General features: G+C 66.2%; 107 protein-coding genes, 3 tRNA genes, 3 rRNA genes and 1 riboswitch (1 of these 114 only partly in view). Of the genes, 53 read left to right on the top strand and 60 right to left on the bottom strand.

Going from position 1 to position 111,451, the window contains the following annotated elements; genetic code table 11:
• Positions 1–31: 31 nt before the first annotated feature.
• From HNO51_RS01575 to HNO51_RS01590, 4 genes are all read right to left on the bottom strand, one after another.
• Positions 32–931: a metal ABC transporter permease gene (locus HNO51_RS01575; RefSeq protein WP_209538311.1), complete on the bottom strand. Its 900-nt coding sequence runs from the start codon at positions 929–931 to the stop codon at positions 32–34.
• A 97-nt stretch (positions 932–1,028) separates the two neighbouring features.
• Entirely contained in the window at positions 1,029–1,652 is a 624-nt protein-coding gene (locus HNO51_RS01580; RefSeq protein WP_197450889.1) for a hypothetical protein, read from the bottom strand.
• Between the two features lie 148 nt (positions 1,653–1,800).
• Complete coding sequence (locus HNO51_RS01585) at positions 1,801–2,637, bottom strand: class I SAM-dependent methyltransferase (RefSeq protein ID WP_209538312.1); 837 nt, start codon at positions 2,635–2,637, stop codon at positions 1,801–1,803.
• A gap of 165 nt (positions 2,638–2,802) precedes the next feature.
• A complete protein-coding gene (locus HNO51_RS01590) occupies positions 2,803–4,335 on the bottom strand; it encodes a winged helix-turn-helix domain-containing protein (protein ID WP_197449316.1) in 1,533 nt (510 codons plus the stop codon).
• A 116-nt stretch (positions 4,336–4,451) separates the two neighbouring features.
• On the opposite strand from HNO51_RS01590, the gene HNO51_RS01595 reads away from it, so the two are divergent.
• Both HNO51_RS01595 and HNO51_RS01600 read left to right on the top strand, forming a co-directional pair.
• Positions 4,452–4,928 carry a TspO/MBR family protein gene (locus HNO51_RS01595; protein ID WP_197449317.1) on the top strand — a complete coding sequence of 159 codons (477 nt, stop codon included), beginning with the start codon at positions 4,452–4,454 and terminating at the stop codon, positions 4,926–4,928.
• 80 nt (positions 4,929–5,008) lie between these two features.
• Positions 5,009–5,605, top strand: coding sequence for a malonic semialdehyde reductase (locus tag HNO51_RS01600; RefSeq protein ID WP_209538313.1), 597 nt, complete (start codon positions 5,009–5,011; stop codon positions 5,603–5,605).
• A 27-nt stretch (positions 5,606–5,632) separates the two neighbouring features.
• On the opposite strand, the gene HNO51_RS01605 is transcribed toward HNO51_RS01600, so the two are convergent.
• Positions 5,633–6,637 (bottom strand): aldo/keto reductase, encoded by a 1,005-nt coding sequence (locus HNO51_RS01605; RefSeq protein WP_209538314.1) that lies wholly within the window; start codon positions 6,635–6,637, stop codon positions 5,633–5,635.
• A 33-nt stretch (positions 6,638–6,670) separates the two neighbouring features.
• Positions 6,671–7,093, bottom strand: a complete 423-nt coding sequence (locus tag HNO51_RS01610) for a DUF6746 family protein (protein WP_209538315.1) — start codon at positions 7,091–7,093, stop codon at positions 6,671–6,673.
• Between the two features lie 158 nt (positions 7,094–7,251).
• Here HNO51_RS01610 and HNO51_RS01615 point away from each other — a divergent pair, with 158 nt between their 5' ends.
• The gene (locus HNO51_RS01615) at positions 7,252–7,842 is read left to right on the top strand and encodes a DUF4202 domain-containing protein (RefSeq protein WP_209538316.1); all 591 of its coding nucleotides are present in this window, start codon (positions 7,252–7,254) and stop codon (positions 7,840–7,842) included.
• Between the two features lie 48 nt (positions 7,843–7,890).
• Here the strand turns inward: HNO51_RS01615 and HNO51_RS01620 are convergent, their stop codons facing one another.
• Positions 7,891–8,262, bottom strand: a complete 372-nt coding sequence (locus HNO51_RS01620) for a DUF6746 family protein (RefSeq protein ID WP_197449327.1) — start codon at positions 8,260–8,262, stop codon at positions 7,891–7,893.
• A 187-nt stretch (positions 8,263–8,449) separates the two neighbouring features.
• On the opposite strand from HNO51_RS01620, the gene HNO51_RS01625 reads away from it, so the two are divergent.
• The gene (locus tag HNO51_RS01625; RefSeq protein WP_209538317.1) at positions 8,450–8,698 is read left to right on the top strand and encodes a hypothetical protein; all 249 of its coding nucleotides are present in this window, start codon (positions 8,450–8,452) and stop codon (positions 8,696–8,698) included.
• Between the two features lie 14 nt (positions 8,699–8,712).
• On the opposite strand, the gene HNO51_RS01630 is transcribed toward HNO51_RS01625, so the two are convergent.
• Complete coding sequence (locus HNO51_RS01630) at positions 8,713–9,783, bottom strand: C45 family autoproteolytic acyltransferase/hydrolase (RefSeq protein WP_197449329.1); 1,071 nt, start codon at positions 9,781–9,783, stop codon at positions 8,713–8,715.
• A complete protein-coding gene (locus tag HNO51_RS01635; protein ID WP_209538318.1) occupies positions 9,780–10,538 on the bottom strand; it encodes a dienelactone hydrolase family protein in 759 nt (252 codons plus the stop codon). The genes HNO51_RS01630 and HNO51_RS01635 overlap by 4 nt, the downstream gene beginning before the upstream one ends.
• Positions 10,539–10,848: 310 nt before the next feature.
• Between HNO51_RS01635 and HNO51_RS01640 the strand changes: the two genes are divergently transcribed.
• Complete coding sequence (locus HNO51_RS01640; RefSeq protein WP_242597180.1) at positions 10,849–12,033, top strand: ABC transporter substrate-binding protein; 1,185 nt, start codon at positions 10,849–10,851, stop codon at positions 12,031–12,033.
• 118 nt (positions 12,034–12,151) lie between these two features.
• Here HNO51_RS01640 and HNO51_RS01645 read toward each other — a convergent pair whose 3' ends face one another.
• From HNO51_RS01645 to typA, 7 genes are all read right to left on the bottom strand, one after another.
• Positions 12,152–13,465, bottom strand: coding sequence for a branched-chain amino acid ABC transporter permease (locus tag HNO51_RS01645; RefSeq protein WP_209538320.1), 1,314 nt, complete (start codon positions 13,463–13,465; stop codon positions 12,152–12,154).
• A complete protein-coding gene (locus tag HNO51_RS01650; protein WP_209538321.1) occupies positions 13,465–14,472 on the bottom strand; it encodes a branched-chain amino acid ABC transporter permease in 1,008 nt (335 codons plus the stop codon). Before HNO51_RS01650 ends, HNO51_RS01645 begins: the two co-directional genes overlap by 1 nt.
• A 27-nt stretch (positions 14,473–14,499) precedes the next feature.
• Complete coding sequence (locus HNO51_RS01655; RefSeq protein WP_197449334.1) at positions 14,500–15,204, bottom strand: ABC transporter ATP-binding protein; 705 nt, start codon at positions 15,202–15,204, stop codon at positions 14,500–14,502.
• Positions 15,205–15,260: 56 nt separating this feature from the next.
• Positions 15,261–16,031, bottom strand: a complete 771-nt coding sequence (locus HNO51_RS01660; protein ID WP_197449335.1) for an ABC transporter ATP-binding protein — start codon at positions 16,029–16,031, stop codon at positions 15,261–15,263.
• A 108-nt stretch (positions 16,032–16,139) separates the two neighbouring features.
• Complete coding sequence (locus HNO51_RS01665) at positions 16,140–17,585, bottom strand: sodium-dependent transporter (RefSeq protein WP_209538322.1); 1,446 nt, start codon at positions 17,583–17,585, stop codon at positions 16,140–16,142.
• A gap of 180 nt (positions 17,586–17,765) precedes the next feature.
• Positions 17,766–18,092, bottom strand: a complete 327-nt coding sequence (locus tag HNO51_RS01670; RefSeq protein ID WP_197449337.1) for a hypothetical protein — start codon at positions 18,090–18,092, stop codon at positions 17,766–17,768.
• A 111-nt stretch (positions 18,093–18,203) separates the two neighbouring features.
• On the bottom strand, positions 18,204–20,051 hold the full coding sequence (typA, locus tag HNO51_RS01675) for a translational GTPase TypA (protein ID WP_197449338.1): 1,848 nt from the start codon (positions 20,049–20,051) through the stop codon (positions 18,204–18,206).
• A gap of 334 nt (positions 20,052–20,385) precedes the next feature.
• Here typA and HNO51_RS01680 point away from each other — a divergent pair, with 334 nt between their 5' ends.
• From HNO51_RS01680 to HNO51_RS01740, 13 genes are all read left to right on the top strand, one after another.
• The gene (locus HNO51_RS01680) at positions 20,386–20,931 is read left to right on the top strand and encodes a glycosyltransferase family protein (protein WP_197449339.1); all 546 of its coding nucleotides are present in this window, start codon (positions 20,386–20,388) and stop codon (positions 20,929–20,931) included.
• 349 nt (positions 20,932–21,280) lie between these two features.
• Positions 21,281–22,687, top strand: a complete 1,407-nt coding sequence (gene glnA, locus HNO51_RS01685; protein WP_197449340.1) for a glutamate--ammonia ligase — start codon at positions 21,281–21,283, stop codon at positions 22,685–22,687.
• A gap of 168 nt (positions 22,688–22,855) precedes the next feature.
• A complete protein-coding gene (locus HNO51_RS01690; RefSeq protein WP_209538323.1) occupies positions 22,856–23,398 on the top strand; it encodes a DUF4124 domain-containing protein in 543 nt (180 codons plus the stop codon).
• 299 nt (positions 23,399–23,697) lie between these two features.
• Positions 23,698–24,744 (top strand): nitrogen regulation protein NR(II), encoded by a 1,047-nt coding sequence (glnL, locus tag HNO51_RS01695; protein ID WP_197449342.1) that lies wholly within the window; start codon positions 23,698–23,700, stop codon positions 24,742–24,744.
• On the top strand, positions 24,737–26,149 hold the full coding sequence (gene ntrC / locus HNO51_RS01700; RefSeq protein ID WP_197449343.1) for a nitrogen regulation protein NR(I): 1,413 nt from the start codon (positions 24,737–24,739) through the stop codon (positions 26,147–26,149). The genes glnL and ntrC overlap by 8 nt, the downstream gene beginning before the upstream one ends.
• A 162-nt stretch (positions 26,150–26,311) precedes the next feature.
• Positions 26,312–27,262 carry a hydroxymethylglutaryl-CoA lyase gene (locus HNO51_RS01705; RefSeq protein ID WP_197449344.1) on the top strand — a complete coding sequence of 317 codons (951 nt, stop codon included), beginning with the start codon at positions 26,312–26,314 and terminating at the stop codon, positions 27,260–27,262.
• 2 nt (positions 27,263–27,264) lie between these two features.
• Positions 27,265–28,470, top strand: coding sequence for a CaiB/BaiF CoA transferase family protein (locus tag HNO51_RS01710; RefSeq protein ID WP_197449345.1), 1,206 nt, complete (start codon positions 27,265–27,267; stop codon positions 28,468–28,470).
• A gap of 85 nt (positions 28,471–28,555) precedes the next feature.
• Entirely contained in the window at positions 28,556–29,551 is a 996-nt protein-coding gene (locus HNO51_RS01715) for a Bug family tripartite tricarboxylate transporter substrate binding protein (RefSeq protein WP_197449346.1), read from the top strand.
• Positions 29,548–30,021: a tripartite tricarboxylate transporter TctB family protein gene (locus HNO51_RS01720; protein WP_209538324.1), complete on the top strand. Its 474-nt coding sequence runs from the start codon at positions 29,548–29,550 to the stop codon at positions 30,019–30,021. The genes HNO51_RS01715 and HNO51_RS01720 overlap by 4 nt, the downstream gene beginning before the upstream one ends.
• A 9-nt stretch (positions 30,022–30,030) precedes the next feature.
• Entirely contained in the window at positions 30,031–31,524 is a 1,494-nt protein-coding gene (locus HNO51_RS01725) for a tripartite tricarboxylate transporter permease (RefSeq protein ID WP_197449348.1), read from the top strand.
• 150 nt (positions 31,525–31,674) lie between these two features.
• Positions 31,675–33,078: a copper-containing nitrite reductase gene (gene nirK / locus HNO51_RS01730; protein WP_209538325.1), complete on the top strand. Its 1,404-nt coding sequence runs from the start codon at positions 31,675–31,677 to the stop codon at positions 33,076–33,078.
• Positions 33,079–33,387: 309 nt separating this feature from the next.
• Positions 33,388–34,557, top strand: a complete 1,170-nt coding sequence (locus tag HNO51_RS01735) for a zinc-dependent alcohol dehydrogenase (protein WP_209538326.1) — start codon at positions 33,388–33,390, stop codon at positions 34,555–34,557.
• A gap of 44 nt (positions 34,558–34,601) precedes the next feature.
• Positions 34,602–35,198 (top strand): hypothetical protein, encoded by a 597-nt coding sequence (locus HNO51_RS01740; RefSeq protein ID WP_197449351.1) that lies wholly within the window; start codon positions 34,602–34,604, stop codon positions 35,196–35,198.
• A gap of 80 nt (positions 35,199–35,278) precedes the next feature.
• Here HNO51_RS01740 and HNO51_RS01745 read toward each other — a convergent pair whose 3' ends face one another.
• Positions 35,279–35,458, bottom strand: a complete 180-nt coding sequence (locus tag HNO51_RS01745; protein WP_209538327.1) for a hypothetical protein — start codon at positions 35,456–35,458, stop codon at positions 35,279–35,281.
• 183 nt (positions 35,459–35,641) lie between these two features.
• Between HNO51_RS01745 and HNO51_RS01750 the strand changes: the two genes are divergently transcribed.
• Complete coding sequence (locus tag HNO51_RS01750; protein WP_197449353.1) at positions 35,642–36,979, top strand: deoxyguanosinetriphosphate triphosphohydrolase; 1,338 nt, start codon at positions 35,642–35,644, stop codon at positions 36,977–36,979.
• 123 nt (positions 36,980–37,102) lie between these two features.
• Here the strand turns inward: HNO51_RS01750 and HNO51_RS01755 are convergent, their stop codons facing one another.
• Entirely contained in the window at positions 37,103–38,017 is a 915-nt protein-coding gene (locus HNO51_RS01755) for a nuclease-related domain-containing protein (RefSeq protein WP_209538328.1), read from the bottom strand.
• Between the two features lie 149 nt (positions 38,018–38,166).
• Here HNO51_RS01755 and HNO51_RS01760 point away from each other — a divergent pair, with 149 nt between their 5' ends.
• Positions 38,167–39,036 carry an NAD-dependent protein deacetylase gene (locus HNO51_RS01760; RefSeq protein WP_209538329.1) on the top strand — a complete coding sequence of 290 codons (870 nt, stop codon included), beginning with the start codon at positions 38,167–38,169 and terminating at the stop codon, positions 39,034–39,036.
• On the opposite strand, the gene HNO51_RS01765 is transcribed toward HNO51_RS01760, so the two are convergent.
• The 3 genes from HNO51_RS01765 to HNO51_RS01775 form a co-directional block, all read right to left on the bottom strand.
• Positions 39,008–39,409, bottom strand: a complete 402-nt coding sequence (locus HNO51_RS01765) for a YbaY family lipoprotein (RefSeq protein WP_197449356.1) — start codon at positions 39,407–39,409, stop codon at positions 39,008–39,010. The genes HNO51_RS01760 and HNO51_RS01765 overlap by 29 nt on opposite strands.
• A 16-nt stretch (positions 39,410–39,425) precedes the next feature.
• Positions 39,426–39,800, bottom strand: coding sequence for a translation initiation factor Sui1 (locus tag HNO51_RS01770; RefSeq protein ID WP_209538330.1), 375 nt, complete (start codon positions 39,798–39,800; stop codon positions 39,426–39,428).
• A 146-nt stretch (positions 39,801–39,946) separates the two neighbouring features.
• Positions 39,947–40,645: an HAD family hydrolase gene (locus HNO51_RS01775; protein WP_197449358.1), complete on the bottom strand. Its 699-nt coding sequence runs from the start codon at positions 40,643–40,645 to the stop codon at positions 39,947–39,949.
• A gap of 353 nt (positions 40,646–40,998) precedes the next feature.
• Here HNO51_RS01775 and HNO51_RS01780 point away from each other — a divergent pair, with 353 nt between their 5' ends.
• Both HNO51_RS01780 and HNO51_RS01785 read left to right on the top strand, forming a co-directional pair.
• Entirely contained in the window at positions 40,999–41,613 is a 615-nt protein-coding gene (locus HNO51_RS01780; protein ID WP_209538331.1) for a hypothetical protein, read from the top strand.
• 382 nt (positions 41,614–41,995) lie between these two features.
• Positions 41,996–42,319 carry a hypothetical protein gene (locus HNO51_RS01785; RefSeq protein WP_197449360.1) on the top strand — a complete coding sequence of 108 codons (324 nt, stop codon included), beginning with the start codon at positions 41,996–41,998 and terminating at the stop codon, positions 42,317–42,319.
• Positions 42,320–42,387: 68 nt separating this feature from the next.
• Here HNO51_RS01785 and HNO51_RS01790 read toward each other — a convergent pair whose 3' ends face one another.
• From HNO51_RS01790 to HNO51_RS01850, 13 genes are all read right to left on the bottom strand, one after another.
• Complete coding sequence (locus HNO51_RS01790; RefSeq protein ID WP_209538332.1) at positions 42,388–42,972, bottom strand: COG4315 family predicted lipoprotein; 585 nt, start codon at positions 42,970–42,972, stop codon at positions 42,388–42,390.
• 63 nt (positions 42,973–43,035) lie between these two features.
• Positions 43,036–43,392, bottom strand: a complete 357-nt coding sequence (locus tag HNO51_RS01795; protein WP_197449362.1) for a hypothetical protein — start codon at positions 43,390–43,392, stop codon at positions 43,036–43,038.
• A gap of 55 nt (positions 43,393–43,447) precedes the next feature.
• Positions 43,448–44,146 (bottom strand): HAD-IA family hydrolase, encoded by a 699-nt coding sequence (locus tag HNO51_RS01800; RefSeq protein ID WP_209538333.1) that lies wholly within the window; start codon positions 44,144–44,146, stop codon positions 43,448–43,450.
• A gap of 54 nt (positions 44,147–44,200) precedes the next feature.
• The gene (locus HNO51_RS01805; RefSeq protein WP_209538334.1) at positions 44,201–45,508 is read right to left on the bottom strand and encodes a TRAP transporter large permease; all 1,308 of its coding nucleotides are present in this window, start codon (positions 45,506–45,508) and stop codon (positions 44,201–44,203) included.
• Positions 45,508–46,125, bottom strand: a complete 618-nt coding sequence (locus HNO51_RS01810) for a TRAP transporter small permease (RefSeq protein ID WP_197449365.1) — start codon at positions 46,123–46,125, stop codon at positions 45,508–45,510. Before HNO51_RS01810 ends, HNO51_RS01805 begins: the two co-directional genes overlap by 1 nt.
• 54 nt (positions 46,126–46,179) lie before the next feature.
• Entirely contained in the window at positions 46,180–47,193 is a 1,014-nt protein-coding gene (locus HNO51_RS01815) for a TRAP transporter substrate-binding protein (RefSeq protein WP_209538335.1), read from the bottom strand.
• A gap of 70 nt (positions 47,194–47,263) precedes the next feature.
• Positions 47,264–48,340 (bottom strand): LacI family DNA-binding transcriptional regulator, encoded by a 1,077-nt coding sequence (locus HNO51_RS01820; protein WP_209538336.1) that lies wholly within the window; start codon positions 48,338–48,340, stop codon positions 47,264–47,266.
• A gap of 130 nt (positions 48,341–48,470) precedes the next feature.
• Entirely contained in the window at positions 48,471–49,454 is a 984-nt protein-coding gene (locus tag HNO51_RS01825; RefSeq protein WP_209538337.1) for a 2-hydroxyacid dehydrogenase, read from the bottom strand.
• A gap of 28 nt (positions 49,455–49,482) precedes the next feature.
• A complete protein-coding gene (locus HNO51_RS01830) occupies positions 49,483–50,466 on the bottom strand; it encodes a sugar kinase (protein ID WP_209538338.1) in 984 nt (327 codons plus the stop codon).
• A complete protein-coding gene (locus HNO51_RS01835) occupies positions 50,463–51,512 on the bottom strand; it encodes a LacI family DNA-binding transcriptional regulator (RefSeq protein WP_209538339.1) in 1,050 nt (349 codons plus the stop codon). Before HNO51_RS01835 ends, HNO51_RS01830 begins: the two co-directional genes overlap by 4 nt.
• 196 nt (positions 51,513–51,708) lie before the next feature.
• A complete protein-coding gene (gene fba / locus HNO51_RS01840; RefSeq protein WP_197449371.1) occupies positions 51,709–52,773 on the bottom strand; it encodes a class II fructose-bisphosphate aldolase in 1,065 nt (354 codons plus the stop codon).
• 75 nt (positions 52,774–52,848) lie between these two features.
• On the bottom strand, positions 52,849–54,015 hold the full coding sequence (locus HNO51_RS01845) for a phosphoglycerate kinase (RefSeq protein WP_197449372.1): 1,167 nt from the start codon (positions 54,013–54,015) through the stop codon (positions 52,849–52,851).
• A 43-nt stretch (positions 54,016–54,058) separates the two neighbouring features.
• On the bottom strand, positions 54,059–55,111 hold the full coding sequence (locus HNO51_RS01850; protein WP_209538340.1) for a type I glyceraldehyde-3-phosphate dehydrogenase: 1,053 nt from the start codon (positions 55,109–55,111) through the stop codon (positions 54,059–54,061).
• A 213-nt stretch (positions 55,112–55,324) separates the two neighbouring features.
• Here HNO51_RS01850 and HNO51_RS01855 point away from each other — a divergent pair, with 213 nt between their 5' ends.
• The 3 genes from HNO51_RS01855 to HNO51_RS01865 all read left to right on the top strand — a co-directional run bounded on the left by HNO51_RS01855 (position 55,325) and on the right by HNO51_RS01865 (position 57,398).
• Positions 55,325–55,786, top strand: coding sequence for an Hsp20/alpha crystallin family protein (locus tag HNO51_RS01855; protein WP_197449374.1), 462 nt, complete (start codon positions 55,325–55,327; stop codon positions 55,784–55,786).
• A 28-nt stretch (positions 55,787–55,814) separates the two neighbouring features.
• A complete protein-coding gene (locus HNO51_RS01860) occupies positions 55,815–56,222 on the top strand; it encodes an Hsp20/alpha crystallin family protein (RefSeq protein ID WP_197449375.1) in 408 nt (135 codons plus the stop codon).
• 123 nt (positions 56,223–56,345) lie between these two features.
• Complete coding sequence (locus HNO51_RS01865) at positions 56,346–57,398, top strand: class I fructose-bisphosphate aldolase (protein ID WP_197449376.1); 1,053 nt, start codon at positions 56,346–56,348, stop codon at positions 57,396–57,398.
• Positions 57,399–57,482: 84 nt separating this feature from the next.
• Here HNO51_RS01865 and tkt read toward each other — a convergent pair whose 3' ends face one another.
• A complete protein-coding gene (gene tkt, locus HNO51_RS01870; protein ID WP_209538341.1) occupies positions 57,483–59,474 on the bottom strand; it encodes a transketolase in 1,992 nt (663 codons plus the stop codon).
• 305 nt (positions 59,475–59,779) lie between these two features.
• On the opposite strand from tkt, the gene metK reads away from it, so the two are divergent.
• The 4 genes from metK (at position 59,780) to HNO51_RS01890 (ending at position 63,775) form a co-directional block, all read left to right on the top strand.
• The gene (gene metK / locus HNO51_RS01875; protein ID WP_197449378.1) at positions 59,780–61,000 is read left to right on the top strand and encodes a methionine adenosyltransferase; all 1,221 of its coding nucleotides are present in this window, start codon (positions 59,780–59,782) and stop codon (positions 60,998–61,000) included.
• A gap of 150 nt (positions 61,001–61,150) precedes the next feature.
• Positions 61,151–61,594 (top strand): hypothetical protein, encoded by a 444-nt coding sequence (locus tag HNO51_RS01880; protein WP_209538342.1) that lies wholly within the window; start codon positions 61,151–61,153, stop codon positions 61,592–61,594.
• Between the two features lie 156 nt (positions 61,595–61,750).
• Positions 61,751–61,840, top strand: a riboswitch (S-adenosyl-L-homocysteine riboswitch).
• 16 nt (positions 61,841–61,856) lie between these two features.
• Complete coding sequence (ahcY, locus tag HNO51_RS01885) at positions 61,857–63,266, top strand: adenosylhomocysteinase (protein ID WP_209538343.1); 1,410 nt, start codon at positions 61,857–61,859, stop codon at positions 63,264–63,266.
• 176 nt (positions 63,267–63,442) lie between these two features.
• A complete protein-coding gene (locus HNO51_RS01890; RefSeq protein WP_197449381.1) occupies positions 63,443–63,775 on the top strand; it encodes a four-helix bundle copper-binding protein in 333 nt (110 codons plus the stop codon).
• Positions 63,776–63,791: 16 nt separating this feature from the next.
• On the opposite strand, the gene HNO51_RS01895 is transcribed toward HNO51_RS01890, so the two are convergent.
• The 5 genes from HNO51_RS01895 to HNO51_RS01915 all read right to left on the bottom strand — a co-directional run bounded on the left by HNO51_RS01895 (position 63,792) and on the right by HNO51_RS01915 (position 66,382).
• Entirely contained in the window at positions 63,792–64,256 is a 465-nt protein-coding gene (locus HNO51_RS01895; protein WP_197449382.1) for a hypothetical protein, read from the bottom strand.
• A gap of 9 nt (positions 64,257–64,265) precedes the next feature.
• The gene (locus HNO51_RS01900) at positions 64,266–64,616 is read right to left on the bottom strand and encodes a DUF6152 family protein (RefSeq protein ID WP_197449383.1); all 351 of its coding nucleotides are present in this window, start codon (positions 64,614–64,616) and stop codon (positions 64,266–64,268) included.
• 67 nt (positions 64,617–64,683) lie between these two features.
• Entirely contained in the window at positions 64,684–65,613 is a 930-nt protein-coding gene (locus tag HNO51_RS01905; protein WP_197449384.1) for an AEC family transporter, read from the bottom strand.
• An 89-nt stretch (positions 65,614–65,702) separates the two neighbouring features.
• Positions 65,703–66,044: a hypothetical protein gene (locus HNO51_RS01910; protein ID WP_209538344.1), complete on the bottom strand. Its 342-nt coding sequence runs from the start codon at positions 66,042–66,044 to the stop codon at positions 65,703–65,705.
• Positions 66,045–66,070: 26 nt separating this feature from the next.
• Positions 66,071–66,382, bottom strand: coding sequence for a hypothetical protein (locus HNO51_RS01915; RefSeq protein WP_197449385.1), 312 nt, complete (start codon positions 66,380–66,382; stop codon positions 66,071–66,073).
• Between the two features lie 353 nt (positions 66,383–66,735).
• Here HNO51_RS01915 and metF point away from each other — a divergent pair, with 353 nt between their 5' ends.
• The gene (metF, locus tag HNO51_RS01920; protein WP_197449386.1) at positions 66,736–67,590 is read left to right on the top strand and encodes a methylenetetrahydrofolate reductase [NAD(P)H]; all 855 of its coding nucleotides are present in this window, start codon (positions 66,736–66,738) and stop codon (positions 67,588–67,590) included.
• A gap of 55 nt (positions 67,591–67,645) precedes the next feature.
• Positions 67,646–68,182 (top strand): superoxide dismutase family protein, encoded by a 537-nt coding sequence (sodC, locus tag HNO51_RS01925; RefSeq protein WP_197449387.1) that lies wholly within the window; start codon positions 67,646–67,648, stop codon positions 68,180–68,182.
• A gap of 89 nt (positions 68,183–68,271) precedes the next feature.
• Here the strand turns inward: sodC and HNO51_RS01930 are convergent, their stop codons facing one another.
• The 5 genes from HNO51_RS01930 to prlC form a co-directional block, all read right to left on the bottom strand.
• Positions 68,272–70,467 carry a TRAP transporter permease gene (locus HNO51_RS01930; RefSeq protein ID WP_197449388.1) on the bottom strand — a complete coding sequence of 732 codons (2,196 nt, stop codon included), beginning with the start codon at positions 70,465–70,467 and terminating at the stop codon, positions 68,272–68,274.
• 88 nt (positions 70,468–70,555) lie between these two features.
• Entirely contained in the window at positions 70,556–71,542 is a 987-nt protein-coding gene (locus tag HNO51_RS01935) for a TAXI family TRAP transporter solute-binding subunit (protein WP_209538345.1), read from the bottom strand.
• Positions 71,543–71,827: 285 nt separating this feature from the next.
• Positions 71,828–73,549, bottom strand: coding sequence for a Na/Pi cotransporter family protein (locus HNO51_RS01940; RefSeq protein WP_209538346.1), 1,722 nt, complete (start codon positions 73,547–73,549; stop codon positions 71,828–71,830).
• A 2-nt stretch (positions 73,550–73,551) separates the two neighbouring features.
• Positions 73,552–73,797, bottom strand: coding sequence for a YheV family putative zinc ribbon protein (locus HNO51_RS01945; protein WP_197449391.1), 246 nt, complete (start codon positions 73,795–73,797; stop codon positions 73,552–73,554).
• Between the two features lie 69 nt (positions 73,798–73,866).
• Positions 73,867–75,918, bottom strand: a complete 2,052-nt coding sequence (gene prlC, locus HNO51_RS01950; RefSeq protein WP_197449392.1) for an oligopeptidase A — start codon at positions 75,916–75,918, stop codon at positions 73,867–73,869.
• Positions 75,919–76,060: 142 nt separating this feature from the next.
• Here prlC and HNO51_RS01955 point away from each other — a divergent pair, with 142 nt between their 5' ends.
• The 3 genes from HNO51_RS01955 (at position 76,061) to HNO51_RS01965 (ending at position 78,771) form a co-directional block, all read left to right on the top strand.
• Positions 76,061–77,401 carry a sodium-dependent transporter gene (locus HNO51_RS01955; protein WP_209538347.1) on the top strand — a complete coding sequence of 447 codons (1,341 nt, stop codon included), beginning with the start codon at positions 76,061–76,063 and terminating at the stop codon, positions 77,399–77,401.
• Positions 77,402–77,440: 39 nt separating this feature from the next.
• Positions 77,441–78,004, top strand: coding sequence for a gamma carbonic anhydrase family protein (locus HNO51_RS01960; RefSeq protein WP_209538348.1), 564 nt, complete (start codon positions 77,441–77,443; stop codon positions 78,002–78,004).
• Positions 78,005–78,099: 95 nt separating this feature from the next.
• Positions 78,100–78,771, top strand: a complete 672-nt coding sequence (locus HNO51_RS01965; protein WP_209538349.1) for a metal-dependent hydrolase — start codon at positions 78,100–78,102, stop codon at positions 78,769–78,771.
• Here HNO51_RS01965 and HNO51_RS01970 read toward each other — a convergent pair.
• Genes HNO51_RS01970 through HNO51_RS01980 form a run of 3 tightly spaced genes read right to left on the bottom strand, consistent with a single transcriptional unit; the run spans position 78,747 to position 82,823 of the window.
• Positions 78,747–80,129 carry a sigma-54-dependent transcriptional regulator gene (locus tag HNO51_RS01970; RefSeq protein ID WP_197449396.1) on the bottom strand — a complete coding sequence of 461 codons (1,383 nt, stop codon included), beginning with the start codon at positions 80,127–80,129 and terminating at the stop codon, positions 78,747–78,749. The genes HNO51_RS01965 and HNO51_RS01970 overlap by 25 nt on opposite strands.
• The gene (locus HNO51_RS01975) at positions 80,122–82,038 is read right to left on the bottom strand and encodes a sensor histidine kinase (protein WP_242597182.1); all 1,917 of its coding nucleotides are present in this window, start codon (positions 82,036–82,038) and stop codon (positions 80,122–80,124) included. The genes HNO51_RS01970 and HNO51_RS01975 overlap by 8 nt, the downstream gene beginning before the upstream one ends.
• A gap of 11 nt (positions 82,039–82,049) precedes the next feature.
• The gene (locus tag HNO51_RS01980) at positions 82,050–82,823 is read right to left on the bottom strand and encodes a GntR family transcriptional regulator (RefSeq protein ID WP_197449397.1); all 774 of its coding nucleotides are present in this window, start codon (positions 82,821–82,823) and stop codon (positions 82,050–82,052) included.
• Positions 82,824–83,138: 315 nt separating this feature from the next.
• On the opposite strand from HNO51_RS01980, the gene HNO51_RS01985 reads away from it, so the two are divergent.
• From HNO51_RS01985 to HNO51_RS20930, 12 genes are all read left to right on the top strand, one after another.
• Positions 83,139–83,894, top strand: a complete 756-nt coding sequence (locus tag HNO51_RS01985) for a (Fe-S)-binding protein (RefSeq protein WP_197449398.1) — start codon at positions 83,139–83,141, stop codon at positions 83,892–83,894.
• Positions 83,891–85,354, top strand: a complete 1,464-nt coding sequence (locus HNO51_RS01990; protein ID WP_209538350.1) for a LutB/LldF family L-lactate oxidation iron-sulfur protein — start codon at positions 83,891–83,893, stop codon at positions 85,352–85,354. Before HNO51_RS01985 ends, HNO51_RS01990 begins: the two co-directional genes overlap by 4 nt.
• Positions 85,351–86,019 carry a LutC/YkgG family protein gene (locus HNO51_RS01995; RefSeq protein ID WP_197449400.1) on the top strand — a complete coding sequence of 223 codons (669 nt, stop codon included), beginning with the start codon at positions 85,351–85,353 and terminating at the stop codon, positions 86,017–86,019. Before HNO51_RS01990 ends, HNO51_RS01995 begins: the two co-directional genes overlap by 4 nt.
• Positions 86,016–88,898: an FAD-binding and (Fe-S)-binding domain-containing protein gene (locus HNO51_RS02000; RefSeq protein WP_209538351.1), complete on the top strand. Its 2,883-nt coding sequence runs from the start codon at positions 86,016–86,018 to the stop codon at positions 88,896–88,898. Before HNO51_RS01995 ends, HNO51_RS02000 begins: the two co-directional genes overlap by 4 nt.
• 622 nt (positions 88,899–89,520) lie before the next feature.
• Positions 89,521–91,060, top strand: a 16S ribosomal RNA gene (locus HNO51_RS02005).
• Between the two features lie 93 nt (positions 91,061–91,153).
• A tRNA-Ile gene (locus HNO51_RS02010) sits at positions 91,154–91,230 on the top strand.
• Positions 91,231–91,246: 16 nt separating this feature from the next.
• Positions 91,247–91,343, top strand: a tRNA-OTHER gene (locus HNO51_RS02015).
• Positions 91,344–91,453: 110 nt separating this feature from the next.
• A tRNA-Ala gene (locus HNO51_RS02020) sits at positions 91,454–91,529 on the top strand.
• Positions 91,530–91,743: 214 nt separating this feature from the next.
• Positions 91,744–94,723 (top strand): 23S ribosomal RNA (locus HNO51_RS02025).
• A 101-nt stretch (positions 94,724–94,824) separates the two neighbouring features.
• A 5S ribosomal RNA gene (gene rrf / locus HNO51_RS02030) occupies positions 94,825–94,940 on the top strand.
• The 16S, 23S and 5S rRNA genes sit together here with 3 tRNA genes alongside, the layout of an rRNA operon.
• Before the next feature lie 278 nt (positions 94,941–95,218).
• Positions 95,219–95,419 carry a hypothetical protein gene (locus tag HNO51_RS02035; protein WP_197449402.1) on the top strand — a complete coding sequence of 67 codons (201 nt, stop codon included), beginning with the start codon at positions 95,219–95,221 and terminating at the stop codon, positions 95,417–95,419.
• A 118-nt stretch (positions 95,420–95,537) separates the two neighbouring features.
• Positions 95,538–97,421, top strand: a complete 1,884-nt coding sequence (locus HNO51_RS20930; protein WP_234283634.1) for a methyl-accepting chemotaxis protein — start codon at positions 95,538–95,540, stop codon at positions 97,419–97,421.
• 81 nt (positions 97,422–97,502) lie between these two features.
• On the opposite strand, the gene HNO51_RS02045 is transcribed toward HNO51_RS20930, so the two are convergent.
• On the bottom strand, positions 97,503–98,324 hold the full coding sequence (locus HNO51_RS02045) for a Tim44 domain-containing protein (RefSeq protein WP_209538352.1): 822 nt from the start codon (positions 98,322–98,324) through the stop codon (positions 97,503–97,505).
• A 98-nt stretch (positions 98,325–98,422) separates the two neighbouring features.
• On the opposite strand from HNO51_RS02045, the gene HNO51_RS02050 reads away from it, so the two are divergent.
• The gene (locus tag HNO51_RS02050; protein ID WP_209538353.1) at positions 98,423–98,998 is read left to right on the top strand and encodes an isochorismatase family protein; all 576 of its coding nucleotides are present in this window, start codon (positions 98,423–98,425) and stop codon (positions 98,996–98,998) included.
• Between the two features lie 5 nt (positions 98,999–99,003).
• On the opposite strand, the gene yaaA is transcribed toward HNO51_RS02050, so the two are convergent.
• Together yaaA and HNO51_RS02060 are read right to left on the bottom strand one after the other, a co-directional pair.
• Positions 99,004–99,783, bottom strand: coding sequence for a peroxide stress protein YaaA (yaaA, locus tag HNO51_RS02055; RefSeq protein WP_209538354.1), 780 nt, complete (start codon positions 99,781–99,783; stop codon positions 99,004–99,006).
• Positions 99,784–99,905: 122 nt separating this feature from the next.
• Positions 99,906–100,937, bottom strand: a complete 1,032-nt coding sequence (locus HNO51_RS02060; RefSeq protein ID WP_209538355.1) for an NADP(H)-dependent aldo-keto reductase — start codon at positions 100,935–100,937, stop codon at positions 99,906–99,908.
• A gap of 247 nt (positions 100,938–101,184) precedes the next feature.
• Here HNO51_RS02060 and HNO51_RS02065 point away from each other — a divergent pair, with 247 nt between their 5' ends.
• Complete coding sequence (locus HNO51_RS02065) at positions 101,185–101,703, top strand: tetratricopeptide repeat protein (RefSeq protein WP_197449407.1); 519 nt, start codon at positions 101,185–101,187, stop codon at positions 101,701–101,703.
• 55 nt (positions 101,704–101,758) lie between these two features.
• A complete protein-coding gene (locus HNO51_RS02070; protein WP_209538356.1) occupies positions 101,759–102,259 on the top strand; it encodes a 3'-5' exonuclease in 501 nt (166 codons plus the stop codon).
• A gap of 17 nt (positions 102,260–102,276) precedes the next feature.
• Here the strand turns inward: HNO51_RS02070 and HNO51_RS02075 are convergent, their stop codons facing one another.
• The 8 genes from HNO51_RS02075 to HNO51_RS02110 form a co-directional block, all read right to left on the bottom strand.
• On the bottom strand, positions 102,277–103,248 hold the full coding sequence (locus HNO51_RS02075; protein WP_209538357.1) for an NAD(P)H-quinone oxidoreductase: 972 nt from the start codon (positions 103,246–103,248) through the stop codon (positions 102,277–102,279).
• Positions 103,249–103,259: 11 nt separating this feature from the next.
• On the bottom strand, positions 103,260–103,817 hold the full coding sequence (locus tag HNO51_RS02080) for an LOG family protein (protein ID WP_209538358.1): 558 nt from the start codon (positions 103,815–103,817) through the stop codon (positions 103,260–103,262).
• Positions 103,818–103,883: 66 nt separating this feature from the next.
• Complete coding sequence (locus tag HNO51_RS02085; protein ID WP_209538359.1) at positions 103,884–104,405, bottom strand: DUF501 domain-containing protein; 522 nt, start codon at positions 104,403–104,405, stop codon at positions 103,884–103,886.
• Complete coding sequence (locus HNO51_RS02090; RefSeq protein ID WP_209539150.1) at positions 104,377–104,706, bottom strand: hypothetical protein; 330 nt, start codon at positions 104,704–104,706, stop codon at positions 104,377–104,379. Before HNO51_RS02090 ends, HNO51_RS02085 begins: the two co-directional genes overlap by 29 nt.
• Positions 104,707–104,792: 86 nt before the next feature.
• Positions 104,793–105,263: a Cys-tRNA(Pro) deacylase gene (gene ybaK, locus HNO51_RS02095; protein WP_209538360.1), complete on the bottom strand. Its 471-nt coding sequence runs from the start codon at positions 105,261–105,263 to the stop codon at positions 104,793–104,795.
• Complete coding sequence (locus HNO51_RS02100) at positions 105,260–105,673, bottom strand: acyl-CoA thioesterase (protein ID WP_197449414.1); 414 nt, start codon at positions 105,671–105,673, stop codon at positions 105,260–105,262. The genes ybaK and HNO51_RS02100 overlap by 4 nt, the downstream gene beginning before the upstream one ends.
• A gap of 87 nt (positions 105,674–105,760) precedes the next feature.
• Entirely contained in the window at positions 105,761–106,576 is an 816-nt protein-coding gene (locus HNO51_RS02105; protein ID WP_197449415.1) for a hypothetical protein, read from the bottom strand.
• Positions 106,577–106,612: 36 nt separating this feature from the next.
• Positions 106,613–107,047 carry a hypothetical protein gene (locus tag HNO51_RS02110; RefSeq protein WP_197450893.1) on the bottom strand — a complete coding sequence of 145 codons (435 nt, stop codon included), beginning with the start codon at positions 107,045–107,047 and terminating at the stop codon, positions 106,613–106,615.
• 35 nt (positions 107,048–107,082) lie between these two features.
• Here HNO51_RS02110 and HNO51_RS02115 point away from each other — a divergent pair, with 35 nt between their 5' ends.
• Positions 107,083–108,261, top strand: coding sequence for a MalY/PatB family protein (locus HNO51_RS02115; RefSeq protein WP_209538361.1), 1,179 nt, complete (start codon positions 107,083–107,085; stop codon positions 108,259–108,261).
• Between the two features lie 50 nt (positions 108,262–108,311).
• Here HNO51_RS02115 and HNO51_RS02120 read toward each other — a convergent pair whose 3' ends face one another.
• Positions 108,312–109,244 carry a tetratricopeptide repeat protein gene (locus tag HNO51_RS02120; RefSeq protein ID WP_197449417.1) on the bottom strand — a complete coding sequence of 311 codons (933 nt, stop codon included), beginning with the start codon at positions 109,242–109,244 and terminating at the stop codon, positions 108,312–108,314.
• A 199-nt stretch (positions 109,245–109,443) separates the two neighbouring features.
• Here HNO51_RS02120 and HNO51_RS02125 point away from each other — a divergent pair, with 199 nt between their 5' ends.
• The 3 genes in view from HNO51_RS02125 to HNO51_RS02135 are tightly spaced (at most 29 nt apart) and all read left to right on the top strand, a layout consistent with a single transcriptional unit that may run on beyond the window.
• Entirely contained in the window at positions 109,444–110,112 is a 669-nt protein-coding gene (locus HNO51_RS02125) for a vWA domain-containing protein (protein WP_197449418.1), read from the top strand.
• Positions 110,113–110,141: 29 nt separating this feature from the next.
• Positions 110,142–111,125 (top strand): kinase, encoded by a 984-nt coding sequence (locus tag HNO51_RS02130; protein WP_242597183.1) that lies wholly within the window; start codon positions 110,142–110,144, stop codon positions 111,123–111,125.
• Positions 111,115–111,451: the start of a protein phosphatase 2C domain-containing protein gene (locus tag HNO51_RS02135; RefSeq protein WP_209538363.1), read on the top strand. The gene runs 521 nt beyond the window's last position; 337 of the gene's 858 nt are visible here — the first part of the coding sequence; the start codon lies at positions 111,115–111,117; its stop codon lies off the right edge, out of view. The genes HNO51_RS02130 and HNO51_RS02135 overlap by 11 nt, the downstream gene beginning before the upstream one ends.

The following is a 111,451-nucleotide window of genomic DNA, read 5'->3' on the forward strand; positions in this document are numbered from 1 at the left end:
GTATCCAGAATTTGGCGCGGAAGGGAACCGCTCAGCGCAGCTGACCGGCATGCCGGGACCCTATGCCGCGCTTCGGTCTGCTGGCGTTCGCCCTCAGCCCCCGGTAGGGGCCCAGCACGAGCGACATGCCATACCCCAGCCCCGCCAACAGGATAATCGATGGGCCGGAAGGCAGGCCAGCGTGATAGGACACCAGCAGTCCCGCCATGCTGGAAGCCAGGGCGATGCCGATCGCGATGGCGATCATGCCCTCGAGGCGCTGGCTCCAGTAGCGTGCCGCCGCGGCAGGTAGCAGCATGAGCCCGGCTGCCATCAGGGTTCCCAGCGTCTGAAATCCCATTACCAGACCGATCACGACCAGCACCATGAACAGCGCGTGCGTCCAGCCGGCGTGGCGACCCTGAAGTGTCAGGAACAGCGGATCGAGGCACTCGACCACCAGCGCGCGAAAGGAGATGGCCAGGCCGACCAGGAGCGTGCTGCTGCCAAGCGCCACCAGCCCCAGCGTGCGGTCATCCACCGCCAATATGCTGCCGAACAGCACGTGGCCGAGATCCAGGGCGCTGCCCGAATGGCTGACGATGGTCACTCCGCCGGCCATGGCGATCAAGAACAGGCTGGCCATGGCGGCATCCTCCCTGAGGCCGCTGAACTGCGTTACGCCACCGGCAAGCGCCACGGTGACCAGGCCCGCCAGTACGCCGCCGAACATCATCAGTGGGAGGGAAAAGCCGGCCAGCATGAAGGCGATGGCCACGCCCGGCATGATGGCATGCGAGAGCGCCTCGCCCATCAGGCCCATGCCGCGCAGCGTCAGCAGCACGCCGAGAATCGGTGCCGTAAGGGAAAGCGCAAGGCAGGCCACCAGGGCGCGGCGCATGAAGACGTAGTCGAAAGGTGACGTGAGCCACCAGTGCAGAGTATCGAGCATGGGAAGCTTTGGGTCGATGTTTACTATGTTATATCATAACATTTAGGCGAGGCAAAATGACCACCCTGCGAGTGGCCAGAAGGGTTCTCCGCTCGTTTCAGTAGCGCAGCGCGACTCCCAGCTGATTGGGCGTCACCAGCAGCGCGTACTCGCCCTCCAGGTGCACGTCGCCCAGCGAGGCCCGAACCGGCTTGAAGCGATTGATGGCCACCGAGGCCTGACGTGGCTGGGTCTGCAGCTGCAGCTCGCTGACCAGCATGCCGGTGGCGAAGTTGATCGCCCCGTCGCGGCCGCGGCCGTCGCCCACGCCGATCAACAGCCCCGACGCGGCGTTTATCGCCAGCGACCCCAGCCGTGCCTCCAGGCTGCGGCGTTGGCGCTCCTCCTCGGCCACCGCCTGCAGCAGCCGGCGGGCGCTCTCGATGTCGCCGTCGCCCTCGCGCAGCTCGCGGTAGGCGGCCGGGTGCGGCTGGCGATCCATCAGCGTGCCGGCCAGCGCCAGGGCCGACTTCACCACGCCCACTCGCGCATCGTAGCGATCGTCGCGGTCGTCCGCCTCGCTGGCCTGGTAGCCGTTGAACGCCAGCGACGAGGCATAGACCCCGGCCCAGCCGTACTGCCATACGTTGGCCTGGCGTTCGCCGCGCGCCAGGGCGTCCTCGTAGGCCTGGTATTCGCGCTCGGCGGATTGCGCCAGGGTCAACGGCGAGACGAGGAGCATCAGGACAGCGCATGCGAACGGCAGGAGGGGAGGACGGGGCATAAGGGCGTTCCTTGTCGGGTCATGGGCGTGGTCGCTGTCATTACAGCACAAGACGAACGCCGGGAGCGCCAAAATGGCGCTCCCGGCAAGGGGGAGGTACGCCCGACTAGCGCGTGATGACGATCTCCAGGTACTCCGAGGGCACCACCATGGTGCCGTCGGTGGCGCGGTTGTGGGCTTCGATCAGCGTAAGGATCTCGCCCCGCAGCGCCTGGCCGGCCTCGTCATCCAGCGCTTCGAACGCCTTCAGCGTCGGCCCGTAGTAGGTGCTGAACACGTCCAGCCAGTGCTGGGGCGACTGGTAGCGGAAGGTGAAGTGCTGCGGCTGGGCCTCGATCGCCTGGACATGCGGACCGAAATGCGTGTCGAGGAATTCCCGCGTGCCCCACACCGCCGGAGAGCTGACGCCCGCGGGCGGCGCCACGTAGCGACCGACGGTCTTGAACAGCTGGCCGATGAAGCCCGCCGGGGTCCAGTTGGCCAGCCCGATCTTGCCGCCGGGCCGGCATACGCGGCACAGCTCGGCGGCGGCTTGGGCCTGGTTGGGCGTGAACATCACCCCGTAGGTGGAGATCACGTTGTCGAAGGTGGCGTCGCCGAACGGCAGGTTTTCGGCGTCCGCCGTCTGGTAGTCGATCGCCAGCCCCTCCGCTTCGGCACGCCTGGCGGACTTGGCCAGCAGCGCCTCGACGTAGTCGGTGGAGACGACCTTGCAGAATCGCCGGGCCGCGGCCAGCGAGGCGTTGCCGTTGCCGCCGGCCACATCGAGCACGGACTGGCCGGCATGCAGGTCCATGGCTTCGCAGAGCCGTTCGCCGACGATCTGCAGGGTGACGCCGATGCGGGCATAGTCACCGGCGCCCCAAACCGCTTGTTGCTTGGTCTTGATCGCCGCGTAGTCGGGGCCGGCCACTTGCGGCTCGAGCGAGGGAGAGAGTGTCATGGTTGAACTCCTTGGGTGGGTTGTGGTGGTTCTGCCGTCGATCGCTTCCTGAGGGCCACCAAACGGCAAGCTCAGCCTATGCGGTACCGCTTGGGCCGGCTTGCGGGCCGCATGGGGATTGGCGGGGGATTGCGTGATGAAACGGGGGGCAAGAGCGTGGCGGGGCTACAGTGCCAGCAAGCGCGTGCCATGTTTCTGCCCGACCAGGGCCGCCACCTGCTCGGCGGTCAGGTCGGGCTTGATGCGGTAGGCATCGTCCAGCGCCCGGCGCGCCAGGTCCTGCCGACCGTCGAGTCGGTGAATGGCGGCCAGCACGATGCGGGGCATGTAGCTGCGGTCGTCCCGTTGGCAGGCCAGTTCCGCCTGCTCGCGGGCAGCGCTGCGATCGCCAAGCAGCAGGTAGGCCAAGGCGAGGACCGCGCCCCAGATCGACAAGCGGCTGTCGAGCGGGCTGATGCGAATGCCATGGCGCAGGTGAACCACCGCGTCGTCCGGGCGATTGCCGGCCAGATACGCCGAGCCCAGCGCCGCCCACGCCTGGGCGTTGGCCGGGTTGAGCTCCAGCGCCTTGCGCAGGATCGGCACGCCGCGCTCGGGATAGCCGATATCGGCCAGCGCGCAGCCGGCATAACCGAGTACGGTCGAGTCCATGCTGTCGAGCTGCAGCGCGCACTCGGCGGCTTCGAGCGCTTCCGCCCAGGCCTGCTCGTGATCGCTCATCAGGTCGAAGCGATGCCCCAGGCCTCGTACCAGCGAGAGATGGGCCGCCGCCAGGGCGAACTCCGGTTCCAGCCGCCAGCTGCGCCGTAGCAGATCCGCCGCTGCCGCGAAGGACTCATGGTGCCAGCCCTGCAGCGCCAGGATGCCGCTGGCCTCGAGATAGAGCTGGCGGGCGCTGCGCTCGCCGTCGAGGCTGCGCACCGTGCGGTAGATGGCACGGTGCAGCTGCGGTTCCAGCTTGGCGATGATCCGGGGCACGCCGGCTTCGAGGGCCTCGCTCACCGGGCCGTCCAGCGTGAAGGTCTCGGCCCACAGCCGAAAGCCGGCCCGTGCATCGGCCAGGTGCACGGTGACGCGCAAGCGCGCCGCGCCCGCGTCGGGCCACGCCTGCACGCTGCCCTCCAGCACGTAATCGACTCCCAGCGCCTCGTGGATCTCGCGTGCCGCCGGCGTCAGCGTCCGCTCGCTATAGTGCCCGCCGCGGGCGCTCAGGCGCAGCAGCGGTATTCGCGTGAGAACGGAGCTCAGCTCGCCGGTCAGCGCCTCGGTGAAGCGCACAAGCTCCGGCGTATCCGTCAGCGCGCGCAGCGGCAGGATGAGCAGCGAGGGATCGTCGTCGCTGGGGGCCGGTGTCACCGCAGTCGCGAGTGGCTCCGGTGCGGCCGCGTCGGTTTCGGTGACCTTCGCGGTGAAGCGAAAACCGCGGCCGCGTACCGTCCGGATATAGGCCTGGGTATCCCCGCTATCGTCCAGGGCACGGCGCGCCTGCTTGATGCAGGAAGCGACCGTGGCATCCGAGACGATTCGCCCCGCCCAGACGGCCTCGATCAGCTCGTCGCGACTGAAGACCCGATCCGGATGGTGGGCGAAATGCACGAGCAGGTCGAACACCATCGGTTCCACGCGACGCAGCTCACCGTGTCGGCGCAGTTCGTAGTGCGCGGTATCGAGATCGAAATCGTCAAACCGGAGAGTCATGGCGTTACGCCGTCCCGAGCGTTCCCTGGGTATCGTTACTCTGGTTTAGAGTATGGTGCAGGGGGGGCGCAATCGCCTCGCTCCCGAGCGATACCCAGCCGCAAAGGAGACGCAACATGACCGTCGCTCCCCGTCGCTCGCTGGCGATCCTGTTCGGCTGGCTACTGCTGGTGGCCCTTGCCGCATCGACAGGTGTCTTGACGCCGCCCGGCGCCTGGTACGCCGAGCTACAAAAGCCCCCTCTCACGCCGCCCGACTGGCTGTTCCCGGTGGCCTGGACGGTGCTCTACCTGATGATGGCCGTGGCCGCCTGGCGGGTCACGCTGCGGGTGCCGGCCGGTGAGCGCCTTGCGGTACTGTGGCCGTTCGTCACCCAGCTCGCCGCCAACGGGCTCTGGTCAATCCTGTTCTTCGGCCTGCACTGGATCGTCGTCGCCCTGGCCGACCTGCTGTTGCTGTGGTGCCTCATCCTGCTCTCGATCATCCGCTTTGCCCGCGTTTCGCCACTCGCCGCCTGGCTGCTTACGCCCTACCTGGTCTGGGTAAGCTTTGCGGGTTACCTCAATGCGGGCATCGGTTGGCTGAACGGATAACGCGCGATAACAAGCCGGCAGTGACCGGCCGGTAACGAACGCGTAAAGTAAAATGAGCCTACCGCGATTTGGAGAGCTTCATGCCTCGTCAGCCGCTCGACGACACCGCACTCGACACCGTCTTCCGCGAAGCGCACACCCACTACGGCTTCAAGCCGGCGCCTATCGACGAGGCCACCCTGCGCGAACTCTACGACCTGCTCAAGTGGGGCCCCACCTCCATGAACTGCCAGCCGGCGCGCTATGTCTTCGTGATGAGCGAAGAGGGCAAGTCGCGCCTGCTGCCGGCGCTCTCCGAAGGCAACCGCGACAAGGCCCACGAAGCCCCGGCCACCGTGATCGTTGCCGTCGACACCCGCTTCTACGAATTCATGCCGCGCGTATTCCCCAGCTCACCCAACGCCCGCGAGCGCTTCGCCGAAAACCCCGACAAGGCCAGCGACACTGCCTGGCGCAACGGCACCCTGCAGGGCGCCTACCTTATCGTGGCCGCCCGCATGCTGGGGCTCGACGTCGGCCCCATGAGCGGCTTCGACAAAGCCATGGTCGACGAGGAGTTCTTCCCCGACGGCCGCTACAAGAGCAACTTTCTGGTCAACCTCGGCGTGGGCGACCCGGAAAGCCTGCGGCCGCGGGGGGAGAGGCTGGCGTTCGAGGAAGTCGCGGAGGTGGTTTGAGCTATGCCGTTTCTGGTCAGGCTCAATTCACTTTTGCCCAAACTCCTCCGTATCGATCTCTTTCTGCAGCGCTTCGCTGTAGCGGGCGCCGGCCACCTGGTCCGGTGTCAGCAGTGCGTTCAACCGCGCGATGGTGTCGGCATCCAGGCGCAGGTCTTCCGCGGCGAGGTTTTCGCGCATATGCGCGATGGAGCGGGTGCCGGGGATGGGGAGCACGTCGTTGCCCTGGGCCTTGAGCCAGGCGAGGGCGAGTTGGCCGGTGGCAACTCCCCGCTCGCGGGCGATGGCCTGGAGCTTTTCCAGCTGACGCAGGTTTTGCGGCAGGTTCTCGGCGCTGAAGCGCGGCATGCCGCGGCGCACGTCGTTCTCGGTGAGCTGGGTGGCGTCGGTCACGGCGCCGGCCAGGAAGCCGCGCCCCAGCGGGCTAAAGGCGACCAGCGCGGTGTCGGCTTCGCGGCAGGCGTCGAGCAGGGCGATCTCGGGGTTGCGGGTCCACAGCGAGTATTCGGACTGCACCGCGGCGATGGGGTGTTCGGTTCTGGCGCGGCGCAGGGTCGCGGCGGAGATCTCGGAGAGCCCGATGGCGCCTATCTTGCCTTCTTCCACCAGCCGCCCCAGGGCGCCGACGCTCTCCTCGATGGGTACGTTGCGGTCCAGGCGGTGCAGGTAGTAGAGGTCGAGGTGGTCGGTTTGCAGCCGTGTGAGGCTCGCCTCGCACTGGCGGCGGATCGTCTCGGGTCGCCCGTCGATGACCTTCCTGCCGAGTTCGGGGTCCATGGCCATGCCGCACTTGCTGGCCAGCAGGATCCGATCGCGCTTGCCGGCAAGCGCCTTGCCCACTACCCGCTCGTTGGCCGTGGCGCCGTAGAGGGTGGCGGTGTCGAAATGGCGGTAGCCCATCTCGAAGGCTTCCTCGAGGGCGCGCAGGGCTTCGGGCTCGGGCACTGGGTTGCCGTAGCCGTGTGAGAGGTTCATGCAGCCCAGGCCGATGGTGGGCGAGGCCACTTCCTTGAGGCGTGAGAAGAGGGACATGCAGGCTCCGCGTCAGGGGGTTGGGTGTTTATTTTACTGCATTAGCGTCCTGACCCGATCCAGGTACTCCCTGCCGCTTTCGCGGATGCCCTCCTGGCCCTGGCTGTCGGCGCTTGCGCGAACTTCCCGTACCCGCTCACGCATGGTGCCGACCTCTTCTTCGACCTTCGCCAGGGCGTTCTCGATGTCTTCGGTGAGCTGCTGGAGGATGGCGAGGTCGCCGTCGGTCAGCGTTTCCTTGGCCATCAGTACGTCGAGCAGGTCGTTGCGCAGCTCAAGGGCGTCCACGGCCTGCTTGAGGGTCTCGATGGGCTGGCCCTGGGTCTGTTCGAGCTCTTGCCGGAGTTCCGCTTCGACCCGATCGTCGGCGGGGTCGACGCCGGTGTCTTGCGCTCCGGCATGGGGAATGCCGAGCGTGAGCAGGGCGAAAACGGGCAGCAGAACGCTACGTGGCATGGCGACATCTCTCCGCGCGGTCGATAGGTGTTCTCTTAAGTTAGTTGGAATTCAGTTAGTTACAAGTTGTCTGCCTGGGCTTGGCAAAAGAGTTTAATTGTCGGCGCCATGCCCGGATGCGGTATGCTGTGGCGATAATGACTTGCACGGACTTTCCTATGCCAGATCAAACGCCGTTTCAGCGCGCCATCGCCGAACTCGATGCTCTGCATGCCGAAGACCCCCGTCGGGTGGAAGTCGAGGGCCAGTCCCTGCCCCTGGAGCTATGGCACGCGGGGCGAATGAGCGCCTGGCTGGCGCAGGTGGTGGAGGCCCCGAGCGAGCTGGTGCAGCTTGCGGTGCGCTCGCAGCATCTGCAGCGCTGGGAGGTGCCGCGCAGCGAATACCCGGAGGGGCGCGTGGGCTATCTCACCTGGCGCCGCGACCAGGGCAAGCGGGCCGGCGAGACCACGGCGCGGGTGATGGAGGCGGCCGGCTACTCGGCGCAGGACGCCGCCGAGGTCTCGCGCATGATTCGCAAGCAGGGCCTGGGCCGCGACCCGGGCACCCAGGCGGTAGAGGACTGTGCCTGCCTGGTGTTCCTCGAAAACTACTTCGCCGACTTCTCCAAGCAGGTGGAGCACGAGCACCTGGTGCGCATCGTGCAGATGACCTGGAAGAAGATGTCGCCGCGCGCCCGGGAACTGGCACTGGCCCTGCCGATGAGCGCCGAGGCGCGGGCCGTGGTGGAGGAGGCGCTGGCGGGCTAGGGAGTGCTCCGGCCGGCGCCTGCCCACCGGAGCCGATGAGGCGAAGGCTCAGGGCGCCAGCGTCTGCGCCGCTTCCAGGTAGTCCGCGCCGTGGCTCTGCACGCGCTCGAAGTCACCGGTCTCGGAGCCTTGGTGAACCTCCTCCAGGTTGACCGCCAGGGTCTCCACCTCCTCGTTGATCTTCTCCAGGGCATTCTCCAGGGTGTAGGTGAGCTGGTGGATGGTGCCGAGGTCCGCGAGGCTCGGCTCCTCCTGGGCGAGCAGTTCGGCCAATTGCTGATTGTACTCGGAGAAGTTCGCCATGGCCTGGCTCAGGGTGTCGGCCGGCTCACCCTTGAAGTGCTCGGTGGGTGAGCTGGCCTGGGCGGTGGCGGCAAGCATCAGGCCGGAAAGCAGGGCGGGCAGCATCAGTCGCTTCATGATTCGTCCCCTCTTCAAATGAGAATGGTATGCGTTAGCTTATGTACCACTCCCGTGCGGCCTCGGCAAGCGGGGAAGAGAACGAGAATGATTTTTCTTTGTGTCATTTGACAGAGGTCAGGCGGGCGGCTAGATTCTTCATGGTTAATGATAATTGTTATCATTAATAGCGCGAACGGAGGTCGCCATGTCGCATAGCGCCAATACCGCCATCCGCGGCGTCAAGCCCAGGTGGCAGATCCGCGATGCCACCCCGGGGTCGGTACGCCTGGCCCGAGAGTATCCGCGCCAGGACACCAGCCTCTCCGAAGAGGAGTGGGAGCTGCTTCAACTGTACCGGGAGGAGGCTCGGCACGAGCTGTTCCGGCGCTCGTTCCTGCTCATCTCCGAGCGCTATCTGAAAGGCGAACTGCCCGCGGCCGGCCCGCTTCCCTGAGCGGTCGGTACGCGTCAGCCCAGGGCGATGCTCAGGCTGTCGGCGCTCTCGCAGGGCTTGCCGTGACGCACGGTGAGGCGCCGCTCGCTCAGGTTCATCACCACCGAGAACAGGGTCTCCATGCGTTCCTCGGCGGGCTGGTCCGGGTTGAAGTGTCGGCAGATCGACAGCGGAGCGCCCTGATGATCGCTGAGGATGTCGAACAGACTGGCCTCGTCGAGGTCGGCATCCGCGGCCAGCTCATCGTGCAGCAGCGCGTCGAGGCGACACAGGCGCGGCCAGGAGTCGACGCGGGGGAAGTCCCGCACCGGGCAGGGGGTGTTGTCCGCATAGAGATGGTTGGTATGGGTGACGATGCCGCCGCGCGGCAGGATACGCCCCGGCTCGCCGGGTTGTACCTCGAGACCCACGGCCTGGCCGTCGCCGTCGGCGAGCAGGAAGTGAGCCGGTGAGCAGACTCGTTGGTGGGTGGCCACGGCGAGCGCGCTCGGCATGTCCTCGCTTTCGAGGATCTTGCGCAGGGCGATATGGATCGGCAGCCCGGCACCGCAGGTCTGCGAGCGAATGGCGTTGAGGCAGACACCGATGCCGCGAGCGTTCAGGCCGACCTTGCCGACCATGCCGGCCTCGCCGATGCTCACCAGCGCGGGGCGTCCGTCACCCTGGATGTGCAGGGCGACCACGTTGTCGAGCTGATCGTGGCGCCAGTCCCAGTTCTGCGCCAGCCACTGCTGCCCGTGTCGCAGAAGGGAAAAGGCCGAGCAGCCACCGTCGGCCTGGGTCAGGGCGATCTCGCTGCGACAGTTCAGCGTCAGGATGTCGATGAAGTCGACATCCGCGCCCCAGGCGATGCCGTTCATCTCCTCGAGTATCTCGGGAAAGCCCTGCGCGATCTGGGCCTCGAAGTGGCAGGCCCGGTCGCGGGCCTCTGCCCAGCGGAGGCCGACGAAGTCATGGAACAGCTGGGCGTAGACCTGAAGGCTGCGCTCGATCAGGTGCCGGTGGATGCGGCCGTGCTCCGCACCGATCTCATGGTGGCTTCCCGTCAGTTCGGTGATGGCCAGGGGGCGTGTCTGTCGGCTCATAGCACCTCCTCGAGAAAGGCCAGGAAGGCACTCCACGACGCCTGGTCGGCGCGCTCCTGGTAGCGCTCGCTGTCGAACTCCGTGAAGCCGTGCGGAGCACCGGAGTAGATCTCCATGGTGTAGGTCGCCTCGATGGCTTCGAGTTCTTCCACCAGGCCGCTGAGGTCCTCCATGGTCACGCTGGTGTCGGCACCGCCGTGGGCGATCAGCAGTGGCGGCACCGCCTCGGGCCACGTCTGGCCCTCCGGCGTGGCCAGGCCGCCGTGGAAGCTGGTGTAGCCCGCCACGTTGTCGGCTTCGCCGGAGCGGGCGAGCTCCAACGCCACGGCCCCGCCGAAGCAGTAGCCCATGATCACCACGCCCTCGGCGACCTCCTGCTCGTGGGCCTCGTCCAGGCCGGCCAGGGTCAGCTCGCGCATGCGCTCACGGTCGGAATAGAGCGCCCGGGTGGCTGCCTGGCGGGCCTCGGTGCTCTCGGGGCGGTTGCCCTGGCCGAACAGGTCGACGGCGAAGGCATCGAAGCCCTGCTCGGCCAGCATGTCGGCGCGCTGGCGCTCGTAGTCGCCCAGGCCGTCCCAGTCGTGCACGATCAGCACCGTGCCGCGGGCGTCGCCCTGGGCGGGGCTGTAGTAGCCTTCGAAGCTGTCGTCGCCGACCTCGTAGACGATGTCGCTGCCGGCGGGCGTGAAGCCGTGGGCGCCGGTGGCAAGGCCGAGCGATGCCAGCAACGCGAAGGAGAGGGATGCAGGGCGCATGGGAGGCTCCTGTTGTCGTAGGCGTGAGGTGGCGGACTGCGGACTTGAGTATAGGCGAAGGCCGGCGGGCCAGGGTCGCGAGCGTTGAACGCGCGCGGCAGTACCGTGTTGGGTTTTCCATCACTGATAAGGGCTTGGCGCTGTGCAGCAAGGCTCAAACGTTGGCATGGGGGGCTTGTGTTTTGCCTCGGGGCCTTCCAGATTAAGGGGGTGACGTTCATTCGTAACCAGACGTAAATCACCACACCTCAATCACCCCACACTTCAATCACCAGAGTGAGAAGAACAAATGAAGAAGAGCGTTTTGGCGATGGCAATCGCTGCCTCCAGCGTGGCATTCGCTGGCGCGGCGCAGGCGGAAGTGAAGATCGGTTTCATCGGCGGCTTCACCGGCCCGATCGAGAGCCTGACCCCGCCGATCTTCGACGGCGCGCGGCTGGCGGTGAAGCAGATCAACGAGCAGGGCGGCATCCTTGACGGGCAGGAGCTGGCCATGCCCAATGCCGATACCACCTGTAGCGATGCCTCGGCGGCATCCAACGCGGCGGACCGTATGGTCAACACCGAGAACGTCACGGCGATCGTCGGGGCGCTGTGTACCGGCGCGACCGTGGCGGCGGCCAACAGTGCGGCGATTCCCGGCGGCGTGGTGATGGTGTCGCCGGCCTCCACCGCGCCGGCGGTGACCGAGCTGGACGACAACGACCTGGTGTTCCGCACCGTGCCGTCTGACGCCTACCAGGGCGAGATCCTGGCCAAGCTGATGCTCGAGAAGGGCTTCGACGAGGTGGCGGTGACCTTCGTCAACAACGATTACGGCCAGGGCCTGGCCGATGCCTTTACCACGGCCTTCGAGGCCGGCGGCGGCACGGTGGCGGAGAACCTGGCGCATGAGGACGGCCGCGCCGATTACCGCTCCGAGCTGGGCTCGCTCTCTTCCAGCGGCGCCGAGACCCTGGTGGTGCTCGCCTATGCCGACGGCTCGGGCCAGACCATCCTGCGCCAGGCCTATGAGAGCGGTGCGTTCACCCAGTACGCCGGTGCCGACGGCATGGTCGGGGATTCGCTGGTCGGCGCGGTGGGCGCGGATGCCCTCGAGGGCATGATCGCGACCCGCCCGGGCAGCCCCGAACTGCCGGGCACCGAGATCTTCAACCAGGCGGCCCAGGAGGCCGGCTTCGACCCCAGCGCGGTGTTCGCCGCCCAGGCCTACGACGCCGCCTTCCTGCTGGCGCTGGCCATCGAGCAGAACGGCAGCGCCGAGCGCGAAGGCCTCTCCGAGGCGCTGCGTAGCGTCTCCTCCGCCCCCGGCGAAACGATCCTGCCCGGCGAGTGGGAGAAGGCCCTGGAGCTGATCGCCGCCGGCGAGGAGATCAACTACGAGGGCGCCTCCGGCAGGCACGAGTTCGACGACAACGGCGACGTGCCGGGCGTGGTGCTGGAAATGGCGGTGGAAGGCGGTGCCTTCGTCGGCAAGGGCCTGATCCAGGATTAATCCAGGCCTGAACTGAAGCAGCAAGTGCAATGGCCCCGGCGGGAATTCCCGCCGGGGCCTTTCTTATTGAATGTAGGTTTTAGAGAGGAGCGGATACATGTCGCATAAATCACCCTCTCTACCCGTGGTGTTTGACTTTTTCGGGCAGCAGTCCCTGCGGTGCGAAGCGCAGCACCAGGGTGATCAACAGGCCGATCACGAACACCCGGGCCTGCAGCGCGCGGCTGTCGAGGTTGCCCGGCGGCTCCCAGCCGAACCAGCCCTCGCCGATGGCCGCGGCCCCGTGCATCAGGAACAGCGCCAGCGGTTCGGACATCAGCCAGATGATGTAGACCGCCACGGCGCCGAAGATGGTGCCCAGGTTGTTGCCGGGCCCGCCGAGGATCACCATCACCAGCACCAGGAAGGTGTGGTTCAGCGGCAGGAAGCCGTTGGGATCGAAGATGCTGTTGAACGAGGCCAGCGCGCCGCCGCCGATGCCCATCAGGATACAGCCCAGCACGAAGATCTCCAGGCGGCGTCGGTTGATGTCCTTGCCCATCGCCGCGGCGGAGATCTCGTTGTCGCGAATGGCGCGGATCATGCGCCCCCAGGGCGCATGGTAGGCGCGGTGGAGCAGGAAGAAGATCACTGCGATCATCACTGCCGTGACCGACAGATAGAGTGCGCGGGCCAGGGTGAACCCCAGCGTGCTGGGACCCGGCGTGGGCCAGGGCAGGGGCGAGACGGTGGCGGTGCCGCGGGTCAGCCAGTCGGAGTTCTTGAGGAAGGCCTTGATGATCTCGGCGATGCCGAGGGTGGCGATGGCCAGGTAATCGCTGCGCAGCCCCAGGCAGATGTGGCCGATGAAGTAGCCGATGGCGCCCGCCAGCGCACCGCCGACGATCCAGCCGCTCCAGGCCGGCAGGCCCAGGCCGCCGATGAAGCCGGCGCGGGATTCGATCTCGCCGGTGACGCTGCGCAGCACGCTGATCACCACCAGGTAGAGCACTACGGCCAGCACGATGGCGATCAGGGTGCGCAGTTTCCTGGGCACGCCGAGGCGGTCGAGCTTGGTGGCGCCATACACGAGCAGGATCGAGGCGGCCACGTAGAGCAGCGCCCTGCCCAGTTCGCCGGGCAGCTCGGTGCCCCAGAAGGCCTCGTTGGCCGGCACGCTGAAGAACATGGTGGCGAAGGCACCCAGGGCGACGAAGCCCATCACCCCGGCATTGAACTGGCCGGCGTAGCCCCACTGGATGGTCAGCCCCAGGGCCAGGATGGCATAGCAGGCGGCCTCCACCAGCATGCGCGTGCTGTAGGCGCTGCCCATCACGGCGTAAACGCCGAGGATCACGACCAGCAGGGCGCCAAAAAGGATGACTTCGCGAAGCGGGAAGCGTGACGGCGCGGCGACGATGTCTTCGCGGCGTTCGGTCTGTTGCGTGCTCATCAGATCACCTTCCCCTTGAAGATGCCGGTGGGGCGCCATACCAGGATCGCCACCAGGATGAAGAAGGGCACCACGATCTTGTACTCGGTGCCGACGAAGGCGAGGTTGCCGGCCTGGGCCAGCCACTCGGGCAGGCTGTCGCGGAAGGGGCGCAGCAGAACCGCCCAGTTGAACACCGCCAGGGTTTCGGCGAAGCCCACCACGAAGCCGCCGGCGATGGCCCCGTAGGGATGGCCCACGCCGCCGACGATGGCCGCGGCGAAGATCGGCAGCAGCAGGAAGAAGCTCAGGTCGGGCTTGAAGGTGACGTCGAGCGCCAGCAGGGTGCCGGCGATGGCGGCGAGCCCGCCGGCGATCACCCAGGTCACCGCCACGATGTGGTTGGTGTTGATGCCCGAGGCCCGCGCCAGGTCGGGGTTGTCGGACATGGCGCGCATCGCCTTGCCCAGCCGCGTGCGGTTGAGGAACAGGTGCAGCCCCACCACGCAGACGATGGTCAGGAGGAACAGGATGATCTGCGGCTCGGTGACGATGATCGGCCGGCTCGCCAGCTCGAACGGCATCTCGAGGCGGTAGATCTCCTTGCGCTCACCGGCCAGGTACAGGTTCTGGGCACCGGTACCGGCGAACAGGCGAATCAGCCCCTGCAGCATCAGGGTCACGCCCAGCGAGGCGATCACCATGACGATGGGCTTGACGCCGTGGGCGCGCAGCGGCTTGTAGAAGGTCTTGTCGACGCCCACCGCGAGCAGGGCGGTGAGCACCATGGCCAGCGGCAGCATGACGATGGGGGTGGGCAGGCCCACCGCGCCGCCTACGCCGGGAAAGGCCAGCGTCAACAGCAGCACCATGAAGGTACCGAAGGTCATCATGTCGGCATGGGCGAAGTGGGCGAAGCGCATGATGCTGAAGATCAGCGTCACGCCGATGGCGCCGATGGCATAGATCGAGCCGGTCACGCTGCCGGCGACGATCACGTTGTTGATGAAGAAAACCAGTTCGTTCACGACTCACTCTCCAGTACGGCTCCGGGCTCAACCGCCCAGGAAGCTCTTGGCCACTTCCGGGTCGGCGAGCAGGGCGGCGCCGGTATCGGTGAAGCGGTTCTTGCCGGCAGCCAGCACGAAGCCCTTGTCGGCGATGGCGAGCGCCTGCTTGGCGTTCTGTTCGACCATCAGGATGCCCACGCCGGCGGCGTTGATCTCCTTCACCCGCTCGAAGATCTCATTCATGTAGAGCGGGGAGAGGCCGGCGGTCGGTTCGTCGAGCAGCAGCACCTCGGGTTCGGCCATCAGCGCGCGGCCCATGGCGACCATCTGCCGCTGGCCGCCGGAGAGCTCGCCGGCGGGCTGGTGGCGCTTGTCGTAGAGCGGCGGAAAGAAGTCGTAGACCTGCCTCAGCATGCGCTTGACGTTGCCCGGCTTGAGGAAGGCGCCCATCTCCAGGTTCTCTTTCACCGTGAGGCTGGGGAAGACGTTCTTCTCCTGGGGCACGAAGCCCATGCCCCTCTGCACCAGCTTGTTGGGCGGCAGGTTGTGGATCGGCTCGCCGCGCAGCAGGATCTCGCCCTGGCTGACGGTGAGCAGGCCGAAGATGGCCTTGAGCATGGTGGACTTGCCGGCGCCGTTGGGGCCGACGATCACACCGACCTCGTCGGCCTCGATCGACATGTTCACCCCGTTGAGGATGTTCATGCCGCCGTAGCCGCCGTGCACGTCGCGTGCTTCGAGTAATGGCATCGTGGATTCTCTGCGCTATCGTGGCTGTTCTTCTTGTCGGGTCTGTGCGCCTGGCTTCAGGCGGCGGTGGAACCAAAGTAGGCCTCGATCACCTGAGGATTGTTGCGGATCTCCTCGATGGTGCCTTCGACCATCACGCTGCCCTGGGCCAGCACGATCACCGGGTCGCACAGCCGCGCGATCATGTCCATGTCGTGCTCGATGACCAGGAAGGTGTAGCCCATCTCGCGGTTGAGCCGCTCGATGTTGCTCACCAGGTCGCCCAGCAGGGTGCGGTTGACCCCCGCGGCGATCTCGTCGAGCAGCACCACGCGGGCATCGGTCATCATCGTGCGGCCGAGTTCGAGCAGCTTCTTCTGCCCGCCGGAGAGGTTGCCGGCCAGCTCGTTGCGCACGTGGTGCAGACCGATGAAGTCGATCACCTCGAGCGCCTTCCGGCGCACCTCGCTCTCCTCGCGGCGCACCAGCCCCGGCTTGAGCCAGGCGTCGAACAGGCTCTCGCCGGCCTGGCGCGGCGGCACCATCATCAGGTTCTCCAGCGCCGTCATGTGGGAGAATTCATGGGCGATCTGGAAGGTGCGCAGCAGGCCCTTGTGGAACAGTTCGTTGGCGGGGCGGTTGGTGATGTCCTCGCCATCGAGCAGAACCTGGCCGCTGTCGAGCGGCAGCGCGCCGGCGATGATGTTGAACAGCGTCGACTTGCCGGCGCCGTTGGGGCCGATCAACCCGGTGATCGAGCCCTGCTCGACCTGGATCGAACAGTCGTTGATGACCTTCAGGCCACCGAAGGCCTTGTGGACGTGCCTGACGTCGATGATGGAAGGCATGTTGGTTCCTGCACGTTTATATCTTTGTTATGCACCCGGCCACTGTTTGGTGTGAGGTCGGGTGGCGTATATCGAGCCGCCGCCCGAAGGCGGCGGCAAGGTGTCGTACTACTGCGCCTGGCGCTTGCCGACCAGGAAGGTGCGCCCGGCGGCGAAGGCGCCGACGATGATCAGCGCACCGGCGGCCGGGATCAGGTAGCCCTCGACCTGCGGGATGGTGCGCAGGAATACGAAGGCCACCGCCGCCGGTGCGACGAAGCGTACCAGGAAGCGCCAGGACTGGAACCAGGCCTCGCTGGTGCGCATCTCCTTCATCACCTCGGAGTGGGTCAGCGCCCAGCCGGCGAACAGCGCGATGAGCAGGCCGCCCAGCGGCATGAAGATGTTGGTCAGAAGCTCGATGAAGTCGAAGGCGCTGCGGCCGAACAGGGTATGGAAGAGGCTGGCCTCGGCCCACAGGTTGAAGCTGACCACCGTGAGCAGGCCCAGCGCCCAGCTGGCCACCACCATGGCGAACACCGCCTGGGGGCGGGTGAGGTCGAAGCGTTCGACCAAGAAGGCGGCCACCGGCTCGATCAGCGAGATCGAGGAGCTGATCGCCGCGCCCAGCACGAGGATGAAGAATACCCCGCCGATCAGCCCGCCGAGAGGCATCTCGGCGAACGCCAGCGGCAGGGTGACGAACATCAGGCCAGGCCCGGCGCTGGCGTCCAGGCCGGCGCCGAACACCAGCGAGAAGATCGCCAGCCCCGCCACCATGGCCACGGCGGTGTCGACGAAGGCCACGGCAAAGGCGGTGCGGCTCAGCGAGGCGTCGCTGGCCATGTAGGCGCCGTAGGCCATGATCGCGCCCATGCCGAGGCTCAGGGTGAAGAACGATTGGCCCATCGCCTGCAACCAGCCTTCAAGGCTCAGGTCGGCCAGGTTGAAGGTGAACAGAAAGCTAGCCGCAGCGGCGAAATCGCCGTTGGTGATGCCGTAGGCGAGCACGACCAGCAGGATCACGAACAGCGCCGGCATCATGATGCGCAGCCCGCTCTCGATGCCCTTGTGGATGCCCATGCCCACGATCACCCCCGATGCGATGATGAACAGCGTGTGGTAGAGCGTGAGCAGGCCCGGCGAGGCCAGCAGCGCATCGAAGCCGGCGGCGATGGTCGCCGCATCGGCGCCGACCAGCGAGCCGGTCAGCATCAGCCAGGTGTAGTGGATCGCCCAGCCGGCGATCACCGAATAGAAGCTCAGGATCAGGAAGGCCGAAGCGCCCCCCAGCCAGCCGATCGATACCCAGCCGCGGGAGGTCTTGTGGGTGCGGGTCAGGAACTGCATGCCCATGATCGGACTGCGGCGGCTGGCGCGGCCGAGCATGGTCTCGGCGATCAGGATCGGGATGCCGACGGCGAAGATGGTCAGGGCGTAGATCAGGATGAAGGCCCCGCCGCCGTTCTCGCCGGTCAGGTACGGAAAGCGCCACAGGTTGCCGAGCCCCACCGCCGAGCCGACCGCGGCCAGCAGGAAGGTGCCCTTGTGTGTCCAGACGTTGTGCGTGCTCATGTGGTTTCCGAAGCGTCGTCCCGTGGCCTTGTGAGCCGAGTGTGGCGCCCACGAGCACCGGTCGGATAGGGGCGGTCGTTGGGCGCGTACACTGTGCGACACAACCCGCGTCATGGCCAGTAGACGATCGTTAAGGATACGTTGGGAACGACAGATGACCGGGGCACGGGTTCATGGAAGTCACTGCGGCTCTTCGTCCTGCGCGGCGTTGTCGCTCGGGCGCGGCTCGAAGGCGCGGTCGGCATCCGCCAGGCGCACCGTGTCGCCGACCACCAGCTTGCCGCGGGTCTGCAGGCGCTTGCCGCTGCGCGGCTCGATCAGCGCCACCACCTGGCCGATGCTGGTGCCGTCGACGTAGGCCTCGACCCGGATGCGCGCCACCAACCCCTGAAAGCGGGCCGAGAGGATGTCGCCGGGCCCCGGCTCCGAATAACCCTGGGGGCTGCGTTCGTAGTGGCGCATCACGCTGTCGGCGCCGGGGTCGTCCCATTCCACGTGCTTGTGCATGATGTCTCCTGGTCTTGTGGGGGTTGCCTACAGCGTAGCCGCTCGTTTCGAGATGGCGTGAAGCGAAGCGCCCGCCTCAAAGAGGCGGGCGCTATCGTCGGATGGCGAAAATTACTTCTTGTTGCGCTTGCGCTCATGCTCCTTGAGGAACTTCTTGCGCAGGCGGATGTGGTTGGGGGTGATCTCCACCAGCTCGTCGTCGTCGAGGAACTCGATGGCCTGCTCCAGCGAGAATTTCACCGGCGGGGTCAGCACGATGTTCTCGTCGTTGCCAGAGGCGCGCATGTTGTCGAGCTTCTTGCCCTTGGTGGGGTTGACCACCAGGTCGTTGGCGCGGTTGTGGATGCCCACCAGCATGCCTTCGTAGACCTCGGTGCCGTGGTCGATGATCAGCTTGCCGCGCTCCTGCAGCGCGTACAGCGCGTAGGCCAGCGCCTTGCCGTCGACCATGGAGACCAGCACGCCGTTACGGCGCTCGATGGCGGCGTCGGGCTTGAGCGGGCCATAGTGGTCGAAGCGGCTGGTGAGGATGCCGGTGCCCGAGGTCAGGGTCAGGAACTGGCCGCGGAAGCCGATCAGCCCACGCGCGGGGATGATGAAGTCCAGGCGCACGCGGCCCTTGCCGTCGGGGTTCATGTTGGTCAGCTCGCCCTTGCGGTAGCCGAGCTCCTCCATGATGGCGCCCTGGTGCTGCTCCTCGCAGTCGATGATCACCTCTTCGTACGGCTCCTGCCTGACGCCGTCGATCTCCTTGATGATCACCTCGGGGCGGCCCACCGCCAACTCGAAGCCTTCGCGGCGCATGGTCTCGATCAGCACCGAGAGGTGCAGCTCGCCGCGGCCGGAGACCTTGAACTTTTCCGGGCTCTCGCCCTGCTCGACACGCAGCGCCACGTTGTGGATCAGCTCCTGGTCGAGGCGATCCTTGATGTTGCGGCTGGTGACGTACTTGCCGTCGCGGCCGGCGAAGGGCGAGTCGTTGACCTGGAAGGTCATGGAGACGGTGGGCTCGTCCACCGACAGCGGCGGCAGTGCCTCGACGGCAGCCGGGTCGCACAGGGTGTCGGAGATCGACAGCTCGTCGATGCCGGTGATGCAGACGATGTCGCCGGCGGTGGCGAGTTCGGTCTGAACGCGCTCGAGGCCCATGTGGGTCATCACCTGGCCGACCTTGCCCTTGCGGGTCTTGCCGTCAGTGCCGATCACCACGATCTGCTGGTTGGGCTTGACCGAGCCGCGCTTGATGCGGCCCAGGCCGATGACGCCCACGTAGCTGGAGTAGTCCAGCGCCGAGATCTGCATCTGGAACGGGCCGTCGAGCTCCACCGCCGGCGGCTCGACGATGTCGACGATGGCCTGGAACATGGGCGACATGTCCTCGGCCAGCGCGTCCGGGTCCATGCCGGCGATGCCGTTGAGCGCCGAGCAGTAGACGATCGGGAAGTCGAGCTGCTCGTCGGTGGCGCCGAGGTTGTCGAACAGGTCGAAGATCTGGTCGATGACCCAGTCGGGACGCGCACCGGGGCGGTCGATCTTGTTGACCACCACGATCGGCTTGAGGCCTTGGGCGAAGGCCTTCTGGGTGACGAAGCGGGTCTGCGGCATGGGGCCGTCGACGGCGTCGACCAGCAGCAGTACCGAGTCGACCATCGACATCACGCGCTCCACCTCGCCGCCGAAGTCGGCGTGTCCGGGGGTGTCGACGATGTTGATGTGATAGTCGCGGCCGCTGCCGTCCTGCCAGCGGATCGCGGTGTTCTTGGCCAGGATGGTGATGCCGCGTTCCTTCTCCTGGTCGTTGGAGTCCATGATCCGCTCTTGCCCTTCGGCCTTGCGGTCGAGCGTGCCGGACTGGCTCAGGAGCTTGTCGACCAGCGTGGTCTTGCCGTGGTCGACGTGGGCAATGATGGCAATATTGCGCAAACTCTCGATGCGAGAGGGGGTTACAGCTGTGTTCATAAGGTGTGACTCATCAACAGGGGCGCACCTATGTACACATCGGAAGAACGTACCCTAGGCGCGGGGTAGGGAGTGGAGGCGCATTGTACAGGTAAGCGGGGAAAGGGAATAGCACAACCTCGTCATCATGGCTTTCTCAGCCCGAGGCGTGGCGGTTGCCATGCGCCTCGGGCTGCCCGGGCAATGCTCCCGTCACGGCATTGGGGGTCTGGAGGCGATGATCGAGTGGGACAAAATTCAGCAAGGGAACTTTATCGACATCTTTCTACACTTATCTACACAGAATGTAACGTAATTGTCGGTCGGCCCTTCCCGCTTCGGTGGAGCCTGAGACATGCCTCTTGCCAGTGTCATTTTCGATGCGCGTGCCGCGGGAGCGAAGCTGCCCCGCAGCATGGTCCTCTTCGAGCAGGCCGCCCGGCGCTGGCAGGGGGGGTACGAGCTGCTGCTGGTGGACGACACCGGCGATCGCCGGCTACCTGACCTGGCGCAGCGCTACCAGGTAATGCTGGTGTCGTGCAGTGCCGCCAACCTGGGCAGCCGATTCAACGCCGCGGTGCGGGTCAGCCGTGGTGACGTCCTGCTCTTTCCCGGATTGGGCGATCGGCGTGCCGTCGACTGGCTCAGCCTTCGGCTGATCGACCTCGATCTCGAACCCGAGAGCGGCTGGGACGCGGCCGTCCTGCCGGTGCGTCGCCACAGCTGGTTGCGCTGGTGGTGGTTGCTCCAGCGCCCCTCGCCGCTGGATACCTTCTGGGTGGCGCGTGACTGGTTCGAGCGCATCGGCGGCTTCGACCCGCAGCTGGGCAGCGATGCGCTGCCCGATCTGCTCGAGCGCCTGCGGGCCTGCCAGGCTCGCGTGTCGATCGAGACTGCGTAACCCCTCCTGCCTGATTTGCACTGATTTGGTGCGTCTGGCGTTATGCTGCACCACAATGGCGCCATTTTTAGGCGCTGAGGGGCCATGGCGAGACCGGTCGAGCCTGCTTGGTGCAGTCCGATACAGCGCGGTGCAAAATATTTCCCCTGGAAAACAGCGAATTATTATTTCGATGGGCTTGGTTGGTGCATGATTGGCACGCCTCCTGCATTTGTCGTGGCAGCTCGTCATGCTCGTGCATGGCGAACGTGGGCAGCCGGCCCACAGCGTGTTACAACAGGCGCTGCATGAACCAGCGCCAGTGGACTTCAGCCAAACGAATCGAGCCATCGCTCAACGGAGGACACAAATGTCAGCCAAGACTCTCGCCCTGATCGAAGAACATGACGTGAAGTGGGTCGACCTGCGCTTCACCGACACGCGGGGCAAGGAACAGCACGTCACCATTCCGGCCCGCGCAGTCGACGAGGAGTTCTTCGAGAACGGCCAGATGTTCGATGGTTCCTCCATCTCCGGCTGGAAGGGCATCAACGAATCCGACATGATCCTGCGTCCGGAAGACGGTACCGCCTTCCTCGACCCGTTCACCGAGGACGCCACCCTGGTGCTGCGCTGCGATATCATCGAGCCGGCCACCATGCAGGGCTACGAGCGCGATCCGCGTTCCATCGCCAAGCGCGCCGAGGCCTACCTGCAGTCCACCGGCCTGGGCGACACCGCCTTCTTCGGCCCCGAGCCCGAGTTCTTCATCTTCGATGAGGTGCACTGGAAGGCCGACATCGAAGGCGCCATGTACAAGATCACCTCCGAGGAGGGGGCCTGGGCCACCGACCGCCAGCTCGAGGGCGGCAACCTGGCGCACCGTCCGCGCGTCAAGGGCGGCTACTTCCCGGTGCCCCCGGTCGACAGCTTCCACGACATCCGCGGTGCCATGTGCAACACCCTGGAAGCCATCGGCCAGAGCGTCGAAGTGCACCACCACGAGGTCGCCAACGCCGGCCAGAACGAGATCGGCGTCAAGTTCAACACCCTGGTGAAGAAGGCCGACGAGGTCCAGGAACTGAAGTACGTGATCCACAACGTGGCCCACGCCTACGGCAAGACCGCCACCTTCATGCCCAAGCCGCTGGTCGGCGACAACGGCAGCGGCATGCACGTGCACCAGTCATTCTGGAAGGAAGGCCAGAACCAGTTCGCGGGTGACCAGTACGCCGGGCTGTCGGAAATGGCGCTGTACTACATCGGCGGCATCATCAAGCATGCGCGTGCCCTGAACGCCTTCGCCAACGCCTCGACCAACTCCTACAAGCGCCTGGTGCCGGGCTTCGAGGCGCCGGTCATGCTGGCCTACAGCGCCCGCAACCGCTCCGCCTCCATCCGCATTCCGTACACCGCGAGCCCCAAGGGCAAGCGCGTCGAGCTTCGCTTCCCCGACCCGACCGCCAACCCCTACCTGTGCTTCGCGGCGATGCTGATGGCCGGTATCGATGGCATCAAGAACAAGATCCACCCCGGCGACGCCATGGACAAGAACCTCTATGACCTGCCGCCGGAAGAGGGCAAGAAGGTGCCGACCGTGGCCCACAGCCTGGATCAGGCCCTGGAAGCCCTGGACAAGGATCGTGCCTTCCTCACCGAAGGCGGCGTGTTCACCGACGACATGATCGATGCCTACATCGAGCTGAAGATGGAAGACGTCGAGCGTATCCGCATGACCACGCACCCGATCGAGTTCGACATGTACTACAGCTGCTGAGCAGCCGCGACCGGCGCTACGCCGCCGGCTCGTCACGAGGGGCTCCGCATCGCGGGGCCCCTTTTTTGTCGTACACTGAGTTGCGAAGCGTTGCGGCAAAATACGTTCATAGACAGATCGGCCGACCGCATGGTGCCGCGCGGGCCGCCGTCGACGGGAGAGTTCCCCATGGCCAAGGCGTTCGTGCTGTGTCTGCTGGGCTTGGCGCTGGTGTCGGAGGCGCTGGCCACGACGATCTATCGCACCACCGATGCGCAGGGCAAGGTGATCTTCACCGACGACCCCGAGCGCGGCGGCGAGCCGGTCGAGCTGGCGCCGCTGACCGTGATCCCTTCGCAGGTCGAAGGGGCCCGGGCCGAGCCGCCACGCGTCGAGGGCGTTGCGCCGCGCATGGGCGAGGCGCCGGGCCAGCCCTTCATGCCCTACGACACCTTTCGCATCCGCTCGCCGCAGCACGGGGCGGACCTTCCCGCCAGCTACGCCGGCAACCTGCAGGTGGAGCTGGCGATCGAGCCGGAGCTGCGCCCCGACCACAGCGTGCGCCTGCTGGTCGACGGCCGGGTGAGCCAGACCCCGATGCATACCCGCGCCTTCATGCTCAACGACCTCGGTCGCGGCGAATACGTGCTACAGGCGGAGCTGCTCGATGCCCAGGGCCAGGTGCGTCACCGCAGCTCGCCGGTCTCGCTCTACGTACAGCGCGTCGACTGACGCGGCCGCTCCCTTTCGGGGACGCCCCCTTGAGCCGATGCACCACGATAGGGGAGGCCTCGGCTCCCCGGCTTGGCAGTTTCTTCATCAGTGCACCATCATAGTGCATGACGGAGCGCGGCATTCGCCCTGAAACGGCGCCATGCCGCGCCGGGAAGGGTTGGCGCATTTCTTGCTTGGAATGATCGATGCCGAGCCTTGCCTGGCTTCGGGCCGGTGCGACGGCCTCCCGCCGATGCGCCATCACGAGGCACGGGCTGCCCCATGCGCTCCTGCGTTCACCGAGGAAAAGGTCGTAAATGTATCGACGCCTGATGGAACACCTCACCACCGCGGTGCTGCTGCTCGACGATGAACTGCGGCTGAGCTGGATGAACCCGGCCGCCGAGGCCTTGCTGGCGGTCAGCCTGGGCCGGGTGAAGGGGCTCGGCCTGGCGACGCTGCTCGCCGAGGACGACGGCATGGGCGAGGTGCTGGCCAAGGCCCGCGACGACCAGCACCCCTTCACCCAGCGCGAGGTCAGACTGGCACTGGTCGGCGGGGGCGTGGTCACGATCGACTATACGGTGACGCCGCTGTCGGCGATGGAGCTGCTGGTGGAGATGGAGCCGCGTGACCGCCTGCTGCGCATCTCCCGCGAGGAGGCCCTGCTCAATCGCCAGGAGGCGATCAAGGTGCTGTCGCGCGGCCTGGCCCACGAGGTCAAGAACCCCCTGGGCGGGATTCGCGGCGCCGCGCAGCTGCTCGAGCGCGATCTCGACGACCCCGGCCTCAAGGAGTTCACCCGCATCATCGTCGAGGAGGTTGATCGCCTGCGCGACCTGGTCGACAGCATGCTGGGGCCGAACAAGCTGGTGCGCCATGAGCCGCTCAACGTGCACAAGGTGCTGGAGCGGGTGCGTACGCTGCTGATGGCGGAAAGGCCGAGCGTGACGATCGAGCGTGACTACGATCCCAGCCTGCCGGACTTTCCTGGCGACGAGGCGCAGATGATCCAGGCGGTGCTCAACGTCGCGCGCAACGCCGTGGAAGCGATGACCGAGGCCGGCACCGAGGCGCCGAGCCTGCTGCTGCGTACCCGGGCGCGGCGCCAGTTCACCCTGGGCGCGGAGCGCCATCGCCTGGTCTGCGAGGTGGCGTTGATCGACAACGGCCCCGGCATTCCCGAGGGCCTTCAGGAAACCCTGTTCTATCCCATGGTCTCGGGGCGTGCCGACGGCAGCGGGCTGGGGCTGTCCATTGCCCAGGGCATCCTGCACCAGCACCAGGGGCTGATCGAGTGCGAGTCCCGCCCCGGCCATACCGAATTCCGTCTGCTTATTCCATTGGAGAGGCGCCATGACTGATGTCGCACGTGTCGCGGTGGTCGACGACGACCGCGCCATTCGCTGGGTGCTGGAGCGCGCCCTGGCCCAGCCCGACCTCGAGGTCGAGTGCATCGACCGGGCCGACGTGGCGCTCAGCCGCTTGCTGGACGACCCGCCCGACGTGCTGGTCACCGACATTCGCATGCCGGGCATCGACGGCCTCGACCTGATGTCGCGGGTGCGCGAGGTGCATCCCGACCTGCCGGTCATCGTGATGACGGCTCACTCCGATCTCGACAGCGCCGTGGCCTCCTACCAGGGTGGCGCCTTCGAATACCTGCCCAAGCCGTTCGATGTCGACGAGGCGCTGGCCCTGGTGCGCCGCGCCGTGGCCCACGCTCGCGAGCGCAAGCGCCCGGTGAGCGTGCCCGAGGGGCTCGACGCCGAGATCATCGGCGAGGCGCCGGCGATGCAGGAGGTCTTCCGCGCCATCGGCCGGCTGTCGCACTCGCACATCACCGTCTTGATCAACGGCGAGTCGGGTACCGGCAAGGAGCGCGTGGCCCGCGCCCTGCACCAGCACAGCCCGCGCTCCACCCATCCCTTCATCGCCCTCAACATGGCGGCGATTCCCCGCGACCTGATCGAATCCGAGCTGTTCGGCCACGAGAAGGGCGCCTTCACCGGCGCCACGGCGAGCCGGCAGGGGCGCTTCGAGCAGGCCAACGGCGGCACGCTGTTCCTCGATGAGATCGGCGACATGCCCGCCGAGACCCAGACCCGTCTGCTGCGAGTGCTGGCCGACGGCGAATTCTACCGGGTCGGCGGCCATACGCCGGTCAAGGTGGACGTGCGCATCATCGCCGCGACCCACCAGAACCTAGAGCGGCTGGTCGAGGACGGCCGCTTCCGCGAGGACCTCTTCCATCGTCTCAACGTGATCCGCGTGCACCTGCCCAAGCTGGCCGAACGGCGTGAGGACATTCCGCGCCTGGCGCGCCACTTCCTGGCCGAGGCGGCCAAGGAGCTCGCCACCGACGTCAAGGTACTGACCCGTGACGCCGAGGCGCACCTGACCCGCCTGCCGTGGCCGGGCAACGTGCGACAATTGGAGAACACCTGTCGCTGGTTGACGGTAATGGCCTCGGGGCGCGAGATCCTGGTCGAAGATCTGCCCCCGGAGCTGCGCCAGGGCGAGGGTGGCGAGGTGGCCAGCGGCGACTGGCGCGCCGCCTTTCGCGACTGGGCCGACCGCGCCCTGGCCGCGGGCCATACCCATCTGCTCGAGGAGGCGGTGCCGGATTTCGAACGCATCCTGATCGAAACCGCGCTGAAGCATACCGGCGGGCGCAAGGGCGAAGCCGCCGAGCTGCTGGGCTGGGGGCGCAATACCCTGACGCGCAAGCTCAAGGTGCTGCTGCCGGCGCTGGCGGATGGCGATTGAGAACTGCGCGCGCAAACCGAAATGGCCGGCGGATGGCGAACGAAGCCTTTCAGCCAGGCCGATGGCAGGCCCTATAGAAGGCAGGCATACAACGAAAGGCGCATGGCTGTTAAGTGAGCCGGCTACGTACAGTCGAGGAAATCCCTTGCCTGGCTAACCATCATGCTCGACGGGATCAGGGCGCCCAAGCGGGTGCACGTCACCGAGGTGGGCCCGCGCGATGGCCTGCAGAACGAGAAGGTGCTGCTCTCCACGGCGCAAAAGGCCGAGCTGGTGCGCGCCCTGGTCGCGGCCGGGGTGCGCGAATTCGAGCTGACCTCCTTCGTCAGTCCCCGCGCGGTGCCGGCCCTGGCCGATGCCGCGGAGCTGGTGGCCGAACTCCGCGATATCCGGGACGTGCACTTCTCGGCGCTGGTGCCCAACCTGCGCGGGGCCGAGCGGGCCTTGGAGGCCGGCATCGACTCGGTGGTGCTGTTCGTCTCGGCTTCGGAAACCCACAACGCCAAGAACGTCAATGCCAGCGTCGATGAGTCGCTGGCGAGCTTCGAGCAGGTGGCGCGGCGCCTCGAGGGCAGCGGCATCGAGCTGCGCGGCGCCATCGCCACCTGCTTCGGCTGCCCCTTCGAGGGCGACGTCGAGGTCGCCGCGGTGGGGCGCATCGCCCGTCACTTCGCCGACCTCGGCGCGCGCTGCGTGTCGCTGGGCGACACCACCGGCATGGCCACGCCGCCGCTGGTGGCGGAGCGGATCGCCCACCTGCGCGAGGTGGCACCCGGGGTGGCGCCCACCCTGCACTTCCACAATACCCGCGGCATCGGGCTGGCCAACGTCATGCAGGGGCTGGCGCTGGGCGTCGATCGCTACGAGAGCTCGATCGGCGGGCTGGGCGGTTGCCCCTTCGCGCCGAAGGCGACGGGCAACATCGCCAGCGAGGACCTGGTCTACCTGCTCGGCGAGATGGGCATCGAGACCGGCATCGACCTGGAGCGGATGATCGCGGCGGCGCAACTCGCCACCCGCCTGATGGGGCGCCCCCTGCCGGCGCAGGTCTCCAAGGCGGGCCCGCGGCTGGCGCTGAGCGACTGCTCGGCGGTGCCCACGGCAAGAGGATGAACATGACGAATTCACCAGCCCAGGCGGCGGGAAGCCTGGAGGGCATCCGCGTGATCGACCTCACGCGGGTCATCTCGGGGCCGTTCTGCACCCAGATACTGGGCGACCACGGCGCCGAGGTGATCAAGGTCGAGCCGCCGGGGCGCGGCGATATCGTGCGCTCCCAGGGCAACATCATGGACGGCTTCAGCTGGTACTTCGCTCAGTTCAACCGCAACAAGCGCTCGCTGACGCTCGATCTGCGCAGCGAAGCGGGCAAGGCGATCCTGCATCGCCTGCTGGAGGGGGCCGACGTGCTGGTGGAGAATTTTCGCCCCGGCGTGCTGGAGAAGATGGGGCTCGCCGACGCCACGCTGCGCGAGCGCTACCCCCGCCTGGTCGTCGGGCGCATCAACGGCTTCGGCTCCACCGGGCCCTACCGCGACCGGCCCGCCTACGACTTCATCGCCCAGGCCATGAGCGGCTTCATGGGCGTCAATGGCCCCGCCGACGGCGAACCCATGCGCGCGGCGCCGCCGATCAGCGACATGGTGGCCAGCCAGAACCTGGCCTTCGGTATCTGCGCGGCGCTGGTGCGGCGCGAGCGCAGCGGGCAGGGCGATATCGTCGAGACTGCGCTGACCAACGGGCTGATCGGCATGATGGGCTACCTGGCGGCGGAGTACTTCGCCACCGGCCAGGTCCCGGCGCGCACCGGCAACGACCACCCCATGCTCTATCCCTACGGTCTGTTCCGCGCCAGCGACGGCGAGGTGGCCATCGCCCCCAGCAACGACATCATGGTCGAGCGCTTCCTGCGGGCGCTGGACATGCTGCACCTGCTCGACGACGAGCGCTTCGCCGACAACGCCCGGCGCATGGTGCACCGCGAAGCCCTGCGCGAGATCCTGACGCGGGTCATCGAGCGGCGCAGCGTCGACGCGTGGATCGCGCATCTCAACCGGGCCGGGGTGCCGTGCGGCCGCGTCCACGACCTGCGCGAGACCTTCGACGATCCTCAGGTCCAGGCCCAGCAGATGAAGATCGAACTGGACCAGGGCCCCCTCGGTCGGATACCCGCGACCGGCTTCCCGGTCAAGATGAGCGAGGCCCCCGCGGCGGTACACCGCCCCGTCCCCGACCTCGGCGAGCATAGCGACGAGGTCCTGCGCGAACTGGGCGTTGATGAGGATGGAATAGCGGAACTTCGGGCGCGGGGCATTATATGAGCTAACCTGCAAGGAGCGCGGCGCCTCGTGCAGCGCCGCGCGGCAGTGCCCGCCACAAACACAATGAACAGCGAGGGACACGACAATGCGTACCATCAAGCATGCCCGCCACGGTCTCGCCGCCTCCGCCCTGCTGGGGCTGGGCCTGGCCATCAGCTCACCGAGCCAGGCGCTGCCCATCAGCGAGTGCATCGCCCCGGCCGACCCCGGCGGCGGCTGGGACTTCACCTGCCGCTCGGTGGCCAAGCTGCTGCGCGAGCTGGAATTGACCGACGGCGCCGTGCAGGTCACCAACATGCCGGGCGGCGTGGGGGCCGTGGCGTTCTCCAACGTCGCCAGCAGCCGCGCCGACGACAGCGACCTGATCGTGGCGACCAGCACCGTGGGCATGACGCAGATCGCCCAGGGCCAATACCCCGGCGACGCCGATACCATGCGCTGGCTGGCCATGCTGGGCACCGACGTGGGCGTGATCCTGGTCGATGACGAGAGTTCTTACGAGACCCTCGAGCAGCTGCTCGACGCCATGGTCGAGGATCCCGCTGCCGTTGCCATGGCCGGCTCGAGCGGCGCCGGTGGCTGGGATCACATCCGCGCGCTGCTGCTGGCCAAGGAGGCGGGCATGCCGGCCGATCAGATGGCCAGCGTGCGCTGGGTGCAGTTCGACGGCGGCGGCCCGGCCGTGACCCAGATGATGGGAGGACACGTCGACATGGTCTCCACCGACCTCGGCGAGATCGCCGGCTTCATCGAGTCCGGCGACGTGCGGGTGCTGGCGGTCCTGTCCGACGAGCCGCTGCCCGAGCCCTTCGCCGACCTGCCCACCGCGGTGTCCCAGGGGTATGACGTGACCGGCTACAACTGGCGTGGCTTCTATACCGGTGGTGAAGTCTCCGACGAGGACTACGCAAGCATGGTCGAGACCCTCGAGACGCTCTACCAGAGCGACGAGTGGAAGGAGACCGCCCAGCAGAACGGCCTGGTGCCGCTGTGGCGTGGCGGTGAAGAGTTCACCGACTACGTTTACGAGACCATCGACGAGGTCGAGTCCGTGTCGCGCGAGATCGGTGTCATCGAGTGAGTGAACCCGGACTGAATACGGATCAGGTCTCGGGCGCCGTCGCCGATCGTATCGCCGGCGTCGTGCTGCTGCTGATGGCAGTGGGGGCGTGGTGGTATTCGCACACCTTCCCCGCCGGCTTCGGCCAGGTCGTAGGGCCCGGCGCCTTTCCACGTCTCGTCAGCGTGCCGATGGGCCTGTTCGCGGCCTATCTGGTGATACGCCCCGGCGTCAATCAGCGCTGGCCGCAGCGCGCCGCCCTGCTCAGGCAGGGGGCGGCGCTGCTGCTGCTCGGTATCTACGCCGGCGTTCTCAAGTTGCTGGGCTTCCTGCCCGCCAGTCTGGTCTGCGTGGTGCTGCTGATTCGTCTGTTCGGGGCAACCTGGAGGGCCTCGCTGGTCTGCGGCGCGCTGCTGACGGTCTCGCTCTATCTGCTGTTCGAATTCGCCCTCGGCATGCCGCTGCCCAACATGCCGGGCCTCGACTGGTAAGGCGTCTCGATGGATATATTGGCTTTTCTCGCCCAAGGCTTCGCCGTGGCGCTCGAGCCCCAACACCTCTTTCTGGCGCTGGTCGGCTGTGCCGTGGGCACGCTGATCGGGGCGCTGCCGGGGCTCGGCCCGGTCAACGGGGTGGCACTGATGATCCCGCTGACCTTCAATTTCGGCCTGGCGCCGACCGCGGCGCTGATCCTGCTGGTCAGCATCTACTACGGCTGCATGTACGGCGGGCGCATCAGCTCGATCCTGCTCAACATTCCCGGCGACGAGCCCGCGGTCATGACCACCCTCGACGGCTACCCCATGGCGCTCAAGGGGCGTGGCGGCGAGGCCCTGGGGCTTTCCGGCGTGGCCTCGTTCGTCGGTGCCACCGTGGCCACCATCGGGCTCACCCTGTTCGCCCCGCTGCTGGTGGGGTTCGCCATCCGCTTCGGCCCGGCCGAATACTTCGCCCTGTTCGTGCTGGCCTTCGCCACCATCGGCGGGGTGACCAGCGGCAGCCTGGTGAAGAGCTTCCTCGCCGCCTGCCTGGGCCTGCTGCTGGGGACGGTGGGCATCGACTCGGTGAGCAGCGTGCCGCGCTATACCTTCGGCTGGTACGAGCTCTACGACGGCATCGACTTCATCGTGGCCCTGGTGGGCCTGTTCGCCATCTCGGAGTGCCTGGTGTTCCTCGAGGACATCCGCGGCAGCAACAAGCCGACCCTCAGGGTCGGCTCGGCGATTCCCGGCATCCGCAGCGCCTGGAAATGCGCGCCGACCATCGGGCGCAGTTCGTTCATCGGCTTCGTCGCCGGCGTGCTGCCGGGCGCCGGCGCCGCACTCGGCAGTTTTCTCTCCTACACCCTGGAGCGCCGCTGGCTGGGGCGGCGCGGCAGCTTCGGCCAGGGCGACCCGCGCGGCGTGGCGGCGCCGGAGGCGGGCAACAACGCCGCCGCCGGCGGCTCGCTGATTCCCATGCTCTCGCTGGGCATTCCCGGCAGTGGCACCACGGCAATCCTGCTGGCGCTGCTGCTGTCGATGAACATCACTCCGGGGCCGCTGCTGTTCACGCAGCAGCCCGACATGGTGTGGGGCCTGGTGGCGGCGTTGTTCATCGGCAACGTGATGCTGCTCGTCCTCAACATCCCGCTGGTGGGGCTGTTCGCCAAGGTGCTGCAGGCCCCCGGCTGGTTCCTGATGCCGATGGTGGTGATGGTCGCCTTCGTCGGTGTCTACTCATTGAGCAACAGCGCCTTCGACCTCTACATGATGCTCGCCTTCGGCGTGCTCGGCTACGTGCTGCGCAAGCTCGAAATGCCCGCCGTGCCGGTAGTGCTCGGGCTGCTGCTGGGCGGCCAGATGGAGTACAACCTGCGCCGCGCCATGTCACTCTCGGGCGGCGACTGGAGCATCCTGTGGAACAGCGGCATCACCGTCGGCATCTACGCTTTCGCCGTCACCCTGATCGTGGCCGGGATGGTCTATGGCTGGATGATTCGCCAGCGGCGTTGACGGCGATTGTCGCAGGTCAACTTTTCGCTCATGTCTCATTCGAAAGCCGTAGGCTGGAGGTCGCTTCCTGACATGGGTCAACTTAAACAAGTATTCAGAATGCTACTTTCAAATCGTCTCCCAAGGTAATTCCTCCGTGAGGAAAAGACGATGAAATTCACCCGTAGCGTTCTCGCCCGCTCCGTCGCCCTGCTCGCTACCAGCGCGGCGCTCGCCAATCCCGCTTTCGCCGCTCACGGCGAAGTCTTGAGTCCCGCCGACGTCACGCCCGACGTGACCTACACGCTGCGGACCGCCGTAGCCGACGGCAAGCTGGTCTTCGTCGGCGACAAGGGGGACATCAAGGATGTCATCAATCCCGACCTGCACGCTCCCGTCGGGGCGGTGGTGCAGATCAACCTGATCAACGGCGACGGCGCCATGCACGACATCGCGCTGCCCGAGTTTGGCGTCGACTCCGACGACATCAGCGGCCAGGGCGCAGCCACCGCCGTGGCCTTCCGCGTCGATGAGGAAGGCAACTTCGAGTACCTGTGCAGCATTCCGGGGCACAAGGCGGCCGGCATGGTCGGCAACCTCATCGTCGGCGATCCGGTGCCGGGCGAAGCGCGGGAGGCGGCCCCGGACCTGTCGATGGACCCCCACGCCGTCGGTGAACCGGTGGGCGACCGCGGCCCGCAGGAGGTCACCCTCAACCTCGAGACCACCGAGCGCGAAGGCCACCTGGCCGACGGCTCGAGCTACCGCTACTGGACCTTCAACGACACCGTGCCGGGCCCCTTCGTACGGGTGCGTGTGGGCGACACCGTCCACGTCAACATGAGCAATGCCGAGGACAGCGCCCACATCCACTCGGTCGACTTCCACGCTGTGACCGGCCCCGGCGGCGGGGCAGCGGTGACCCAGGCGGCCCCTGGCCAGACCAAGAGCTTCAGCTTCCAGGCGCTCAATCCCGGCCTCTACGTCTATCATTGCGCCACGCCGATGGTCGCCCAGCACATCTCCAACGGCATGTACGGCATGATCCTGGTCGAGCCGGAAGGCGGCCTGTCGCCGGTGGATCGCGAGTTCTACATCATGCAGGGCGAGCTCTACACCGCCCAGCGCCACGGTAGCCAGGGGCTGCAGGAGTTCTCTCTCGACAAGCTGCTCGACGAGCGCCCCGAGCACCTGATGTTCAACGGCAACATGGATGCGCTGACCCAGACGCACAAGATGGAGGCCGACGTGGGAGATAACGTGCGCATCTTCTTCGGCGTCGGCGGCCCCAATGCCACCTCCAGCTTCCACGTCATCGGCGAGATCTTCGACAAGGTCTACGACCAGGCCTCGCTGACCAGCCCGCCGCTGACCGACGTGCAGACCACGCTGGTGCCCCCGGGCGGCGCCACCATGGTCGAGTTCGAGGTCGAGTACCCCGGCAAGTACATCCTCGTCGACCATGCGCTCTCCCGCCTGGAGAAGGGGCTGGCCGGTTTCCTCCACGTCAACGGCGAGGAGAGTCCCGAGGTCTTCCAGACCGAGGAGGCCCACGACCCCAACTCCGGCCACTGAGCCGCGTCACTCCCCTCCATCGCGCCCCGCCCAGCCGGCGGGGCGCCTGCCGTTGACGTGACGCTTCGATGGCAGTGCCGTGACAGCCCTCCCTCGCCTCGTACCAAGTCGCTCGCCTGGCGCCGCGTCAGGTCTCCGTGGCGGGTCGCCACGCCCACGAGGGACGGATAGCGGGGCTGTAGTCACGCCCTTCGGCAGAGGGTCGGGATAAGGTCCGTTACCCAGCCGCTCAATTCCCTTACCTGCTGCCTCGGGCGGCTGAACTATGGTGGTGGGAGAGCCTTCGTTCGGACAACAGGGAGAGAGTCCATGAAAGCGCTGTGTTGGCACGGAAAGAACGACATCCGCTATGAAACGGTTCCCGACCCGCACCTCGAACACCCCCGCGATGCCATCGTCAACGTGAGCAGCTGCGCCATCTGCGGCTCCGACCTGCACCTCTATCACCACTTCATTCCCGGCATGGAGTCCGGCGACGTGGTGGGGCACGAATTCATGGGCGAGGTCATGGAGGTCGGCGCCGAGGCCGGTGACCTCAAGGTCGGCGACCGGGTCGTGGTGCCCTTCACCATCACCTGCGGCGAATGCGATCAGTGCCGGCGCGGCAATTTTTCCGTGTGCGAGCGCTCCAACCGCAACAAGGCATTGGCCGACAAGGTCTTCGGCCACGGCGGGGCGGGGCTGTTCGGCTACTCCCATCTCACCGGCGGCTATGCCGGCGGCCAGGCGGAGTACGTGCGTGTGCCGTTCGCCGACCAGACGCACATCAAGGTGCCCGACAGCCTGAGCGACGAGCAGGTGCTGTTCCTCGGCGACATCTTCCCCACCGGCTGGCAGGCGGCGGTGGCCTGCGAGATCGAGCCCACCGATACCGTGGCCATTTGGGGCGCCGGGCCGGTCGGCCAGTTCTGCGTGCGCAGCGCCGTGCTGCTCGGCGCCGAGCAGGTCGTAGTGATCGACAACGTGCCCGAGCGGCTGGCCATGGCCGAGGCCGGCGGGGCGATCACCATCAATTTCGACGAGGAGAGCGTGCTCGCCCGGCTGCAGGAGCTCACCCACGGCAAGGGGCCCGAGAAGTGCATCGATGCGGTGGGGCTGGAGTCCCACGTGCCACGTTCGATCGACTCCGTCTACGACCGCGTCAAGCAGGCGATGATGCTGGAGAGCGACCGCGCCCACGTGCTGCGCGAGATGATCTACGTCTGCCGTCCGGCCGGCATCCTGTCGATCCCGGGCGTCTACGGCGGCCTGGTCGACAAGATTCCCATGGGGCCGTTGATGAACAAGGGGCTGACGGTGCGCACCGGCCAGACCCACGTCAAGCGCTGGACCGACGGCCTGCTGCGGTTGATCGGCGAGGGCCAGATCGATCCCTCCTTCGTGGTGACCCACACCGCGGGACTCGAACAGGGGCCGGACATGTACAACACCTTCCGCGACAAGCAGGACGGCTGCGTGAAGGTCGTGCTCAAGCCTTGAGGGGCGCTGACGGAACACGTGCGTGACAGGACAAGGAGGTGAACATGAATCTCGATCGTAGCCGTTCATTGCAGCCCAGCGACCGGATGGCGCGAGGGCTGGGCTGGCTGGGTATCGGCCTGGGACTCTACCAGCTCCTGGCGCCGCGCAGCGTGACCCGCGCGCTGGGCGTCGAGGGGGCGGAAGCCATCGTGCGGACCTGCGGCGCGCGCGGGGTGGCCACCGGCGTCGGCGCGCTGACCGTCAACCCCGGCCCCGCGCTGTGGGCGCGCAGCGCCGGCGACGCGCTGGACCTGGCGGCACTGTTGGCGCTACTGGCCGACCGCGACCACCCCAAGCGGGGCAGCGTGAAGTTGGCCCTGCTGTTCGTGGGGGCGGGTACCGCAGCGAGTCTCTATTGCGCCCAGGCCCAGACCCGTGAGCGCGCTTATCGGGGTGGACGCACGCCAGACTACAGCGGCCGCAGCGGCTTCCCCCTGGGCGTGGAGCGTGCCCGCGGCGCCGCGGCGAGCAGCGGGCTGCCCTCGCGTCCCGCGGCGCTGCCGTCGCCGGCGCGTTCACCGGGGCCGCGGTTGCAGGCAACGTCATCGCGGCAGCGCGATACCAGCGGCTATGCCAAGGGCAGTGACTACGACTACTGACCCCGAGCCGCCACGAGCCACACGCCAGAGGCCGAACCGCAGCGGTTCGGCCTCTGGCGTGAACGGGTCGGGAATAGCGCTCAGCCGCCGCCTATGCCCTCGATGACATAGCCGGAGCCGCCGCAGTCGGGGCAGGTGCGGTTCTCGATCCTGCCGTCGCCCTTGCACGTCGGGCAGACGTTCTGGCCGGTCCCGGGTGTACCGGGAGGGGCCTCGTCGCCCGGCTGCTCGGGCCGGGTCGCATCAGGTTTGCGTGTCATGGGGTGCCTCCTTGCCAGTGGGTGGGCGCTCCGCGCAGAGCGACGCCTGGCGACATGCGTCCTCTCGCAGGGCGCGCACTGACAAGTTAGGCGAGCCCTGCGGCAGGCGACAAGCGAGACGGTGGCGGCGGTGATGGTCATGCAACCGGGGCAGTGCCAGAATGGGGCTTCAGGAGGAAGCCCATGACGCAGATGCACTGGCAGCAGTTGCTCGACCCTTCGCGGCTGCACGGAAAGCCCACCAGCGGCCGTGACGAGATCGGCCGTAGCCCGTTCCACAAGGATCACGACCGCATCGTCTTCTCCGGTTCGTTCCGGCGCCTGGGGCGCAAGACCCAGGTGCACCCCTTGACCGACAACGACCATATCCACACCCGCCTGACTCACTCCCTGGAGGTCGGCTGCGTGGGGCGCAGCCTGGGCATGATCGTCGGCGAGCTGCTGCGCGAACGCCTGCCGAGCTGGATCACCCCGGCCGACCTCGGCGTGATCGTGCAGGCCGCCTGCCTCGGGCACGACATCGGCAATCCTCCCTTCGGCCATGCCGGCGAGTACGCCATTCGCGACTGGTTCAAGCGCGCCGAGGCCGATGGCAGCGGCCTGCTCGAGGGGCTCACCGAGCGTGAGCGGGCCGACCTGCTGACCTACGAGGGCAATGCCCAGGGGTTTCGCATCGTCACCCAGATCGAATACAACCAGTTCCGCGGCGGCATGCGGCTGACGGCGGCGACCCTCGGCACCCTGCTCAAGTACCCCTGGACCGTGGAGCACGGCGGCGGTGCCGGCAAGTTCGGTTGCTATCAATCGGAGCGGCCGCTGCTCGATGACGTGACCCGCTGCCTGGGCCTGCTGCCGCGCGGCGAGGGGCGTTGGTGCCGCCATCCACTGGCGTGGCTGGTCGAAGCCGCCGACGACATCTGCTATGCGCTGCTGGATCTCGAGGATGGCCTGGAGATGGGCATCCTGCGTTTCGAAGAGGTAGCCGACGTGCTGCTGCAGATCGCCGGCGACGCGCCGCCCGACTATCCGCGCATGGCTCGCGACGGCGTCTCGCAGCGGCGCCGCATCGCGGCGCTGCGGGGGGCGGCCATGGAGCGTGCGGTCAATGACGTCGGCGCCGTGTTCGTCGAGCACGAGAGCGCGCTGCTGGGCGGCACCCTGACGTCCGACCTGCTCGAGCTCTGCCACCCCGACCTGGGCTGGGGCGTGGCGGCGGCCAAGCAGCTCGCTCGCGAGCGCATCTTCCAGAACGAACGCAAAGCCAAGCTGGAAATCGGCGCCTACACCACCCTCGGCATCCTGCTCGAAGCCTTCATCGGCGCTGCCCACGAACTGCACTACACCGGCCACGCGAGCTTCAAGCACCAGCGGGTGCTGGCGCTGATCGGCGAGAACACCCCACGCCCCTCCTGGCCGCTCTACGACAGTTACCGGCGCATGCTCGACTTCATTGGCGGCATGACCGACCACTACGCGGTGGACCTGGCCCAGGAGATGGGCGGGCGCCTCAGGGGGGACTGAGCGGAAGTACGCATCGCGATCGCCTGGCCGATTTCCCCGCTCGCGACAGCCTGGTTCCCCAGGATCGCGGGCGCTGCGCCAGGCGTTTGCGTATCGCCACCCACGAGGCCGAATGAGCCGGCGTCAGATCGAGGGCTCGCACAGCGTCGGGTTGTGATCCAGCTCCGCGGAACGCTCGATCAACGCCGCGATCACCTTGTCGTGCAGGGCGTCATCCAGTGGCTCGAGCCGATGTTCGCTGAGCTGACTGGCCAAGCCTTCGCCGCTGACCACCATCAGGCCCTCGGGCGTGCCGGCACAGGTAATGTCCCAGCCGGGCAGGGCGAGCACGCCCATCACCGGTACCGGCTGGCCGCAGCGCTGCTCGAGCCATGCGCCGAGCCAGCGCGAGGCGCCAAGCACCTTGGCCAGGGGGCGATGCTCGCTCCAGCCGGGGAAGCGCAGCCGCTGCGGTTCGACCGTGACCAGGTTGATCTCGCGTCCGTCGGCGGTGAAAGGCCGTGAGCGGGCGCGTGTCTCAACCGCGAACACGCCGTGCGGGGTAACGGCCACATGGTCGATGATGCCGCTGTCGGTCGGTACGTCGTGGAAGACGTAATAAGGATGGGCCTCGGGACGCACCAGGCGCTCCAGCTCCTGACCCACCGCCAGCTCGCAGGCGAGCCCCAGCTTGATGCGCCGGATATGCTGGAAGTCGCGAATCAGCAGGAAGCAGTAGACCAGTACCAGCACGGTACTCAGTGCGCCGTAGAGCGCCCATTCGAGCCAGTTCTGGCGGCTGGCGAAGAGCATGCGGCCCATGCCATACACCAAGGGGGCCAGGGTCACGATGGGCCCCAGCGCGCCGTTGAGGAACAGCGTGGCAAAGGCGCGGTCGAGCCGATCGCGCAGGGCCTGGCCGGGCTCGCGCAGCTGGCGGGCATTGAACGGCGAGCGAACGCGGGCATCATGCAGGTTACGCAAGGCGATGACGATGACGGCCATGGCCCCGAGGGGGAACAGAAATATGAGAGGCAGCAAGTATTCCAGCCAGGCCATCGGGGTTCGTCCTTGCCGGTAAGCGTCACACAAGCATTACATTCTAGACAACCTGAGGCACGCAGGGCCATGTTCAGTACTAACATTGTCCGAAAACTGTCTTTTCAGACTATGCCTCGGGCCATGCGCTGCATCATGACGGATAGACGATGAACGATACACGACAGCCCGCCGTGACAGAAGCCATCGAACGCCTGCGAGCCTTCATGGCCCGTCATCCGCGCCTGGCCGTGCTGACCGGCGCTGGCGTCAGCACCGAGAGCGGCATCCCCGATTATCGCGATGCCTCGGGGGCCTGGAAATGCGCGCCGCCCATGCAGCACCGCCAGTTCATGGCCAGTCATGCCGCGCGCCAGCGCTACTGGGCGCGCGCCCTGATAGGGTTTCGTGCGCTGCATCGCGCCCGTCCCGGGGATGCCCACCGGGCTCTGGCGCGGTTGGAGCAAGCCGGCAGAGTTCATGGCGTCATCACCCAGAATGTCGACGGGTTGCATCAGAAGGCCGGTTCGCGGTGTGTCGTCGACCTGCACGGTCGCGCCGAGCTGGTGCGCTGCATGGGCTGCGGCGCCCTGCGCATGCGCCACGACCTGCATGCGGAGCTGGCCGAGCGCAATCCCCATTGGCTGGAGGTGAGAGCCGAAATACGGCCGGATGGCGATGCCGATGTCGAGACGGACTTCACCGACTTCGAGGTACCCGGCTGCCGTCGCTGCGGCCAGGGCATCTGGAAACCCGACGTGGTGTTCTTCGGCGACAGCGTGCCGCTCGAACGGGTGGCTCGCGCCCGGACCATGGTCGACGAGGCCGATGCCCTGCTGGTGGTGGGATCGTCGCTGATGGTCTACTCCGGCTATCGCTTTGCACGTCAGGCGGACGCCGCCGGCAGGCCGATCGCTTGTCTCAACCTGGGACGTACCCGGGCCGATGCGCTCTACGCACTCAAGCTCGAGGCGCCGGTAGGGGAGGTGCTCGCGGCGGTTGCCGCCACGTTCACCGGCGCGGGTCGAGCGGCAGGTTGAGCGGCCCCTCGCCCGGCGTCGGGACGGGCGCCGGCTCGGAAGTGACATGGGTCAGGCTGCCCTGCTGGCGCAGCTCGGCCGACAGCCGCGGCGAGCGGGCCTCCTCGAGGGTGCGGCGGTCGAAGCGCAGCGTGACCGGCCAGGGCCCGCTGCCGCGCGGCGTGGCGCGGGTCTCCGCCAGGGTGCCGCCGGCATCCCGCAGCTGGACTCGCAGTTCGGCCTCTTCGGTGGGCGCCAGCCCAGGCGGGGGCTCGACGCGAACGTCGAGTTCGGCGAAATCCGGAGCCCCGGCGCAGCCGGCCATCACCAGCAGTGCCAGCGCAGCGACGCCGAGGCGTGTCCGGCGCCGCAGGGCAGAACCAAGCAACGTCATTTTTCCCCTCCCTCGTTCAGCCGCCGGCGAGCTTGACGGTATAGCCCAGGCGCTCGAGCTCGGCCTTGAGCCGCTCGCGGTGGTCCCCCTGGATCTCGATGACCCCATCGTGTACCGAACCGCCGGTACCGCAGCGCTTCTTGAGGTTCTTGGCCATTGCCTTCAGCTCAGCGCTAGCCAGCGGCAGGCCTGTGACGGTGGTCACCCCCTTGCCCTTGCGCCCGCTCGTTTCGCGTCGCAGACGGACGATTCCGTCGAGCGCGGCGATGCGCTTCTGCTCGGCCAGTTCGGCGCAGCGACACTCGTCTTGTGGCTGGCGACAGTGGGGGCAGATGTCGCCATGTTCGGTGGAATAGACCAGGCCGCGCAGCTGGTCCTGCAATGTGGCCATGGAAGCTCCTGGCATCTCGAAGGTCGTCGTGTGCTGCCGAGATGATAACGCCCGCGGGAGCGTATGCCTACGCGCCAACATCACGGCGCTCAAGCCGTGGGAGCCGGTGCGGAAGTGTGAGTCGGTACGGGAGGGGACTGCCGGGCTCAGCGGGCGTGGGCGACCTGGCGGTTGTCCATGGCCCTGGCGTGCGCCAGGTTCTCGATCACCGTGGGCAGCTGATACATGCTGCTGATCATGATCGCCCCTTCGGGGGTCTCCTCGGCGTCGGGGTAACGATTCAGATGGATCACCGTCATGCCGGCGTCGAGGGCGGCCCTGACGCCTACCAGGGCGTCGTCGATGGCGATGCAGTCCTCGGCCTCGAAGCCCATCATGTTGGCGGCGTGCAGGTAGAGGCGGGGGTCGGGCTTCCAGCACTTGGCGGTATAGCCGCTGTAGAGATGCGAGCCGAAGAAATCGGAGAAGCCGATAGCCTTCAGTGACGTGACGATCTTGTTCTCGGGGCCGTTGGAAACCACGCCACACGGATAGTTGGCCAGCGCCAGCAGGGCTTCGCGGGCGCCCGTGATCGCCCCGAGTTCGGTCTCGAGCCGACGGTTCAGGTTGCTGCGCATTTCGGTTTCGGTCTCGGCCAGGTGCAGTGGGTCGACGCTGCCGTAGCGGTCCTCGAGCACCGCCACGATGTTGCGGAAACGGCTGCCGCGGAATTCGCCGATGTAGTCGCTGGCCTGGAAGGGAAGCCCCAGCCGGGTCAGGCTGGCGGCCATTTCGGCGGCCAGCAGAGGCTCGCTGTCGACCAGCGTGCCGTCACAATCGAAAAGTAGGCATAGGGGGCGAATCATACCGATATTCCTTCGCAGTCCTGTGACTGTCGAGCACCTTACCTCTTGTATCGGCATGCGGGCCGTGAAGTTTAAGGCTGCCGCATGTTTGCGAACGCTGTTTCCTAAGTATTGCCCGTAAGCGAGCCGTGTTCAAGTCCCTGGTCCACGTTGTGTCCCGCCGAGGGTGGGGCCCGGTTGGCATGGCAGGGGCTGCCTAGAACAGACCCATGTGCCAGATGTCGTCACCCCGGAGCCAGCTTTGGGCATCATTGTGAGACGCGTCGTGCGTTCGCAAATCGCTGTTATGATTCTATTTTTAAGTTTATTTGGCCTGTTGGCCCGACTGCTGCAACCTTCTGGGTGAGCATGACGTGCCGGTGGAGATCAACAGCGTCGAGTCGCATTCCTCTCGCATCGGCACGACCAGTGAAGCCTCGGCTTCAAGGAAACTCACGTTCAACTCCTTTGGAGGTGCGAACATGATGTCCAAGGAATTCCTCAAGAAACTCGGCATTGTCGGTATCACTTTTGGCCTGACCGCCAGCCCGCTGGTTCTTGCCGACTTTCATGATGAAGAGGATGAGCAGGGTGCCGTGCCGCAGGAAACGGCTCCGGGTGAAGCCGGTGGCTCAATGGGTACCGATGATACGGGTACCGGTGCAGGTGTAGGTGCCGATACTGGTGTCGAAGCCGGTGCCGAAACGGGTGACAGCGGCCTGGGTACCGACGCTGACACCAGCACCGACGCCAATACCGACATGAGCACCGGGACGGGTACGGATGCCGGCGGTGCCATGGGTACCGATGATACAGGCACCAATGCAGGCGCGGGTGCCGATACCGGTATCGAAGCCGGTGCCGAAACGGGTGATAGCGGCCTGGGTACCGACGCCGATACCAACACCGACGCAAGCACTGACGAGTGGGAAGAAGAGAACGAAGAGGAAGAGTGGGAAGAGGATCAGGATGACGACCAGGATTGGTAAAGTCTGATACCCAAGGATGGGTAGTCGCCATCAAGGAAGATGGCGACGTCACCTGGAGGTTGACTATCGTCAACCGCCTCGGACCCGCCCCCGGCCATGCCGGGGGCGGTTCTTTGTTGGAAAGCCGGTTCGGAGCAGTCACGCTCCCGATCCTTGGTGCGTTCATTTCCTGCTCATGTGCCATTTTTCTCCACGCGACGTGGCGTGGATCGAACCCGAATGGAAACGCTGTTCTTCTCCTATCTTATTGTCATGCAGGCATTATTTAGCCACTGAAAAAATATTGGCCTGCATTTCGCTTTCCTCAGGGTGCGTCGGAATCCCAAGCGATTTCGGTACATGCACCAGGAACGCAAGTGCAAACTTCGTTGGAGGTACGAACATGATGTCCAAGGAATTCCTCAAGAAGCTCGGTGTCGTCGGTATCACTTTCGGCCTGACTGCCAGCCCCCTGGCCCTGGCTGATTTCCACGACGAAGAGGAAGAGCAGGAAACCTATCCGGAAGAGACCGCTCCGGAGACCAACGGCAACGCTCAGGGCGGCGCTGACTTCGATACCATCGAGTACGAAAACGAAGAGGAAGAGTGGGAAACCGACGAGTGGGAAGAGGAGAACGAAGAGGAAGAGTGGGAAACCGACGAGTGGGAAGAGGAAAATGAGGAGGAAGAGTGGGAAGAGGAGGGCGACACCGAGCAGGAGTGGTAATGCCCACCTCTCACTGACCTTCCCTCATCTCCAATCGCCCTCGGCTTCGCCGGGGGCGATCGCTTTTCCTAGGGCTCGCCCGGCTCCGCCGGTTCGGCCTGCTCCTGGACTTCCTTCTCGATGGTCTCGCCTTCGGGCGAGAGCAGGTACCAATGGCCGCCCATGTGATCCAGGCCCTGGCCGAGGGCATCGCCGGGGTAGACGTCGCGGGCAAAGTAATAGAGCGGCCAGCCGTCGTAGGTGACCTGCCGCGTGCCGTCCTCCCGCTCGATCACGCCCAGGCGCTCTTCGTCGACCTCCTCGCCGCCGGCCGGGTCCTGCTCGGTGGTATAGGGCGGCCAGGCAATGGCGCAGCTCTCATCGCAGGTGCTGTAATCACCGCCCTGCTGGTCCTGGGTGAAGATGTAGAGGCTCTTGCCGTCCTGGTTGGTCAGGTAACGCCCCAAGGGTTCCTTTTCGTTGGTCTCGACGCGGGCCTGGTCGATGGGGTCGTTGGTCGGCTCCAACTGCTGCTCCGATTCCTCGGGGCCCATGCCCTCCACTTTTTCGGGGTCATCGTCCTCGCCGGTTTCGCCGCCTTCTGGTGCGGCGAAGGCCGGGGCAACCATCAATGTCGCCGCCAGAATGCCGGCTGTCAGCACGCTTGGCTTCATGTCGACCTCTCCTTGGAAGGTGCCTTCCTGAACTGTAGGTAGCCCCATGGGACTGGCGCAAGCTCAGCGTCGGCGGGACAGCCGGCGGACATTGGCGCTACTGCGGCGGTGGAAGGGCGTCATAGTGCGCCGACCGGTGATCCACCAGGGCGTGCCCCCGCCGAACGTCATCTGCAGCATGGCCTTCTGAATCTCGAAGCCGGTTTCCAGGCCGGCCTCGAGCTTCTCGGTCACCATGCGCTGGTTCTCCTTGATCATTCGGGCACTGGTGGGGGACTGGCTCTGCCACAGGCCATGGCGCATGGCGATGGTACTGAATGAAGTCGTCCATAGCTCGAAGGCCATGATGCCCAGCTTCCAGACGTCCAGCATGGCGGCCGGCGTCGAGGGCACGAACGGATAATAGGATGGGGATGGCATTATGACTCCTTGTCATCGGGTGGCGGCGCTCCTGCGCCTACCTCAAATTCATAGATCACTTGATGCTGCATTGCAACGTGAAATGGGAATCGGCGCAAGGTGATAGGCGCGCGACCGCTGCTGGCAGTGCACTGGCACGATGAATGGCAATGGCCCCGGCCGGCGTTGTCTCCACGCCGGGGAAATGGTTGAGATGGATCACCCGCATGCCGGCGGCGAGGCCCGCGGCGACGCCGACGGCGGCGTCGTCGATCACCACGCAGCGTTCCGGCGGGTGGCCCATGGCCTCGGCCGCCTTGAGGTAAAGCGCGGGGTCCGGCTTCCAGGCGCCCAGGGTATAGGCGCTGAACAGGTTGTCGCCGAAGTGGTGCGCGAAACCGACGCACTCCATGGCACAGCGAATCTTGCGCTCCGGGCCGTTGGATACCACCGCGCGAGGATGGTCGCTTAGCGCCTCCAGCGCTTCGGCCATGCCGGTGATGGGCATGAGCTGCGCGCGCATGCGCACTTCCATCGACTCGCGCATCGCCGCTTCCATGGCCTGCCGCTGAGTCTCGCCCAGCGTACGATGGCGGCGTTCCAGCTCGAGCACGATGGTCAGGAAGCGAACGCCGCGGAACTCCTCCATGTACTGCGCGGCCGTAAAGGGCAAGCCATGGCGGGGCAGGACCTCGCCCATGACCTCGGCGAGCAGGATCTCGCTGTCGACCAGGGTGCCGTCGGAGTCGAAGAGCAGGCAGAGCGGAACGGACATACGAAGCCTCTTGAGAGAGGCGTCACGCCTGCACGCGGCGGCGCGACGCGGAGGTTAGACGAAATCCGGCACCAGCAGCTCGGGAATCGCCAGGATCAGTTGAGGATAGAGAATCAGCAGCAGGATTACGGCGAGCATGATGGCCAGATACAGCATGGTGGTCCCCAGCGCCTTGAGCAGCGGGATGCCGCCGATCTTGGCCGAGATCATCAGGCACAGCCCATAGGGCGGCGTGATCAGGCCGAGCCCCAGGGCCATGACGCCGATCACCCCGAACTGCACCGGATGGATGCCGGCCTGTATCGCCAAGGGCTGGAAGATCGGCGCCATGATCGCCATCGCCGGCAGCGAATCCATGAAGGTGCCGATGACCAGCATCACCGCGGTCATGATCAGCAGCAGCACGACCGGGTCGGAGATATTGACCCCGGCCATCAGCTTGGGCGGGATCTGGTAGAAGCTGATCAGGTAGCCGAAGATCGCCGCTCCCACCAGGCTGAACAGCGACAGCGAGCACAGCCGCACGGTGGCGGTGGAGGCGTCGAGCACGTCGCGGAACCGGAGCTCGCGATAGACGATGAAACCCAGCGCCAGCGCATAGAGCACCGCGATCATGGCCGCTTCGGTGGGCGTGACGATGCCGAGCGTGATGCCGCCGATGATCACCACCGGGATGCCCGCCGCCATCATGCCATCCTTGCCCGAGCGCAGCAGCTCGCCGAACGAGGCGCGCGGTCGCACCGGCACTTGGTAACGGCGCACATAGCCCAGGTTCAGGGCGAGCTGGGCCACGCCGATCATGACCCCCGGCAGGATGCCGCCGAGGAACAGCCCGGCGATCGAGGTATTGGTCAAGGCGCCCCAGACGATCATGTTGATCGAGGGCGGAATGATGATGCCCATCACCGACGAGGCGGCGGTGACCGCCACGGCGAAGTGTGCCGGATAGCCCTCGCGTTTCATGGCCGGTATCAGCACCGTGCCCACCCCCGCGCTGTCGGCGGTGGAGGAGCCGGATACCCCGGCGAAGAGCATGCTCACCATCACGTTGACATGGGCCAGCGCGCCCTTGAAGTGACCGACCAGCAGCATGCACAGCGTGATCAGCCGGTCGGTGATGCGCGCGGCGTTCATCAGGTTGCCGGCGAGCAGAAAAAGCGGCACGGCCAGCAGCACGAACGAATCCATGCCGTTGTACATGCGCTGGAACATTACCCAGAAGGTCAGGCGGGGGTCGAGCACGATGATGCCGGCGGCGGTGAGAATCAACGCCATGGCGATCGGCACGCCGGCCACGATGAGCACCCCCAGCAGGCCGAACAGCAGCCAGGGCAAGAAGAATATCCACTCCATGGGCAGCATCAGCGGTCGCCTCCATGCCGGTTGGGTTCGAGAGGGGGGGCGCCGTGCTTGACGTTCAGCGGTGTGTTGCCCGACTCACTGACATCGATGGCGTCGAGATCGCTCGGCGTGTTCAGGCTCCGCTCCATGGCGTCCATGCCGTACAGCGCGGCATGCAGCAATCGCTGGAGGCTGAACAGCACCATGAAGGCCCCGCTGACGGCGAAGACCGAGTAGACGTAGACCATCGACAGCCCCGAGGCGGTGGCGTTACGGCGCAGTCCGGACAGGCCGAAGTCCTTCCCGTATACGACGAAGAGGACGCCGAGCAGCAGGCAGGCCAGGTCGCGAACGACACGGGTGAACAGATCGGCCCGCGAGCCGCGGGGAAAGGCTTCGAGCACGAAATGGTCGGCATGCAGAACGCCGACGGCGGCACCCAGCATGACCATCCACTGAAAGGCGAAGCGACTGAACTCCTCGGTCCAGTAGAGACGTGGCATGAAGGGCAGGTTGCGGCTCAGCACCTGGTAGATTATGAACAGGATGAAGCCGAACACCAGCGCCAGCAGCAGCCCATGCAGCAGACGCTCGATACCGCGATTGAGCCATGCCAGGCCTTGAAGCAAACGGGACATGACGGTTTCCTGTGGGTCGGGAGAGGGGCGCCCGGCACGGCCGGGCGCGGGTGCTCACTCGGCGTCGACGATCATGCGATGCAGGTCGGCAAGGCCCATTTCCTCGATCACGCTCTGCAACGGCTCCTCCACCACTTCCTGCATGCGCTCGCGGTCGAGCTCGTGCAGGGTGGCACCCTCGTCGGCCAGCAGATCGAGCGCCTCGGCGTCCTGCTCGAGCTGCACCTCGCGGGCATAGCTTGCCGACTCCTCGGCGGCCTCCTGCACCATCTGCTGCTGCTCCTCGGAGAGTCGGTCCCAGCTCATTTGCGACATGGTCAGCAGACGCACGGTGATGTCGTGCTCGGAGAGCCCGATGTGCGGCGCCACCTCGTGGAAGCGCATGCGATGAATCCACTCGGCCTCGTTGAGCAGGCCGTCGATGGCGCCCACCTGCAGGCCGGTGTAGATCTCTTCCCACTCCATCACCGTGGGATCGGCGCCCAGCGCCTCCCAGGCGGTGATCAGCGGCTTGGTGGGATTGGTGCGCAGCTTCAAGCCTTCGAGATCGTCGAGGCTCTCCAGCGGCTCGGTGCTGACGATCTGACGCTTGCCGCCACCGTAGAAGGCGAGAATGCGCACGTCGGTCTCCTCGCTGATGCGGTCGGCGATCTCCCGGCCCACCTCGCCGTCAAGCACCGCTTGCCAATGCTCTTCGTCGCGATAGAGGAAGGGGATGGAGAACACGTTGGCGGTGGAGGAGAAGTCGGTGATCAGCCCGGGGTTGATGATCGAGAGGTCGAGCGCCCCGGCCATCTGCTGCTCGAACATCTCGGTCTCGTGACCGAGCACCGAGTTGCCCAGGATCTCGACGCCGATCTCGCCGCCGCTCTTTTCGTCGAGCAGCTCCTTGAAGCGGGTCGCGCCCAGGTGGTAGGCGGTGTCTTCGGTGCCGCCGTGGCCGAAGCGCAGCTCCGCGGCCTGCGTCGTGCCGGCCGTGCCCAGGGCGGCGACCAGCGTGGCGCCGGCGAGCAGTCCGGCGGCGATGGGGCGAAGAGTGGTTTTTGGATCGATCCAGCTATGAGTCATAAAAATACCTCTTGTTATATCGAAGCCACATGAGTGGCGTGGGTGGCTGGCGTTCGCGGCGGCTGCCGCATCAAGGGGTCGGTGCGAGAGGCCTGTCCAGGCGCAAGGAAGCCCCGCAGGACTCGCGTACCCTGAGCTGGGGGGCGAGCACGACCTGCTCGCGCACCCCGTCGGGGTTCTGGATACGCCGCAGGGCCAGGCGGGCCGCTTCCTGGCCGACGGCGTAGGGATGGGTGGCAATACTGGTCAACGCCGGAGCGCTCAAGGCGGCTTCTTCGACGTCATCGGTGCCAATGACGGCGCAATCGACGCCGGGGGTGAGCCCGCGGCGCTGCAGGCCGAGCATGGCGCCGAAGGCGACCAGGTCGTTGTGGCACACCACGGCCGTGGGCGGCGGCGCTTCGCCTAGCAGCAACTGGATGGCGTCGAAACCGTCGCGACGGGTGACCGTCGAGCGCAGCAGGCGCTGATAGCCCAGGCCATGACGAGCGACGGCCTCGCGGTAGCCCTGCCAGCGTTCACGTGTCGCCGAGTGCTCCGTGTGCCCGCCGATGAAGGCGATGCGCTCATGACCGAGTGCCACCAGATGATCCATGGCCAGGTTGACCCCCTGGCGGAAGTCGGTGCCGGCATAGTCATAGGGCGGCGTACCGATATGGCGCAGCACCTGCACGCAGGGCAGCTTCCACGCTTCCAGCGTTGCGACCAGGGAGGGATCGGTGCCCTCCGCCGGGCACAGCAGAATGCCGTCGACGCGATGCTCGCGCATACGCTCGAGGAAGCGCTGCTGGCGCTCGGGGGAGTCCTCGCTGTTGGCGAGGAAGGAGACATAGCCTTCTCGGTTGAGGGCGGCATCGATACCCGCCACCATGGCGCCGAAGAAGGGGTTGGCGATGTCGTAGACCACCACGCCTAGGGTCGAGGTGCGGGTGGCCCGCAGCGCCGCCGCGCCGCGGTTGTAGACATAGCCCAGCGCCTTGATCGAACGGCGAACCCGTTCGCGGGTACGCTTGGCCACCAGCGGACTCTCGCGCAGCACCAGCGAAACCGTGGAGCGTGAGACGCCGGCATGTGCGGCGATGTCCTGCAGCGTCACGTTGCCGGAGGCACGATGCGCTCCGTCGGGTTGGCGTGTCTTGTCGCTCATGCTGCATGCTTCCGTCAGAATTGTTTTTGGATTGATCCAAAACTAGAAGAGGTCAATGCCGGGGCCAAGGGGCCTTTAGTCGTAATAGGCTCGTCGCGAGGGGGCCAAGTCTAGACGTCTTGGTTCGCGCTCAGCCCCGCGCCTGCCAGGCCGCCTCGTTGACCAGGCTGATCGGTCGCTGGCCCGTCAGGGCGAGGGTGATATTGTCCACCGCGCGTTGGGCCATGGCATCGCGGGTCTCGTGGGTCGCCGAACCGATATGCGGCAGGGCCACCACATTGGTCATGTACGGCAGCGGCGATTCCGGCGACAGAGGCTCCTGCTCGAACACGTCGAGCCCGGCGGCACGGATCTCGCCGCTCTCCAGCGCGCCGATCAACGCCGCCTCGTCGACCACCTTGCCGCGGGCGATGTTGACGAAGATCGCCGAGCGCTTCATCAGGCCGAACTCGCGAGCGCCGATCAGGTGGGTCGTCTCGGCCGAGAGCGGCACGGTGACGCAGACGAAGTCGCTCTGCGCCAGCAGCTCGTCCAGCTCGCAGCGCGTGGCGCCGAGCTCGCGCTCCAGCTCGGGCTTGGGCGAGGCATTGGAGTAGAGCACCCGCATGCCGAAGCCCAGCGCACCGCGCCGGGCCACGGCGGCGCCGATGCGCCCGAAGCCGATCAGGCCCAATGTCTTGCCGTGCACGTCGCTGCCGAAGTGGGCCTCGCCGATGCTCTCGCACCAATCGCCGCGCTTGACGAACTCGGCCAGCTCGATGGCGCGCCTGGCCGTTGCCATGATCAGCAGGAAGCCGGTATCGGCGGTGGTCTCGGTGAGCACGTCGGGGGTGTTGCACAGCAGGATGCCGCGCCGGGTCAGCTCATCGACGGGGTAGTTGTCGTAGCCCACCGAGATGCTGGCGATGGCCTCCAACTGCGGGGCTGCATCGAGCAGCTCGGAGGTAATGGCGAGGCTCGAGCCGACGATGCCATGGGCCTTGCCCAGCGCCTGGCGAAAGTCCGGATCGTCGGTGTCCTTCAGGGTTTCGAAATAGTCGACATGGAAATGCTGCCTGAGCTGATCGAGGTGCGTCGGCTTGAGGCGGCTGTAGGCGACGATGCGTTTTGTCATTGTCTCGCTCCGTTATTGAGTCAGGCCGTCACGCCAAGTCTGGCAGATGACGTTCGAGCTCGGTCAGGTGGGCGCGGCTGGGCAGGCCTTCCATGTCGCCCTGTACCTGGACGGCCTCGGCGCCGATCAGGTTGCCGCGTCGGGCGGCGGCCTGCGGCGAGCGGCCGTCGAGCAGGGCGCTGATCACGCCCACGGCGAAGCCATCCCCGGCGCCCACGGTATCCACCACGCGCTCGACCGGGAAGCCGGCGACCGTGGCTTCCGCTTCGCGGCCTCCCAGCATGCCGCGGTAATAGGCGCCCTCGGGGCCGAGCTTGAGGAACACGGCCCTGGCGCCGCGCTCGAGATAGAAATCAGCAATGTCACGTGGCGTGTCGCGCCCGGTCAGCAGGCGGCCCTCGGCCAGGCCCGGCAACACCCAGTCGGCCTTCGCCGCCAGCGCGTTGAGCGTCTCGCGCATCTCCGCCTCGCTGGGCCACAGGCTGGGGCGCAGGTTGGGGTCGAAGGAAATGCTCGCGCCCTGCGCCCGGGCACATTCGAGCATGTCCAGGGTCAGCTCGCGGCAGCTGTCGGAGAGCGCCGGGGGGATGCCGGTGGCGTGCAGGTGGCGCGCGGCGGCGAAGTCCACCTGGGCGGCATCTTCGGGCGCCAGGTGGCTGGCCGCACTGCCGCGGCGGAAGTATTCGACCCTGGGGTCGGCGCCGCCCTCGGCGCGCTCCTTGAAGACCAGGCCCGTGGCATGGTTGCTGTCCGTGATCAGGTAGCGGCAGTCGAGCCCCTCGGCCTCGAGCGTGGTGCGGATATAGCGGCCGAAGCCATCTTCGCCGACGCGGCTGAGCCAACCGACCCGGAAGCCGAGCCGGGCCAGGCCGATGGCGACATTGGTGTCGGCCCCGGCGATGCCGCGGCGAAAGCACTCCACGTCCTCCATCGCGCCGGGATGCTCGGCCACGAATAGCGCCATGGCTTCGCCGAAGGCGAGGATTTCCGGAGGCAGTGTCGCGTCGTTCATGGCGTCTCCTTGTCGTGGTCGGGTCCGGGCAGGCGGGTCGAGCCGCGCTCGATCAGCGTCGGCGGAAACAGCGCGTGGCGTGGCGGCGCTGCCGGCTCGCTGCCATCGAGCCGCACCAGCAACTGCTGAACGGCGGCACGGCCGATGGTTTCGGTGGGCTGGGCCAGGGTAGTGATGCCGGGTGGCACGAGGCTGCACCAGTCGAGTTCGTCGATACCCAGCAGGCCGACCTCGCCGAGGCGAATGCCCAGCGCCTGCAGGGCGCGGGTTGCCGCCAGGGTCACGTTGCCGTTGGCGCACAGTACCGCGGCGGGCCGGCCGGCGCGGGCGAGGAACGCCGAGATGATCGCATCCACTGCGCTGCCGTCGAGCGCCGGGTCATGGCGTTCGCCGTGGAGGATCGGCTCCTCGGACAGGCGCTGCTCGAAACGCTGCCAGCGTTGCTGGCGCGGGCTGGCCAGGCCGACCGGCTGGCTGAGAAAGAGCAGGTGGCGATAGCCCCGCTCGTGCAGGTGGTCGACCGCCATGTCGATGGCCAGGGCGTTGTCGAGCCCGACCCCGTCCGCCCCGAACGCTTCCAGCCAGCGGTCGAGCAGGACCAGCGGCAGGCCCTGTTCGGCCATGGCCTGAAGCTCATGGGTGGGATGGCCGGCGGCGTTGATCACCAGCCCCTCGACCCGGTAGGAGGCGAGCAGCGACAGGTGAGTGCGCTCCTGCACCGGGTCGTTGTCGGTATTGGCCACCAGCAGCGAATAGCCGTGCTCGCGGCAGGCCTGCTCGACGCCGTGCATCACCGCAATCGAATAGGGGTTGCGGATATCGGCCACCAGCATGCCGAGCAGCCGCGAGCGGCCGCCCTTGAGGCCGCGGGCGATCTGGTTGGGGCGGTAGCCGAGCCGGCGCGCGGCCTCGCCGATGCGCTGGCGCAGCGCCGGCGAGAGCCGCTCGCGCTCGCCGCCGAAGTAGCGCGACACGCTGGTCTTGGAGGCGCCGGCCTCACGCGCCACTTCGAGAATGGTGGCGTGCCGGGTGGATCGGTCAGGCATGGCTCGTCTCTCGATGGGAACGTTCCCATCCTAGGCCTGAAGGACACGGGGAGCAAGTGCTGGGGAAATGGCTCGGAGAGAGGCAAGCGCAAAAAAGAGCGGGGAGAGGGAGGTTGCCGGCAACAGCGGCCGAACGAAACGGCCGTGATGCAACGGGGCGGCCACATGGCCGCCCCGTTGCGTCCAACCAGGGAACTTATCTCACCTTGGGGTCGAGCTCGCCGCGGGCGTAGCGCTCGTACATCGCTTCGAGGCTGATCGGCTTGATGCGGCTGGCGTTGCCGGCGGTGCCGAAGGCCTCGTAGCGGGCGATGCAGACGTCGCGCATCGCGGTCACCGTTTCCTTGAGGTACTTGCGCGGGTCGAACTCGCTGGGGTTGTTGGCCAGGAAGCGGCGCACCGCGCCGGTCGAGGCCAGGCGCAGGTCGGTGTCGATGTTGACCTTGCGCACGCCGTGCTTGATGCCCTCGACGATCTCCTCGACCGGCACGCCGTAGGTCTCGGGGATCTCTCCGCCGAACTCGTTGATGACGGCGAGCCACTCCTGGGGCACCGAGGAGGAGCCGTGCATCACCAGGTGGGTGTCGGGGATGCGCGCATGGATCTCCTTGATGCGCTGGATCGACAGGGTGTCGCCGGTGGGCGGCTTGGTGAACTTGTAGGCGCCGTGGCTGGTGCCGATGGCGATGGCCAGGGCGTCGACCTGGGTCGCCTTGACGAACTCGGCGGCCTCTTCCGGATCGGTCAGCAGCTGGTCGTGGGAGAGCACGCCTTCGGCGCCGATGCCGTCCTCTTCGCCGGCCATGCCGGTCTCCAGGCTGCCCAGGCAGCCCAGCTCGCCCTCCACCGAGACGCCGCAGGCGTGCGCCATCTCGACGGTGCGGCGGGTGACGTCGACATTGTAGTCGTAGTCCATCGGGGTCTTGCCGTCCTCGCCCAGCGAGCCGTCCATCATCACCGAGGAGAAGCCGAGCTGGATCGAACGCTGGCACACCGCCGGGGAGGTGCCGTGGTCCTGGTGCATCACCACCGGGATGTGGGGGAACTCCTCCACGGCGGCCAGGATGAGATGGCGAAGGAAGGGCGCGCCAGCGTACTTGCGCGCACCGGCAGAGGCCTGGACGATCACCGGGGAATCGGTGGCGTCGGCCGCTTCCATGATGGCGCGCATCTGCTCGAGATTGTTGACGTTGAATGCCGGAATGCCGTAGCCGCGCTCGGCGGCGTGGTCCAACATCTGGCGCATGCTGATCAGTGCCATGAACTCACCTGTTCTCTTTCGATCTGTCTGGGGCAGTGGGGCGCCGCCTGGCAGGGCCGGGCGGCGCGGGTCGGGTCAGCGAGCGGCGGCGTCCTCCAGCGCCTTCACGGCGGGCAGCACCTTGCCTTCCACGTACTCGAGGAAGGCGCCGCCGCCGGTGGAGATGTAGGAGACCTGCTCCGCGATGTCGTACTTGTCGATGGCGGCCAGGGTGTCGCCGCCGCCGGCGATGGAGAAGCCGTTGCTCTCGGCGATGGCGCGCGACAACGCCTCGGTGCCGTGGCCGAACTGGTCGATCTCGAACACGCCCACCGGGCCGTTCCACAGGATGGTGCCGGCATCCTTGAGCAGGCCGGCGAGCCGCCCGGCGGTGTCGGGGCCGATGTCGAGGATCATCTCGTCGTCGCCCACCTGGTCGACCGGCTTGACCACGGCCTCGGCCGACTCGGAGAACTCGGTGGCCACCACCACGTCGGTGGGCAGCGGGATCTCGACCTTGGCCATCAGCGCCTTGGCCTGTTCCACCAGGTCGGCCTCATACAGCGACTTGCCGACGTTGTGGCCGGCCGCGGCGATGAAGGTGTTGGCGATGCCGCCGCCGACGATCAGCTGGTCGCACTTGTCGGACAGGGCGTTGAGCACCTCGAGCTTGGTCGAGACCTTGGAGCCGCCGACGATGGCGACCATCGGCCGCTTGGGCGTGGCCAGGGCCTTCTCCAGGGCATCGAGCTCGGCGGCCAGCAGCGGGCCGGCGCAGGCCTGGGGGGCGAAGCGCGCCACGCCGTGGGTCGAGGCCTGGGCGCGGTGGGCGGTGCCGAAGGCGTCCATCACGTAGATGTCGCACAGTGCGGCGTACTGCTGGGCGAGGGTCTCGTCGTCCTTCTTCTCGCCCTGGTTGAAGCGCACGTTCTCGAGCAGCACCACCTCGCCGTCGGCCAGGTCCTGGGCGGTGTCGAGGTACTGCTCGACCAGCCGCACCGGGCGGCCGAGCAGCTCGCCGAGGCGCTCGGCCACCGGGGCCAGCGAGAACTCCGCGGCCGGTTCGCCTTCGGTCGGGCGCCCCAGGTGGCTCATCAGCATCACCTTGGCGCCGGCCTCCATGGCGGCCTGAATGGTCGGCAGGCTGGCCCGCAGGCGGGCGTCGCTGGTCACCTTGCCGTGCTTGACGGGTACGTTCAGGTCCTCGCGGATCAGCACGCGCTGGCCGCGCAGGTCGAGGTCGGTCATCTTGAGCACGTTCATCAGGCGTCTTCCTTTCCTTGATTGGGGGAACCGATGCCGGGGATCAACGGGGCACCGCGGGAAGCGCCGCCATCCGCTGGGCGACGTCGAGCATGCGGTTGGCGAAGCCCCACTCGTTGTCGAACCAGCACAGCAGCTTGATCAGGCGGTTTCCCGCCACCCGGGTCTGAGTGGCGTCAACGATACCCGAGCGGGGATCGTGGTTGAAGTCGACCGAGGCCGTGGGCTCTTCGCTGTAGCCGAGCAGCCCGGACAGCGGGCCGGCGCTGGCGTTCCGCAGCAGGGCATTGACTTCGGCGGCCGAGGTGTCGCGGCGCACGCAGATCGACATGTCCATGGCCGAGACGTTGATCGTCGGCACGCGCATGTGCAGGCACTCGAAGCGTCCGGCCAGGTGCGGCATCAGGCGGTTGATGCCGCGCGCCAGGCTGGTGTCGACGGGCACGATGGAGTGCATCGCCGAGCGCGTCAGGCGCAGGTCGGTCTGGTGGTAGGCGTCGATCACCGGCTGGTCGTTCATCGCCGAGTGCACCGTGGTGGTCACGCCATGCTCGATGCCCAGCGCCTCGTCGATCACGGTGAGTACCGGCACCAGGCAGTTGGTGGTGCACGATGCCGCCGAGACGATGCGCTGCCCGGCGCTGAGCTCATCGTCGTTGATACCGCAGACGATGGTGGCGTCGACATCGCTCTCGGCGGGCTGGGAGAACAACAGGCGGCCGGCGCCGGCGGCGAGGTGGCGCTCGGCGGTGGCGCGATCCTTGAAGCTGCCCGAGCACTCCAGCACCAGGTCGATGCCGAGTTCGCCCCAGGGCAGGCGGGACGGATCGGGCTCGTTGAGCACCGCGATGGGATGTTCGTCGACGACCAGACGCCCGGAGGCGGTGCTCACCCGACCAGGGAAGCGGCCGTGTGTGGTGTCGTAGCGAGTCAGGTAGGCGATGGTGTCCAGGTCGGAGAGTTCGTTGATCGCCACGATGTCGAGGGGGGGCTCCGGCAGGCGCGCCGCGCTCCGGCCGCGCTGGCGCTCGACCAGCGCGCGCAGCACGCACTGGCCGATTCGGCCGTATCCATTGATGGCGATGCGCTGGGCCATGCTTGCCTGGCTCTCCTCGAACGGAAAGCGGGGATTCTACCGCAAAAGCGGCGCGACGTCCCGGCTCGCGGCTCCGGTTCCTGGTTTGCCACGGGGCCTTGAAAGCCCGCCGCGTGCCCCTATTTTTCCTGTACGGGAGGCCGTCGGCCGGTGCGACTGCCGAATTCGGCGTCTCGTTTCCTGGTGGGATGCAAAACGTAGGAGGTGTTCGTCATGTTCGGAGATCTCAGGCGTTTCGACAGCGGGTCTCCCTGGGGGGGGGACTGGTTCCGGGAGTGGCTGGACGAGGTATTTCCCGAGCCCGGGGCGACCAACATCCGCGCGGTACCGCGCGGCACCTATCCGATGATCAACATCGGTCGTACCGACGATGCGGTGCGGGTCTATGTCTTTGCCGCCGGCCTCGCGGCAGGCGATCTTGAACTCAGCCTCCAGGACAACGTCCTGACCGTGCAGGGGGAGCGCAAGGTCGCCGCCGACGAGTCGGAGGGCGACGCACGACGCCCCTATTTTCGCCGCGAGCGCGCGGGCGGCAGCTTCGCCCGGTCCATTGCCCTGCCCGAGGGGCTCGATGCCGACCGGGCGGAGGCGCGCTGGCGCAACGGCGTGTTCGAGATCACGCTGCCCAAGCGTGAGGAGCTCAAGCCGCGGCGCATCGAGATCCAGTCGGCGTGATGGTCGAGCCAGAAGGAGGTGAACGGCAATGAACGAGATCACTCGGCAAGAAGCGACCCGTGAGCCCCGCGTGCAGGGGAGCGAAGGCGCCGGGGGTGAGCGCGACCGGGCGCTGCAGCCTCCGGTCGATATCTTCGAGGAGGGCAACGCCCTGCACCTGCTGGCCGATCTTCCCGGCGTCACGCCGGAGTCGCTGAACATAGAGGTAGACAACAACATTCTGAGCCTGGAGGGCGAGATCCGCCTGGAGATGCCCGAGGGCATGACGGCCATCTACGCCGAGGTCCGGGCTCAGCGCTTCGCACGCCGCTTCACGCTCAGCCACGAGATCGATGGCGATGCCATCGAGGCGCGCATCGAGAATGGCGTGCTGCATCTGCGGCTACCGAAGAAGCCATCGCACCAGCGCCGCCGTATCGAGGTCAGGGCGGCCTGAGCGAAGCCCGACTGGCGCCCTTCCCATGCGGGAAGGGCGCTTCCGTTTGCAAGCAGGGCGCACGCTCGGTACGGTTTTCACTACGCTGGGAATAGCGATTAACGACACCATGGAGAGGAAGACATGACCGACATATCCCAACTGCTCGGTGACGACGCCGACTACCTGCTCGACCACCGCTGCCGCGGCTTTCCCCGCGAACAGCTGCACCTGCCGGGGCCGGACTTCGTCGACCGGGTGGTGGCCGACAGCGACCGCAGCCCGGCGGTGATGCGCAGCCTGCAGGCGATGTTCGACCACGGCCGCCTGGCCGGTACCGGCTACCTCAGCCTGCTGCCGGTGGACCAGGGCATCGAGCACTCCGCCGGCGCCTCCTTCGCCCCCAACCCGCGCTACTTCGACCCGGCCAACATCGTCGAGCTGGCCATCGAGGGCGGCTGCAACGGCGTGGCCTCGACCCTGGGCGTGCTCTCTTCGGTGGCGCGGCGCTACGCCCACCGCATCCCGATGATGCTCAAGCTCAACCACAACGAGACGCTGAGCTACCCGGCGATGTACGACCAGACCCTGTTCGCCGAGGTGGAGCAGGCCCACGACATGGGCTGCGTGGCGGTGGGAGCCACCATCTACTTCGGCTCGCCCGAGAGTCGCCGTCAGATCATGGAAATCAGCGAGGCCTTCGAACGGGCGCACCAGCTCGGCATGGCCACGGTGCTGTGGGCCTATTTGCGCAATCCCGCCTTCAAGCACGAGGGCAAGGATTATCACGTGGCGGCCGACCTCACCGGCCAGGCCAACCATCTTGCCTCGACCATCAAGGCCGACATCGTCAAGCAGAAGCTGCCCGAGACCAACGGCGGCTACCAGGACATCGGCTTCGGCCACACCCACGCCAAGGTCTACAGCGAGCTGACCTCCGAGCACCCCATCGACCTGGCCCGTTACCAGGTGGCCTGCTGCTACATGGGCCGTGCCGGGCTGATCAACTCCGGCGGCGGCTCCAAGGGCCACTCCGACATGGGCGAGGCGGTGCGCACCGCGGTGATCAACAAGCGTGCCGGCGGCATGGGCCTGATCTCTGGGCGCAAGGCGTTCCAGAAACCCATGACCGAGGGCGTCGAGCTGCTCCACGCCATCCAGGACGTGTACCTGGACAAGAGCGTGACAGTGGCCTGAGTGCCATCCGGTTGACAGGGCAAAGTGAAAGGGCACGACCGCCAGGTCGTGCCCTTTCTTCTTATGCCGGTGGGTGAGGGCGTCTCAGCCCAGCAGCTCCCGGGCCTGCGCGAGCAGGTTCTCCTTGGTGAAGCCGAAGTGCTTGAACAGGTCGCCCGCCGGGGCCGACTCACCGTAGGTGGTCATGCCGATCACGCGACCGTCGAGACCCACGTACTTGTACCAGTAGTCGGCGTGGCCGGCCTCGATGGCGATGCGCTTGGTCACCGCGCGCGGCAGCACCTTCTCGCGATATTCGGCATCCTGGCCGTCGAAGCGGTAGGCCGAGGGCATCGAGACCACGCGCACCGCGCGGCCCTGGTGCTCCAGCTCGGCGGCGGCGTCCATGGCCAGCGCCACCTCGGAGCCGGTGGCGATCAGGATCAGCTCGGGGGTGCCCTCGCTCTCCTTGAGCACGTAGGCGCCGCGCTGGATCTCGGCCAGCTGCTGCTTGCTGCGCGCCTGGTGCGGCAGGTTCTGGCGCGACAGCACCAGCGCGGTGGGGCCGGAGTTGCGCTTGATCGCGGCGTCCCAGGCGGCGGCGGTTTCGACCGCGTCACAGGGGCGCCAGGTGCACAGGTTGGGCGTGCTGCGCAGGTTGGTCAGCTGCTCGATCGGCTGGTGGGTCGGGCCGTCCTCGCCCAGGCCGATGGAGTCGTGGGTGAAGACGTAGATGGCGCGCTTGCCCATCAGCGCCGCCATGCGCACCGAGTTGCGCATGTACTCCATGAAGATCAGGAAGGTGGCGCCGTAGGGGATGAAGCCGCCGTGCAGCACGATGCCGTTCATGATCGCGCCCATGCCGAACTCGCGCACGCCGTAGTGCAGGTAGTTGCCGCCCGGATTCTCCCGTGAGATCGGCTTGGCGCCGCTCCAGAAGGTGAGGTTGGAGGGCGCCAGGTCGGCGCTGCCGCCGAGCAGCTCGGGCAGCTGCGGGCCGAGCTCGTTGAGGCAAAGCAGCGACGCCTTGCGCGTGGCGAGGGTCTCGCCCTGCTCCTGCATCTTCTCGATGAACGCCTCGCTGGTGATCTCCGCCGGCAGCTGGCATTGGGTGCGGCGGTTGAACTCGCGGGCGAGCTCGGGGTGCTCGTCGCGGTAGCGGGCGAAGCGCTCCTGCCACTCGTTCTGCTGGGTCTTGCCGCGCTCGCGTGCATCCCAGGCCTGGTAGATCGGCTCGGGCACGTGGAACGGCGCGTGGGGCCAGTCGAGCTGCTTGCGCGCAGCGGCCACTTCCTCGTCGCCCAGCGGCGCGCCGTGACACTCCTCCTTGCCCTGCTTGTTGGGTGCGCCGAAGCCGATGATAGTCTTGCAGACGATCAGGCTCGGCTTCTCTTCGTGGCTGCGTGCCAGCTCGATGGCGGCCTGGATCTGCTCCGGGTCGTGGCCGTCGACATTGGGTACCACGTGCCAGCCGTAGGCCTCGAAGCGCTTGGCGGTGTCGTCGGTGAACCAGCCCTCGACCTCGCCGTCGATGGAGATGCCGTTGTCGTCGTAGAACACCGTGAGCTTGCCCAGTCCCAGGGTGCCGGCCAGCGAACTCACCTCGTGGGAGATGCCTTCCATCATGCAGCCGTCGCCGACGAAGCAGTAGGTGTGGTGATCGACGATGGTGTGTCCGGGGCGGTTGAACTGCGCCGCCAGAGTCTTCTCGGCGATGGCCATGCCCACGGCGTTGGCCAGGCCCTGCCCCAGCGGACCGGTGGTGGTCTCCACGCCGGGTGCGTAGCCGAATTCGGGGTGGCCGGCGGTCTTGGAGTGCAGCTGGCGGAAGTTGCGCAGCTGCTCGAGCTCAAGCTCGTAGCCGGTCAGGTGCAGCAGCGAGTAGAGCAGCATCGAGCCGTGGCCGTTGGACAGCACGAAGCGGTCGCGGTCTGGCCATTTCGGGTCGTTGGGGTTGTGCTTGAGGTAGTCGTTCCACAGCACTTCGGCGATGTCGGCCATGCCCATCGGGGCGCCGGGATGGCCGGACTTGGCCTTTTGAACGGCATCCATGGACAGGGCGCGAATGGCATTGGCCAGTTCGAAACGGGATGGCATTTGGGTAAGCTCCTCGCCTGCGGCAGAATGGGGCAAGTCAACGGCGGCCTGCCGGGCCTGCCGGTAGCGTTCTGGCTGGGCGCCGCAGGAAGGTACGGCGCAGTCGAATTCGGCCGCCTATTGTCGCCGACTTGCCGCCGGGCAGCAAATGACGGGTGCCTCCCCGAAGGGCACCATGTAAACTCGTTTCCTTGCAGCGCCGCATGCCTGCCGGACAGGAAGCCGGCCAACATGCGGCACGTGGGCCGTCATTGCGCTTCGACGGTGCCGTCTCGCTTTGCCGATACACAGAAGGGCCGATACGCATGAGCGAATACTCCCTGTTCACTTCCGAATCCGTGTCCGAGGGGCATCCGGACAAGATCGCCGACCAGATCTCCGATGCGGTGCTGGACGCCATCATCGCCCGCGACAAGCACGCCCGGGTGGCCTGCGAGACCCTGGTCAAGACCGGCGTGGCGATCGTCGCCGGCGAGATCACCACCTCGGCCTGGGTCGACCTGGAAGAGCTGGTACGCAAGGTAATCATCGACATCGGCTACACCTCCTCGGAGGTGGGGTTCGACGGCGAGACCTGCGGTGTGCTCAACCTGATCGGCAAGCAGAGCGTGGATATCGCCCAGGGGGTGGATCGCAGCAAGCCGGAAGACCAGGGCGCGGGCGACCAGGGGCTGATGTTCGGCTACGCCACCAACGAGACCGATTCGTTCATGCCGGCGCCGATCCACTACGCTCATCGCCTGGTGGAGCGCCAGGCCGAGCTGCGCAAGCACGGCCTGCTGCCGTGGCTGCGCCCCGATGCCAAGAGCCAGATCACCTTCCGCTACGATGAGACGGGCCAGCCCTGTGGCGTCGAGGCGGTGGTGCTGTCGACCCAGCACGCGCCGGAGATCGACCAGGAGGAGCTGCGGCGGATGGTCAAGCGAGAGATCATCGAAGAGGTGATCCCCGCCGAGTGGCTGTCCGGGTCGACCAAGTTCCACATCAACCCCACCGGCAAGTTCGTCATCGGCGGCCCGGTGGGCGACTGCGGCCTCACAGGGCGCAAGATCATCGTCGACACCTACGGCGGCATGGCGCGCCACGGCGGCGGCGCCTTCTCCGGCAAGGACCCTTCAAAGGTCGACCGCAGCGCCGCTTATGCCGGCCGCTACGTGGCCAAGAACATCGTCGCCGCGGGGCTCGCCGACCGCTGCGAGATCCAGGTCTCCTACGCCATCGGCGTGGCCGAGCCGACCTCGGTGTCGATCAATACCTTCGGCACTGGCAAGGTGGACGAGGCGCGCATCATCGAACTGGTCCGCGAGCATTTCGACCTGCGTCCCTTTGCCATCACCCGCATGCTCGACCTGCTCCACCCGATGTACCAGCTCACTTCGGCCTATGGCCACTTCGGCCGCGAGCCCTTCGAGGCCAGCTATCGCTGGAAGGACACCAGCGGCCAGGAGCACACCGAGACCTTCACCGCCTTCCCCTGGGAGCGCACCGACCGCGCCGCGGCGCTACGCCAGGCGGCGGGCCTGTAAACCACACGACGCGTGGTCGAGGCTGTCGCGCCGTCTCGCTCAAGGGGGAGCGGCGACTGTGCGGTGAGGACGCTTGTTGTGCCAGCCACAACCCAGCTACTCTGAAAGGGCACAGTGGCTGTCAATCGCAGAATTACAGGAGGAAGTAGCATGGAAAAGCGTAAGATTGCCTTGGTCGCATCACTCATCCTTTCAGGTGCCCTGCTGGCCGGCTGTGGGGATGACGACGAGGCCGCCGATACCGAGATGACCGAAGAGCCGGTCACCGAGCAGGAGCCGGTCACCGAGCAGGAAGCCTCCGGCGATGTCGGTGAAGAGCTGGATGAGGCCGGCGACGAGCTGGAGCAGGCCGGCGAGGCCGCCGCCGAGGAGAGCGAGGAAGCCGGCGGGGAGCTTGCCGAGGAGACCCAGGAGGCCGGTGAGGCGCTCGAGGAAGCCGGTGACGAAATTGCCGCAGAGGGCGAGCAGGCCGGTGACGAAGCTGCCGAGGAAACCGAGCAGGCGCTGGACGAAGCCGCCCAGGAGACCGAGGAAGCGACCGACGAGCTCGAGGAGACCGGCGACGAGATGGCCGACGAGGAAACCAATTCGTAACCTCGCGGCAGGAGCGCAGTGAGTGAAGGGAGGCGGCCATGGCCGCCTCCCTTTCTTGTCGGAGCCCCCTGGCCCGTTTGACCGGGCAATTGAAAAAACGCGCCTGCTGTAGTGAACTCTCAGGGTCGGCTCCGCGTGGGTCGATTCCTGTTGCTGCTGTCCGAGGGGCGCTGCAGTGCAAGGGGCCATGACTCGTTGCGCGAGGCTCGGGCAGGGACATCGCAGACGCAACGGCGCCCATTCCCCGGAATGGAGAGTGACGATGACAGCCATGGCTAGTGCCAAAGCCGCCACGCAGGACCACAAGGTCGCCGATATTTCCCTGGCCGACTGGGGGCGTCGCGAGATTCGTATCGCCGAGACCGAGATGCCGGCGCTGATGAAGATCCGCGCCAAGTATCGCGACGAGCAGCCGCTGGCCGGTGCGCGTATCGCCGGCTGCATTCACATGACCATCCAGACGGCGGTGCTGATCGAGACCCTGATCGACCTGGGCGCCTCGGTGCGCTGGTCGTCGTGCAACATCTTCTCGACCCAGGATCACGCCGCCGCCGCCATTGCCGCCGCGGGCATCCCCGTGTTTGCCTGGAAGGGCGAAACCGAGGAGGAGTTCTGGTGGTGCATCGAGCAGACCGTGGAAGGCCCCGATGGCTGGACGCCCAACATGGTGCTCGACGACGGCGGCGACCTCACCGCGCTGCTGCACGACAAGCGCCCCGAACTGCTCGATGCCATTCACGGCATCTCCGAGGAGACCACCACCGGGGTGCATCGCCTGCAGGAGATGCTGCGCGACCGCACGCTCAAGGTACCGGCGATCAACGTCAACGATGCCGTGACCAAGTCCAAGAACGACAACAAGTACGGCTGTCGCCACTCGCTCAACGACGCCATCAAGCGCGGCCTCGATCACCTGTTGGCGGGCAAGCAGGCGCTGGTGGTGGGCTACGGCGACGTGGGCAAGGGCTCGGCGGCGTCGCTGCGCCAGGAAGGCATGATCGTCAAGATCGCCGAGATCGACCCGATCTGCGCCATGCAGGCGTGCATGGATGGCTACGAGGTGGTCTCGCCCTACCTCGACGGCGTCAACCGCGGCAAGGAGAGCGTCGACCGGTCGCTGCTCGCGCGCATCGATCTGGTGGTCACCTGCACCGGCAACATCCAGGCCTGCGACGCCGCCATGCTCGAGGCGCTCAAGCCCGGTGCGGTAGTGTGCAACATCGGCCACTTCGACAACGAGATCGACACCGCCTACATGCGCCGCCACTGGCACTGGGAGGAGGTCAAGCCGCAGGTGCACAAGGTCTACCGCGACAGCAAGCCGGGCCACTACGACCCCGCCAGCAGCGACTACCTGCTGCTGCTCTCCGAAGGGCGCCTGGTCAATCTGGGCAACGCCACCGGACACCCGTCGCGGGTCATGGATGGCTCCTTCGCCAACCAGGTACTGGCGCAGATCCATCTCTACCAGCAGCGCTTCGCCGACCTGCCGCCGGCCGACAAGCAGGGCGGCCTGGCGGTGACCGTGCTGCCGCGCCATCTCGACGAGGAGGTGGCCCGCTACATGGTCGAGGGCTTCGGCGGGGTACTGACGCACATGACCGAGCAGCAGGCGGAGTACACCGGGGTGCCGGTCGAAGGCCCCTACAAGCCGGATGCCTACCGCTACTGAGACGTGCTGCAGAGTAATGACAACGCCGCCTGCGGGCGGCGTTCTTGCGACTGGCGTGTGACGTTATGTAGGGCCGCTTGTGGTGGCGGGTCGCCTTGGCTAGCTTTTGGGTACTTGAGGCGCCGCTGTGACAGCGCGCCTTCGAGTCCCAGCGAACGACCATAGGAGTGAACGAGATGGATTTTGGTCACTACAAGTCGTGTATCGAAGCCTGCCATGTCTGTGCCGCTTACTGCGACCGCTGCGCCACTTCGTGTCTGCAGGAGGACGACGTCAAGATGATGGCGGAGTGTGTCCGCCTCGATATGCAGTGCGCGCAGATCTGCCGGCTGGCGGCCTCCTTCATGGCCCAGGGTAGCGAATATGCCAAGCAGCTGTGTCGCCTATGCGCCGACATCTGCCAAGCCTGTGGCGATGAGTGTGCCAAGCACGAGGCCGAGCATTGTCAGGAATGCGCCAAGGCCTGCCATCGCTGCGCCGAGGAGTGCAGCGCCATGGCGACCCAGTAAGGACCCTCTGGCGGGGTCACTCCTCGACGAAGGCGAGGAAGCGACCCGCCAGCAACACCGCCGGCCATAGCAGCAGCGACAGCGTGCCGGCCACCAGCAGACGCCGGGGCGTGGCCTGCGCCAGCCCCGGCCCCAGGTTGAGCAGCAGGGCATTGGCGAGGCCCAGTGCAACCAGCACCAGTTTCAGGCGAAACAGCGGCATGCCGGCGTAGCCGGCGGGATCGGCGAGGAACAGCATGCTCCCCGTGGTCATGGCCAGCACCAGCCCGACGAGCGCCACCGGCTGCAGCAAGCGGCCCAGCTCCCGCAGCGCCAAGTGTTGGCGCCAGCCCAGCAGGCGCAGGTCGAGCGCGACAATGGCGCCGATCAGCAGAGCGATGCCGAGCACGTGCAGGGCGTTGATCGCCGCATAGCCCCAGCGCGACAGTCGCATCCATTCGGCGAGGGCCGTGTCGGCAAGCCAGGCCAGTAGTGCTGCCACGACAAGGGGTCAGATTCTGCCGGGATAGAGCACGAAATGCTCGCCGCCGATCCACAGCTGCTCGGCCTTCATCCGCCGTTCGCCGGAGTGCTCGCCGGAGACGCGCAGCTCCACCCCCTCGGCCAGGTCGCCCTCTGCCAGGCCGGCGCGTTCGTTGCGCCAGGGCTGGCCGACCTCCACCGTCCAGGTCTCGCCGTCCACGTCCAGCTGCACTTCGCCGTGCGGGTTGCCCAGCCGTACCTGGGTGATCGTGCCTTCGATCTCGATGGTTTCCCCTCCGGTCCAGCCATGGTGGGCCTGGACGGGGGCAAGAAACAGCAGCATGACGATGGCCAGCAGCCATTTTGCCCGGCAGCGCATGTTCGGCTCCTCCTGTGCGACCTCCTTTCAGGCTAGTCCCGCCGTCACGTCCTGCAAGGTCGCCCGCTCACAGCCCGGCCAGCGGCATGAGCAGCCCCAGGTAGAGCGGAATCAACAGCGGGGCGGCCAGAGTGGTGACCAGTACCGCCAGGGCGCCCTTCGCCGGCTGGATGCCGAGCTCCATGGCGACGACCACCACGTTGGCGGCCATCGGTACCACGCCCAGCAGCAGCAGCGCCAGGGCCAGCTCATCGGCAAGGGGCAATAGCGCTTGCAGCAGCCACACCACGGCCAGCATCATCCACGGCCACAGCAAGTAGCGGATAGCCACGCAGCCGGCCATGAAGCGCAGGTCGATCTCGCGGATCGCGACCCGGCCCAGGGTCATGCCGATGATCATCATGCCGAGCAGCGTGTAGGTGGCCGGGAACACCGCCAGGCTCTCCATCAGCGCGTCAGGTGGCGAGATGCCGAGCCCGCTGACCAGCAGTGCGGCGAGAAAGGCGTAGATCAGCGGCAGCCGCACGATCTTGGCCAGGCTCTCGCGCACCGAGAAGCGGCCGCGCGCGCTGAGGTAGAAGCCCACCGTGAACTCGTAGAGCGTCACGCCGAGGATGCAGAAGAGATACAGCGTCACCCCTTCGGCAGGCAGCAGGATCATGGCGATCGGCAGGCCGAAGTAGCCGGTATTGCCGGTACCGGAGGAGAAGGCCAGTACGGCGCTCTCCTGGGGCGACAGGAAGCGCTGCGCCAAGGGGTTGACGACGGCTGCCACCAGGCTTGCGAGCAGGAACAGCGCCAGGGTCAGCAGCAGGTAATGGGGCGTGGGGCCACCCAGCAGCAGGCCGCGGAAGAAGGTCAGCGGGGCGATGAGGTAGATCAGCAGCGTGGCGATGGGGCGCGGGTCTATCGCCAGCCGCCGGGCGGCGAGCCAACCCAGGCCGACGAAGGCCAGCAGCGTCCAGAGGGGGCCCAACAGGGCGCCGGGGTCGATCATCGCTCGTCATTCCATCGCCGAAAGCCGATATGATGCCTGCCGGCAGGGCGGCTGTCAGCATGGCGTGATCACCCCGGCGCCGCTCGGCGTCAGCCGTTGCGACGGCTCGACCTGGCCCGCTCGGCCTGGTCGTCGATGTTCTCCTTGTGGGCGGTCTTGTCGCGTGCCACCTGGGCGCCGCCTACGGGGGTGGTTTCGCGTCGGGTGTCGATACCGGGCCTCTTGGCGCTATGCTTCTGGTCGTCGACGTTGGCGTCGGGACGGTAGACGTCGTCCTGGGCGGGCGAGTCTCGCCCCCCCTTGTGTCCTGCTGACTCGTCGGGAGCGTCGCGCTCGGTCAGGCGCCGTGCCCCCTCGCGCAGGCTCTCGCGCTGCTCTTCGGGAATCTGAGTGCTTTGGCGGTGCGTGCGGTCCTGGCGTGATCGTTCCATGTCACTCTCCTCGTCGAGCTGATGGGTCAGCTTCCCTTGCCCTCGTCGCCCAGGGTGAAGGCAGGCGGATCGCTGGCAGGGAAGGTCTCCGCGTTGGCCTCGTCGAGTTCGCGCTCCTCCTGCTGCGCTTCGGCCTCGCTGGGCGATATCTCGGCATAGCCCGGCTCCAGCATCCAGCGCCGGTCGCGGTAGGCGATCAGCTGCTTCGGCACCCAGAAGCGGCTGCCGGTCTCGGTGATGATGCCCACTTTCTCGGCATCGCTCACGTCGGCCACCTTGCCGACTTGCTTGCCCGCGTCATCGAAGACGGTGGTGCCGGTGATGAGATCCTGCGTCATTGGCGTCTCTCCTCATCCGTTCGATCCCGCCCGGTGCTCTCCCTGCCCGGGCCCGAAACCCTTCCATTTCAGCGTCGCCGCCACTCGAAGCAGGGTCAATGCGACGGCGGCGACTTTTTGTTAGCAAAGTTGCCTTCGTGCAGCCGTGTGAAGTGGTCATGTGTCTGGGCGTTGGCCTCGTGGCGCGATCTGCCCGGGCTTCTAACATGACCCAGGCTCATGCAGCAGCGTGAAACTTTTCATTGGTCAGGCGCCAGCCGGGACGGCAGAATGCAGGGATTCGCAAGCCGAGCGCACGTTCACGCCGCCCCGCGGGCGACGCCGAACGGCGCCTGTTACAGAGAGAGTCATTCATGAGCACGCCGTACCCGCTGGGCATCAGTTTCGAATTCTTCCCCCCTAACACCGATGCGGGGCGCGAGAAACTGATGGGGGTGCGTGATGCCTTGGCTGAGCGGAACCCGCGTTTCTTCTCCGTGACCTACGGCGCCGGCGGTTCGACCCAGAGCCGCACGCTGAATACCGTGCGGGCCGTGCGCGAAGCGGGCGTCACCACGGCACCGCACCTCTCCTGTATCGGCAGCGAAAAGGCTCAACTGCGTGACCTGCTCGCCCAGTATCGCGAGGAAGGGATCGACAGCCTCGTGGCACTGCGTGGCGACCTGCCATCCGGCATGGGCGGTATCGGCGAACTGCGCTACGCCAACGAGCTGGTGGAGTTCATTCGCGACGAGACCGGCGACCATTTCGAGATCGCGGTAGCCGCGTATCCGGAGTCCCATCCCCAGGCGCCGAGCTTCGAGCGCGACCTCGAGAACTTCGCGCGCAAGGTCAAGGCCGGGGCCAACCTGGCCATTACCCAGTATTTCTTCTCCGCCGACGCCTACTTCCACTTCGTCGAGCGTGCCCGTGCCCTGGGCGTCGAGGCGCCCATCGTGCCCGGCATCATGCCGATCACCAACTACACCAAGCTGGCGCGTTTCTCCGACGCCTGCGGTGCCGAGATCCCGCGCTGGATCCGCAAGCAGCTCGAGGCCTACGGCGACGATAGCGAAGCCATTGCCAGGTTCGGCACGGAGGTCGTCTCGGGCCTGTGTCAGCGCCTCCTCGAGGGCGGTGCCCCCGGCCTGCACTTCTATACCCTCAACCAGGCCGAACCTTGCCTGAAGATCCTCGACAACCTGAATGGCACTCTGGCAGCGCGCTGAATCTGGGACTAGCCTGTTCCTGCACGTCCATGGAACCCGGAACAGGAGACGCTCGATGCGCCATGCCAAATTGACAGGAGTCACTGCAGCCCTGCTGCTCGCCGCGGGAGCCGCTCAGGCCCAGCAGGGGCAGGAGGTCGAGATGAATCTGGTGACGGCCGATGGGGTCGAGGATGCCATCGGGACCATCAGCTTCGAAGACACCGACCACGGCCTGTTGCTCACCCCCGACCTGAGCGAGCTGCCTCCCGGTGTCTACGGTTTCCACGTTCACGAGAACGCCAGCTGCGAGCCGGGGGAGAACGACTCGGGCGAGATGCAGGCCGCCGGCAAGGCCGGCAGCCACTACGACCCCGAGGATGCCGGCAGCCACGAAGGGCCCTATGCTGAAGGTCACCTGGGCGATCTGCCGGTGCTGATCGTCGACGAGGACGGTAACGCAACCCTGCCACTGCTGGCGCCGCGGCTCAGCGCCGAGGACCTCCAGGATCGCAGCCTGATGATCCATGAAGGGGGCGACAACTACTCAGACGAGCCCGAGCCGCTGGGCGGGGGTGGCAGCCGCATGGCCTGCGGTGTGGTCGAATCCTGAGCCTTCGGCGGCAGCGGCCGCGAGACCTTGAAGCGAGAAGGGCCCCGCCAAGTGGCGGGGCCCTTCTCGTCATGCCAGTGTCGAGCCCATCAACTCGAGGTGACGGGCTTGGCGCCGCCTCCATGCGTGCTGCGCTGGAACAGGAACAGCGACGCACCGATGGCGAGACCGACGATATCGGTATAGATGCCGCCATAGATGAGGAATAGCGCGCCGATGAACATCACCAGGCGTATCCAGGCCTTCACCGGGCCGAAGAACCAGGCCTGGACGGTCGCGGAGAGTAGTACGATGCCCAGCGTCGCGGTGACGCCGACGCGCAGGATCTGCAGCCACGAGCCTTCCATCAGCATGGCCGGGCTATAGAAGAACATGAACGGCACGATGAAGGCGGCGAGGCCGATCTTGAACGACGCCACGGAAGTGGACATGGCATTGTCGCCGGAGATGCCTGCCGCGGCGTACGACGCCAGCGCCACCGGGGGCGTGATCGCCGAGACCACCGCAAAGTAGAACACGAAGAAGTGCGCCACCAGGGGCTGAATGCCGATGTTGATCAGGCCCGGGGCCACCACCGACGCTGCCACGGCATACGCCGCCGTGGTGGGCATGCCCATCCCCAGCAGGATGCTGATGCACATGGCAAAGAACAGCGCGAGCAGCTGGCTGACACCGGCCAGGCCGAGCAGCAGCGAAGAGAAGCGCGCGCCGACGCCGGTCAGCGAGATCACCCCGACGATCAGGCCGGCGCAGGCGCACACGGCGATGATCTGGATCGACATGGTCCCTGCCAGCTGCAGCGCCCGGAGAATCGCCGCCGGGCCCATCTTGTTGGGCGAGATCCAGCTCACCACGGCCGCCGAGGCGGTGGCCAGGGTGCCGGCGCGGATCACCGAGTAGCCCATGAACAGGGCGGCGATCAGGATGATGATGGGGGCGAACAGGTAGACCTGCTTGACCAGGCGACGGAACTGCGGAATCTCGTCCTTGCGCATGCCGCGCATGCCCTTGCGGGCGGCCTCGAAGTCCACCATGAAGTAGATCGAAGCGAAGTAGAGGATGGCCGGGATCAGCGCCGCCACGGCGATCTCGGTATACGGGATGCCGGTCACCTCGGCCATGATGAAGGCACCGGCGCCCATGATCGGCGGCATGATCTGCCCGCCGGTCGAGGCGGCAGCCTCGATGGCGCCGGCGCTGCGGCCCGGGTAACCGACCTTCTTCATCAGCGGAATGGTCAGTGAGCCGGTGGAAACCACGTTGCCGGCACTGGTGCCGTTGATCATGCCCATCAGACCCGAGGCGAAGATGGCCACCTTGGCCGGGCCGCCGCGGGCGCGGCCGGCGGCGGCGAAGGCGAAGTTGACGAAGTAGTCGCCGACCTTCGAGGCCTGCAGGAAGGCGGCGAAGATGATGAACAGGATGATGTAGGTCGAGGAGACCGCGGTGGTCGGGCCGAGGATGCCGGTGTCGGTATAGACCTGGCTGAAGAAGCGGTTAAGCGACAGGCCGGGATAGCCGAGGAAGCCCGGCAGATAGGGGCCTGCCCAGACGTAGGCGAGGAAGATGGCCGAGATGATGACCAGGGCCAGACCGGCGACGCGGCGCGTCAGCTCGAGAATCAACAGCGAGCCCGCCATGGCCGCCCAGGTGATGCCGACGGGGGCGAAGGCGGTGCCGGTGGAGGCGCGCAGCGGGGTATTGAACATCACCAGCAGGTAGCCGGCGCTGGCCACGGCACAGACCATCAGCACCAGATCGGCAGGCGAGAGTTTCTCGCGTACCTGGCGATAGCTCCAGGCAAGCAGAATGCCGCCGACGGTCGCGGCCAGCAGCGGGTAGCCGAAGTGCCAGGTCTCGACCGCGGGGTCGATGCGCATGGCGCCGCCACGGATTTCCTGATACATCAGGAAGACCTGGACCAGGGCGTAGAGGCCGGGAAGCAGCAGGGCGTAGCTGGCCCAGGCCAGCCAGGTCGGGGACCGGTCGGTTCCTTCCTCGTTGGCGAAGCGGGTCCCGGCATAGAGGGCGTAGCCGAGGACGAGCGCACCCGCGATATGCACGATGCGGAACGACCAGGTTTCCATCGGATAGACGTTCAGCGAGAACAGATGGAAGCCGGAATAGAAGATGGCCAGGGCGGCGATGACCAGCCAGTGCCAGCCGACGTAGAGCCGACGGTTGGATTCGACGATATCCTCGTCGACCCCTTCGGCGATGGAGTCGGGGGTCTTGACGACCGCCTCCTCGGAAGCCCCGGGACGGGAATCGGACGTGTTGCTCATGGGGATGTCACCCTCGGGTGTAGTGCTGCTGCTGTATCATGACATGCCCCGCACCGGGCGGTGCGGGGCATAGGCCGAGCGAGGCTGCTTACTTCTTCAGTGACTCGTCGATCTCGTAGCCGTTTTCCTCATACCAGCGCACGGCACCCGGATGGAACGGCAGCACCTTGTTGTGCTTCAGGTTCTCGGGCACGCTGTGCTCGGCGCTGCGATGCACGTTGCGCATCTTGTCGTTGTTCTCCATGGTCACCTTGGTGACCTCGTAGACGAAATCTTCCGGCAGGTCGCAACGCGCGATGGCGAAGTTCCACATGGAGACGGCACGCGCATCCTCCTGCAGCGTCTCGTAGGTGCTGGCGGGAATCATGAACTCGGAAACCGGGAAGGCCTCGATCACTTGCTGCTGCTCTTCCTCGGTGAACTCGATGATGTTCACGTCGGTCTGCACTTCCAACTGGCTGACCGCCGGGATCGGAATGCCGGCAGCGAAGGCGATGACGTCAAGCAGGCCATCCTGCAGCTGGCCGCCCAGGTCGTTCCAGCCGCCGTTGCGGCGCTCGAAGTTTACCCCCAGCTCCTCCAGCATCGCCGGGAAGTAGGTGTCCGACGTGGAGGCTGCAGGACCGAAACCGATCTTGGCGCCGTCGGGGATGTCGGAGATCGACTCGATGCCGCTGCTCGACAGGGCGGTGATGGAGAACGGCGTCTCGTACATCGGGAACAGCGCACAGACGTTGTCCATCGGCACGCCCGGAGCCAGCGGGCTCTCGCCTTTCACGGCGTCCGACGCCGGGCCCATGGTGGTCAGGCCGAAGGCCACGTCGCCGCCATGCACCAGCGCCAGGTTCTGGGTCGGGCCGCCGGTCACTTCGCCGCCGCCGGAGATGTCGAGTTCGTCAGCGATCAGGTTGGCCCAGCCCGAGCCGTAGACGAAATAGGTGCCGCCCTGGCTGGCAGTGCCCACGGTGAAGTTGCTCGGCCAGTCGGAGCGATCCTGGGCAGAGGCCGAAGCGGCGGCGAGCACAAGGGCGCTGGCCAGCGTGCCGGTGAGCACTTTGGGTGTGACGTTGCGCATGGCTATCTCCGTTACATTTGTGGTTATGCATCAGCGGCCTCACGGCACGCTGTTGAACAGTATGGTGCAGAACGAGCCAAGGCGCCGGGCGCCGGGCTCGCTTATGGCATGATGACATAGCAGGGGCCGTGCCAATTGACTGTTTACCTAGACGCAACAATGCGTTGCCGTTGTTGGTTACGACCAAGGTCGAAGTCAGGCTCGCAGGCCGGGGCTGGAGTCTCGCACAGACACGCGGGGGCAGTGTGTGGAAAACCGCTCACTTCCGAGCGGTTTGCCGGTGGCTCAGGGCGGGGTGGGCTCGGCCAGCGCCGCCGCCAGGCGGCTGGCCTGGTGCAGGTCGTTCATCAGCGACGAGGCGAGCCAAGGGTCGAGGCGGTGTTCGCGCAGCCGCTTGGCCAGCTCGTGCTGCCAGTGGTGACGGACCTCCTCGATGGGGAGGGTGATCGCCAGCCCCTCTTCGCCCTCGGCTAGCCGGTTGAGGCCGTCGGCCACGGCGAGGCGCAGGGCGTCATGCGCTTCGCGCAGCGGACTCGCCGGTGCCGCGTGACGCAGCAGGCTGCGTTGCAGCACTTCACCGAATCGCACTGCTTCCACCATGCGCAGCGAGCGTGCCTGCAAAGCCTCCAATTGGGCCTGCTGGGCGGCGGTGAGCGGGACGTCGATGCGTGCCTGGAAGGCGAGGATCTCGGCCAGCAGTGGCTTGATGCGCTCGTGGTAGCGAGCATTGACGGGGGCCCAGATATCGGGATCGATGCGGGCTTCCACCGCGCTCCGCTGTGGCGGGTGGCCGATGACTTCGGCACTGGGCAGCAGGATGGCCGTGCAAAGCAGGTGGTAGGCCCGGCGATCGAGACGACGGCACTCCTGCTGCATGGCGCTGATGGCGGTATCGGCGTGGTTCAGGGCGGCACTGTCGAGATAGCGCGCCTGGGTCGGCGGCAGCCGGTGCGGCTCGGGGAAGCGGCGCTCGAGCAGATTGGCCAGGCGCGAAAGCCAGGGCAGCATCAGCGCGATTCCCAGCAGGTTGAAGAGAGTATGAAACAGCGCCAGCTTGAGCGGCCAGGCTGACTCGGCCAGCCCCGCCAGCTCGGCGATGGCATCCACCAGCCAGGCCAGTGGCACCAGCAGTACCAGCGCGACCATGGCGGTCGCCAGGTTGAAGATCACATGGGCGCCGGCCAGGCGCCGCGCGGCGGCGCCCGCCGACATGGCGCCCAGCACGGCGGTGACGGTGGTGCCGATATTGGCGCCGATGGCGATGGCCAGTGCCGGCAGGTAGGGCAGCTGGCCCGAGGCCAGTGCGGTCAGGGTGAGCAGCAGCGTGGCATGGCTCGACTGCATCACGACGGTGGCGACGATGCCGGCGAGTACGAACAGCGGCCAGTGCCACAGCCGGCTGCCGACCAGCCCATCCAGGCGCAGGCCATCCTGCCAGTCCTCGAAGCCGAGCTTCATGAAGTCGATGCCAAGGAACAGCAGGCCGATGCCCAGCAGCAGCCCGGCGATACCGGCCGAGGCGCCGCTCAACCGATAGCGGCCGAGCAGGCCGAGGGCGAGCAGCGGCATGGCGTAATGGGCCAGGTCGAAGCGCAGGCCGAACGTGGCGATCAGCCAGGCGCCGGTGGTGGTGCCCAGGTTGGCGCCGAACAGCAGCGCGATGGCGCCTGGCAGGGAGATCAGGCCGGCGCTGACGAAGGACATTGCCAGCAGCGTGACCAGCGAGCTGGACTGGACCAGGGCGGTGGCCAGCGCACCGACGCCGATGGCGCGCGCAGGGTGGCACGTGGCGGCATGCAGCCAGCGGTCGAGGGTGCCGCCGGAGAGTCGCTTGACGGCATCTTCCAGCCAGGTCATACCCCACAGGAACAGGCCCAGGCCGGCGACCAGGGTGGCGAGGTCGGGGCGTGACAGCAGCAGGGCGGCCGCTGCCGCCAGGCCGAACAGCTCCAGACGCTGCCGCCTGCCCTGGCGAGCTGCGTCGCCGGGGGTCGCCTCGCCCGTCAAGCTCAGCGGCTCCCGGGGTCGAGGATCCTTACGGTCTGGATGGCATTGCGCTGCTGCTCCTCGCGCTCGCGATTGACGCGGGTCTCCAGCTCGGCAGCCGTGTCGTCCTCGATGGCTGCCTGCTCGAAGAAGTCGCAGCTGACGCAATCACGATAGCGCACGCCGTGCTGTTCCCAGGCGCGGATTCGGTCCATCTCTCCGCAGCGGGGGCACACGGCGCCGGCGATGAAGCGTTTCTGAACGGCCATGAAAACTCCGTGGGTGTGCCACCGGGCGCGGTGGTCTGGTGCCTACCATACCGCGCCCGGCGATTGCTGTCAGGCGGCGCGAATGCCGCTATGACGCAGCAGTGGCTCGACGCTGGGCTCGCGGCCGCGGAAGGCGCGGAACAGCTCCGCGGCATCGCGGGCGCCGCCCTGCTCGAGGATCTCGTGGCGGAAGCGCCGGCCGGTTTCGGGGTCGAAGATGCCGGCCTCTTCGAAGGCGCTCCAGGCATCGGCGGAGAGGACCTCGGCCCACTTGTAGCTGTAGTAGCCCGCCGCGTAGCCGCCGGCAAAGATGTGGCTGAAGCCGTTCTGGAAACGGTTGAAGTCGGCCCTCGGGACGACCGCTACGGCGTCGCGCACCTCATCGAGCAGGGCCTGTACCTCGGCCGCCGTGGGGGCGCTGAGCTCATGATGCAGGCGCAGGTCGAACAGCGAGAACTCGAGCTGGCGCACCAGGCCCATGGCCGACTGGAAGTTCTTGGCCGCCTGCAGGCGCTCCAGCAGCTCGGCGGGCAGCGCAGCGCCGCTGTCGACGTGGCCGGCGATCAGGTCGAGGCCTTCGCGCTCCCAGCAGTAGTTCTCCATGAACTGGCTGGGCAGCTCCACCGCGTCCCAGGCCACGCCGTTGATGCCGGACACTTCGGCCACGGTCTGCCGGGTCAGCATGTGGTGCAGGCCATGGCCGAACTCATGGAACAGGGTGGTGACTTCGTCGTGGGTCAACAGCGCCGGCCTGTCGCCTACCGGACGGGTGAAGTTGCAGGTCAGGTAGGCCACCGGCAGCTGCAGGCCGCCGTCCTCGCGGCGGCGGCGCACCCGGCACTCGTCCATCCAGGCACCGCCGCGCTTGCCCTCGCGGGCGTAGAGGTCGAGGTAGAAGCCGGCGATCGCTTCGCCGTCCTCGAGGATGCGGAAGTAGCGCACCTCGGGGTGGTAGCGCGGTGCGTCGGTGTCCTCCTCGAAGGCGACGCCGTAGAGCCGCTCGACCACCCGGAACAGGCCGTCGACCACCCGCGGGGCGGGGAAGTAGGGCCGCAGCTGCTCCTGGGAGATGGCGTGGCGCGCCTCGCGCAGCTTTTCGCTGACGTAGCCCACGTCCCACGGCGCCAGTTCGGCGAGGCCGAGAGTCTCGCGCGCATAGGTCTCGAGTTCGGCGAACTCCTCCCGGGCCTGGGGTACTGCGCGGCGGGCCAGGTCCTCGAGGAAGTCCAGCACCTGGCGCGGCGATTCGGCCATCTTGGTGGCCAGCGACAGATCGGCGTAGCTGGCAAAGCCGAGCAGTTCGGCCAGCTCGTGGCGCAGGGCCAGCGTCTCCTCGATGATCGGCGCATTGTCGTACTCGCCGGCACTGGGGCCCTGATCCGAGGCGCGGGTGACGAAGGCGGTGTAGACCTCGCGGCGCAGCTCGCGGTCCTCGGCGAAGGTCAGTACCGGATAGAAGCTGGGGAAATCCAGGGTGATGCGGTACCCCTTGACCCCCTTGGCCTCGGCGTTGGCGGCCAGCGTCGCCAGGGCGCTCTCCGGCAGGCCGGCCAGCCTGGCCGCGTCGCCGATGTCCTTGTGCCACGCCTGGGTGGCATCGAGCAGCTGGTTGGAAAAGGTGTTGGAGAGCTCCGACAGGCGCGCCTTGATCTCGCCATAGCGCGTCTTCTTGTCTCCCGGCAGGTCGACGCCGGCGAGGCGGAAGTCGCGCAGGGTGTTGTCGACGCTGCGACGCTGCGCTTCGTCCAGCTCGGCCCAGGCCGGTCCCTCCTTGAGGGCCTGCCAGGCACGGAACAGCCCCTCGTGCTGGCCGAGCCAGGTGCTGTAGTCGGAGAGCTTGCCCAGGCAGGCCTGGTAGGCCTCGCGCAAGGCCGGGGAGTTCATGGTGCCGTTGAGGTGCGAGACCGGCGACCAGGCCCGGGACAGCCGGTCGTTGAGCGCCTCGAGCGGCGCGGCCAGGCTCGCCCAGGTCGGTGCCTCCCGCTGTGCGCGCTCGACCAAGGCCTCGGTGCCGGTGCGATTGTCGGCGAGCAGCTTGTCGATCGCCGGTACCACGTGCTCCGGCTTGATCTCGGCGAAAGGGGGCAGCTCGTGGGGCTCGAGCAGCGGATTGTGGGGCATGCGCACCTCGGGTTGCAGTGGGCGGATGGACGGATAAGCAGTTAGATGCGGCCGCCGGCGGCGGGTTTCAATCCCGCCGGGGGATTGGTGGCGGCGGGCCGGCCTGATAGGCTTGCGCCTCCACGAAAGTCGAGGTGACGGCATGAACGCAACCCTGGAGCGCTGGAGTACACGGCGAGCCTTCATCCTGGCGGTAACGGGCGCGGCAGTGGGGCTTGGCAATATCTGGCGCTTCCCGTACATCACCGGCGAGAATGGTGGCGCCGCCTTCCTGATGCTCTACGTGCTCTTCGTGCTGCTGCTGGGGCTGCCGGTGATGATGGCGGAGATCCTCATCGGCCGCGCCGGGCGGCGCGCGCCCATGCAGTCGCTGGGGCATCTGGCCGGCCAGGCCGGGGCCAGTCCCTACTGGCGATTGCTGGGGCTGTTCGGCGCGTTCACCGTGTTCTGCATCCTGTCGTTCTACTCCGTGGTCTCGGGCTGGTCCATCGAGTTCCTCATCACGGCGGTCAACGGCGACTTCAACGGGCGCGCTGCCGCTGATATCGCGGCCGGCTTCGAGGCCTTCTTCGGCGACCCGCGCCGCATGACCTTCAACCATACGCTGTTTCTGTTCATGACCATGACGGTGGTCGCGGGGGGCGTCGCCAAGGGGCTGGAGCGCCTCAACAATTTGCTGATGCCGCTGCTCTACCTGTTGCTGTTGCTGCTGGCGGGCTACGCTGCCACCACCGACGGGTTCGGCACGGCGCTGGTCTGGCTGTTCCGGCCGGATTTTTCGGCCATCACCCCGCAGGTGGTGATGCATGCCATGGGGCACGCCTTCTTCACCCTGGCGGTGGGCGCCTGTGCGCTGATGGCCTATGGCGCCTACATGCCGGAGCGCCAGAGCCTGCCTCATGCGGCCGGGGCGGTCGCCGTCCTCGACGTCAGCGTGGCGCTGCTGGCCGGTATCGCCATCTTCTCGGTGGTCTTTTCCCAGGGCATGGACCCGGGCGAGGGGCCGGGGCTGATGTTCGTCACCCTGCCGATTGCCTTCGCCGAGCTGCCCTGGGGGGCGCTCTGGCTCAGCGTGTTCTTCCTGCTGCTGCTGCTGGCGACCTGGACCTCGTCGATCAACCTGGCCGAACCCATGGTGGCTACCCTGCAGGGGTTGGGGTTCGGTCGCGGCAAGGCCGCTGCCCTGGTCGGCGTTGCCGTGTGGCTGGTGGGGCTGCTGTCGGTGCTGTCGTTCTCGACCCTGGCCGAATGGCGCCCGTTGTTCGGGATGAACGCCTTCGACCTGGTCACCACCATTCCCACCGAGATATTCCTGCCGGTAGGCGGGCTGCTGATCGCCACCTTCGCCGCCTGGGTCATGCCGCGCGAGGCAGCCCAGGCGGCCCTGGGTGCCGGTGGGGCGGGCTTTCGCCTGTGGCAAGGGGTGGTACGCTGGATCTCGATTCCGCTGGCGGCGATGGTGCTGTTGGCAGGGCTGTGGTAGACAAGAGGCGCCGGCCACGGGGCCGAACGGGAGGCATGCATGAGTAAGAGCGATTCCATCCGCCACTGGCGTGGCACGCGACCCACCCTGGGGGCCAGGGTCTTCGTCGACCCGGCCAGCGTGGTACTGGGCGACGTGGTGCTGGGTGATGACTGCTCGGTCTGGCCCATGGCGGTGATTCGGGGTGACATGCACCGCATCCGCATCGGGGCGCGCACCAGCGTGCAGGATGGCAGCGTGCTGCACATCACTCACGCCAGCGATTTCAATCCCGAAGGCTTCCCCTTGACCATCGGCGACGAGGTCACCATCGGGCACAAGGCCATCCTGCACGGCTGCACGCTGGGCAACCGTATCCTGGTGGGGATGGGCGCCATCGTCATGGACGGCGCGGTGGTCGAGGACGAGGTGATCATCGCCGCCGGCGCCGTGGTGACGCCGGGCAAGCGTCTCGAAAGCGGCTTCGTCTATGCCGGCAACCCGGCCAAGGCGCTGCGCCCCCTGAAGGACAAGGAGCGTGCCTTCTTCCCCTATACCGCCGGCAACTACGTGAAGCTGAAGGATCAGTATCTGGCCGAGTGTGGCGAGGCATCTGCCGAGTAACGCCACGCCTCCCTTTCCGACGACAAGCCTTTGTTTTTCTGCGCCGGGCAAGTAATAATCTGTTTTTTTATCCAGTTGCTTGGGGTTTGCCCGGCATGGCCGACTTTCGTACCCATCTCAGTGCCGCCGTGGGGGGCGGTGCCCTGCTGGCCGTTGCCGGCTGGCAAGGAGGGCTCTGGTCCCCGGGAGAGGCGCTGCCGCTCGGGGTCTTGACCGCCTTCGGCGGCATCCTGCCCGACATCGACGCCGATCACTCCCACGCCGTGCGCCTGATCTTCAATACCATGGCCGTGATGTCGGTGGTGGTGGGCGTGCTGCTGCTGCATGCCCAGCTCGAGCCAGGGGCGCTGCTGATGGTGTGCGGCGGGCTCTATATCGGGGTGCGTCTCGTGCTCAGTCCGATCTTCAAGCGTTTTTCCGTGCATCGCGGCATCTGGCATTCGCTGCTCGCCGCCGCGCTGTGCGGGCTGGCGACCAGCGCTGCCGGCTATCAGTGGCTAGGCCAGCCGGCCTGGCTCGCCTGGGCCCAAGGGGTGGCGCTGCTGCTGGGGTATTGCATCCACCTGCTGCTCGATGAACTCTACAGCGTGGATCTTACCGGTGCGCGGCTCAAGCGCTCCTTCGGCACCGCTCTCAAGCTGTTCGACTACCGCGCGCCAGGCAACTCGCTGCTCATGCTGCTGATCGCGGCGAGCCTGCTGCCCTGGCTGCCGCCCTTCGCCTCCCTGCAGGCGCTGTGGCTTCAGGGTTCGACCTTCTGGCGGTAGTCCTCGGCCTTGAGTCCGTACTTGCGCAGCTTGTCGTAGAGCGTCTTGCGCGGCAGGCCGAGATGCTCGCAGACCTCGGTGATACGTCCGCGGTGGCTGACCAGCGACTGGCTGATCACGCTCTTCTCGAACAGCTCTACCTGCTGCGGCAGGGCGAGTTCGGCGTTGTCCACCTCGACGCCTTCGAGCAGCACGTCGAGGCGGTGGTCGAAGGCCGAGCCCAGCAGTACGTAGCGCTCGGCCAGGTTGCGCAGCTCGCGCACGTTACCGGGCCAATCATGGGCCATGAGGGTCGAGATGCCGCCGGCGTCCAGCGGAGGGGTCTCCTGTCCGCTGCGGTTGGCGGCGACCACGGCGAAATGCTGGAACAGCAGGGGGATGTCCTCACGCCGCTCGCGCAGCGGCGGGATCGGCAGGGTGACGACGTTGAGCCGGTAGTAGAGGTCTTCACGAAACTCGCCGGCCTCGGCGGCCAGCTTGAGATCGACCTTGGTGGCGGCGATCACGCGAATGTCCAGCGGTACGGCCTCATTGGCGCCGAGACGCTCGACGCAGCGCTCCTGCAGTACCCGCAGCAGCTTGACCTGCAGTGCCAGCGGCATCGATTCGATCTCGTCGAGAAACACGGTGCCGCCGTTGGCATACTCGAACTTGCCGATGCGCCGCTCCACGGCGCCGGTGAAGGCCCCTTTCTCGTGGCCGAACAGCTCCGACTCGATGATGCTTTCCGGCACCGCGCCGCAGTTGATGGCGACGAACGGGTGGCCGCCGCGTGGGCTGCGTTCGTGGATGGCACGTGCCACCAGGTCCTTGCCGGTACCGGTCTCGCCGAACAGCAACACGTCGGTTTCCACTTGGGCGATGCGCTGCACCATGGAAGCGAGACGCTGGATGGCGGGGGTGCGTCCCACCAGGCGCGGCCCCGGCGCGGCCTGCTGCGCTTCCAGTTCGGCCTTCAGCTGACGGTTCTCCAGGCTCAGCCGGCGCTTGTCGACACCGCGGCGCACCATCTCGACCAGGCGCTCGCCGGCGAAGGGTTTCTCGAGAAAATCCCAGGCTCCCTCACGCATGGCTTCCACCGCGGTGGAGATGTCGCCGTGGCCGGTGATGAGGATCACCGGCAGGTCGGGGTCGCGCAGGCGTACCTCGCGCAGCAGGGCCATGCCATCCATGCCGGGCATGCGGATGTCGCTGACGATCACGCCGGGAAAATCGGACGTGAGCGTTGCCAGGGCGCTCTCGGCGCTGGCGTGGGGTTCCGGCTGGTAGCCGGCCAGCTCCAGGGTCTGGCCGGCGGTAATGCGCAGGTGGGGTTCGTCGTCGATGATCAGTACCGGAATGGCCGCCGGGTCATGCATGTGAGCGCTGCTCCTGGGTTGGCGATGTCTGGGAGGTGTCGGGACGCTCCTCGCGGGGCAGGGTAATGGTGAAGCGTGCGCCGGCGCCAGGCTGGTTGGCGGCCTCGATGCTGCCTCCCAGGTCGTTGATGATGCGTGCCGAGATCGACAGGCCCAGCCCCAGCCCGCTGCCCGGCGACTTGGTGGTGAAGAAGGGTTCGAAGATGCGCGACAGGTGCGCTTCGGGAATGCCCGGCCCGCTATCGGTGACGCTGATCCGCACCTGTGCCGGCTCGACCTCGACGCTCAGGAAGAGCTTGGGGGCGGGCGACTCCGTCATCGCCTGCAGCGCATTGCCGATCAGGTTGACCAGGACCTGCTCGAGGCGCACCAGGTCGGCATGCACCCAGACCTCGTCCTCCCAGCAGCGGATCACCTCGACCTCGCGCAGGCGGTTCTGGTAGAGCCGCAGGGCATACCCGAAGCAGGCCTGCACCGACACCGCCGTCAGCGAGCTTTCGCTCTTGCGCGAGAACTGGCGCAGCTGAGCGCTGATCTCGGCCATGCGCTCGGTCAGCTCGACGACCTGGGCCAGGTTGGCATCGGCGGCCTCCAGGCGCTGACGCTCGAGGAAGGCGCGGGCGTTCTCGGCGTAGGCGCGGATGGCGGCCAGCGGCTGGTTGAGTTCATGATTGATGCCGGCGGCCAGTTGGCCGAGTACGGCCAGCTTGGCGGCCTGAATCAGCTCGTCGCGGGTCTGGCGAAGGTTCTCCTCGGCCCGGCGGCGCTCCTCGATCTCGTCGGAAAGCCGGCGGTTGGTCTCCAGCAGATCGCGGGTACGGTGCTCGACATTGCGCTCCAGCTCGTCTCGTGCGTGAGCCAGGGTCTGGCGTTCGCGCTCGGCGAACAGCTCGCGCTCCCGGCGCAGGCGCAGTCGCTGCCAGCCGATGCCGCCGGCCAGGGTGACCACGCCGTAGAGCCCCCCGGCCAGCGCGGCGGCCAGCCACTGGGCGCTATAGACCGAGTCCAGCGGCTTGAGGATGTGCATGTCCCAGCCGAACGCCTCCATGTGGCGGGCCAGGCCGAGATAGCGGCTCCCGCTCAAGGGACCTTGGGTGAACCGCACCAGTTGGCTGCCGTCGTCGCGATCCGCGAAGATTTCGATGCCGGAGTGGGCCAGGGGCTCGTCGGCGTAGCGACGGGTAGCCAGCAGCGCTTGGCGCTCCTCCTCGGAGAGTGGATGCAGTGCGGCCATGCGCAGCGCGGGGTGGCTGGCCATGAAGATGATGTCGTCCTCGTCGGTCACCATCAATTCGGCATCCTGCTCGGCCCAGCTCGCCTCGACGGCGTCGAGCAGCACCTTGATCACCATCACGCCGCTGGGGCGAGCGTCGGGAGCGGTGTCGTCCAGCCATACTGGGGCCGAGAAGTAGTAGCCGCGCTCGAGTGACTGCACGCCCAGGCCGTAGAAGCGACCGCGCCTGCCCTCGATGGCGTCCTGGTAGTAGCTACGGAAGGCGTAGTTCTGGCCAATGAAGGTATCCGGCCGATGCCAGTTGCTGGCTGCTACGGTATTGGCGTATGCATCCAGCAGGTAGACGTCCGATACATCCGCCGTGGCGCGGAACTGGTCGAGCAACAGGTTGAGCGGCATCGGGTCCTGCTGTCCTCGGTTGAGCAGGAAGCGTCGCACCATTTCGCGCGAGGCCAGCAGTTGCGGCAGGTAGTCATGACGAGTCAGGTGCCCTTCCAGGCCGGCAGCGGAGAGCCGCAGCTCGTTCTCGGCCTCTCGCACCAAGGTCTGCAGGGCTTGCTCGCGCGCCATCTGGGCGGTTTGCCACATGACCACGACCAGGCCCAGCGGCAGCAATAACAACAGCAGCCGACGCAGGGGGAGCGGCAGGCGGGGTGGACGGTGTGGGCCTTTCACGCGGCGGTTCCCTACAGCTGGATTTCCGGCAGCGCCTGGGCGCGCCGCAGCGCGCGCTGAGCGCGGGTCTCGGCGCGCTCCATTTCCAGCAGCTCCTCCTCGACGAATACCAGGTGCTCGTGGGAGCGCGCCCGCGCATCCTCGGCGCGGCCCTCGAGGATGGCATCCAGCAGGGCGCGGTGCTGCTTCATCAGCATCGGCCGCGACTGCGGTTTCTCGAACAGGTGGGCGAGGTTGTCGACGATGCTCTTCTCCAGCAGATGGAAGATGCCGCGGATGGTATGTAGTAGAAGAACGTTGTGTGCGGCCTCGGCAATCGCCAGGTGGAAGGCGGCATCCGCCTTGGCTTCCAGTTCGGGGTCGCGGCCGGCGAAGCACGCCTCCAGTTCCTCGAAGCGCTTGATCAGCATGGCGCGATCGGCCGGCGTGGAGCGCAGGGCGGCATAATAGGCCGAGATGCCCTCCATGGCGTCGCGGAATTCGAGCAGGTCCAGGTGGAACTCCTGGTGCCTGGCCAGCATGTCGAGCAGCGGGTCGCTATAGCCGCTGTTGAGTTCGCGGGTGACGAAGGTGCCGCCGCCCTGGCGGCTGGTCAGCAGGCCGCGGGTCGCCAGCTTCTGAATGGCCTCGCGTAGCGAAGGGCGCGAGACACCGAAACGCTCGGCCAGCTCACGCTCCGGTGGCAGGCGCTGGCCGGGCTTGAGGCTGCCCTCAAGGATCATCGCCTCGAGGCGCTCGGTGATGACGTCGGCCAGCCGCGGCTGGCGCACGTTTTGATAGGTCATGCGAATCTTCCTGAGGAGAGCCGATGCTCACTTAATTGGTCTTACCAATAATGGCCTGAAACAGATCGCCTTGCAAATGGCTTGATCTCATCAGGCCTTCAGCGCAACCAAGGTAAACGCTCTCTTGCGCTGGCGCTTAGACGAAAGTCTATGCAAATCCAGCGCATAAAGCAGGGCTCGGCGTTGACACTGACAATGGAGGGCCCTAAGGTTCAACGACTTTCATGGGTAAATTGGTTTGACCAATTTTCCAGAAGGCTCAAAGCTATAATCAGCAAGACCGCTACTGCCCACGGCCGACAGTGAGGGAGCCTCATGACGCCAGTCAAGCTATACCCACCCAAGCCGGAGAAGGTCTACTTCTTCGGCACCTGCCTGATCGACCTCTTCTATCCCGATGCCGGTCTGGATGGCATACGCTTGCTGGAGCGCGAAGGTATCGAAGTGCTCTTCCCCCAGGACCAGACCTGCTGTGGCCAGCCGGCCTATACGTCTGGCTATCACGACGAGGCGCAGGCGGTGGCGGCGGCGCAGCTCGATCTCTTTCCCGAGCCCTGGCCGATCGTCGTGCCCTCGGGCTCCTGTGGCGGCATGATGCGCACCCATTACCCGCAGCTCTTTGCCGGCACCGAGCATGAGACGCGCGCCAACGAGGTGGCGGGGCGTACCTACGAGCTGACCGAGTTCCTGCTGCATGTCTGCCAGCTCAGGCTCGAGGATCACGGGCAGCCCGAAAAAGTGGCCATGCACACGTCCTGCAGTGCCCGTCGCGAGATGGGCCTGGCCGAGACCGGTCCGGCGCTGCTTGCCCGCATGGGTCAGGTCGAACTGGTGGAGCAGGCCCGCGCCGCCGAGTGCTGCGGCTTCGGCGGCACCTTCGCGGTACGCCACCCCGAAGTCTCCGCGGCCATGGTCGAGGACAAGACCCAGGCGATCGAGGCCACCGGGGCGACGCGTTTCGTGACTTCCGATTGCGGCTGCCTGATGAACATTGCCGGCCGTTTCGAGCATCAGGGCAAGCCTGTCGAGGGCGAGCACATCGCCAGCTACCTGTGGCGGAGGACCTCATGAGCGCTTCCGAAGTACAGACGTTCACTCCCCGCGAGTTCCATCGCCAGGCTCACGATGCCCTGGGCAACCCGCAGATTCGCGCCAACTTTCGCAAGGCGATGGATGGCCTGATGGCCAAGCGACGCGACGTCTTCAGCGACTGGGATCTCGAGACGCTACGCGAGCTCGGTGCCAACATCCGCCTTCGCGCGTTGGCCAAGCTGCCCGACCTGCTCGAGCGGCTCGAAGCCAACTGCCAGGCCAACGGCATTCAGGTGCACTGGGCCGAGAACGGCGACGAGGCGTGCCGCATCATTCGTGGAATCTGCGAGCGCCACGGCGCCAAGGCGGTGATCAAGGGCAAGTCGATGGTCTCCGAGGAGATGCACCTCAACGCCCATCTGGAAGCGGCGGGCATCGAGGCGCTGGAGTCCGACCTCGGCGAATACCTGGTGCAGCTCAACGAGCAGACGCCCTCTCATATCATCATGCCGGCGATCCATCTCAATACCGATGAGATCTCCGACATCATGCACACCAGGACCGGTACCGAGCGGACCCGTGACGTCGACACCATGACCGCGGCCGCGCGCGCCCAACTGCGCGAGCGCTTCATGGCGGCCGACGTGGGCGTCTCGGGGGTCAACTTCGCCGTGGCCGAGACCGGCACCCTGTGTCTGGTGGAGAACGAGGGCAACGGCCGCATGACCACCGCCGTACCGCCGGTGCACATCGCCGTGACCGGCATCGAAAAGGTGGTCGAGCATCTGCGCGATGTGCCGCCGCTCTACGCGCTGCTGACCCGTTCGGCCACCGGCCAGCACGTCACCACCTACTTCAACATGATCAGCTCGCCGCGCAAGCCCGGCGAGCACGACGGGCCGCAGGAGGTCCATCTGGTACTGGTCGACAGCGGCCGCTCCAACATCTACCAGGACGACGAGCTGCTCGACACCCTGCGCTGCATCCGCTGCGGCGCCTGCATGAACCACTGTCCGGTCTATACCCGGGTGGGCGGCCACACCTATGGCACCACCTACCCCGGCCCCATTGGCAGCATCCTGATGCCGCACATGATGGGCCTGGAAGAAACCAAGGACCTGCCCACCGCCTCGAGCCTGTGCGGCGCCTGTGGCGAAGTGTGCCCGGTCAAGATCCCGATTCCCGACCTGCTGGTGCGCCTGCGCCGCGAGGCGGTGGGCGAAGGGCGCGGCAACGTGCCCGGTGCCGGCGTCAAGCGGACGAAGAAGGAAGTGGCGGCGTGGAAAGGCTTTCAGTGGCTGGCCACGCACCCCGGGGTCTGGCGCAGTAGCACGGCCATCGCCGGCAAGCTGCAGGCGCTGATGCCATCGAAGCTGGGGCCCTGGACCGAATACCGCACCGCGCCCAAGCCGGCCAAGGTTTCACTGCATGCCTTGGTCAAACAGCACAAGGCCAAGCGCCATCAGGCAGAAAAGGCCGACGGGGAGGAACGCTCATGAGCGCCCGCGACAATATCCTCAAGCGCCTGCGCGAACGCACCGACGGCCCGCTGACGGCGCCGCAGAGCGACTTTGCCGTGGTCACCGGGCGCGGCTGGGATCATGCAGAGCGGCTGACGCGCTTCGAGCGCTGGATCACCTCCGTGCATGGCGAGGTGATCCACACGTCACGCGATGACTGGACCAAGGCACTTGCCGAGCTGCTCGAGGCCAAGGGCATTCGCCGCCTGGCCCTGGGGCGGGAGCACCCCGTGGCCGCCGAGGCGCGCGCCGCCCTGGCCGAAGGCGAGGTCTCCCTGGTCGATGCCGACCGCGACATCGAGACCTGGCGGCACGAGCAGTTCCACGATACCGATGCCGGCCTGACCTCCACCCGTGGCGCCATCGCCGAGACCGGCAGCCTGTGGCTGTGGCCGACCCCCGACGAGCCGCGCCTGCTGAGCCTGGTGCCGCCGATCCACATCGCCGTGCTCGATGCCGACACCGTCGAGGACACCTTCTTCGACGTGGTCGAAGCCCACGGCTGGGCCGGCGGCATGCCCACCAATGCGCTGCTGATCTCGGGGCCGAGCAAGACCGCCGACATCGAACAGACCCTGGCCTATGGCGTCCACGGCCCGCGCGAGCTGGTGGTGCTGCTGCGCCACGCCGAGGAGCGCCCATGACCGCCGCAACGAAGGCGCCTGCTGCCGACAGCTGGCGTGAGCTCAAGCAGGAACTGCTCAAGATCATGCCCGCCGAGCGGCTGATCGACGATCCGCTGCGCACCCTGGCCTACGGCACCGACGCCAGCTTCTACCGGCTCATCCCAAAGCTGGTGGTGCGTCCCGCCGACGAGGATGAGCTGATGGCGGTGCTGGCCGGCTGTCGCCGGCGCGGCCTTCCGGTTACCTTTCGCGCCGCCGGCACCTCGCTCTCGGGGCAGGCCGTCACCGACTCGGTACTGATCCAGCTGCGCGAGGGCTGGCGCGGCCACGAGATTCTGGATGGTGGCCGAGCGATCCGCCTGCAGCCCGGCGTCATCGGCGCCCGGGCCAACCAGCTGCTGACTCCCTTCGGACGCAAGATCGGCCCCGACCCGGCCTCGATCAACAGCTGCATGGTGGGTGGGATCGCCGCCAACAACGCCTCGGGCATGTGCTGCGGCACGGCGCAGAACAGCTACCGTACGGTGCGCGACATGCGCGTGATCCTGGCCGACGGCACCCGCCTGGATACCGCCGACCCGGCCAGCCGCGAGGCGTTTCGGCGCAGCCATGCCGAACTCGTCGAAGGGCTCGAACGGCTTTCCGCCGAGACCCGGGCCAATACGGCGTTGGCGGAAAAGATCCGCCACAAGTACCGGCTCAAGAACACTACCGGTTACGCGCTCAACAGCCTGATCGACTTCGACGACGGCATCGAGATACTCAAGCACCTGATGATCGGCTCCGAGGGCACGCTCGGCTTCATCAGCACCATCACCTACGACACCGTCATCGACGAACCGCACAAGGCCGCGGCGCTGGTCTTCCTGCCCGACATGGCCACCACCTGCCGCGCCACCATCGCGCTCAAGCCTGCGCCGGTTTCGGCGGTGGAGCTGATGGACCGCGCTGCCTTGCACTCGGTAGAGAACAATCCCGGCATGCCCGAGGGGCTCAGGCGCCTGCCCGAAGGGGCTGCGGCGCTGCTGATCGACGTGCGCGGCCATGACGAAGCGGAACTTCAGGCACGGCTTGAGGCGGTGCAGGCGATCTTCGAGGGCATTCATACCCTGGAGCCGGTCACCTTCACCCGTGAAAAAGGCCTCTACGAACTCTACTGGAAGATCCGCAAGGGTCTTTTCCCTGCCGTGGGGGCGGTGCGCGACACCGGCACCACGGTGATCATCGAGGACGTCGCCTTCCCCATCGAGCGCCTCGACGAGGGTGTGCTGGCGCTGACCGACGCCTTCCATCGTCACGGCTACTCCGAGGCGATCCTGTTCGGCCACGCCCTGGAGGGCAACCTGCACTTCGTCTTCCCTCAGGGCTTCGAGAAGCCCGGCGAGGTGGAGCGCTACCAGGCGCTGATGGACGAGGTGGCGCAGCTGGTCGGCGTCGAATACGGCGGTTCGCTCAAGGCCGAGCACGGCACCGGGCGCAACATGGCGCCCTACGTCGAATTGGAGTGGGGCCCCGAAGCCTATGCGCTGATGTGGCAGATCAAGACATTGTTCGACCCGGAGAATCTGCTCAATCCGGACGTCATCCTCAGCCGCAACCCGACCCTGCACCTGGAGAACCTCAAGCCGCTGCCGGCGGCCGATCCCATCGTCGACAAGTGCATCGAGTGCGGCTTCTGCGAGCACGTCTGTCCCTCGCGGGATCTCACTCTCACACCGCGGCAGCGCATCGTCGCCGCCCGCGAGATGGCCAGGCTCGAGGCGCTGGGCCCAAGCCTCGACAGCGAAGAAGCCGAACGCCTCGAGCGGTTGCGCGAGGACTATCGCTACGCCGGCGACGAGACCTGTGCCGTCGACGGCCTATGTGCCACCCAGTGCCCGGTGGGCATCAACACCGGCGAACTGATCCGTGAGATGCGCCGCGAACGCCTGGCGCCGTATGCCGATACGGCGCATCGTGTTGGACGCCATTTCTCCGGCACCACGCGCCTGGCGCGGGGCATGCTCCACCTGGCCGGTGTCGGCCGCGCCGTGCTCGGCGAGCGAGGCCTCTCCAAGGTCAGCGGGGCCATTACCCAAGCCAGCGGCGGCAAGGTGCCCCAGTGGATACCCACCCTGCCCAGGGCAGCGTCGATTCGCGTGCTGGACCGAAAGCGGACTAGTGACAGCGTGCGAGACAAGGTGGTCTACTTTCCATCCTGCGCCACGCGTGTCTTCGGCGCCGGGCATGGCGACAGCGAGAGCCGTTCGATCATGGAGATCACGCTCTCCCTGCTGGAGAAGGCCGGCTTCGAGGTGATCGTACCCGAAATGCCGGGGCACCTATGCTGCGGCATGGCGTTCCAGTCGAAGGGTCAGTTCGAGGAGGCGACGCACAAGGCGCGCGAGCTCAACCGCGAGCTGCTGGTGGCCAGCCAGAACGGCCGCTACCCGATCCTCAGTGACACCAGTCCCTGCGTGCTGCATATGCAGGGGCGGCTGGACGAGCGGTTAACGGTGCAGGAACCGGTGGCCTTCGCTCACGATCACCTGCTGCCGCGGCTCGACGTCACGCCGCTCGACGAGCGCGTGGCCGTGCACGTGACCTGCTCAAGCACGCACATGGGCCTGGGCGAGCGCATGGTGGCCCTGGCAAGGGCCTGCGCCCGTGAAGTCGTGGTGCCGGCCGAGATCACCTGCTGCGGCTTCGCCGGCGACAAGGGGCTGATCACGCCGGAACTCAATGCCTCGGCCCTGAAAGGGTTGGCCGAGCAGGTGGGCGAATGCGATGCGGGGTATTCCAACTCGCGCACCTGCGAGATCGGTCTGTCGCTGCATGGCGGCATCCCGTATCGTTCGATCCTGTCTTTGCTCGATCGTGCCAGCCGCGAGCACAGGGAAGCGGTCGAGACAGCCTGAATCCTCCACAGCTGCTCGCGAGCGAGCGGCTGTGGATAAGTCTGTATGTCATGTGCCTGGAATTTTTCTCTCCAAAGGCCTTGCGAGCGCCCCGGGGAATGCGTAAAGTACTCATCCGCTGCCGGCGACGGGCAACGTGGCCAGCGGTGGGAGGAGTGGTAAGTGGTTGTCATGCTTTGGATTTTTCGACTCGCTTCGCAAGATTCGCGCTTGACGCCCGCGGTGGATTCGGTAGAATGCGCCCCACTCGAAAGCAAGTCCGCAAGCGGGCTTGCGGTCGCCGGCTCAGGCGGGTCTTCGCGGTCAGGATCACCTCGGTGACGGCCTCGAAGAGAGTTGACAAACTCCGACGCTTCAGTAGAATACGCCTTCCTCGCAGGGCGCTGGCGAGGCCCCTCGGTCACGGGATCGACGGCCACGACAGCAAGCGAGCTGCTCTTTAACAATCGATCAGGTAATTCATGTGGGCGCTTGTCGATGAGGTGGTGAGAAGTCACACCATTTCAAGGCAAGCGACTCGTCGAGACCTTCGGGTCTTTTGAGAAGCTTTGACCTTGAGCCGAGTTTGGTTCGCTTTCGTCCGTTTCTTCGGGAAGGGGCGAGCAAGAACCGCAATGATTTGAAACTGAAGAGTTTGATCATGGCTCAGATTGAACGCTGGCGGCAGGCCTAACACATGCAAGTCGAGCGGCAGCACGGGGAGCTTGCTCCCTGGTGGCGAGCGGCGGACGGGTGAGTAATGCATAGGAATCTGCCCGGTAGTGGGGGATAACCTGGGGAAACCCAGGCTAATACCGCATACGTCCTACGGGAGAAAGCAGGGGACCTTCGGGCCTTGCGCTATCGGATGAGCCTATGTCGGATTAGCTGGTTGGTGAGGTAACGGCTCACCAAGGCGACGATCCGTAGCTGGTCTGAGAGGATGATCAGCCACATCGGGACTGAGACACGGCCCGAACTCCTACGGGAGGCAGCAGTGGGGAATATTGGACAATGGGCGCAAGCCTGATCCAGCCATGCCGCGTGTGTGAAGAAGGCCCTCGGGTTGTAAAGCACTTTCAGTGGGGAAGAACGCCTTCCGGCTAATACCCGGAAGGAAAGACATCACCCACAGAAGAAGCACCGGCTAACTCCGTGCCAGCAGCCGCGGTAATACGGAGGGTGCGAGCGTTAATCGGAATTACTGGGCGTAAAGCGCGCGTAGGCGGCTTGATAAGCCGGTTGTGAAAGCCCCGGGCTCAACCTGGGAACGGCATCCGGAACTGTCAGGCTAGAGTGCAGGAGAGGAAGGTAGAATTCCCGGTGTAGCGGTGAAATGCGTAGAGATCGGGAGGAATACCAGTGGCGAAGGCGGCCTTCTGGACTGACACTGACGCTGAGGTGCGAAAGCGTGGGTAGCAAACAGGATTAGATACCCTGGTAGTCCACGCCGTAAACGATGTCGACTAGCCGTTGGGTCCTTCGCGGACTTTGTGGCGCAGTTAACGCGATAAGTCGACCGCCTGGGGAGTACGGCCGCAAGGTTAAAACTCAAATGAATTGACGGGGGCCCGCACAAGCGGTGGAGCATGTGGTTTAATTCGATGCAACGCGAAGAACCTTACCTACCCTTGACATCCTGCGAACCCTTCGGAGACGAAGGGGTGCCTTCGGGAACGCAGAGACAGGTGCTGCATGGCTGTCGTCAGCTCGTGTTGTGAAATGTTGGGTTAAGTCCCGTAACGAGCGCAACCCTTGTCCCTATTTGCCAGCGATTCGGTCGGGAACTCTAGGGAGACTGCCGGTGACAAACCGGAGGAAGGTGGGGACGACGTCAAGTCATCATGGCCCTTACGGGTAGGGCTACACACGTGCTACAATGGTCAGTACAAAGGGTTGCGAACTTGCGAGAGTGAGCCAATCCCAGAAAGCTGATCTCAGTCCGGATCGGAGTCTGCAACTCGACTCCGTGAAGTCGGAATCGCTAGTAATCGTGAATCAGAATGTCACGGTGAATACGTTCCCGGGCCTTGTACACACCGCCCGTCACACCATGGGAGTGGACTGCACCAGAAGTGGTTAGCCTAACCTTCGGGAGGGCGATCACCACGGTGTGGTTCATGACTGGGGTGAAGTCGTAACAAGGTAGCCGTAGGGGAACCTGCGGCTGGATCACCTCCTTAAACGACGTATCACGCCTCGCGGCAAGTGCTCACAATGAATTACCTGATCGGCCAGAGCAAAGACTGTTTGGGTATAGACCCAGCGCGGCCAATGGGTCTGTAGCTCAGTTGGTTAGAGCGCACCCCTGATAAGGGTGAGGTCGGCAGTTCAAATCTGCCCAGACCCACCATTCTCGAGCTTCGGCCGGGTCTGTCGCTCAGTTGGTGAGAGCGCACCCCCGGAAGTTCTGCAAAGAGAAGGGTGAGGTCGCCGGGTTTATTTCAAATCTGCCCAGACCCACCAATTTCGCCGGATACGGCGTTGCTTTGAACCTCGCATAGCGGAGCTATGCGTCGGCCCAAAGCGCCTTGTCTCCGACGAAATTCATCGCCAGTTGCAATGCGGTGATCAGTGGGGCCATAGCTCAGCTGGGAGAGCGCCTGCCTTGCACGCAGGAGGTCAGCGGTTCGATCCCGCTTGGCTCCACCACTTCCCCGCAGTCTACCCTGATCGGATCTGCAGTCATAAGCCATCGTCGCACCTTGCGATGTCGGGTTTATGACTGTCGATTGACAGTCTGCTCTTTAACAATGTGAATCATGCTGACACGTTTTCTCCGCAAGGGGAAAGCAAAAGTGATACGTCTCAAGCGTATCCGGCAATTGTCGTACGTGATCGCAGACCAGACCCCTTCGGGTTATATGGTCAAGCGATTAAGCGCATACGGTGGATGCCTTGGCAGCCAGAGGCGATGAAGGACGTGGTAGCCTGCGATAAGGCTCGGTGAGGTGGCAAACAACCTGTGACCCGGGCATTTCCGAATGGGGAAACCCACCCAGCACCAGCTGGGTATCCCACACTGAATCCATAGGTGTTGGGAGGCGAACCGGGGGAACTGAAACATCTAAGTACCCCGAGGAAAAGAAATCAACCGAGATTCCCCCAGTAGCGGCGAGCGAACGGGGAGTAGCCCTTAAGCGGCACGACTGGTAGGCGAACGAGCTGGGAAGCTCGACCATAGGGGGTGATAGTCCCGTAGCCGAAACCTGAGTGTCGTGAAATCGAGTAGGTCGGGGCACGTGAAACCTTGACTGAAGACGGGGGGACCATCCTCCAAGGCTAAATACTCCTGGCTGACCGATAGTGAACCAGTACCGTGAGGGAAAGGCGAAAAGAACCCCGGAGAGGGGAGTGAAATAGATCCTGAAACCGTATGCGTACAAGCAGTGGGAGCCCCTTCGTGGGGTGACCGCGTACCTTTTGTATAATGGGTCAGCGACTTATTTTCAGTGGCGAGCTTAACCGAATAGGGGAGGCGTAGGGAAACCGAGTCTTAACTGGGCGACCAGTCGCTGGGAATAGACCCGAAACCGGGCGATCTATCCATGAGCAGGTTGAAGGTTGAGTAACATCAACTGGAGGACCGAACCAGGATCTGTTGAAAAAGATTTGGATGACTTGTGGATCGGAGTGAAAGGCTAATCAAGCTCGGAGATAGCTGGTTCTCCTCGAAAGCTATTTAGGTAGCGCCTCACGTATCACCACCGGGGGTAGAGCACTGTTTCGGCTAGGGGGCCATCCCGGCTTACCAACCCGAGGCAAACTCCGAATACCGGTGAGTGCAAGCGTGGGAGACACACGGCGGGTGCTAACGTCCGTCGTGAAAAGGGAAACAACCCAGACCGTCAGCTAAGGTCCCGAAATCCTGGTTAAGTGGGAAACGATGTGGGAAGGCTCAGACAGCTAGGAGGTTGGCTTAGAAGCAGCCATCCTTTAAAGAAAGCGTAATAGCTCACTAGTCGAGTCGGCCTGCGCGGAAGATGTAACGGGGCTAAACCAGGTACCGAAGCTACGGGTGAGCATGCATCACTTGATGCTATTCGATTGGCGTCGCGAAGCGACGTCCAAGCCGTCCCGAACGTCGAGTCGGGAGGGGAGGAGTGGTATCAAGGATGCATGCTCGCGGTAGAGGAGCGTCGTGTAAGCCGATGAAGGTGGATTGAGAAGTCTGCTGGAGGTATCACGAGTGCGAATGCTGACATGAGTAACGACAAGGGGAGTGAAAAACTCCCCCGCCGGAAGACCAAGGGTTTCTGTTCGACGCTAATCGGAGCAGAGTGAGTCGGCCCCTAAGGCGAGGCCGAAAGGCGTAGTCGATGGGAAACGGGTCAATATTCCCGTACCTCACTGTATTGCGATGGGGGGACGAAGAAGGCTAGGTGGGCCAGGCGTTGGTTGTCCTGGTGAAAGCCAGTAGGCTGGGATCTTAGGCAAATCCGGGATCCCAAGGCCGAGAGGCGAGACGAACACCCCACGGGGTGGAAGTCATCGATGCCACGCTTCCAGGAAAAGCCTCTAAGCTTCAGATACAGTGGGACCGTACCCCAAACCGACACAGGTGGTCAGGTAGAGAATACCCAGGCGCTTGAGAGAACTCGGGTGAAGGAACTAGGCAAAATGGTGCCGTAACTTCGGGAGAAGGCACGCCGCGCTAGTGTGAAGGCCCTCGCGGCTGGAGCACGAGGCGGTCGAAGATACCAGGTGGCTGCAACTGTTTATTAAAAACACAGCACTCTGCAAACGCGCAAGCGGACGTATAGGGTGTGACGCCTGCCCGGTGCCGGAAGGTTAAGTGATGGTGTTAGCCCTCGGGCGAAGCTCCTGATCGAAGCCCCGGTAAACGGCGGCCGTAACTATAACGGTCCTAAGGTAGCGAAATTCCTTGTCGGGTAAGTTCCGACCTGCACGAATGGCGTAATGATGGCCACGCTGTCTCCACCCGAGACTCAGTGAAATTGAAATCGCAGTGAAGATGCTGTGTACCCGCGGCTAGACGGAAAGACCCCGTGAACCTTTACTATAGCTTCACACTGGACGCTGATGTTGCTTGTGTAGGATAGCTGGGAGGCTAGAACCCCGGACGCCAGTTCGGGTGGAGCCAACCTTGAAATACCAGCCTGGCATCATTGGCGTTCTAACTCAGGTCCGTGATCCGGATCGAGGACAGTGTGTGGTGGGTAGTTTGACTGGGGCGGTCTCCTCCCAAAGCGTAACGGAGGAGCACGAAGGTACCCTCAGCACGGTCGGAAATCGTGCATTGAGTGCAAGAGCATAAGGGTGCTTGACTGCGAGACAGACACGTCGAGCAGGTACGAAAGTAGGTTCTAGTGATCCGGTGGTTCTGTATGGAAGGGCCATCGCTCAACGGATAAAAGGTACTCCGGGGATAACAGGCTGATACCGCCCAAGAGTTCACATCGACGGCGGTGTTTGGCACCTCGATGTCGGCTCATCACATCCTGGGGCTGAAGTCGGTCCCAAGGGTATGGCTGTTCGCCATTTAAAGTGGTACGCGAGCTGGGTTTAGAACGTCGTGAGACAGTTCGGTCCCTATCTGCCGTGGGCGTTGGATGTTTGAGAAGAGCTGCTCCTAGTACGAGAGGACCGGAGTGGACGCACCTCTGGTGTTCCGGTTGTCACGCCAGTGGCATTGCCGGGTAGCTACGTGCGGACGGGATAACCGCTGAAGGCATCTAAGCGGGAAGCCCCCTTCAAGATGAGACATCCCCGAGGCCTCGAGCCTCCTGAAGGGCCCAGCGAGACCAGCTGGTTGATAGGTCGGGTGTGGAAGCGCTGCAAGGCGTTGAGCTAACCGATACTAATGGCCCGTGAGGCTTGACCATATAACCCCAAGGGGTCTGCGCATCGCGCACGATTGACGGATACGCACCGCGCCGGTAGGCGCGGGCGAGACGATCACGCAGCATGATTCCAACTGTTTTCGCCTGACGACCATAGCGAGTGGGAACCACCTGATCCCATGCCGAACTCAGCAGTGAAACCGCTCAGCGCCGATGGTAGTGTGGGGTCTCCCCATGCGAGAGTAGGTCATCGTCAGGCATCCATTCCAAAACCCCGGCCAACTGGTCGGGGTTTCGCCGTTTAGGGGCCTCCCACGTAGAGTAGCGGAGCGCCGCCCGGCTCGACAGGCATCTATTCCAAAACCCCGAGTTCGTAAGAGTTCGGGGTTTTGTCGTTCTGGGTAGGCCAAGCCTGGGGCAGGTCAGTGGATCGAGGTTACACTGGCAAACAGGGACATACATGATCGAGTGGCGTAGGAGGTGCCGGAGGTTTAGCGTGGCGTCGTCTACTGAAACCATCGTTACGGAGCAAACTGAGTGAAGCCGATCAGACATGGAAACGTCGCCTGGTTGATGGTGGTGATCGTGGTGGGCCTGTTGGGCTGCAAGGAGTCGGGTCCCGAGGACGTCACCGAGCGCAATATCGACGAGGCAATGGACGAAACTCAAGAGCGGCTCGGAGAGGTGGGTGAGAAAATCGAGAAGGACATGGAAGAGGAGAGAAATGATAACGGGTAGAGGGTGCGCGACCCGCCCGTATGGTTCAAGTTTCTTCCCCGCTCGCCGATAAAGTTGACTAAACGGTCAATGCGGCGAGGCCACCCTGGCGTTATGCCGCAGCCAAGGGGAAGTAAAAATGAAAAATCTCACCATCGCCCAGCGGCTGATGTTAATCGTCAGCTTCTGCATGCTCCTCATCGTCGGCGGTGCCACCGCCATCCAGTACCACCTATTCGGCAAGCTGGTGACCGAACGCGTCACGACGGCCGAGTTGCCGGCCACGCTGACGAGTATCCGCAACGATATCGAAGCGACGCTGGCGGCCCCCATCAGCGTAGCCGGGAACCTGGCGCACAATCGCTACCTCAAGGATTGGCTGGTCGCGGGAGAGCCCGAGGCGGAAGCTGACCGAGCCATCGAGTACTTCCATGACATACAACGACGCACCGGGGCCGATGTGGTCTTCTACGTATCGGCGCAGAGCGGCAACTACTACACGGCCAACGGAATCGAGCGCACCCTGAGCCGCGCGGACGACCGCTGGTTCTACGACCTCATCGAGGCCTCCGGTGGCAATGCCTACCAGCTCGATATCGATAACGAAGGCGGTGAACTGAAAGTCTTCATCAATCACGTGATCGAAGCGAACGGTGAGCGTGTCGGCATCGCCGGCGTGGGGTATACCCTGGCGACAATGGCAGCCACTATCCGCGATTATCGCCTGGGTGAGAGCGGTACGGTATTCCTGGCCAGCCGGGATGGCGCCATCAGTATTCATCCCGATGGCGCCGAGCGGGTCGGGCAACCGCTGACGGAGCTGTCGGGCTGGGAAAGCGTCGCCCCCGCTCTACTGGCGGAGGAGGGCTATCGTTTCGCTGCGATGCGTGACCGACAGGGGGCCGAACATCTGGTGGCGGCCATCGACGTGCCCGGCACCAACTGGGTTGCCTTTGCCCAGATTCCGCGCGATGAGCTGTTCGCCGACCTCAACCGGGCGGTCATGCTGATTCTGTTGGCGGTGGGTCTGATCCTGCTGGCCAGCCTGGGAGTGATCGCGCTGCTGTTGCGTGCGCTATTGCGGCCGATACGACGCACTGCCGAAGCCATGCGGGATATCGCCCAGGGAGAGGGGGATCTGACCCTGCGCCTGCCGGTCGACGGCAAGGATGAGAGCGCCGAGCTTGCCGTTCAGTTCAATGCCTTTGCCGACAAGATGCATGACGTGCTGAGCCTAGTGCGGGCCAGCAGCGATGCCGTTCGGCGCGCCGCTCAGGAAATCGCTACCGGCGGCAAGGACATGTCGCGGCGTACCGATCAGGCGGCATCCAGCCTGCAAGAGACCTCGGCTTCCATGGAGGAGATCACCGGCACCGTGGAGAACACCTCTGCGTCATCCCGGGAGGCCAACGCCTTGTCGCAGGCTTCGGCAGAACTCGCCCAGCGCACCAGCGGGCAGGTCGAGCAGGTCGTCGTCACCATGGGGGAGATCCACGAAGCCTCCATTAAGGTCGGCGACATCGTGCGGGTCATGGACGACATCGCCTTTCAGACCAACCTGCTGGCCCTCAATGCCTCGGTCGAGGCGGCACGGGCCGGAGAGAGCGGACGCGGATTCGCCGTAGTAGCCGGCGAGGTACGTCAACTGGCCACGCGTAGTGCAGCGGCCTCACGCGACATTCGTCAACTGATCGAAGCCTCGGGTGAAAGAGTGCAGAGCGGCACGCACCTGGTCAGCGAGGCTGGCAAGGCCATGCATGAGTTGATGGAAGGGGTGCAGCGCGTGGCGGTCATGCTGGGCGAGATCAGCCATGCCGCGGGTGAGCAGAGCGACGGGATTGGCCAGGTCAATATCGCCGTGGCAGAGCTGGACCGCATGACGCAGCAGAACGCCGCACTGGCGGAGCAGTCCACTACGGCAGCCGACCAGCTCAGTGAGCAGGCCGACCAGTTGGCCTCGATGGTGGGGCGCTTCAAGCTGCGCAGCGATCTGTTGCCGGCACCTGAGGTCGAGCCGGCCTGAACTGCCATACCGCTACCGCTGCGCATCCGTGGCGAGATGACGAGGGCCGATCCAGGATCGGCCCTCGTCGTGGGAGGACCCTCAGCTGGCGTTCTGCTCGATGCCCTGTAGGTACCAGGGAGCGCCATCGCGCACATCGCGAAGCAGGTGCCATGTCTCGTTGAACTCGGTCTGCTCGCCGTTCTCTTCGAGAATGCCATGGAAGATGACCGTGGCCTCCGCTTGGCCATTTATCTCCCGCACGTTGCCGAGTTCTGCCAACAGGCGGACGATCTCCGTGCGGTTGTTGGCCGGCTGCTTGGCGCGCTCTTCGCGCAGCAGGTTGTAGAGTTCGGGCGTGACGTACTCCTGAATGTCAGCGAAGTCATTATTGTCCCAGGCGCGCTGCAGGGTCATGAAGTGCTCCTTGGCGCCGGACAGGAATCGCTCGCGGTCGAACCAGGCCGGCAGGCTGCCGAAGCTGCCGCCACCCTTGGCGGCACCCTGAGCCGGCTGGAAGGCCTCGGGCTCGAACTGTGACGGACGCTCGGCCGCTGGCTGGGGGCCTCCGGCCACGGCGGGGCGGCGGCGCGCCAGCAGGCGGAACAGCAGGAAGCCGAGGCCGGCCATCAGCAGGATGTCCATCAGCCGCAGTTCGTCGAAGGCGCCGCCGAAGAACAGTGCCGCCAGCAGCCCGCCGGCGAGCATGCCGCCCAGCATGCCGGGCATGCGTGAGCCGGTGGCCTGGTTGGATTGCGCCTGGCGTGCCGGAGCGGCCTGGTTGGGTGCCGCGGCCGGCCGGTCGGCCGAGCGCGAGAAGCTGCCGACATTACCGCCGCCGCCCATGCGGCGGGCTTCGGCATGTTCGACGGCCAGGCCAAAGCCCAGCACGGCGACCATCAGCATGACGAGGAAGTGACGCATCGAAGGATTCTCTCTGCAAGGATTGGAGGTAAAGTCGAATTTGGGAGTCCCATTCTACCGGGTATGCTGGGGCCTTGATGGCGAAAATGGAAAAAATCATGCGCGTGACAAGCAAACAGAGCCTGCTGCTGATCGTGGACCTTCAGGCCGGCCTGCTGCCGGTCATCGATGGGGGTGACCAGGCCGTGGCCGAGGCGGCGTGGCTGGGGGGAATCGCCGGCATCCTGGGCGTGCCTGTCTGGCTCACGGAGCAGTATCCCGAGGGCCTGGGCAGCAGCGAGCCGCGGCTGCTGGAAGCGCTACCCGGCCATCGGCTGTGGCGTAAGGTTCACTTCAATGCCCATGCCGAGCCGGATTTTGCCGCTGCGCTGGAGGCGAGCGGCAAGCGACAGATCGTGCTGTGCGGCAGCGAAGCCCATATTTGCGTGTTGCAGACTGGCCTGGGGCTGCTGGAAGCGGGCTACGAGGTGTACTGGCTCAGCGAGGCGACGGTCAGCCGGCGTGCCGAGGAGGCAAGGCTCGCCCGCGAGCGCATGATACGTGCAGGCGCGACCCCGGTGAGTGCCGACATGGTGGCCTACGAGTGGCTCGCGCGCTGTGACGAGGAGCCTTTCCGCCAGGTCCACAAGCGCTTTCTCAAGCCACGATCGGCGCGCCCGCTACGTTTCTTCTGAAACGCTCAGCCCTGGTTCTCGCGGCGAGTGAAGACCAGGGTGTCGCCTTCCGACATGGCAGGATTGAAGGCATAACCCGCCACATCGAACGCCTTGAGTTCATCGGGGTCGTCCAGGCGCTGACGAATCATCCAGGCGGCCATGAGGCCGCGTGCCTTCTTGGCGTAGAAGCTGATGATCTTGAACGTGCCGTTCTTCTCGTCCTTGAACACCGGTGTGATCACACGGGCATCCAGCCGCTTGGTATCGACGGCCTTGAAGTACTCGTTGGAGGCCAGGTTGACCAGCACCTTCGAGCCGCTGGCGGCAATGGCCTCGTTGAGCGCCTCGGTCAGGGTGCCTTGCCAGTACGCGTATAGATCCTTGCCGGCCGGGTTGGGCAGCCGGGTGCCCATCTCGAGGCGGTAGGGCTGGATCAGGTCGAGCGGGCGCAGCAGCCCGTACAGGCCCGAGAGGATGCGCAGGTGCCGCTGGGCGAATGCGTTGTCCTCGTCGATGAAGCTGGCGGCTTCGAGACCTAAGTAGACGTCGCCCTGGAAGGCCTGTGCCGCCGGCTTGGCGTTTTCGGGCGTGAAGTGGGGCTGCCATTCCGCGAAGCGGGCGGCGTTGAGTCCGGCCAGCTTGTCGCTGATGCCCATCAGCTCGCTGAGCTGCTGCGGCGAGTAGTCGCGAAGAATGGCAACGAGTCGCTGGCTGTGGTCGAGAAAGTCCGGCTGCGAATGGACGGCCGTGGTGGCAGGGGTCTCGAAATCCAGCGTCTTCGCCGGCGAGATCACGCTCAGCATGGGGCGCTCCTGTAGCTGATAGGGGGCGAAACGGGAATGGAGCGAGTATACCAGCCGCGGGGCAATCATAGGGCTATCGTGGCGATAGCCCCGGCGCATCGAGCATTGGCGAAGGCGACGCCTCAGGGACAGGGGTTGGGGACCTGCCGATGGATTTCGTCGATGGCGTCAAGCACGCTCTGCTCGAGCTTGAGCGATTCGCTGGCCAGGTTGCTCTCGAGCTGCTCCATGGTGGTGGCGCCGATGATGTTGCTGGTGAGGAAACTGCGCGAGTTGACGAAGGCCAGCGCCATCTGGGCCGGATCCAGATCGCTTTCCCGGGCGAGATCGACATAGGCGCGGGTGGCCTGCTCGGCGAGCGGTGAAGTATAGCGCTTGAAGCGCTCGAACAGCGTCAGGCGGGCGTTCTCGGGGCGGGCTCCGTCCAGGTACTTGCCGGACAGCACGCCGAAGCCGAGCGGCGAGTAGGCCAGCAGACCCACGTTCTCGCGATGGGCGACCTCGGCCAGACCGACCTCAAAGGTGCGATTGAGCAGGTTGTAGGGATTCTGGATCGAGGCCACACGCGGCAGATCGAGTCGTTCGGCCAGTTGCAGTGCCTTCATCACGCCCCATGGCGTCTCGTTGGAGAGGCCGATGGCGCGCACCTTGCCGGCAACCACCAGCTCCTTGAGCGCACCCAGGGTCTCTTCCAGAGGAATGGCCTCTTCCTCATCGTCGTGCTCATAGCCCAGCCGGCCGAAATAGTTGGTCGAGCGCTCGGGCCAGTGTAGTTGGTAGAGGTCGACATAATCGGTCTGCAGCCGGGCAAGGCTGGCGTCGATGGCCTGGTGGATATGCTGGCGATCGAGGTGCGGGCCGCCGCGGATATGCTCGAGGCCGGGGCCGGTCACCTTGGTGGCGATGATGACATCGTCGCGACTCTCGCGGCGCCTGAGCCAGTTACCTATGTAGGACTCGGTGCGACCCTGGGTCTCCGGGCGGGGGGGAACCGGATACATCTCGGCGGCGTCGATGAAATTGATGCCGAAGGCTACGGCGCGGTCGAGCTGTTCATGGGCCTCGGCTTCGCTGTTCTGCTCGCCGAACGTCATGGTGCCCAGGCACAGGCGACTGACCTCGATGCCCGTGTCGCCAAGCGGTCGCGTCTGCATCATCGCTCCTGTATGAGGTAGGGTCGGAAGCGTTCTCGTGGCATATCCAGAGCCATGCTAGCCGAGGCCTACCAAGGCAGCAAATCGTGGGGGTTGAGTCGCCGCCGGGGCGAGCGTATGCTGGCGACCCTCAGCGGCCCCGGCGGAGTCCCGCGGCGAGCTCAAGACAGGCCATGGCGAAGATCACAGGGGCGTGAGCGTAGCGTCAACTGGCCAGCTTCAAGACGAACGCAAGGTTGTTTGCACCATGACGCAGGCATCATCACTGTTTACCCGGCTCGAGTACCGTCTTGCGGAGCAGCTCTTTCATACGCGCTGGCTGCCTCGCTCGCCGCGTACCCAGCGTTTGACCATGCACCTCTTCGAGCGCTGCGCCGATGCCGGCCACCCTGCCGCGCTATCGCTCTACGGGCATATGCTCTTCCAGCGCGGCGTCAGCCCGCAGGACAAGGCGCGCGGCGCGCGCTACGTTCTCGAGGCGGCACAGGCCGGCAATCTCAAGGCTCAGTTCCAGGCGGGGCGCATTCTCGAGCACGGCTGCGCCCAGTATCCGCGTCGCGAGGAGCGCGCCGTGACCTGGTATGCCCGCGCCGGCGAGGCCGGACATCCACTCGCCGCGCTTCGCCTGGCCAGGGCCTACCGCCTGGGCGAGTTGGGGTTGCCGGTGGACAGTGCCCAGGCCGAGCGCTGGCAGGCTCTGGCCGACCGCCATGCAGGCCTGGAAGGTGACGAGCTGGACATGGACGACCTCCAGGCCCGACACTGACCCTTCCCTTCCACGGCTATGCAAGACGGCCCCGCTTTCGAGGACACGCCCATTCGTGACGCTGCCGACACTGCTGGATATCGAGGCGTCCGGGTTCGGGCGCGGTAGCTACCCCATCGAGATCGGCCTGGCGCGGGCCGACGGCAGCTGTTGCGCTTTCCTCATCCAACCCTTGGTGGAATGGACGCACTGGGACCCCAAGGCCGAGCTGCTGCATGGGATTTCCCGGGCGCGACTGCAGCGCGAAGGGCTGCCCGTGGCCCAGGTCGCCCGCTGGCTCAACGACGAGCTGGGTGAGATCGGCGTGGCCTACAGTGACAGCTGGGGGTACGACAATACCTGGCTATCGCTGCTGTTCCACCACGCCGGCATGCTGCCGGCCTTCCGCCTCGAGGCGCTGCGTATCCTGCTCAGTGAGCAGCAGCTTGCCTGCTGGCACAGGACCCGCGAGGCGCTGGTCAAGGAGTTGGGCATCCATCGTCATCGCGCCGGTGAGGATGCCCGGCTGCTGCAGCTTACCTATCAGCGCACCCGCCAGCAGGCTAATTGCGGCTAGGCTGTGCGAAGCCGGCGTCAGCTCTCTCCGCCCACCTCGAGCAGTACCTTGCCGATATTGGCGTCCCGCTCGACATGGGCGTGGGCGGCTTCGGCCTCGGTGATCGGCCAGGTGCGGTCGATCAAGGGTCGAATCTCGCCGCTCGCCAGGCGCGGCCAGACATGGGCCCGCAACGCGTCGAGAATGGCTCCCTTGGCCGCCGGCGGCTTAGCGCGCAACGTCGAGCCGATCAGCCGCTGGCGCTTCATCAGCATTCGCCCCAGGTCGAGTTCGGCGCGGCGTCCTCCCATGAGTCCGATCAGCACCAGGCGCCCGCCGGCATTGAGCACGCGCTGGTTGTCCGCCAGATAAGCACCGCCCACGGGGTCGAGGATCAAGTCGGCGCCACCCCATTGCTTCACGGCTTCCACGAAGCTGCCCTGGTGGCGATTGAACACGCCGTCGGCACCCAGCTCGCGGCAGGCGGCGAGCTTGTCATCGCTGCCTGCGGTTACGAAGCAGGGATGGCCGAAGGCCCGGCAGAGCTGGATCGCCGCGGTGCCCACGCCACTGGCGCCGGCATGCAGCAGGACGCGCTCGCCGGTCGCCAGCTGGCCTTCCATGAACAGGTTGAGCCAGGCGGTGGCGAACACCTCGGGGAGCGCGGCCGCCTCGCGCAGGCCGAAGCCGTCCGGCAGCGGCAGCACCTGCCTTGCATCGACCACCACCTCCTCGGCATAGCCGCCGCCCGCCAGCAGGGCGCAGACCCGCTCTCCCGGGCGCAGGCCATCGACGCCGGCGCCGACCTCGATCACCGTACCGCTGACCTCGAGACCGAGAAGGTGGCTGGCCCCGGGTGGCGGCGGGTAGTGGCCGCTGCGCTGCATCAGGTCGGCGCGATTGACGCCGGCCCAGGCGACGCGTAGGCGTACCTCTCCCGCCGCGGGACCCTCGGGGGCGGGCTGGTCATGCCAGCGCAGGCAATCCTCATCGACGGCAATGGCATGCATGGGCAGTCTCCCTAGGTGGTGGTCTCGGTGAGCCGGGCTTCCAGGGCATCCAGCAGGGCGGCGGGCTCCTCGGCATCGACCAGGCAGCTGCGGGTGCGGGCATTGAGGAAGCCGTGCTCAACGGTGCTGTCGAGGAAGGCCAGCAGGGGGGAGTAGAAGCCGGCGGTATCGAGTACGCCGATGGGCTTGTCGTGAAGCCCCAGGTACTGCCAGGTCCAGGCCTCGAACAGCTCCTCCAGCGTGCCGATGCCGCCGGGCAGGGCGATGAACGCATCGGCATGGGCGGCCATGCTGGCCTTGCGCTCGTGCATGTTGTTCACGCGAATCAGGGTCGGCAGCCTCTCGTGTGCCTGCTCGCGCTCCACCAGGTGGTCGGGCATCACGCCGATGACGTCGCCGCCGCCTTCCAGCACGGCGTTGGCCAGTTCCCCCATCAGGCCGATGCGGGCGCCGCCATAGACCAGGCCATGCCCGCGCGCGGCCAGCTCACGCCCGAGCGCTCGGGTGGCTTCAACGAAAGCGGGATCCCGACCGTCACGGGAGCCCAGGTAGACACAGAATCTCGACATGCGCTTCTCCTTGGCAAGCCCTTATCCTAGCTGCCGGGGAGAGGCTTCGAAAGCGTCGAAATCGCGTCAGGGCAGGCAGTCGGCCACGGCGAACTCGGCGTCGAGCCACTGGCCGATGACGTTGGAGCCGCACAGGTGGTGGGCGTACTGGGTGTGCAGGCAGCGCACCTGGTCCCAGTTGGCAATGCCGCCGACGCCGCGTTCGCGCAATACCGCCTCGTAGCCGAGGCGCTCGACCTCGCTGCGCTGCGCCGGGCTCATGTTGCGCCAGCGGGTCTCGACATAATCGCGATGGCTGGCATGGTAGGCGGCGAGAAAATCGGCGTCGTCCCGCAGCCTGGCCTCAAGCTGCTTGATCACGCCACTGGCTTCGATCCGGGAGATGGCGACCTTGAGTCGCTCGGAGCAGAGCCAGTAGAGCGTGGGAAAGGGCTTGCCGTCGACGATGGGGGCCATGCGCAGCACCAGGGGTGTGCCTTCGCCATCGGTCGCGGCGACCGCCTCGATGCCGCGCGGGGCTCGCCCCAGCTGCTCGGCGATGATGCTCAGCTGGAGGGCGTCAGGCATCTGGTCGGTCTGGATCACCATCGTTGCGGTCCCGTACGAACTTGTTGGAGCGGCCCACGGCGCGAAAGAAGGTCCGGTTGAGCTGCTCTGGCGTGGGCACGTAGCCACGCCACTGGCGTTCGCAGTACTCGTTGGCCCGCGCCATCAGCATGTCGTAGAGGCGATTGAACGGCGCATCATAATCGTAGGGGTCGGCGCCGAACAAGCGGATATGCGGATAGTCGGCGAACCGCTCCATGAAATAGCGCTCCAGGTCGGCCTCCACGGCGCGATGCTGGGCCACGTTATCGGGGTCAAGCCAAAGGTTGTAGCGGATGCCCATCATGCTCTCCTGCCAGGATGTATGGCCCCGCATTCCGTCGGGGCATGGTGTTTTGACCACGAGAGCGCGGGGTCGGCTCATGCGAATCAGGCACGCGCCAATGGGACCAGGCGCGCACGACACAGGCGGATCAGGTCGGCAGGCGCCAGGGCGATCTCCAGGCCGCGGCGTCCACCGCTGACATGCATCCGTTCAAGTGGCTCGGCGCTGGCGTCGAGGAAGGTCGGCAGGCGTTTCTTCTGCCCCAGCGGACTGATGCCGCCCAGCACGTAACCGGTGGCGCGCTCGGCCTCGGCCGCTTCGGCCATGCTCGCACGCCGGGCGCCGGCCGCCCTGGCCAGCGCCTTGAGATCGAGTTGGCCGGTGACCGGCACGATGCCCACCGCCAGGCGCCCATCGTCGAGGCAGGCGACCAGGGTCTTGAACACGCAGCGCGGATCGAGCCCCAGGGCGCGTGCCGCCTCCTCGCCGTAGGCCGGCGCGCGCGGGTCGTGCTCATAGCTGAGCAGCGCGAAGGCAGCGCCGTCGCGTTCCAGCGCCTTGACGGCCGGGGTCATGCGTCGCTTGTCTCCTCGAGCGGCTGCAGATGGGCCTCGAGGGCTTCGCGCAGCTCACCCACGATGGGCACGGCACGCTTCAGGCCGTGGTCGAAATGCACCATCACGGTATGCCCCAGGTTGGTCAGCCTTCCTTTCTGCCAGGCCTCCTGGGTCACGGTGAAGGAGCTGTTGCCCAGCCGCGAGACGTAAGTGCGGATCTCGATGTCGCTGCCGTAGTGCAGTTCGGCGCGATAGTCGATCTCCATGCGAGCCATGATCAGTCGCCACTGGCGCGGGTCGAGATCCGGCGTGAACAGGCGGAACAGGTCGTTGCGTGCCAGCTCGAACCAGGCGGGCAGCCGGGTATTGTTGACGTGGCCGAGGGCGTCAGTGTCGTAGAAGGCGGGTTCGATGGTGCGCACGAACATGTGAGAGTCCCTTTGCTGTCTTGTGGTCTTGTGGTCTTGTGGCAAGCCGATGGCAGAGGGACAGCATTGCCCCGAGCAAACGCTAGGTCAAGTGCCGACGGACCGCCTCTCCCCCTGCCATGCCTGCAGCCGCATCCAGCCCAGCAGCCACAGCGTAGCGACCGCGAATCCCGCCAGAGTGCCCCACAGCAGGCCCAGGGTGGCATAGGTGAGCGAGATGCAAAGGGCGTAGCAGAGCAGCGCACCCAGGCCGGCCGGATAGTGCTTGATCACCGTGGCGGCCGGGGCCGCGCCGTGGGTGAGGTGCAGGATCACCAGCAGCGGATACATCGAGATCGGGAAGGCTGCCAGGATGCCGGCCCACGAGGTCGGCAGCACATGCGCCAGGCCGGTGACCACGAAGACGATGGCGGTGGCGAGCCCGGCACGAAGCATGAGCGGCTTCCAGCGCGAGCTGTCATGAGGCACCTTGACCCGAGTTTCCGGCACGTGCCGATAGAGCCAGGTGAAGGCGAAGATGGCCACCAGTGTCACCAGGGTCCCGCCCAGGCGATCGAAATCGAAGCGCGTCAGCACCAGGCTGGTCAGCCACCAGGCGACGAGGCCGCCCAGGGTGCCGGTGAGGATGCCGACGAGCCCGTCGCGGCGCCCGCACAGCAGGTACCCACCGCCCAGCGCCATGGTGGCGGTGAAGCCCGCCAGGCTGAACACGGCGCTCTCGGCAGCGAAGCCGGGTGAGATCTCCAGACCGATGAAGAACAGCGCAATGGCCGTACCCAGCGGGTAGCCGGAAAGCAGCCCGGCCACCCGCGTGCTGACGCGCTCGGCCACGACCGACAGGCCGAGCACGATACCGATCGATACCGCAAGCTTGGCCAGCTGCCAGCTCAGGGGGACTTCCATGGCGAATTTCCTTGCACTGGTGCAATGGGGGCGCGGTTAGATGAGCCGCAAGCCCTGGCGATCGGCCCAGGCGGCGCCCACCGCGTGGGTCAGTGTCACCTGCAGATGGTCGGGCAGGGCAGCACGGGCCTCGTCGACGCTGGCGAAATCGCGGTTGCGTAGCCAGCAGTAGGCCCAGGCACAGGCCTCGTCGTCGCTCTTCGGCACCGGGCGCGCCGGCATCTGGATCAGCAGGAAGGTGGCGGTGCGTGCCGCCCACAGCGGAATGTCATCTTCCGCGCCCGGCTCGCTCCAGGCCTCGAGCGTGGCGCCGTCGGGTGTGGCCTCGGGTTCGCCCAGGCGGGCGACGCGGGCCGTCTCGGCCAGGATCAGCGCGAGGCGGTCCGGATCGCCCTGGCCGAGCCGACGCCACTGGGCGATCAATTCCGGCATGCCACGGCGTACCTTGGCATAGAAGCCGCTTTGCGGCATGGTTTCGCTCATACAGCTGCTTCCGAGGAGAGAACATGGAGTTCGATTTTGCCACGCCCATCGAACGTCGCCACCCCGATCGGGGCGAGTGGCCGTCGCAGAAGTGGCATCGCTATGATGCCAGTATTCTGCCGCTGTGGGTGGCCGACATGGATTTTCGCTCCCCTCCCGAAGTGGTCGAGGCGCTGCGTCAGCGGGTCGATCATGGCGTCTTCGGCTACGGGCTGGTGCCCGACAGCCTGCGGGGCACCCTGTGTGAATGGAGCGCTCGGGAATACGACTGGCCGATCGAGCCGGAGTGGCAGCTGTGGCTGCCCGGCGTGGTGCCGGCCCTGCACCTGGCCAGCCTGGCCCTGACCGAGCCGGGCGAGGGGGTGCTGACCAGCACGCCGATCTACCCGCCGTTCCTGAAGGTGGCCGAGCGTACCGGGCGCCTGGCCCAGCAGGCCCCACTGGGCGAGCCGGTGGCGCCCGGTGAGCCGTGGCGGCTCGACCTGGAGGCGCTGGAGGCGGCGATCACTCCCGAGACACGCCTGCTGCTCTGGTGCCATCCCCACAACCCCACCGGCCGGGTGTGGCGGCACGAGGAGCTCGCTGGGCTGGCGGCCCTGGTCGAGCGGCACGACCTGCTGGTGGTGTCCGACGAACTGCACTGCGACCTGCTGCTCGACGAAGGGGCCGCGCACCGGCCGCTGGCAGCGGCTTTCCCGGCGCTGGCGGCACGTACCATCACGCTGTGGGCGCCTTCCAAGACCTTCAATCTCGCCGGCCTCACCGCAGCCTGTGCGGTGATTTCCGACGCTGCGTTGCGCCAGCGTTTCGCCGCCGCCATGCGAGGATTGCTGCCGGACGTCAACGTGATGGGGCTGGTGGCCGCCGAGGTCGCCTATGGCCAATGCCATGCGTGGCGCCAGGCCCTGCTAGAGACGCTTCGCGGCCACCGCCAGACGCTCAGCGAGCGCATCGCCGCGTGGCCGGGCGCGAGCATGAGCGTACCGCAATCGACCTATCTGGCCTGGCTCGACCTGCGCCGCGCCGAAGGGCTGGCACGGTATCGAGGCTCGCCTCAGCGGGTGTTGATGGAACAGGCAGGGGTGGCGCTCTCCGATGGCGCCGACTTCGGCTGGCCGGGCTTCGTGCGGCTCAATTTCGGCACCACCGCGTCACAGCTCGAGGAAGCCTTGAAGCGCCTCGATACGGTGTTGAAGGGATGAAGCGCACGTGATGAGGCGGCCCATCGGGCCGCCATCGGTTCGGCAACGGGTCAGTACAGCAGCGTGAACAGCTTGCGGCGATAGGTCACGGTCAAGGGATGGTCGGCGCCCAGCGCATCGAAGACTCGCAGCAGGGTCAGGCGTGCCGCATCGTCCCCGTAGCCCCGATCCTTGCGCATCACGCCGAGCAGTCCCTCCAGCCCGGCCTCGTAGTCGCCGTCGGCTACCTGGCGCAGGGCGCGCTTGAAATTCGCCTCGCTGTCGTCGCGCCCGGCCAGTGCGGCGAGCTCGTCGTCGCTCGGTGCCTCCTTGCGGAACTCGACGCTGGCGCGCACGCCCCGGGCCGGAGCGGCGTCGCGCTCCTCGGGCGGCAGGTTGTCCAGCAGTGCCAGGGCCTCTTCACTGCGACCTTCCGCCACCAGCGCGCGAGCCAATTCCACCTGGTAGGGGTAGTGTTCGGGGTGCTGTTGCACGAGCTGCTCGTAGAGCGTGCGGGCCGTGGCGGCGTCGCCCTGGGCCAAGGCCTCGGCGGCCTGCTCCTCGGGGCTGGCCGGCGCGTCTTCCGGCGCGGGGAAGTAGCGTGACAGCCACTCGCGGATCTCCTTCTCGGGCAGCGCGCCCTGGAAATGGTCGACCAGGCCGCCCTGGCTGATGAGCTTGACGTCCGGCACCGAGCGCACGCCGAGCTGGGCGGCGATCTCCTGGTTCTCCTCGATGTTGAGCTTGGCCAGGAGGAAGCTACCGCGATACTCCCGGGTCAGCTTCTCGAGGAGCGGCATCAGCGTCTTGCAGGGCTGGCACCAGGGTGCCCAGCAGTCGAGCAGCACCGGCACCTGCATGGAAACTTCCAGGACCTGCTGGATGTTGTTGCGGTCGACGTCGATGATCAACTGCTCATCGCCGGGCGCCGCTTCCTGCGGTGACGGGGTAGATTGCTGGGGCGCCGTCAGCGGGGCGCCATTGCGAGGGTCGACGATGGACATGGAAACGGCCTTGCACGAAGAGTGAGTTTGTTCGAAAGATGCGGGTAAAGGCCGCGGGATTCAAGGGGGGCGGATGTTGGCTCCCGCGGCGCGTTGGTTGACGAGCGGCTGCAGTCGCGGCATCCATCCCGGGGCTGTGATAGTCTCGTCCTCGTTCGGCCGTATCGGTGCCGGGCATCCAGACATGAGGAGCCGTGGGATGGCAACGTACCGACTGAACCGCGACAGCGACCTGATCGACAACCCTTCGCCGCGCTGCGCCTGTATGCTGGTACTGGATACCTCGGCGTCGATGTCGGGGCCGCCGATTCGTGAACTGAACGCCGGCGTCCAGGCCTTCATTTCGGCGGTTCAGGAAGACGATATGGCCGCCTGCTCCGTCGAGCTCGGGGTAATTACCGCTGGCGGCAAGGTCACCGAGCAGCTGCCCTTCACCACGGCCATGAACATAGCGCAGTGTCGCCAGTTCACCGCCGCCGGGCTGACGCCGCTGGGCAGCGCCATGGAGCTGGCACTGGATCGCCTGGAAGAGCGCACCGCGGCCTACCGCAAGGCGGGGGTCGCCTATTACCAGCCGTGGCTCGTGGTGATCAGCGATGGCGTACCGACCGACCAGTGGCAGGCCGCGTCGACCAGGGCTCGTACCCTGGCCCAGCAGCGCAAGCTGGTGGTCATGCCGGTGGGCGTCGAGGAGGCCGACCTCGAGGCGCTCAGCGCCTTCTCCACCCGGCCGGCCAAGCGCCTCGACGGGTTGAAGTTTCGCGAGTTCTTCCTGTGGCTCTCGGCCAGCATGAGCCGCGTCTCGGCGTCGGCGTCGATCACCGACCAGGTCAAGCTGCCGCCCACGGACAGCTGGGACAGCATCTAGTCCGGATGCGTGGCGTCGAAGGAGGTCGAGTGGTTGCACGCGCACTGGTGGTGACGGATTCACAGGGCAAGCAGCGCCGGCTCGGCAGGCGCCTCGAGCGTGGCGGCGAGGGCGAGATCTTCGCCCTGCGGGATCGCCCCGACGTGATCGTCAAGTGGTACTACCCCGAGGTGCTCGATAAGCGCGGCGAGGAGCTGCATCGCAAGGTCGAGGCCATGCGCGGCCTGCGCGATGCCCACATGACGCGTGACGTCTGTTGGCCGCTGATTCGCGTGTTCGACGAGCGGCATCGCTGGATCGGCTTCGCCATGTACCGGGCACGCGGCGTGAAGATGAGCTTCCTCGCGCATGCCCTGCTCTGCGAGCGCTATTTCCCCGGCCTCGACCGGCGCCGGATCGTCGCCTACCTGATCCGCTTCATCGAGATCGTCCAGCAGTTGCACGAAGCCGGGGTCTGCATCGGTGACTACAACCTCAACAACGTCTTCTGCGTGCCATCATCCGGGCAGGTGACGCTGATCGACTGCGACAGCTACCAGCTACGCGTCGACGGCACCTTCTATCCCTGCCCCGTCGGCAGCCCCGACATGACCCCCAAGGAGCACCAGGGGGTTTCCTTCCGCCATACCGTGCGCACGCCGCGCAGCGAGGCGTTCTCGCTGGCCATCGTACTGTTCAAGTGCCTGATGCTGGGTCGCCATCCCTACGACATCGTCGGGGGCGACGACCCGGTACGCAATCTGCGGCGTGGCAACTTCGCCTATGGCCGCGGCCAGCGCGACGTGCCCCAGGGCGTATGGTACGAACTCTGGAGGGAGCTGCCCGACACCCTGCGCGACATGTTCGTGACCACCTTCACGGTAGGGGCCGATGCACCCGCCCAGCGGGCCACGCTGGCCCAGTGGCATGCCGCCCTGAGCGACTACCGCGAGGCGATGGCGGCAGGGCGGTGCGCCGTGCACCTGGCCAAACCCGGCCGGCCGCGTCGCTCGCAGGTGCAGCATGCCCGCTGAATCGCAGCTCGCCCGGAGCGCACCGGGACTCACCTGGTCGGCACTGAGTGTCGCCACCGTCGGACTGGCGCATCTGGAGCGCCTGCCCCCCTTGCCTTGCCAGGATGCCGCGGGTGCCGTGGCGACTCCGCGACCTGCGCTCGTGGTGGCCGACGGAGCCGGCAGCTCACCGGCGTCGGACCAGGGCGCACGCACCCTGGTCGCCGCCATGTTGCGTCTGGCCGATACCCTGGAGGCGCAACTGGCCTGGCTGCTCGATGCCGACGCGGAGCCGGGGCCCGAGGCCATCCGCCAGTTCGCCGGGCTGCTGGTGCGTCATGCGCAGG

This window comes from Billgrantia sulfidoxydans, assembly GCF_017868775.1.
Taxonomy (GTDB): Bacteria; Pseudomonadota; Gammaproteobacteria; order Pseudomonadales; family Halomonadaceae; genus Halomonas; species Halomonas sulfidoxydans.

Excerpts from the sequence above, each read along its gene's own strand:
- HNO51_RS01945 (WP_197449391.1), bottom strand. The coding sequence starts at position 73,797 with ATGGCCGTTCAGAAACGCTTCATCGCCGGCGCCGTGTGCCCCCGCTGC.
- HNO51_RS01880 (WP_209538342.1), top strand. The coding sequence starts at position 61,151 with ATGGAAAAGCGTAAGATTGCCTTGGTCGCATCACTCATCCTTTCAGGT.
- HNO51_RS01645 (WP_209538320.1), bottom strand. The coding sequence starts at position 13,465 with ATGAGCACGCAACAGACCGAACGCCGCGAAGACATCGTCGCCGCGCCG.
- HNO51_RS01955 (WP_209538347.1), top strand. The coding sequence starts at position 76,061 with ATGAACGCAACCCTGGAGCGCTGGAGTACACGGCGAGCCTTCATCCTG.
- HNO51_RS02125 (WP_197449418.1), top strand. The coding sequence starts at position 109,444 with ATGGCAACGTACCGACTGAACCGCGACAGCGACCTGATCGACAACCCT.
- HNO51_RS01705 (WP_197449344.1), top strand. The coding sequence starts at position 26,312 with ATGCTCGACGGGATCAGGGCGCCCAAGCGGGTGCACGTCACCGAGGTG.
- HNO51_RS01620 (WP_197449327.1), bottom strand. The coding sequence starts at position 8,262 with ATGAAGCGACTGATGCTGCCCGCCCTGCTTTCCGGCCTGATGCTTGCC.
- HNO51_RS01985 (WP_197449398.1), top strand. The coding sequence starts at position 83,139 with ATGACGCCAGTCAAGCTATACCCACCCAAGCCGGAGAAGGTCTACTTC.
- ntrC (WP_197449343.1), top strand. The coding sequence starts at position 24,737 with ATGACTGATGTCGCACGTGTCGCGGTGGTCGACGACGACCGCGCCATT.
- glnL (WP_197449342.1), top strand. The coding sequence starts at position 23,698 with ATGTATCGACGCCTGATGGAACACCTCACCACCGCGGTGCTGCTGCTC.
- HNO51_RS01655 (WP_197449334.1), bottom strand. The coding sequence starts at position 15,204 with ATGCCATTACTCGAAGCACGCGACGTGCACGGCGGCTACGGCGGCATG.
- HNO51_RS01965 (WP_209538349.1), top strand. The coding sequence starts at position 78,100 with ATGGCCGACTTTCGTACCCATCTCAGTGCCGCCGTGGGGGGCGGTGCC.
- HNO51_RS01630 (WP_197449329.1), bottom strand. The coding sequence starts at position 9,783 with ATGAGCCGACAGACACGCCCCCTGGCCATCACCGAACTGACGGGAAGC.
- HNO51_RS02080 (WP_209538358.1), bottom strand. The coding sequence starts at position 103,817 with ATGTCGAGATTCTGTGTCTACCTGGGCTCCCGTGACGGTCGGGATCCC.
- HNO51_RS02085 (WP_209538359.1), bottom strand. The coding sequence starts at position 104,405 with ATGGTGATCCAGACCGACCAGATGCCTGACGCCCTCCAGCTGAGCATC.
- HNO51_RS01800 (WP_209538333.1), bottom strand. The coding sequence starts at position 44,146 with ATGTCCGTTCCGCTCTGCCTGCTCTTCGACTCCGACGGCACCCTGGTC.
- HNO51_RS01830 (WP_209538338.1), bottom strand. The coding sequence starts at position 50,466 with ATGAACGACGCGACACTGCCTCCGGAAATCCTCGCCTTCGGCGAAGCC.
- HNO51_RS02045 (WP_209538352.1), bottom strand. The coding sequence starts at position 98,324 with ATGCGTCACTTCCTCGTCATGCTGATGGTCGCCGTGCTGGGCTTTGGC.
- HNO51_RS01970 (WP_197449396.1), bottom strand. The coding sequence starts at position 80,129 with ATGCATGACCCGGCGGCCATTCCGGTACTGATCATCGACGACGAACCC.
- HNO51_RS01765 (WP_197449356.1), bottom strand. The coding sequence starts at position 39,409 with ATGACGTTGCTTGGTTCTGCCCTGCGGCGCCGGACACGCCTCGGCGTC.
- HNO51_RS01865 (WP_197449376.1), top strand. The coding sequence starts at position 56,346 with ATGACCGACATATCCCAACTGCTCGGTGACGACGCCGACTACCTGCTC.
- HNO51_RS01580 (WP_197450889.1), bottom strand. The coding sequence starts at position 1,652 with ATGCTCCTCGTCTCGCCGTTGACCCTGGCGCAATCCGCCGAGCGCGAA.
- HNO51_RS01725 (WP_197449348.1), top strand. The coding sequence starts at position 30,031 with ATGGATATATTGGCTTTTCTCGCCCAAGGCTTCGCCGTGGCGCTCGAG.
- HNO51_RS02115 (WP_209538361.1), top strand. The coding sequence starts at position 107,083 with ATGGAGTTCGATTTTGCCACGCCCATCGAACGTCGCCACCCCGATCGG.
- HNO51_RS01665 (WP_209538322.1), bottom strand. The coding sequence starts at position 17,585 with ATGAGCACGCACAACGTCTGGACACACAAGGGCACCTTCCTGCTGGCC.
- HNO51_RS01640 (WP_242597180.1), top strand. The coding sequence starts at position 10,849 with ATGGCAATCGCTGCCTCCAGCGTGGCATTCGCTGGCGCGGCGCAGGCG.
- HNO51_RS01585 (WP_209538312.1), bottom strand. The coding sequence starts at position 2,637 with ATGACACTCTCTCCCTCGCTCGAGCCGCAAGTGGCCGGCCCCGACTAC.
- metK (WP_197449378.1), top strand. The coding sequence starts at position 59,780 with ATGAGCGAATACTCCCTGTTCACTTCCGAATCCGTGTCCGAGGGGCAT.
- HNO51_RS02075 (WP_209538357.1), bottom strand. The coding sequence starts at position 103,248 with ATGCATGCCATTGCCGTCGATGAGGATTGCCTGCGCTGGCATGACCAG.
- HNO51_RS01605 (WP_209538314.1), bottom strand. The coding sequence starts at position 6,637 with ATGTCCCTCTTCTCACGCCTCAAGGAAGTGGCCTCGCCCACCATCGGC.
- HNO51_RS01835 (WP_209538339.1), bottom strand. The coding sequence starts at position 51,512 with ATGCCTGACCGATCCACCCGGCACGCCACCATTCTCGAAGTGGCGCGT.
- HNO51_RS01825 (WP_209538337.1), bottom strand. The coding sequence starts at position 49,454 with ATGACAAAACGCATCGTCGCCTACAGCCGCCTCAAGCCGACGCACCTC.
- HNO51_RS01915 (WP_197449385.1), bottom strand. The coding sequence starts at position 66,382 with ATGACGCAGGATCTCATCACCGGCACCACCGTCTTCGATGACGCGGGC.
- HNO51_RS02120 (WP_197449417.1), bottom strand. The coding sequence starts at position 109,244 with ATGTCCATCGTCGACCCTCGCAATGGCGCCCCGCTGACGGCGCCCCAG.
- sodC (WP_197449387.1), top strand. The coding sequence starts at position 67,646 with ATGCGCCATGCCAAATTGACAGGAGTCACTGCAGCCCTGCTGCTCGCC.
- HNO51_RS01905 (WP_197449384.1), bottom strand. The coding sequence starts at position 65,613 with ATGATCGACCCCGGCGCCCTGTTGGGCCCCCTCTGGACGCTGCTGGCC.
- HNO51_RS01775 (WP_197449358.1), bottom strand. The coding sequence starts at position 40,645 with ATGATTCGCCCCCTATGCCTACTTTTCGATTGTGACGGCACGCTGGTC.
- HNO51_RS01820 (WP_209538336.1), bottom strand. The coding sequence starts at position 48,340 with ATGAGCGACAAGACACGCCAACCCGACGGAGCGCATCGTGCCTCCGGC.
- HNO51_RS01715 (WP_197449346.1), top strand. The coding sequence starts at position 28,556 with ATGCGTACCATCAAGCATGCCCGCCACGGTCTCGCCGCCTCCGCCCTG.
- HNO51_RS01930 (WP_197449388.1), bottom strand. The coding sequence starts at position 70,467 with ATGAGCAACACGTCCGATTCCCGTCCCGGGGCTTCCGAGGAGGCGGTC.
- HNO51_RS02105 (WP_197449415.1), bottom strand. The coding sequence starts at position 106,576 with ATGGAAGTCCCCCTGAGCTGGCAGCTGGCCAAGCTTGCGGTATCGATC.
- metF (WP_197449386.1), top strand. The coding sequence starts at position 66,736 with ATGAGCACGCCGTACCCGCTGGGCATCAGTTTCGAATTCTTCCCCCCT.
- HNO51_RS01845 (WP_197449372.1), bottom strand. The coding sequence starts at position 54,015 with ATGAACGTGCTCAAGATGACCGACCTCGACCTGCGCGGCCAGCGCGTG.
- HNO51_RS01910 (WP_209538344.1), bottom strand. The coding sequence starts at position 66,044 with ATGGAACGATCACGCCAGGACCGCACGCACCGCCAAAGCACTCAGATT.
- HNO51_RS01935 (WP_209538345.1), bottom strand. The coding sequence starts at position 71,542 with ATGCGCAACGTCACACCCAAAGTGCTCACCGGCACGCTGGCCAGCGCC.
- ahcY (WP_209538343.1), top strand. The coding sequence starts at position 61,857 with ATGACAGCCATGGCTAGTGCCAAAGCCGCCACGCAGGACCACAAGGTC.
- HNO51_RS01600 (WP_209538313.1), top strand. The coding sequence starts at position 5,009 with ATGCCTCGTCAGCCGCTCGACGACACCGCACTCGACACCGTCTTCCGC.
- HNO51_RS01890 (WP_197449381.1), top strand. The coding sequence starts at position 63,443 with ATGGATTTTGGTCACTACAAGTCGTGTATCGAAGCCTGCCATGTCTGT.
- tkt (WP_209538341.1), bottom strand. The coding sequence starts at position 59,474 with ATGCCATCCCGTTTCGAACTGGCCAATGCCATTCGCGCCCTGTCCATG.
- ybaK (WP_209538360.1), bottom strand. The coding sequence starts at position 105,263 with ATGACCCCGGCCGTCAAGGCGCTGGAACGCGACGGCGCTGCCTTCGCG.
- HNO51_RS01575 (WP_209538311.1), bottom strand. The coding sequence starts at position 931 with ATGCTCGATACTCTGCACTGGTGGCTCACGTCACCTTTCGACTACGTC.
- HNO51_RS01680 (WP_197449339.1), top strand. The coding sequence starts at position 20,386 with ATGCCTCTTGCCAGTGTCATTTTCGATGCGCGTGCCGCGGGAGCGAAG.
- HNO51_RS20930 (WP_234283634.1), top strand. The coding sequence starts at position 95,538 with ATGAAAAATCTCACCATCGCCCAGCGGCTGATGTTAATCGTCAGCTTC.
- HNO51_RS01770 (WP_209538330.1), bottom strand. The coding sequence starts at position 39,800 with ATGGCCACATTGCAGGACCAGCTGCGCGGCCTGGTCTATTCCACCGAA.
- HNO51_RS01900 (WP_197449383.1), bottom strand. The coding sequence starts at position 64,616 with ATGCGCTGCCGGGCAAAATGGCTGCTGGCCATCGTCATGCTGCTGTTT.
- HNO51_RS01735 (WP_209538326.1), top strand. The coding sequence starts at position 33,388 with ATGAAAGCGCTGTGTTGGCACGGAAAGAACGACATCCGCTATGAAACG.
- HNO51_RS01635 (WP_209538318.1), bottom strand. The coding sequence starts at position 10,538 with ATGCGCCCTGCATCCCTCTCCTTCGCGTTGCTGGCATCGCTCGGCCTT.
- HNO51_RS02065 (WP_197449407.1), top strand. The coding sequence starts at position 101,185 with ATGACGCAGGCATCATCACTGTTTACCCGGCTCGAGTACCGTCTTGCG.
- HNO51_RS01795 (WP_197449362.1), bottom strand. The coding sequence starts at position 43,392 with ATGCCATCCCCATCCTATTATCCGTTCGTGCCCTCGACGCCGGCCGCC.
- HNO51_RS01590 (WP_197449316.1), bottom strand. The coding sequence starts at position 4,335 with ATGACTCTCCGGTTTGACGATTTCGATCTCGATACCGCGCACTACGAA.
- HNO51_RS01670 (WP_197449337.1), bottom strand. The coding sequence starts at position 18,092 with ATGCACAAGCACGTGGAATGGGACGACCCCGGCGCCGACAGCGTGATG.
- HNO51_RS01850 (WP_209538340.1), bottom strand. The coding sequence starts at position 55,111 with ATGGCCCAGCGCATCGCCATCAATGGATACGGCCGAATCGGCCAGTGC.
- HNO51_RS02060 (WP_209538355.1), bottom strand. The coding sequence starts at position 100,937 with ATGCAGACGCGACCGCTTGGCGACACGGGCATCGAGGTCAGTCGCCTG.
- HNO51_RS01980 (WP_197449397.1), bottom strand. The coding sequence starts at position 82,823 with ATGACCTATCAAAACGTGCGCCAGCCGCGGCTGGCCGACGTCATCACC.
- HNO51_RS01810 (WP_197449365.1), bottom strand. The coding sequence starts at position 46,125 with ATGTCCCGTTTGCTTCAAGGCCTGGCATGGCTCAATCGCGGTATCGAG.
- HNO51_RS01740 (WP_197449351.1), top strand. The coding sequence starts at position 34,602 with ATGAATCTCGATCGTAGCCGTTCATTGCAGCCCAGCGACCGGATGGCG.
- HNO51_RS02110 (WP_197450893.1), bottom strand. The coding sequence starts at position 107,047 with ATGCCGCAAAGCGGCTTCTATGCCAAGGTACGCCGTGGCATGCCGGAA.
- HNO51_RS02000 (WP_209538351.1), top strand. The coding sequence starts at position 86,016 with ATGACCGCCGCAACGAAGGCGCCTGCTGCCGACAGCTGGCGTGAGCTC.
- typA (WP_197449338.1), bottom strand. The coding sequence starts at position 20,051 with ATGAACACAGCTGTAACCCCCTCTCGCATCGAGAGTTTGCGCAATATT.
- HNO51_RS01815 (WP_209538335.1), bottom strand. The coding sequence starts at position 47,193 with ATGACTCATAGCTGGATCGATCCAAAAACCACTCTTCGCCCCATCGCC.
- HNO51_RS01745 (WP_209538327.1), bottom strand. The coding sequence starts at position 35,458 with ATGACACGCAAACCTGATGCGACCCGGCCCGAGCAGCCGGGCGACGAG.
- HNO51_RS01760 (WP_209538329.1), top strand. The coding sequence starts at position 38,167 with ATGAACGATACACGACAGCCCGCCGTGACAGAAGCCATCGAACGCCTG.
- HNO51_RS01995 (WP_197449400.1), top strand. The coding sequence starts at position 85,351 with ATGAGCGCCCGCGACAATATCCTCAAGCGCCTGCGCGAACGCACCGAC.
- nirK (WP_209538325.1), top strand. The coding sequence starts at position 31,675 with ATGAAATTCACCCGTAGCGTTCTCGCCCGCTCCGTCGCCCTGCTCGCT.
- HNO51_RS01660 (WP_197449335.1), bottom strand. The coding sequence starts at position 16,031 with ATGCCTTCCATCATCGACGTCAGGCACGTCCACAAGGCCTTCGGTGGC.
- HNO51_RS01790 (WP_209538332.1), bottom strand. The coding sequence starts at position 42,972 with ATGAAGCCAAGCGTGCTGACAGCCGGCATTCTGGCGGCGACATTGATG.
- fba (WP_197449371.1), bottom strand. The coding sequence starts at position 52,773 with ATGGCACTGATCAGCATGCGCCAGATGTTGGACCACGCCGCCGAGCGC.
- HNO51_RS01710 (WP_197449345.1), top strand. The coding sequence starts at position 27,265 with ATGACGAATTCACCAGCCCAGGCGGCGGGAAGCCTGGAGGGCATCCGC.
- HNO51_RS02050 (WP_209538353.1), top strand. The coding sequence starts at position 98,423 with ATGCGCGTGACAAGCAAACAGAGCCTGCTGCTGATCGTGGACCTTCAG.
- HNO51_RS01610 (WP_209538315.1), bottom strand. The coding sequence starts at position 7,093 with ATGCCACGTAGCGTTCTGCTGCCCGTTTTCGCCCTGCTCACGCTCGGC.
- HNO51_RS01860 (WP_197449375.1), top strand. The coding sequence starts at position 55,815 with ATGAACGAGATCACTCGGCAAGAAGCGACCCGTGAGCCCCGCGTGCAG.
- HNO51_RS01755 (WP_209538328.1), bottom strand. The coding sequence starts at position 38,017 with ATGGCCTGGCTGGAATACTTGCTGCCTCTCATATTTCTGTTCCCCCTC.
- prlC (WP_197449392.1), bottom strand. The coding sequence starts at position 75,918 with ATGCCCCACAATCCGCTGCTCGAGCCCCACGAGCTGCCCCCTTTCGCC.
- HNO51_RS01750 (WP_197449353.1), top strand. The coding sequence starts at position 35,642 with ATGACGCAGATGCACTGGCAGCAGTTGCTCGACCCTTCGCGGCTGCAC.
- HNO51_RS01595 (WP_197449317.1), top strand. The coding sequence starts at position 4,452 with ATGACCGTCGCTCCCCGTCGCTCGCTGGCGATCCTGTTCGGCTGGCTA.
- HNO51_RS01690 (WP_209538323.1), top strand. The coding sequence starts at position 22,856 with ATGGCCAAGGCGTTCGTGCTGTGTCTGCTGGGCTTGGCGCTGGTGTCG.
- HNO51_RS02100 (WP_197449414.1), bottom strand. The coding sequence starts at position 105,673 with ATGTTCGTGCGCACCATCGAACCCGCCTTCTACGACACTGACGCCCTC.
- HNO51_RS01855 (WP_197449374.1), top strand. The coding sequence starts at position 55,325 with ATGTTCGGAGATCTCAGGCGTTTCGACAGCGGGTCTCCCTGGGGGGGG.
- HNO51_RS01990 (WP_209538350.1), top strand. The coding sequence starts at position 83,891 with ATGAGCGCTTCCGAAGTACAGACGTTCACTCCCCGCGAGTTCCATCGC.
- HNO51_RS01625 (WP_209538317.1), top strand. The coding sequence starts at position 8,450 with ATGTCGCATAGCGCCAATACCGCCATCCGCGGCGTCAAGCCCAGGTGG.
- HNO51_RS01805 (WP_209538334.1), bottom strand. The coding sequence starts at position 45,508 with ATGCTGCCCATGGAGTGGATATTCTTCTTGCCCTGGCTGCTGTTCGGC.
- HNO51_RS01960 (WP_209538348.1), top strand. The coding sequence starts at position 77,441 with ATGAGTAAGAGCGATTCCATCCGCCACTGGCGTGGCACGCGACCCACC.
- HNO51_RS01785 (WP_197449360.1), top strand. The coding sequence starts at position 41,996 with ATGATGTCCAAGGAATTCCTCAAGAAGCTCGGTGTCGTCGGTATCACT.
- HNO51_RS01615 (WP_209538316.1), top strand. The coding sequence starts at position 7,252 with ATGCCAGATCAAACGCCGTTTCAGCGCGCCATCGCCGAACTCGATGCT.
- yaaA (WP_209538354.1), bottom strand. The coding sequence starts at position 99,783 with ATGCTGAGCGTGATCTCGCCGGCGAAGACGCTGGATTTCGAGACCCCT.
- HNO51_RS02090 (WP_209539150.1), bottom strand. The coding sequence starts at position 104,706 with ATGGGCATCCGCTACAACCTTTGGCTTGACCCCGATAACGTGGCCCAG.
- glnA (WP_197449340.1), top strand. The coding sequence starts at position 21,281 with ATGTCAGCCAAGACTCTCGCCCTGATCGAAGAACATGACGTGAAGTGG.